The organism is Flexivirga alba (assembly GCF_042661025.1).
GTDB classification, from domain to species: Bacteria; Actinomycetota; Actinomycetes; order Actinomycetales; family Dermatophilaceae; genus Flexivirga; species Flexivirga alba.
This window is the reverse complement of sequence record NZ_JBHSWH010000001.1, coordinates 1530419-1643968: the sequence shown is the minus strand read 5'-3', so window position 1 is coordinate 1643968 and position 113550 is coordinate 1530419. Positions and strand designations below refer to the sequence as shown.

Genomic DNA, 113550 nt, shown 5'->3' with positions numbered 1-113550 from the left:
TCGATCGGGTGCTCCCGGGCAAGTGCCCGCCCCATCTCGACGCGTGCCTCATGGACGACCCGGCCGCGGATCACCGCGTCGGGACGAGCCAGGTAGACGTATTCGAAGACGCAACCCTTGGGCTTGGGTTCGGCGAACTTGTGACTGCGCAGGCCGTATTCGTCGATAGCGATCAGCTCGCCGGGCTCGACCTCGCGGACGATACTCGCGCCGATGGTCTGCAGCGCGGCCGTCTCGGAGGCCACCACCCAGCCGCGGTCGAGCCGGCCGAGGGCGAGAGGCCGCACGCCATACGGGTCACGAGCGGCATACAGCGTGTGCTCGTCCATGAAGACGAAGCAGTAGGCGCCCTCCAGCTTGGGCAGCACTTCGAGCGCGGTTTCCTCGAGCGGCTTGTCGGGGTTCTCCGACAGCAAGGCGGTGACGACGGCGGTGTCCGAGGTGTTGCCGCGTGCGAGTTCGCCTCGTGCGGCACGGCCGTCGAGCTTCTCGTCGACGAGGTCGCGCAGGTGGGCCGTGTTGATGAGGTTGCCGTTGTGCGCGAGTGCCACGGTGCCTCGGTCGCTACCGCCGAGGGTCGGTTGGGCGTTCTCCCAGGTGCTGCCACCTGTCGTGGAGTAGCGGGTGTGGCCGATCGCGAGGTGCCCGCGCAGGGAGGTCAGGCTCGACTCGTCGAAGACCTGCGAGACCAGGCCCATGTCCTTGTAGACCAGGATGCTGTGGCCGTCGCTCGTCGCGATGCCGGCCGACTCCTGGCCTCGGTGTTGCAGGGCATAGAGCCCGAAGTAGGTGAGTTTCGCGACTTCTTCGCCAGGAGCCCAGACACCGAATACACCGCATTCGTCCTGGGGTGCCTTCTCACCGGGAAGTAGATCGTGTGTCAGCCGTCCATCTCCGCGCGCCACGTCACCAGTGTGACATGACGAGCGGAAACCTTGTTACCGGCGGTTGAGGAGCCGTTCGAGGATCAGGGCGATAACGGCACCCGCGAGCGCTCCGAAGGCGGCCAACACTCCGCCGATGAGTGCGATGCCGGTGCGGTCCGAGTAACCCTGGATGTTCGGTCCGCCGTTGCCGATGATCACGCCGACAATCAGGCCAACGATGGCACCGGTGATGATGAACCGTCGGAAATCGGGTGCACGACGCACCCGCCGTCGCACCACGCGCGGCTCTCGCTGCTGGCCGTTCTGGCCGTCCGCACCGGTCGGCTTGTCCTGCTCCGTCACGCGGAGAACGGTAGCCCGCGCGGGGTGTTCGCCATACCGCCGCCCTGCGAGTCGGGGTCCCGGCGGCCACGTCAGGCTTGTTACCGGCGGGTAGACAGGTCGGCGGAGCCGTTGCGGACTCGTTAGGGTGATGCGCTAGTTGGTGTCTCCGTCGAAATCCGAGGTGTTCCGCATGGTGTGGCTGGTCCTGGCCCTGGTCGTCGTGGTGCTCGCAGTCGTCCTGTGGCTGTTGCTGCGCGACCCGAAGCATGGCCGCTCCGTCGGCATACACGGTGTCAGCGGTAGTCAGAAGGTCAGCACCGCGAACGAGCCGGCGGCTTTGGGGGAAGCACCCGAGGAAGCACCGGCCGCGAAATCGCCGGAGGAGAAGTCGCCGGCGGCCGCTGCCACGGTTGCGGCCGGTGCCGCAGCAGCAACAGGTGTGGCTGCCACCGCAGCAGTTGCGTCGCCGAGCGATTCGTCCACCGACGCGCCCAAGGCTGACGCACCCAAGGCTGACGCACCAGCAGCTCCGGCGGCCGACGATTGGGATGCCGCACCGCCGGCGCTCGACGATTCCGCGCCCGCCCCGGCACCGGCTGCTGCTTCCGATGACGACTGGGACGCACCGCCACCGCCGCTGGACGATGCTGCCCCGTCAGCCGCACCGGCCGCCCCGACACCCGCCGCTCCTTCCGGCGACGACTGGGACGCACCGCCACCGCCGCTGGACGATGCTGCCCCGTCAGCCGCACCGGCCGCCCCGACACCCGCCGCTCCTTCCGGCGACGACTGGGACGCACCGCCACCGCCGCTGGACGATGCTGCCCCGTCAGCCGCACCGGCCGCCCCGACACCCGCCGCTCCTTCCGGCGACGACTGGGACGCACCGCCACCGCCGCTGGACGATGCTGCCCCGTCAGCCGCACCGGCCGCCCCGACACCCGCCGCTCCTTCCGGCGACGACTGGGACACACCTCCACCCCCGATCGAAGGCACAACACCGGAAACGCACGCGGCTCCTGCGCCTCCGGCCGAGACGACGCCCACCCCGGCCGCCGAACCCGCGAAGAAGCCCGCTTCAGCCAAGTCCGCGGCCGACGACTGGGACACCCCACCGCTGCCGTTGGAAGAGTTCGGCGGGTGACCGGAGACTTCGGCGGCCCAAGCGAACTCGGCGTCAGCGCGAGGGCGAAGCGTTAGGAATTCTCTTCAAAATAGGCACCGCGTAAACCACCCAGCGTGCGAGTGGCGGTGACAGAGTCGGCATACCCCTGGACCAAGGAGCCGACATGTCCGTCGACCATTCGAATCACCCGGCCCGCCGCAGCGTGCTGCTCGGCATCGCTGCCGCGCCGTTCATGGCCGCAGCGACGACCTGTGCCGCTGACGCCAGCCCGAGCTATGGACGCAATTACGTTGTGCCGCAACCCCGCCCGGGCCAATACCCCACCGATCCCGCGGCGCCCAAGCACGAACTGCGTGCGATGTGGGTTTCGGTGGTCGCCAACATCGACTGGCCATCCAAGGAGGGCCTTTCGGTCACGGATCAACAGGCGGAGCTGATCGCCTGGCTGGACCTTGCGGTCGAGCAGCGCCACAACGTCGTCGTGCTCCAGGTGCGCCCAACCGCCGACGCGCTGTGGCCGTCGCCCTTCGAGCCGTGGTCGGTCTGGTTGACCGGCGAGCAGGGGAAGGACCCCGGCTACGATCCGCTCGGCTTCGCCGTCGACGAGGCGCACAAGCGCAACCTCGAACTGCACGCGTGGTTCAACCCGTTCCGTGTCGCGATGACCGAGGACCCGAGCACGCTGATCCCGTCGCATCCGGCTCGCCAGCATCCCGACTGGGTTCTGCCGTATGGCGGCAAGCTCTACTACAACCCCGGCGAACCCGTGGTCCGGCACTTCATCGAGGACGCGATCATGGACGCGGTCGAGCGCTACGACATCGACGCCGTGCATTTCGACGACTACTTCTACCCGTATCCGGTCGCGGGCAAGACATTCCACGATGAGGAGCAGTACGCCGAGTACGGCAACGGTATGTCGTTGGCCGACTGGCGCCGATCCAACATCGACGACCTCATCGTCCGCCTCGGTGACCGCATCAAGCGAGCAAAACCGTTGTGCCAGTTCGGAATATCTCCCTTCGCCGTATGGCGTAACAAGGCGACCGACCCGACCGGCTCCGACACGACCGCAGGTGCTCAGACCTACGACGACCTGTATGCCGACACGCGTGGCTGGGTCAAGAAGGGTTGGATCGACTACATCTGCCCGCAGGTCTACTGGTCGATCGGTTTCGCGCCGGCTGACTACGCCAAGCTGGTTCCCTGGTGGTCGGACGTCGTGAACGGCACCCCGGTGCACCTCTACATCGGGCAGGCCAGCTACAAGGTCAACACGAACGGAGCGGTCGACCCGCATTGGCTGAACCCCGGAGAGCTCTCCTCGCACCTGCAGCTCAATACGAATTATCCGCAGGTGCAGGGCAACATCTACTTCTCGGCGGTCCCGGTCCGCAAGGACGAGCTCGGCGCCACGACGCTGCTCGACGAGACTTGGTACTCGCGACCGGCCTTACCTCCGGTCAGTCCGTGGCTGAAGCATCGAGCGCCCGCACGCGTCTCCGGTCTGCGGCGTGACGGCAATTCGCTGCAGTGGCAGTCCGGTTCGCGCGACACGGCGCACTTCGCGATCTACCGGGTGCCCGTCCAGAGCACGCGCACACACGCCAAGAGTCGCGATCTCGCGGACGCTCGGCATCTCGCGGCCGTCATACCTGCGGGCCAGCGCAACAACAGCTGGACCGACACGGATCCCGCTTCGGGCACGCAGGTGTATGTCGTGAGCGCAATCGACCGAGCCGGCAACGAGAGTGCAGGCATCGCTGTCATCTGAGCTTCGGAAGTACCTGCGCGGCAACGGTTTCCAGCACATCGACGGTTGCCGCGTAGGGCTTGTCCGGGCGCGGCCAGTGAGTGATGAGGTCGGTGAATCCGGCCTCTTGAGCGCGACCCACTGCGTCCTCGAAACGATCGACACTCTCGTAGACCGACCCTCGCGCGCCGTCGGCGTTGAGGTGTCGCTCGAACAAAGCGTTGTCACGGCCGGCCGCTTCGAGCACTTCGGTCATTCGCTCGCCCGACTCGCGTAGCCCGGTCCACCAATCCTCTTCATTGCCAGTTGGTTTGCCGTAGGTCACCCAGCCCTGCCCAACCTCGGCCGCGAGCCGCATCCCCTTCGGCGCGTTCGCTGCGACGATGAACGGCACCCGCGGTTGCTGAACACATCCCGGGGCGTTGCGCGAGTCGTGCGCAGTGAAGTACTTGCCGTCATACGAGACGTGGTCCTCGGTGAGCACTTGGTCCAGCAGCCGGGTGAATTCGAAGAAACGCCCGGTGCGTTCGCCTACTGTCGGCGACTCGCCGAGCAAGCCGGAGTCGAGGTCGCCTCCCCGCCCGATGCCGCAGATGAATCGGCCACCGGAGATGTCATCCAGGGCGAGCACGTCGCGGGCGAACGCCACCGGGTGACGGAAGTTGGGCGAGGTGACGAATGTGCCCAACCGGATGGTCGACGTCACCATGGCCGCCGCGGTCAGCGTCGGTGTCGTGCCGAACCAGGGCGCATCGGGCAGACCTCCCCAGACCAGGTGGTCGTAGGTCCAGGCGTGATCGAAGCCGTACCGCTCCGCTGCCTGCCACTTCGGCGCCATATCGGTCCAGCGGGCTTCCGGGAGAATCGTGATGCCAACGCGCATGACAGCAGCCTAAGCGGGTTACTTCGACGGGCGCCGCAGGAGCGGAAGGTATGGCGAGAGGTCGGACCGCGACCCGGACGCCGACACGATGCCGGCTGTCTCGGCCTCTGCCCAGGTGGTGTCACCGACCACTAGCTTCATCCACGAATCCGGGTTCAGTTCCACGACATTCGGTGGTGTCCCCCTTCGGTGGGTCAAGCCCTCGATGACCTGCACCGCGCCGTATGGCGGCACCCGCACCTCGACACTGCGACCGGGCGCTTGCAACGCCAGCTCCTGCAGGCTGAAGCGCACCGCCATCGCGATGATGGCGCGCCCCACCGTCGGGTCTGCGCACCAGGCAAGCACCGCAGCGCGCCCTGCTCCGCGTCGATTTTGCGGGTCGGCATCCACGGGCTCCTTTCGACCCGTCATCCTCCCGCATTCAGCTGGCCCGCGATAACCCCGGCCGTCTCCAACTGCCCGTGCGCGATCTCCAAGTCATCGGCGGGGAAGAACGCGATGCTCTTTGCACCCGCGTCCGCCATCGCACCGACATACGCCATGGCATCGTCGAGATCGCCGATGGCGCCGATGCGGGTCCACCAGTCGTCGGGGGCGTGGTCCGCCCAATCGTCGCCATGGCGTTCGACGAGCACACGAAGGTCGTCGTGGAAAGAGAGCGCTTGGAAGCCTGCGTGCCCGAGGCGGACCATCTCCGCAAGGAACGGCGCAGCAGCTCGTCGCGCCTCCTGCTGGTCCGGCATCACGCAGAGTGTTGCGAAGCACCGGTATTCGAAGTCATCCGGCGCGCGACCACACAACGCCTTGGCGCGCTCGAAGTAGTCGAGCGAGCACGGTGCGTCCAGCAGCACACCGTCGGCCGACCGGCCTGCCACGGCCAGCGACTTCGGCCCACGCACTCCGGCGACGACGGGCGGCACCGGACTTGGCACGTGCTCAAGCTTGACGTCCTTGGCGGTGACGTATTCGCCTGCCACATCTACAGTTTCGCCATTCAGGAGCCTCCGCACGGTCGTAAGGACTTCGTCGAGGGCGGTCACAGGTGACGCCGGTCGCACGCCCATCTGCTGCATCCAGGGCTGCACGCCATGACCGATGCCGCCTATCACCCGACCGGGCGCAAGGCTTGTCAGCGTCGCGATCTCCATCGCCGTCATCGCGGCAGTGCGCGCCACCGCCGGCAGGATGCCGAGCCCAACCCGTAGGTGCTGCGTGCTTGCCAAGGCCACCGCGGCCAGCGGCGGCGCGGTCGTGAAGAAGCAGTCCTCGATGAGCCACAACTCCTGCAGCCCGGCCGCCTCCGCCCGCCGCGCGTAGTCGGCGACTTCGCACGCCGGGAAGGTGCGGTCGAAACAGATGCCGATGGCGGGTACGTCGCTCATGCGATCGACGGTATGCCGAGCCACTGACAGCCACCGATCCGATCGCCGTCCTGTGTAGCCGGGAAGTGCCGAGCCCATATCCCCCAAAATGCGGGTCGAGTAGGGCGAGCTGCTAGGCGAGGCCGTATCGAGACCGCCAAGCATGCGGGTCGAGTAGGACGAGCCGCTAGGCGAGGCCGTATCGAGACCGCCAAGCATGCGGGTCGAGTAGGACGAGCCGCTAGGCGAGGCCGTATCGAGACCGCCAAGCATGCGGGTCGAGTAGGACGAGCCGCTAGGCGAGGCCGTATCGAGACCTCCCGTAGTCCACACCCCCCGCACCGGACCTGTGCACGACGGCAGGGGATGTGGATAACACCCGGACACGAAAACCATTGCGCTGCAGTGATATTCGTGACATACTCGAACACATGGACGACACACTGCAGCACGACACGAGCACACCTGCGGGTGTCCTCGACGTGGCTGCGGTGCGCGCGTTCCACGACCGGCTCGACGACCTCAGCAGCACTGACAACCCGTTGGAAGCAGTCCGGGCGTTGGCCGAGCTACAAAACGCGATTTCGGCCCGGCAAGCCCACCTGGTCGTGGCCGCACACGAACACCAGCAAGCCCGCGACATCCCCCGGGGCATCACCGCCCGCGACACCACTCGGGAAGTGGGTTCACAAATCGGGTTCGCCCGCCGCTGCCCCGGGCGCCGCGGGACAGCATTCCTGAACCTCGCCCACACCCTGGTCGACGACATGCCCCACACCCTGGCCGCGCTGGCCGCCGGCGTGATCACCGAGTGGGACGCCACCCGGATCGTGCGCGAGGTCGCCGGCCTGTCCCGGGCTGACCGCGCGAGGGTGGATGCCGCGATCGCCGATCAACTCGGCGCCGTCGCCACCGGACGTCTGGTGACCGCCGCCCGGACCGAGGCGTGCCGGGTCGACCCCGACACGATCCGAGCCCGCCGAGTCAAAGCCGAAACCGAACGCCGAGTCAGCCTCCGGCCCGCACCCGACGCGATGGCCTACCTGACCGCGTTCCTCCCCGTCAAAGACGCCCTCGCGTGCAAGGCCGCCCTGGACCAAGCAGCCACCGACGCTGCCAAAAGCTCCGACAAGCCGCGGGGTCAGGTGATGGCCGACACCCTCGTCGAACGCGTCACCGGCCGCCGGCCCGCCACCGGCGGCACCGACCTGACCGTCAACCTGCTGATGCCCCTGGATTCGTTGACCGGGAACACCCCCGCGTACGTGCCCGGCTACGGCCCCGTCCCGGCGGACCTGGTGCGTGAATGGTTCACCACCGGTGATCCGACCGGGCCGCTGATCCGGCGCCTGTTCACCCACCCCGGGACCGGGGACATCATCGGCATGGAATCTCGGGCCCGCCGCTACCCCGGACTGTTGGCGATGCTAATCCTGTTACGTGATCAGGTGTGCCGCACACCCTGGTGCGGGGCACCGATCCGGCACACCGACCACATCACCCGACACACCGACGGCGGCCCCACATCCGAACGCAACGGGCAAGGATTGTGCGCCCGCTGCAACTACGTCGAAGAACACCCCGACCACCATGTGACCGGCGACGGCAGTCACACCCGAACCCAGGCAGGCGGATTCACCGCCCACAGTTACCCACCCACACCACCAGGCATGCCACCACCAACCCGGTCATACCTCGAACGCACCCTGATGGAAATCACCTGGCACCACTCCGTCAGGACGAATGACGAAGACGACAGCGAGGGCGACAGCGGCGACGAGTGAGATGCTCTCCGTCGTGAGGCACGGCTACACGAATCGGACCGACCGCCAGGGCAACTTCGTCCGAAAGGCGTATGCCGGGCCGGATGCCGAGCTACGGCAGACCACCGAACACCACGCGCTGGACGCACTCCGCGGTCAGTTTCCCGTGCCACTGGTCACCGCGACATGTGCGGGCTGGTTGGAGACGCGGTTCGTCGACGGTGTTCACGGGCAAGATCTGATCGATGCCGGCCACGCTCGATCGGTGCTGTCAGAGTGCGGTCGAGTACTGCGTCAGTTGCACGCGCTCGACCCGCGGCAACTCGATCTCGCAGTGACCGCTGGCGACGTTGTCCAGCACGGCGATTTCGGACCGAACAACCTACTGTTCGATGGCGATTCCGGCCACGTGGCTGCAGTCTTGGACTGGGAATTCAGCGGAGTCGGCGAGGCGATCATGGACATCGCATGGTGTGAGTGGATCGTCCGGATGCACCATCCCGCAGCAGTCGCCGAACTTTCGGCGTTCTTCGCTGCGTATGGCGCAAAACCGCCGTGGCGTCTCCGTCAGAACGCGATGGCTCGCAGATGTCGATGGCTGGAGGACTTCACGAACCGGTGGGACCCGAACGGCTCGGCTGTTGCTCTGTGGCAGCAGCGGACTCGGACGGTTGAGAGTTGGCACGAGTAGAACGACATACCCTGTCCCGGTGACCGACCAGCCGCACTTCGACTTCCAGGCCGACGACCGCGGCGGCGTGACGGTGCTGCGCGACGGGCACCCGCAGTCACACGTCGACCTGCACGACCCGGAGCTGCTGGTCTTCGAATACGTCGCTCAGCTCGCCATTGGCATCGATCTACTGCCGCCGGGTCCGGTCGGCATCAACCACATCGGCGGCGCCGGCCTCACCCTCGCGCGCTATGTGCAGCACACCCGCCCAGGTTCGCCGCAGATCGTCCTGGAGCCGGACACCGCCCTCACCGAAGCTGTTCGCCGCGAACTCCCGCTCCCCCGCAACCACCGCATCAGGATCCGCCCACAGGACGGGGCCACCGGGATCGCGGCGCTGCGGGACAGCTCGGCCGACGCCATCGTCCTCGATGCGTATGACGAGGGCCGTGTCCCGGCAAACCTGCTCTCCCCGAACGCGATCCAGCACTTCGCACGTGTGCTGCGCCCGGGGGCCTGGCGCTACTCAACCTCGCCGACGAATCGGATCGACGGCATCTTGCCCGCGAACTCGCAACGGTGACAGCGGTTTTCCCACACACGGTCGCCCTGGCACTGGCCGATGTCATGAAAGGCCGCCGCTTCGGCAACTACGTCGTGCTGGCGAGCGACCAACCGCTCGACATCGACGAGATCCGCCGCCGCGCCACGAGATTGGCGGCCACGACCACCGTCCGGCCGGCAAATGCCTTGAAGGGCACTGCTAAACCGTTCACCGACGAGGACGTCGTGGCGTCACCACTACCGCCCGACCTCGGCACCTGGCGCGCTCGCTAGAGCCACCACCCTTCGATACGCCCTCCGCAAGCTCCGGGCTACTCAGGACGCCATTCGTACTCGTGCTCCGGTCGCCCTGTGCCGCCATACCGCAACCGCATCACGGCGACGCCCTCCTCGACGAGCCCGGCGAGATACCGCTGTGCGGTGGCACGAGCGATGCCCAACTCGGTCCCCAGCGCGGCTGCCGACACCGGACCACCCGCCGCCTCGAGTGCGTCGCGCACCAACGATGCCGTCACCGGCGATTGGCCCTTGGGTGCCTGCGGCCGGTCGCCCTCACGCAATACCCGCATGGCGGTGTCGATCTGGTCCTGGTCCAACAGTCCGTCGCGCACCCGCCCGCGGTAGCGCTGCCACGCCCTCAGCCGCCGCACCAACTGGTCGGCATCGAACGGCTTCACGACGTAGTTGACCGCTCCGGCGGACAACGCGGCGCGCACCGACTCCGCAGAACCGTCTGCCGTGACCAGCATGACGTCGCACCCCGACCCGGCCAGCTGCGCGCAGACGTCGAGTCCGGACCCGTCGGGCAGATAGTTGTCGAGCAGCACCAGATCCGGGTGCAGTTCGGTGACCGCCCGCACGGCGTCGGCCGCGGTGTGCGCGACTCCCACGACTTCGAACCCCTCCACCGCCGAGGCGTATGACGCGTGGACCGACGCCACCCGGAAGTCGTCATCGACTACAAGGATCTTCGTCATCGATCTTCCTGAATTTTGTTGGGTCCCAACACATTCGGCAACACAGCGACGAAGACCGTCTCTGCGCCTTCGGCCCCTAGCGCGGTGAGCCGCAATTCACCACCCAGGCCCTCGGCCGTCGCACGTGCGATCGCCAGGCCCATCCCGCGCCCGTCACCACGTGAGCTGACACCGCCGACGAAGATCGACTCCGCGCGCTCGACAGCGACGCCGTCTCCGGTGTTTGCCACCGAGATCACCAGGTTCCGATCTTCTGACAACAGGTCCACCTCGACACGCGCCGGCCGGGTTGCGGAGCTGCGCGCCGCTTCGATCGCGTTGTCGACCAGGTTGCCCAGCACCGTGATCACTTCCACCGGCGCGACCAGTTTGCGTGGCACCCAACTCTGTTCGGACAGCATCAACGAGACACCGGACTCACCTGCGGCTGACTGCTTTCCGGCGAAGAACGCACGGATCGTGTTGGATCGCACGGCCGGGTTCTCGCTCACGTCCTTGTTGGTCGCGAATTTCACGCTGTCACTGAGGTATTCGATCGCGTCATCGACGTCCGAAGTGTGCAGCAAACCCATCACTGTGTGCATCCGGTTGGCGAATTCGTGGCGTTGCGCACGCAGCGCGCTCGTCATACTCCGCACTGCGGCTAGTTCGCTGGTCAGCTCCTCCAGCTCCGTGCGGTCCTGGACGGTGAGCACACCACCGAGGTCAGTGCCGTCCTCGAGAGCAACCGGGCGATGCTTGGCGACCAGCACTCGCCGGCCGGACACCGCGGTCACCGCACGTCCATCCTCGACCGGATGCTGCATCAAGCGCTGCAATTCGGGGGCCAACGCCAGGTCGTCCAGATCTGCACCGAGCTGAACTTCCTTACCCAGCAGGCGAATTGCCTCGGCATTGCACATGGTCACCCGCCGTTTGGTATCGACGGCGAGGACGCCTTCGCTGATCCCGTGCAACACCGCCTCGCGCTCCCGGACGAGGTCTGCGACGTCAGCGGGCTCCAGGCCGAGCGTCAGGCGCTTGAGCCGCCGCCCGAGCAAGGCGGTCAGCAACACGGCGATCAGCACCGCCGCGAGCGCCCAGGGCAGCACGATGAAGAGCACCCGCCACAGCGCGTCGCTGATGTCCGTCGCCGCGAATCCGACGCTCACCTCGCCGACGATCCGGCCCGCCGAGTCCCGCAGCGGCACCTTGCCCCGCGCCGAGAGCCCGAGGGTCCCGCGCTCGATCGACGTGTTCTCCTGGCCACCCAGCGCCTCACCGGGATCGGTGCTGACCATCTTGCCGATCTCGTCGGGGTTCGGGTGCGCGAGCCGCACGCCGCGATCGTTGGTGATGACGACGAAGAGTGCGTGGGTCGATCGCTCCTGCGCCGCCGCGGCGGACGCCACCTTCGGCTGATCGCTGCGCCCCACCAGGTCGCCCAGGCCGGGGTCGGCCGCGATGGTCCGGGCAACCGAGAGCGCCCGCTGTTCGTACTGATGCTGCAACGTCGCCCGTAGGAAGAAGCCGGCCACGAGGAGCGTCACGACGCCGAGGGCCGCCACGACGGCGACCTGCAGCATCATCATCTGGCGGGTGAAGGGCATCCGCCGGGATCGGGTCATGGCGGACAACGATAGAGCTTTCGGCTGCTTCCGCGTCCCGGATGCGAAACGTGCAAAACGCGCTCAGCGTGCGAAAACCGGGCAATGACCGCAAGGCAGACACCGCCGCTCTCCAGCCCCTAGCGTCCTGCGCCGTGCCCTCCTCGATGTGAGTGGGGTCACAACCTCCCGCAACAGAAAGGACGCGTATGTCGCACCTCGTCGAGCTGTCGCACGCGACCAAGCGCTTCGTGAAAGCCGGCGGCGGCATCCACGTCGCCGCCGCCGACATCACCATGACCGTGGACCCCGGCGAGTTCGTCGCCGTCGTCGGACCGACCGGTTGTGGCAAGTCCACCACCCTGTCGCTCGTCTCCGGCCTCGAGCCACCCTCGGGCGGCGCCGTGAGAGTGAATGGCGCTCCGGTGCAAGGGATTCCGGACGGCGTCGGCTACATGTTCCAGGCCGACGCGATGCTGCCCTGGCGCAACGTGCTCGCCAATGTGGCTGCCGGCCCGATATGGCGCGGTATGGCGAAGGCGGATGCCCACGCCAAGGCGATGGACTGGATCACCCGCGTCGGCCTGTCCGGCTTCGAGAAGTCCTACATGCACCAACTCTCCGGAGGCATGCGCAAGCGAGTCGCCCTGGCCCAGACCCTTGTCACTGAGCCGAAGATTCTGCTGATGGACGAGCCGTTCTCCGCGCTCGACGTGCAGACCCGCGCCCTCATGCAGAACGAGTTGCTGGACCTGTGGTCCGGCACCGGCACCGCCGTCATCTTCGTCACGCATGACCTTGAAGAGGCCATCGTCCTGGCCGACCGGGTGGTCGTCATGACCGCCAGCCCGGCACGCATCAAGGACGACTTCCGGATCAACCTGTCGCGGCCGCGCAATGTCGAGGAGCTGCGGCTCACCCCTGAATTCATCGAAACCTATTCCAAGATCTGGCAATCGCTGTCCTCCGAGGTCGCGACGGCTCGAGCCCAAGGAGCTTCCCGTGTCGCCTAAGACAATCGACGCACCGGGCACAGCGGACGCCGGTGCCGTGACCGGCGCAGCGCCCGCGCCCGTCGATCACGCAGTCGATCCGCGCATCCGCATCCGCAAGCACAAGGCGCTCGTCTACAGCCTGCGTGCCCTCGTCCTCGTCGCCGTGTTGGCCTTCTGGGAGATCGCGGTCAACCTGTGGTTCGACCCGTTCTTCTACTCCAAGCCGAGCCTGATCTGGAAGCAACTGGTCACCTGGTTCACCGACGGCACCGCACAGGGTCCGATCTGGGAGCAGATCTCGATCACCCTGCAGGAAGCAGTCATTGGGTTCCTGATCGGTGCGATCGCCGGTGTCCTGCTGGGCATCCTGCTCGGCCGGGCACGGCTGCTGGCCGAGGTGCTCGCGCCATACATCCAGGCGGCGAACGCCGTCCCCCGCATCGTGCTCGCGGCCCTCTTCATCATTTGGTTCGGCCTGGGTATGTCGTCCAAGATCGCGACCGCCACTGTGCTCGTGTTCTTTCCGGTCTTCTTCAACGCCTTCCAAGGCGCCCGTGAAGTCGACCGCAACCTGATCGACAGCTCCCGCATCCTCGGCGCCAGCCGATTGCAGGTGCTGCGGTCGATCGTGGTGCCGAGCGCAACGTCGTGGATCCTCGCGTCGCTGCACACGGCATTCGGCTTCGCACTGATCGGCGCGATCGTCGGTGAATACACCGGCGCGACCAAGGGCATCGGCCTGCTGATCAGCACAGCCCAGGCGTCGTTCAACTCCGCCGGCATCTACGCCGGCATGGTCATCAGCACCGTGCTCGCGCTTTTCGCCGAGCTCATCCTCGGCTATCTGGAACGCCGGCTGCTCAAGTGGCGACCGCCATCGCAGAGCGAAACCGTCGCCGTCTGATCCACCCTCACCATCCCCACTCAGAGTCAGGAAATCCATTGATACACAACAAACTTGCCGGTTTCGCCGCCATCGGTATGGCGGGGGCGCTCGCCCTCACCGGTTGCGCCACCAAGAAGGACACCCCGTCCGCAGGCGGCAGTGGCGGATCGGACGCCACCGTCAAGATCATGGTCGGCGGCATGAGCAAGGTCATCTACATGCCTGCGGCGCTCACCCAGCAGCTCGGCTACTTCAAGGACGAAGGTGTGAAGGTCCAGCTGATCGACACCCCGGCGGGCGTCACGGCGGAGACGTCGCTGATCGCCGGGAAAGCCGAGGGCGTCGTCGGCTTCTACGACCACACGATCGACATGCAGGCCAAGGGCAAGTGCCTGGAGAGCGTCGTGCAGTTCGCGAACGTGCCCGGCGAGGTCGAGATGGTGTCCAAGAAGCAGGCCGGCACGATCACGTCCGCGAAGGACCTGAAGGGCAAGAAGCTCGGTGTCACCAGCCAAGGCAGTTCGACCGACTTCCTCACCCAGTACTTCACCGGCAAGGCCGGCATCTCCACCAGCCAGTACACGACCGTGAAGGCCGGCGCTGACGCCACGTTCATCGCCTCGATGACATCCGGCGGCATCGATGCGGGTATGACGACAGACCCGACCGTGGCCCGGTTGACCAAGACCGGCGAGGGCAAGGTGCTGTTCGATATGCGCACCGAGGCCGGTACCAAGGCGGCACTCGGCGGGCTCTACCCGGCCAGCTCGCTCTACATGTCGTGCGACTATGTCAAGAAGAACCCGCAACAGGTGCAGAAGGTCGCCAACGCGTTCGTCAAGACGCTGAAATGGATCAATAACCATAGCGCTCAGCAGATTTCCGACAAGATGCCCAGCGACTACAAGGGCAGCGACCCCGCGCTCTACGTGCAGGCGCTCAAGGGCTCCAAGGGGATCTTCAACACGACCGGCCTGATGGACGCGGCGGGCGCCAAGAACGCCCTGAACGTGCTCGGTTCCTTCTCCCCGCGGTCAAGCCGAAGAAGGACCAGATCGACATCAGCAAGACCTACACCACCGAGTTCGCGAAAAAGGCAGGCGCCTCCTGATCGAGAGGAGCACCAACCGACCGAGAGGATGGCCAAATCGCCGTGATTTGGCCATCCTCTCGGTCGTTTTCTACTCCTCTCGGTGCAGAGGGTTGGTGCATCAGGACACGCCGGTACCCTCGTCCCCATGCTCCGGACGATGATGAAGTCCAAGATCCACCGCGCGACGGTGACCCAGGCCGACCTCGACTACGTCGGCTCGATCACGATCGACGCGGACTTGATGCGCGCTGCGGACTTGCTCGAGGGCGAAAAGGTCGACGTCGTCGACGTGACCAACGGCAACCGCCTTTCGACATACGCCATCACCGGCGAGGCCGGCAGCGGGATCATCGGCATCAACGGCGCAGCAGCACACCTGGTCAAGCCCGACGACCTGGTGATCATCATCGGCTACGGCCAGGTCGAGGACGCCGAGGCACGCGATTTCAAGGGTGCGGTCGTCTTCGTCGACGCCGCCAACCGCCAGGTGTCCATCGGTGACGACCCCGGCTTCGCACCGGCCGGCAGCGGCCTGAAGTCCGCGCGCGCCGCGTCCTGACGTATGCCGGAAGGACATGTCACTCACCGCATCAGCGGTGAGCTGAACCGCGAATTCGGGCAGCACGAGGTCCGATCCACCTCTCCTCAGGGCAAATTCGTCGGTGCCGAGTTGCTCGACGGGCGCGTGTTCGACACCGCACAGGCCTTCGGCAAGCACATGTATCTGGCGTTCGAGGATGTCCCCGAGCAGGTACACATCCACCTCGGCCTGATCGGCAAGTTCTTCTTCTTCCCAGAAGCCAACCCGGCGACCGAGAACGCCCGTTGGAGGCTCACCGCATTCGCACCGGACGTGACGATGGAGTTGCGCGGGCCCAACGTGTGCGAACTCAGCTCACCCGAACAGATCGCCGCGACCGTCGCCAAGCTCGGCCCCGACCCACTGCGCCAGGACGCCGACCCCGACGTCGCTCGCGCTCGAATCCGCAGGTCCAGCAGCCCGATCGGCGTGCTGATGATGGATCAAAAGATCTTCGCCGGCGTAGGCAACATCTACCGCGCCGAAACCCTCTACCGGCATCACGTCGACCCGTTCATGCCCGGGAAGTTCCTCCGCGGAGCCGAATTCGACGCCCTGTGGGACGACCTCGTCGAGCTCATGCCGCTCGGGGTCCGAGACGGGCGCATCGACACCGTCTACCCCGAGCACACTCCTGAGGCAATGGGCCGTGACCCGCGCGTCGACAAGCATGGCGGCGAGGTCTACGTCTACCGCCGCGCCGAGCAGGCATGCCTCGTGTGCGGCACACCGGTCAGCACCAAGGTCCTCGCCGGACGAAACCTGTTCTGGTGCAAGACCTGTCAGCCACGTTCCCGCCGGCGCACGGTCCGGGACTAGCCAACACAAGGTGGTCGAGTAGGCCGAGGTCGTCCTACAAGCTGGTTGAGTAGCCGTGAGGTACGAGCGGCGTATCGAAACCAAGCGCCCGCTCGAGCGCCTCGTCCGCCGCAACCGGCACGTCCGGCACGACACCGATCCCCTCCCAGTTGGTGCCCGTTACGGCGTTCACCGATCGGGCAACAGGCACCGTCACCTCCAGCACATCGGACAGCCGGAAGATCTCCACCGGATGCGCTCCGCCACCAGTGGTCTCGCCGAAAACCGTTGCCCGCTGTGTGGATTGAAGGTTGTAGGCCAACTCCTCACACCCGGAGAACGTCTTACTGCTGGTCAGCACGGCGACCTCTACTTCATCGGGCAACCGGTCGTGCTGCGGCATCGTCCAGAACTGCTGCGCGCTCCCGTCACGAGTGACGATGTCCTGCAGGTGCACCGACTCCTCGCCGAGTAGGAAGCCGCACAGGTAGGCGACCGTCTCGGGCGTCCCGCCGCGCCCGGCTCGCAGGTCGATCACCAGCCGCTCGACACCCGATAGCAGGGCGAATGCCGCATCGACATACGGCTGGGCCATCGGCATCGGCGACAGGTATGGCGCCACGACCAGCAGCCCGGTGGTCTTGTCGAGGCGTGAAACTGATTGCATGCCAGCGGCATTCGTCACCGCTTCGGCGGCGTAGAACTCCCGGCAAGCCTCACTGTCGAAGCCGTCCATCGCGCCGGCCGCCCGATGACGCACACGCAGGTGGCCGTCCCGGCTCAGGTTGTACAAAGCAGCGGTCGCAGCCGCCGCGAAGTCCGCGGGTCGCTCGGTCGGCGACGGCAGGTCGTCCGCCGCGAACTTGTCGGCGATGTCCATCCCATGGTCGGGAAAGACGTAGCCGTCGCGTACTTGGCGACGCAGGTCGTCGATCAGTTGCTGATCTCGTTCGGTGATGTGCATGTCTGCACCTTCTCCCTGCCATTGACAAAGCGACAAGACTTCTTAACGCTTGACGTATGCCGATCGCCGAGCAGCTGCTTGCCGACACCCCCGCCCAGCTGCGCGCTCTGTCCCACCCGCTGCGGCACCGCCTGCTGCGCGCGCTGCCGGTCGAGGGCGCGACGATCAGCCAGCTGTCCCGCTTGGCGAAGACCAACAAGGGCAACGTTTCTCATCATCTCCACGTCCTGCTGGAAGCCGGCCTGGTGATCCGCGGCCACACCCGGACCGTACGCGGCGGGACCGAGCAATACTGGCTTCCGGTGGCGCGGCGACTGCAGTTCCCGACCGGGGGCGGCGAGACCACCGACGCGATGCTGCAGGCCATCGCCGAGGAGATTCCGCGGGACGAGGACCACCTCTTCAACAATCGGCGGATCAGCATGACGGCGGACCAGGCCAGGCACCTCTCCGAACACCTGGACCAGCTCGTGAACGAACTGCCGGACGGACAGCCCGGTCTGCCCAGCTACAGCGTCATCGTCAGCGTCTACCGACGCGACCTCAGACCCGCACCCACCCGTACCAAGGAGCACTCATGACCGACGACGTACTGCGTGAACTCATCAGCGACAGCCACCTGGCAACCCTCGCCACCATCCGACGCGACGGCCGGCCGCAATTGTCCAACGTCAGCTACACCTACGACCGTGAACGCGACCTGATGCGAGTGTCCGTCACCGACGGGCGCGCGAAAACCGCCAATCTGCGCCGTGATTCGCGCGCCACCGTCCTCGTCAATGCCAAGGACGGCTGGTCGTATGCCGCCGCCGATGTGACCGCGACCGTCCTGCCGGTCGCCGCCGCACCGGACGACGACAGCGTCGAGGAACTCATCTCGATCTACCGTGCCATCGGCGGCGAGCACCCCGACTGGGACGACTACCGCCGGGCAATGGTCGAGGACCACCGACTCCCGCTACACCTGCACGTCGACCGAGTCTACGGCCTGGTCCGCTGAGCCGCGCCACACCTCTGAACCCGTTGACTCTCACCGCTCTCGCCATACTCTCAGCGACCGTGCTCGCCGCCGGGTTCGTCCAGGGACTGACCGGAATCGGCTTCGCGCTGATCGTCGCTCCGGTCGCCGGTCTGGTCGACGCCTCGATGCTCCCCTCGCCCTACTGGTGCTGATGCTCCCGCTCAACGCGTTCGTCGTATGGCGAGAACGGTCGGCCATCGACTGGCACGGCGTTCGCTGGGTAGCCGTCACACGGGTCGCAGCGACCCCACTCGGTCTGCTCGTGTTGACCGCTGTCCCGGCGAACCGTCTCGGGCTGCTGATCGGGGCGGCCACCGTGCTTGCTGCGATCGTCAGCCTCGTCGCTCCCGACTTCCATCCCTCTCGCGGTGCCTTCCTCGGAGCGGGTGCAGCGACGGCGGTCAGCGAGACCGCGACCGGCGTCGGCGGCCCGCCGTTGGCGCTGGTTTACCAGCACTCTCCTGCCCCGGAGCTTCGGTCGACCGTCGCCGCGTCCTTCCTGCTCGGTGAGGTCGTCTCGATCGCCGTGCTGCTGGTCCGCGGGATCGGCGACGCGGGCGCCGTGCGCGACGCCGCCTGGCTACTGCCCGCGCTGGTCGTCGGCCTGCTGCTCAGCTCGCGGCTACACGAACGCCTCGACAGCAAACGATTGCGCTTCCTGGTGCTGGTGTTCGCGCTGGTGTCGGGTGTCGTCCTCATGGTGTCCTGACCACGTCGTCGGAAGCCCACCGCCCGGTCGATACCCTTGACCCGTCACACTCAGCCTCGCCGAGGAGCCTTCACAACCCATGACGTCGACCCACGGCCAGGTGCTGACCACCTTCGACGGAGGCGCGGCACTCTCGCCGTTCCGCGCGGCCGCACTTCTCACCCGCCTGCAGGCAGTCGCGCCGTCGGTTTCCGCCGTCAGTGCCCGCTTCGTGCACTTCGTCGCCACCGACACCGCGCTCGACGAGCAGACCGAGCAACGCGTGCACGACCTGCTCACCTATGGCCCTGCGAACGAACCGCTCGCCGACGCCACCGAGACCTTCGTCGTCAGCCCGCGCCTGGGCACCCTCTCGCCCTGGGCCTCCAAGGCCACCGACATCGCGCACAGCTGCGAATTGGAGATCCACCGGGTCGAGCGCGTGACCGAATTCGCACTGCGCGCGGGCGACCTCAGCGACGACGAACGCTCCGCCCTGGTCGATGCACTGCACGACCGGATGACGCAAAGCGTCCTGCCATCCCGCCAGGCAGCCGCAGCGCTCTTCGACGAGCCCGACACCGAGCCGATGCAGCGGATCGACGTCCTGGGCGGCGGGCGGGCCGCGCTCGAGCAGGCGAACACCGAGCTCGGGCTCGCCCTCTCCGACGACGAGATCGACTACCTGGTCAAGTCCTTCAACGGCTTGGCGCGCAACCCCTCCGACGTAGAGCTGATGATGTTCGCGCAGGCCAACTCCGAGCACTGCCGGCACAAGATCTTCAACGCCGACTACATTCTCGACGGCGAGCCGCAGTCCACCTCGCTCTTCGGAATGATCCGCCATACCGAGAAGGTTTCCGGCGCCGGCACGATCGTCGCTTACAAGGACAACGCCTCTGTCATGCAGGGTGGCCGCATCACCCGCTGGCTGCCGGAGTCCCCTGATGCCCCCAGCGCGTATGTCGAACGCCCCGACGACGTGCACGTGCTGATGAAGGTCGAGACGCACAACCACCCGACAGCCATCTCGCCCTTCGCGGGCGCGGCGACCGGCGCCGGCGGCGAGATCCGCGACGAAGGCGCCACCGGTCGCGGCTCAGCGCCGAAGGCCGGCCTCACCGGTTTCGTCGTGTCCAACCTGCACCTGCCGGGCACCGACGAGCCCTGGGAGCGCGAGTCGTATGGCGCCCCCGACCATCTCGCAACCCCGCTGGACATCATGATCGACGGCCCGATCGGTGCGGCGGCCTTCAACAACGAGTTCGGCCGGCCCGGCCTCGGCGGCTTCTTCCGGGTCTACGAGCAGACCGTCGACGGGGTGCGCCGCGGCTACCACAAGCCGATCATGAGCGCCGGTGGCCTGGGCGCGATCAGCGCCGACCAGACCGAAAAGGTCCTGTTCCCAGCAGGATCCCTGCTCGTGCAGATCGGCGGCCCCGGCATGCGGATCGGCATGGGCGGCGGAGCAGCATCCTCGATGGCGTCCGGCGACAACGCGGCCGAGCTCGACTTCAACTCCGTCCAGCGAGGCAACCCCGAGATCGAGCGACGCGCCCAGGAAGTGATCAACCACTGCTGGTCACTCGGCGATGCCAACCCGATCCTCGCCATCCACGACGTCGGTGCGGGTGGCCTGTCCAACGCCTTCCCCGAACTGGTCGATGATGCCGGACTCGGCGCGCGCTTCGACCTCGGGTCCGTCCCGCTGGAGGAGAAGGGTCTCTCCCCCAAAGAGATCTGGTGCAACGAGTCGCAGGAGCGCTATGTCCTTGCGATTGCACCGGATTCGCTCGAGCTGGTCACCGAGCTCGCTGCCCGTGAACGCTGCCCGATCGCCGTCGTCGGCACTGCCTCGGATGACGGGCAGTTGGTCGTAGAAAGCGGGGGAGCGAAGCGGAGGACGCCGCGTATCGAGACCCGGCCCCCATCGACATACCGATGGAGGTGCTGCTCGGCAAGCCGCCGCGGATGGTGCGCGACGCGACCCGCATCGCACGCTCGACGCCCGAACTCGACCTGACTTCGACAGACCTGCGGGACCTCGCGTATGCCGTGCTGCGCCACCCCACGGTCGCCAGCAAGCGCTTCCTGATCACGATCGCCGACCGCACCGTCGGCGGGCTGACCCACCGCGACCAGATGGTCGGCCCGTGGCAGGTGCCAGTGGCCGATGTGGCCGTAACCCTTTCGGACCTGGTCGGATTCACCGGGCAGGCCATGTCCTCCGGCGAGCGCACTCCGATCGCATCGGTGGACGGACCCGCCTCCGGTCGAATGGCCGTCGGCGAAGCCATCACCAACCTCATCGCGGCACCGGTGACCGCGCTCGACGGCGTGAAGCTGTCCTGCAACTGGATGGCGGCCTGTGGTCGCGATGGTGAGGACGCCGCTCTCTTCGACACCGTTCACGCTGTGGCCATGGAGCTGTGCCCGGCCCTCGGCATCAGCGTCCCGGTCGGCAAGGACTCACTGTCGATGAGCACCCGCTGGACCGACGGCGCGGACGCACGGGAAGTGCGGTCGCCCGTCTCACTCGTCGTGACCGCCTTCGCCTCCCTTCCGGATGTCCGTGGCACGCAGACTCCCCAGCTCCACCCCGGTGCCGGCACCGAGTTGCTACTCGTCGACCTCGGCGCCGGCAACACCCGCCTCGGCGGCTCGATCGCCGCCCAAGTGCAGGACGAATACGGTGGTACCCCAGCGGATCTCGTCGATCCCGCACACCTGCTCGGCCTGGTCGACCTACTTGCTCGACTGCGCCAGAACGACCTTGTCAGCGCCTACCACGATCGCTCGGACGGCGGCCTCTGGGCAACGATCACCGAGATGGCGATCGCCGGCGGCTGCGGCGTCAGCGTCGACGTCCCCTCGGTCCCCGCGCTCTTCGCCGAGGAGCTCGGCGCTATCCTGGAGGTGCCCACCGGACGGCGTGCGGAGGTCGAGGCCGCATTACGCGACAGTGGCCTGGCCGAGCTCGCACACTTCATCGGTCACCCCACCGTCGCGCCGAACGTCGAGGTCACCATCGACGGAGCGCCGGCGCTGAGCGAGCCGACCGTCGCGCTCGCTCAAGCGTGGGACGAGGTCTCGTGGCGGATCAGTGCACTGCGCGACAACCCGGCATGCGCCGAGCAGGAGCACGCGGAGGTCGGCACCGAGCGTGGCGGTCTCGTCGTGAGGCCGTCCTTCGACCCCACGGACGACATCGCTGCGCCATACCTGAATGTCGGTGCGAAGCCACGCGTCGCGATCCTGCGCGAGCAGGGCGTCAACTCGCACGTCGAGACCGCATTCGCCTTCCACCGTGCGGGATTCGAAGCCATCGACGTCCACATGACCGACTTGCAGGCCGGCCGGCACGACCTGACCGACGTCGCCGGTCTGGTCGCATGCGGCGGCTTCTCGTATGGCGACACCCTCGGCGCCGGTGAAGGCTGGGCCAGGTCGGTGCTCTTCAACGATGGCCTGCGCGAGACCTTCGCGGCGTTCTTCGGCCGACCGGACACCTTCGGCCTCGGCATCTGCAACGGCTGCCAGATGTTCGCCGCGCTCGCCGATCTCATTCCCGGTGCACACGCCTGGCCGCGCTTCACCCGGAACCTGTCCGAGCAGTACGAAGCTCGACTCGGCCAGGTCGAAGTGCTCGACTCACCGTCCATCTTCTTCTCCGGTATGGCGGGCAGCCGCCTCCCGATCGCGGTCGCACACGGCGAGGGCCGCGCGGACTTCTCGGTGCGCGGCGATCTCGAAACCGTTGAGCGGGCAATGCGATTCGTCGATTCGACGGGTGCACCGGCGACGACATACCCAGTCAACCCGAACGGCTCACCCGACGGCTTGACCGCGGTCACGACGCCGGACGGCCGGTTCACCGCGATGATGCCGCACCCCGAGCGGGTGCAGCGCAACATCCAGCTGTCGTGGACCGACGCCCCGGCGGCCGACCCGAGCCCGTGGCTGCGGATGTTCCGCAACGCCCGCGTCCACGTGAGCTGACCGAGAGGAGCACCGAACGACCGAGCGGAGTACGGAATCACTCCAAATCCGTACTCCTGTCGGTCGGGTGCTACTCCTCTCGGTCAGGAGAAGGTGCGGCCAGTCAGCGTCTGGTAGGCCTCGACATACTTCGCGCGCGTCTGCTCAACGACCTCGTCGGGCAGCGCGGGCGGCTCCTCGCCAGAACTCTTCGACCAACCACTGGCCGACGAGGTCAGCCAGTCGCGCACGAACTGCTTGTCGTATGACGCCTGGCGATGACCCGGCTCCCAGTCCGCAGCCGGCCAGAAGCGCGACGAGTCGGGGGTGAGCACTTCGTCGGCCAGCACGACTGTGCCGTCGGTGCGGATGCCGAATTCCACCTTGGTGTCCGCGATCAGAATGCCGCGCGGGGCCGCAATCTCGTTGCCGCGCTCCAGGATTCGCACGGTGAGGTCACGCAACTCCGCGGCGCGATCGGCACCGACCTCGGCAACGACGTCCGCGAACGGCATCGGCTGGTCATGCTCTCCGGCCGGCGCCTTGGTGGACGGGGTGAAGACCGGCGGGTCGAGGCGCGAGGCGTCGACGAGACCGCCCGGTAGCTGAAGCCCGGAAACCGTTCCGTTTGCTTCGTATTCGGACAATCCCCCACCCGTCAGGTATGCCCGCGCCACGCACTCCACCGGCACCATCTCGAGCCGTTCGACGAGCACCGCCCGCCCGGCAACGGCGTCCGGCACGTCGGTCGACACGATCTGGTTCGGCACCAGCGACTCGAGCTGCTCGAACCACCACAGCGACAGCTGGGTGAGCACTTTCCCCTTGTCCGGGATGGGCGTCGACAGCACGTGGTCATAGGCGGAGATGCGGTCGGATGCGACGAGCAACACCTGGTCGGTCCGCGGAGCGCCCGAGTCGTCGAGCGGGGCGTAGAGGTCACGGACCTTGCCCGAGTAGACGTGGGCGAATCCGGGCAGCTCGAGGGCGCTGGTCATGCGCAGATTCTCCCAGCACTCACCGCGACCCGGTCATTCGGGGGACGATCCGCAACGTTGTACGTTGGAAGAACATGTAAGTCACTTCCCAGCCACGAAGGAGTTCGACATGGGTCTGAAGGACAACCTGAGCAACCTTGCCGAAGAAGCCAAGGGCAAGGCGCAGGAAGCCATGGGCAAGGCGACCGGCGACGAGGGCAAGCAGGCCGAGGGTGAGGCCACCCAGTCGTCGGCCAACTTCAAGCAGGCCGGCGAGAACCTCAAGGACGGCGACCTCAAGGGTGCCGCGAACGATGCAAAGGACGCGTTGGACTGAGCCACCCGGCTCGTTTCCTCGCGACAAGGCCCCGGACAGCAGCGCACCTGCTGTTATCCGGGGCCTTCTCCGTACGCGGTCTCACACAGTCGGCAGCGCCACCGTTCCCTCGGCCGCCGCCAGGGCGATGTCCGTGCGGTGGTGCGAGCCGGCCAGCTGCACCCCGTCAACCAGCTTGTATGCCGCGGCCCGAGCCGTGGCCAGATCCGCGCCCACCCCGACGGCGGACAGCACCCGACCCCCGGCAGACACCAACGCTCCGGCGTCATCTCGCGCGGTTCCGGCATGCAGCAGGTAGGCCTCGTCCGAGCCACCGTCGACACCCGAGATCGGATCACCGGTGCGCGGTGACGCGGGGTAGCCCGCACTGGCGACCACCACGGTCACCGCTGCGTCGTCCTGCCAGGTCAGCGGCGGCAGCTCGTCGAGCTTTCCGTCGGCAGCAGCGCGCAGCAGTGTCCCGAGCGGCGAGCGCAGCCGGGCCAGCACGACCTGTGTCTCAGGATCACCGAAGCGAGCATTGAATTCGATGACACGCGGCCCGGCGGGCGTCAGCGCCAGCCCGACATACAGGACACCGGCGAAGGGCGTGCCACGCCGGCGCATCTCGTCCACGGTCGGCTGCGCGACCCGCGCAACCACATCGTCGACGAGCCCGTCGGGCGCCCACGGCAGTGGCGAATATGCCCCCATCCCACCGGTGTTCGGCCCTTCGTCGCCGTCGCCGACTCGCTTGAAGTCCTGCGCCGGCTCCAGCGGGACGACCGTCGTGCCGTCGGTGATGCAGAAGAGCGACACCTCCGGCCCGGAGAGGAACTCCTCGACGACGACCGTGCCGCCGCCGGCGAAACAGCTGCGCGCGTGATCGAGAGCGTCGTCGAGTGAGTCGGTCACGACGACGCCTTTGCCCGCGGCCAGACCGTCGTCCTTGACGACATACGGAGCTCCGGTCGCCTCGAGCGCGGCGGTTGCTTCCTCCGGCGTCGCGCACACGTAGCTACGCGCGGTGGGCACGTCCGCAGCCGCCATGACCTCCTTGGCGAACGCCTTGCTGCCTTCGAGCTGCGCAGCCTGCGCGGACGGGCCGAACACAGCGATCCCGGCCGCGCGGAGGGCATCCGCGACACCCGCGACGAGCGGCACCTCGGGCCCGATCACCACGAGGTCACTACCGAGGGTGCGCGCGAGCTCGACAATCGCGTCGGTGTCGGTCACGCCACCGGTCAGCGGGTGGCATTGCGCGACTGCTGCGACGCCGGGGTTGCCCGGTGCCGCGTCAACCTGGGTGACGTCGGGGTCGCCCAACAGTCCGCGGACGATGGCGTGCTCTCGGGCACCTGAACCGATGACAAGGGCTCTCACGGGGTGAGAGCCTACGCGGTGGATATATGGCGGTGGACCCTTCCCGAAAGTCAGGGGGAGGTCTCCCGGGAAGGGCCCACCAACGAACACAGGGTCAGCCGGAGGGGGACTCGGCGACGCTTCCGCGCTCGTCACGACCCGAAGGTCGTTGAACCCACTATGACATGCACGCGCCTATCTTGTTAAACGACTGCTGTCGGACTGTCGTCATTGTCGGTAATCCGCCATACTGTGACCACGATGCGCCGCCTCCGCGGGCCGCCGTCCCGCCAGATCCGCACGAGGAGGGCCTGCCTGTGCCCAAGCGCCGCGCACGATCGATCGCCGCTCCGGTGACGCATCTCGACCCCGCCGACGACGAGGTCGCTCCCTCTATCTGGCGATCCTCGAAACCGGTGACCCAACGCGGGATTCCCTTCGCGCCCAAGGGTTTACGACCGATCAACTGGATCGTTTGCTGCCGGTCCTGGAGAACCGCCGAATGATCCAGCCGGTGGATGGCGAGTCGTGGTCCGTGGTGCCGCCGGACGTCGCGATGCCGGCCTTCGCCGCCGAACTGGAAGCGCGTGCCCGTATCGTGCGAAGCACGGCTCAGGCGTTGTCCCGGGTCTACCTGCGGACCCGCGCAGCCGACCGCACTGAGGCCACCTCGGGCGCCGTTCTGCTGGAGTCACTGGTCGATGTCGCGCAGGCATTGCACCAGGTCACCACCACCGCGCAGGAGTGGGTGCTGTCCAGCCGCGCCGACTCGCCCCTGTCGCGCTACCTGCTCGACGCACCGCGACCGATCTCGACCACACAGTTCCTGGACAGCCACGGCGAGCCGTTGAATGTCCGGCTCGACATCGACCCTGGCCTACTACCCGAACCCAACGTGCTCGAGATCATGCAGGCACGTGTCGAGGCGGGCGACGACGTGCGTCTGACCAGGGGCGTGCCGTTCACCGGCGCGGTCAACGACCAGGGCCTGGCCATGATCGACCTCGGTGATGACGGCGGGTCTCCGGTCGGCATCCTGCTCAATCGGCCGGCCGGTAGCGCGCGCGTTCAGGCGGTCCTGGAGTTCGCCTGGCGGCTGGGCACGCCGTGGCAGCCTTCGGGCGCACCGGCATCGGACTCCGATTTCCTGGAGCCCCGCGATCGCAGCATTCTGCGACTGATGGCCGGTGGCGTGTCGGACGCTGCGATCGCCCGCCAGCTGGGCATTTCTTCGCGCACAGTGGAACGCCGGATTCGGGTCTTGCTCGACCGGCTCAATGCGACCACCCGCTTCCAGGCGGGCGTACAGGCTGCCCGGCAGGGTCTCATCTGATGGGCAGATTAGACTCAGGGGTTCGCTGCATTCGCAGTGGTTCGTCACTCACCTCCTGGGGGCATTGTGAGCGCTGACCGATCCGGGATCTCGCCTGCTGTCGCGGCGGAGATCGCGACCGAGCAGGCGCACGTCGATCAGGTGTATGCCGAGCTGACCAAGGCCGGCGAGCGCGCAGCGCTCGTGGAGGCCGAAGGACTGGCTCGCGGTCGCACCGACCGGACCGGCGAGGCACGCGAGGAGGAGGTCACCGGCCTCTTCGAGCGCGATGCGCTGGTTTTCAACGCCGGGCGCCGGCGACAGAGCCTGCAGACGCAATACGAAGGTCTGGTCTTCGGCCGACTCGACCTCGAGCACGACAAGCCCGATCAGGACGGCGAGACGCGCGAGGTCCGCTACATCGGCCGCCTCGGCGTGCGTGACGACACCTACGATCCGCTGGTCATCGACTGGCGCGCACCTGCGGCGTCACCGTTCTATCGCGCCACCCCGGTCGAGCCGCAGGGCGTGATCCGTCGACGGGTGCTGCGCTGCCGCGACTCCCGCGTGCTCGGTGTCGAGGACGACCTGATGGTGCCGGAGGCGCCCGAGGGCATGGTCGTCGTCGGCGACGGCGCGCTGATGGCCGCACTCACCCGTTCGCGAGGTGCCCGGATGCGCGACATCGTCGCCACCATCCAGCGCCACCAGGACGAAGCGATCCGTGCCGACAGCTCCGGGGTCACCGAGATCACCGGCGGCCCGGGCACCGGCAAGACCGTGGTCGCGCTGCACCGGGCGGCATACCTGCTCTACTCGCAGCGGCGGAAGTTCGAGGCCGGCGGCATCCTGGTCGTCGGACCGTCCGCGGCATACACCGCCTACATCGAGCGCGTCCTGCCCTCACTCGGCGAGGAAAGCGTCACCCTGCGCTCACTCGGCGACCTCGTCGACGGTATGACGGCAACCCGCTTCGACTCCCCCGAAGCCGCGGAGGTGAAGGGCTCCACCAGCATCCGCCAGGTGCTCAGCCGGGCGGCACGCGACATGGCACCAGGATCGGCGACGCAGTTCCGCGCCATGGTCGACGGCCAGCCGATCCGCATCGATACCCCGGAGCTACTTCGCATCCGGCGCCGGGTGCTGCGCCACCACCAGCACAATGCGGCCGCCGACGCGGCGACCGCGGCACTGGCCGAGAGCGCTTGGCGACAGGTCACGGGCGGCGACGAGAAGTCCGAGTTCATCGATCACTTCATCGACCACCGCGACGTCGAGGCCTTCGTCAATGACTGGTGGCGCCCGGTCGACCCACGCGAGGTGCTGCTGTGGCTGGCCGACGACGAGCGCGTCGAGTCCTACACGCGTGGCATCCTGACCGCGGAGCAGACGACACTGCTGCGTGACTCGATGCGAGCAGCACTGGCCACGGGCAGCTGGTCGGTCGCCGACGTCGGCCTGGTCGACGACGTGCTCTCCCGGGTCGGCGTCGTTCCGGACGCCCCTCGTGAGGAACGCGGCTTCTATGAGATCGAGGAGCTCGACGACCGCGGAGTCGCCGAACTCGGTGGACAGCAACGCTTTCGGAGCGACCAGGTCGGCTATCAAGTCACCCCCACTGATCCCCGCGAGCGACTGCTCGTCGGCAAGGTCAGCCGCTCCGACGAATACGCACACGTCCTGGTCGACGAGGCGCAGGACCTCTCGCCGATGCAGTGGCGGATGCTCGGTCGCCGCGGCCGATACGCCTCGTGGACCGTCGTCGGCGACGCCGCGCAGAGTTCTTGGCCGCTGGCCGAGGAGTCCGTGCAAGCGCGCGACGAGGCGTTCGGCAACAAGGCGCGCCGTCGCTTCCACATGGACACCAACTACCGCAACGCCCGCGAGATCTTCGACTACGCAGCGGAGCAGATCCTGCCCGTGGTGCCCGATGCCGACATCCCGCAGGCCGTCCGCGAGACCGGTGTCGAGCCGTTGCAGCTGACGGCGTCGCGACACTCACTGGCCGACGAGGTTCGCGGTGCGGTCAAGAATCTGCTCGACGAGGTCGAAGGCAGCATCGCGATCATCTCCCCCGAGCGACACCGCGAGTTGCTGGTCCATGTGCCCCGAGAAGCACACGAGCGCGTCGTGCTTGTCGACCCGATGTCGACGAAGGGCCTCGAGCACGACGCCACCGTGGTGGTCGACCCAGCGGAGATCATCGCCGAATCCCCGGCGGCGCAAGGGTTTTGTATGTCGCCCTGACCCGTGCCGCACATCGCATGACAGTTCTGGAGGTGCACGACGCATGACGGATGACCGACTCGAGGCATACCGCCGCTCCATCGACAACATCGACGCCGCGCTGATCCACATCCTCGCCGAGCGTTTCCGGATCACCAAGGCCGTCGGCGAATACAAGGCAACGCACGACTTGCCGCCGGCCGACCCGGCGCGCGAGGAGAAGCAGATCGCTCGATTGCGTGCGCTGGCAACCGAATCCGGGCTCGACCCCGAGTTCAGCGAGAAGTTCCTGCGCTTCGTGATCGACGAGGTCATCCACCACCACGAGCGCATCCGCGAGTCGAGCTGAAGCAGACCGTGATGCGCCGACTGACGCAGTCAATGGCGACTGACGCACCTGCAAAGGCGTCAGTCGCCGTCAACTGCGTCACTCGTGGCGGAGCGTGCCCGTGACCGGTCACCACGACACCGGCCACCACGACACAGGCCATGACCATGCCGGCCAAGGCGGGCACTCGCACGGCGTGAGCGCGGACGCCGATCGGCGCTATCTGATCGGCGCAATCACCCTGCTCGGTCTCTTCATGATCGGCGAGGTCATCGTCGCGTTCGCCTCGGGCTCGCTGGCTCTGCTCTCCGATGCCGGCCACATGCTCAGCGACGTCGGCGCGATCGCAGCCGCCCTATGGGCGATGCACCTGGCAGCCCAACCCGCCCGTGGTCGGTGGACCTTCGGCTGGAAACGCGCCGAGATCCTGTCCGCTGCAGGCAATGGCGTGACACTGCTCGTCGTCTCGGGAATCGTTGCGTTCGAAGCGATTCGACGACTGATCAGCCCGCCAGAGGTCGAGGGCGGCGCGGTCGTGATCGTCGCCCTGGTCGGGGTGGCCGTCAACATCGCCGCCGCCTGGATGCTCGCCCGAGCCAACCGCACGAGCCTCAACGTCGAGGGCGCCTACCAGCACATCGTCACCGACCTCTACGGCTTCATCGGCACCGTGATCGCCGGCGTCGTCATACTCCTGACCGGGTGGACGCGTGCGGACCCGATCGCGTCGCTGATCGTCGTCGCGCTGATGCTGTATGCCGCCTGGGGGCTGCTCCGCGACAGCGGTCGCATCCTGCTCGAAGGCGCGCCGCTGGGCGTCGACCTGGACTCGCTGCGCTCACATCTGTTGGAAACAGAGCACGTTCGCGCCGTGCACGACTTACACGTGTGGACCGTGACGTCCGACCTGCCCGCGCTGTCGGTGCACGTCGTGGTCGAGGACGAGTGCTTCGCCGACGGCCACGCGCCTCAATTGCTGGATCAGTTGCAGGCGTGCCTGCACGGCCACTTCGACGTCGAGCACTCGACCTTCCAGCTGGAGCCGGCCAGTCACTCCGCACACGAACCCGGCACCCACTGAGTGACCTCGCCGAGAGGACACCCAATGTGTCGAGAGGACACCGGATTTCGGCTCAAATCGCCGCTTTTGGGTGTCCTCTCGGTGAACGGGTGTCCTCTCGCCAATGGGGAGCCACCGGCGGGTTGGTCAGCCGCCGAGCAGGGTCCGCGTGCGCTTCGCACCAACCGCGAGCAGCAACGTCGGCAGCCGAGGACCGGTGTCCTTGTCGACCAACAGGTTGTAGAGGAGCTTGAAGAACTCACGCTGAGCCGCTCCGAGCTCCTTGTCGCCCTTGACGATCTGGTCGGCAGCCAGCCCGCGCTGCACCTTCGGCACGCCATAGACCTGGTGGGTCAGCCCGTCGAGCGACCACGCAGCATCGAGCGCAGGCAGGTCAGCTCCGTTGCCGTCCAACAGGATTCGCAGGCCTTCACGCTCGGTCTCCGACAGCGCCGCCAGCCGCTCGGTGTCGGCCGACGCACGCACCACAGTGCGCTCCTCGTCGGTCATCTGGGTTTCGACCCAGTGCTCCACACAGGTCAACCGCGGGCGCAGCTGATCCAGCGAAGTCACCGGATCGTCCGCGTCGAGAGCGCTGACGATGCGCAGCGTCTGGTCTGCGTCACCCGTGGTGATGTCCACGATCGACGCGAGCGTCCGGTAGGACACCGGTCGCGACGTCGACGGCAACGAGCCGACCGTCGTCGACGAGGCCCGCGTGTATGCCGCAACGTCCCCCGGCTGCCCCTTGTCGGAGTCGACCTTCTTGGCGAGGGAGTCCCATTCGTCATACATCCGCTCGACCTCGGAGTCGAAGGCGACGCTGAAGGACTGCGCCGGCTTGCGCCGCGCGTAGAGCCAGCGCAACAACTGCGGCTCCATGATCTGCAGCGCGTCGGCGGGTGTCGGCACCCCGCCACGTGAGGACGACATCTTGGCCATGCCCTTGATGCCAACGAAGGCGTACATCGGGCCGAGCGGTCGCTCCCAGCCGAACATCGGCGCCAGCTCCTTGCCGACGACGTATGACGACCCCGGCGACTGGTGGTCGACGCCGGAGGGCTCGAAGGTGACCTTCTCGAAGGCCCAGCGCATCGGCCAGTCGACCTTCCACACCAGCTTCCCGCGGCGGAAGGTGCGCAGGATGACCGTCTCGGTGTGACCGCACCGGCAGGTGTAAGTCATCTCGGTGGTGGCGTCGTCATACGCGGTCACCGTGGTGAAGTCGGTGCCGCACTCGGTGCAGTAGGGCTTGTAGGGGTAATAGCCGGTCTCGCCGCGTCCGTCGCCCTCGGCGGCAGCGCCGGAGCCTTCCTCGGCCTCGGCGGCAGCGGCGGCCTCTTCCTCAGAGAGCTTCTGCTTCTTCGCCTTCTTCGGGCCGAGCGTGCGGTATTGGTCGAGCACCTTGTCGATCTCACTGCGTTGCGACATCGCGAAGAGGATCTGCTCGGTGTAGGTACCGGACAGGTATTTGCCGGTCTGGCTGATGCCGCGGTAGGTGATGCCGAGCTCGACGAGGCTGTCCTCGAGCTGGCCTCGGAAGTGCTCCGCCCAGCTGGTGGCGGTCGAACCCTTCGGCGGTGGCACGTCGGTCAGCGGCTTGCCGATGTGCTGCTCCCAGGAGCTGTCGACACCCGGCACGTTGGGCACCTTGCGGAAGCGGTCGAAGTCGTCCCAGCTGATGATGTGCTCGGCCTCGATGCCGCGCCGGCGGACCTCGTCGGCGACCAGGTGCGGCGTCATCACCTCGCGCAGGTTGCCCAGGTGGATGGGCCCGGACGGCGAGATGCCGGAGGCGCACACGACCTTGGTGCCCTTGGCCTTCGCGTCGGCGATGGTCTCGTCGGCGAGTCGGGACACCCAGTCGTCAAGTTGCTGATCAGTCACGACCGCAAAGTTTACGGGCCGTCCGGCAGTGGCCTGTGCACGGCCGTCGTCAGCTGACCTGGATCGCCCAGTCCAGCAGGAAGAGCCCGAACAGCACTGCCGGCACGGCGCCCGCCATCAGGCAGCCGACCTTGCCGCGCTTGGACTGCAGTTCCTCGCCCTCGGGCGATTGCTGCACCTCGCGACGCAAGCGCCACCAGGTGACCACCGCGAAGACAGCCATCCCGAGGAAGACGATCGCCAGCAACCACAGGGTGATCCGGAACGCCAGCGGCGGTGTCTTGCCGCTGACCGTGCGCGCGGCGAACTGAGCGAGCACCTCAGCCCTCGAGCAGGTCGTGCCGCACGATGATCTCCGAGCGGCCGGGGCCGACGCCGATCACCGAGATGCGTGCGCCGATCCGCTCCTCGACGAACTCGACATACGCGCGGCAGTTGGCCGGCAGGTCCTCGTAGGTGCGGCAGTGCGTGATGTCTTCGAACCAGCCCGGGAGTTCTTCGTAGATCGGCTTCGCGTGGTGGAACGCGCTCTGATCGGCCGGCATCTCGTCGTGACGGACACCGTCGACGTCATACGCGACACAGACCGGGACCTTCTCGAGGCCGGACAACACGTCGAGCTTGGTGAGCACGAAGTCGGTGATGCCGTTGATGCGGTAGGCGTAGCGGCCGATGACGGTGTCGATCCAACCGCAGCGGCGCGGCCGACCGGTGGTCACGCCGAATTCGGCGCCGGTCTTGCGCAGGAATTCGCCTGAGTCGTCGAGCAATTCGGTCGGGAAGGGGCCCTCTCCGACGCGCGTGGTGTAGGCCTTGAACACACCGATGACCGAGCTGATCCGGGTCGGCGGGATGCCCGCGCCGGTACACGCACCGCCGGCCGTCGCGTTGGAGGACGTGACGTAGGGGTAAGTGCCGTGGTCGACATCGAGCAGAGTCGCCTGACCGGCCTCGCAGAGCACGACCTTGCCGTCGTCGAGCGCGTGACTGATCTCCAGCGAGGTGTCGGTGACCATCGGGCGCATCCGGTCGGCATACGACAGCAGTTCTTCGACGACCTCGTCGACCGAGATCTCGCGGCGGTTGTAGAGCTTGACCAGGATCTGGTTCTTGACCTCGAGCGCGGCCTCGACCTTCTGCCGCAGGATCGACTCGTCGAAGAGGTCCTGCACGCGGATGCCCGCGCGGTTCATCTTGTCGGCGTATGTCGGCCCGATGCCTCGGCCGGTCGTGCCGATCTTCTTGGAGCCGAGGAACCGCTCGACGGTCTTGTCGAGCACCCGGTTGTACTCGGCGATGATGTGCGCGTTGCCGCTGATCCGCAGTGCGGAGGTGTCCAGACCACGTGACTGCAGGCCTTCGAGCTCCTCGAAAAGCACGGCCAGGTCGATGACGACGCCGTTGCCGATGACCGGCGTCACGCCGGGCGACAGGATCCCGCTGGGCAGCAGGTGCAGTGCGTACTTCTCGCGGCTACCGTCGGGCTGCTCGATGACGACCGTGTGGCCGGCATTGTTGCCGCCGTTGAACTTCACGACGTAGTCGATGCGGTCGCCGAGGAGGTCGGTCGCCTTGCCCTTGCCTTCGTCGCCCCATTGGGCTCCGACAAGCACGATCGCTGGCATGCTGCTGCCCCTCTTCCGGTCAGTGGTGAGCAGTGACCAAGGCTACCGGGGCGCGGCCAGCAACTCCCGGACGGCCCGCGCTGAAGACGCCGCGAGCGCGCGGTCCGCCAGCCGGCGTGCCGCCTCGGTGCTCGTATGACGAACGGCTTGCTTGACGCGCGGGATCGCCGGACCCACCACGCTCAGCTCCCGTATGCCGAGCCCGACCAGCAGCGGCACCGCCTCGACCTGACTGGCCAGGTCACCACAGACGGCAACTTCGACGCCGTCCGGAACGTCGGTGACGACTCGCCGAATCAGTTGCAGGACAGCAGGATCCAGCCCGTCGGCGAGTGCACTCACGCCGGCGTTCCCCCGGTCGGCAGCCAGCGTGTATTGCGTCAGGTCGTTGGTGCCGATGCTGACGAAGTCGAGCCCGGCGGCCAGCTGGGCGATGCGCAGCGCCGCGGCGGGCACCTCGACCATGATGCCGACCGCAAGGCTCACCTCGCCCACCTTCGCGCGCGCTGCGGCCAATCGATCGAGCGCCCAGTCGACCTCCTCGCGCGTCGTGACCATCGGGAACATCACGCGGACCGGTGTCTGTGCTGCGGCAGCGCAGACGGCCTCGAGCTGCTCGTCGAACGCCTCGGATGTATGACGGGACAACCTCAGCCCGCGCACGCCGAGCATCGGGTTGGCCTCCTGAGGACCGGGCAGGAACGGCAGCGGCTTGTCCCCGCCGACGTCCCAGGTGCGGATGGTGATCGGCTGCCGATGCAGTCCGTCCGCGATCGACAGGAAGCTGGCCTCTTGCTGTCCGGCAGCTGGCGCAGCCGCCTCCGCGCCGAAGAGGATCTCGGTGCGGACCAGTCCGGATCCTTCCGCGCCGGCCGCCCCAGCTGCGAGGGCATCGCCGATGCTGGTGATGTTGGCGCCGACCCGGACCCGGACGCCGTCACCCGTGACCGCCGGCTCGCTTGATCTGCGGTGGGCTTCCGCGGCATCGGCCACGCGGCGAGCGATGACGCCGCGCAGTCGCTCCGCGGACTCGGCATCCGGATCGACGACGAGAAGCCTTGTGGACGCGTCGAATCCGACCGCCATACCGTCTTCGACCTTCGATGCTTCGGCACCGCCATCGGTGTAGATCGGGATCCCGCGGGACCGGGCGACGATCACGCCGTGTCCCGTGTTGCCGCCACGAGTGGTCACGATGCCGGCGATCCGCCCCGCGTCGAGGCCGGATGCCGTGGCCGGGTCGAGCTCATCAACGACGACGATCGCGCCCTCGGGTGCCGAATCGCCCTGCGCGGCAAGTGCTTCGGGGCCCTCGACGAGGACACCGAGCAGCTGGCGCTCTATCGCTCGCACGTCCTGTGCACGCGCCTGCTGGTAGGGGTCGACGAGGGCTTCGAAGTCACCGGCAAGTCTGTGCAGCACCGTGCGCCAAGCAATCGGCGCCGGGTCGCCGTTCGCGATGTGATCTGTCACGGGCGTCACGACCGCCTCGTCGTCCAGCAGTGCGAGGTGTGCGTCCAGAATGTCCGCCGCGGCCGGGTCGGCATCCCGTTGCCTGCGTATGACGTCGGCGACCGCTGTCACAGCGGCATCCGATCTCTCGCGTTCGATGGAGGGCGAACCAGACTGGTATTCCTCGATATTCACACTCCTGCCCAGGAGGTATGCCGGGCCGAGCGCCGCGTCGAGTCCCGTGCCGGAGATTGGTGGTGCACCGGACGGTGCAGGCGGTTGCGTTGCCACTGCTGGGGTGTCCTCGAAGTTCCGTGCCGCCAGCTCGACCACGGCCTTCAGCGCTTCGTCGGCCTGTGGCCCGTCGGCGGCCACCCGAAGCCGGGCGCCGTGGCCGGCGTTCAGCGTGGCGACCTTGCTGAGGCTGGCGGCGGGCACCGGACCCGCACCGGTGTCGAGGTCGGTCAGCGTGACTTGAGCGTCATACGAACGAACGAGAGTCACCAGCCTCGCCGCGGGCCGAGCGTGCAGCCCGTGCGGGTCGGTCAAGGTGATTTCGCAGGAGATCCTTGAGGAGCTCGCGAGGGACGAGCGAGCGTCTCGAAAGGCCTCCTCCGAATCATCGTCGGAGCTATCAGGACCCGCATCCAGGTGCGCCCGCTTCGCGTCGAGCCCCTCCTCCGCATCACCCGCGACCTCGTCCAGGCTCGCACCGGACGCCGCGGAGACCACCGCTGGCACGATCCCCTCGACCAATGGCGCGGATGAGATCCGCACCCGCTCGGCAACCTCGGGATCGACCAGTTCACAAGCGAGTTCGGCGCTCAGCACAGAGCTGCCGATGTCGACCAGCACGAGCACACCGTCGCTCGACGCCGCGACCTGCTCGATCGCCGCCGCGACCGCGGTGGCGTCGGTGCCGAAGGTGGTCTCGTCGAGTCCAGCGGCGACAGCGAGCGCCGGAGCCTGATTGCCACCGACCATTTCCTTCGCCAGTGCCGCGACTGCGTCACCCAGCGCGCGACTGTGCGACACGACGACAATCCCGATCATGGTCGCCGTCTCAGCTCAGCCGAGCGTTGCTGCAGCGGTCTCGAGCAACAGCACCGTCGACGTGGCGCCTGGATCCTGATGGCCCGCACTGCGTTCGCCGAGGTAGCTGGCGCGTCCCTTGTGCGCGACGAGCGGTGTCGCCGCATCACGGCCTCGGGCACCGGCTTCCGCGGCCGCCCGCAGCGCGACGTCGAGGCCGTCGGCCTGCGCCGCGTCATACGCCTCCAACGCCGGCACCCACGCGTCGATCATCGTCTTGTCACCAACGGCCGCCTTGCCGCGCTGGACGATCCCGTCGACGCCGGCATGCAACGCGTCCCCGAGCGTCGCCGCATCGACCGGACCGTCACCGAGCTTGCCGCCGAACCGCAGGAAGAACGTGCCGTAGAGCGGGCCACTCGCACCGCCGACGGAGCTGACCAGCGTCATGCCGACCTTCTTGAAAAGCTCAGCGGCAGAAGCGAATTCGGCGCCGTCCAGGGCAGCGACGACGGCCGTCATACCGCGGTCCATGTTGCTGCCGTGGTCGGCATCGCCGATCGCTGAGTCGAGCTCGGTGAGTAGCCCCGCGTTCTCGTGTATGACGTCGGCATACCGCCGCATCCACGCGCTGAACTGCGCGGTCTCCACCACGTCGGCCATACCTACGCACCCCACCGCAGGCCGGGGGTGTTCACGGGCGCGTCCCACAAGCCGACGAGTTCGTCATCTGCCTTCACCAGCGTGACCGAGCAGCCGGCCATCTCCAGGGAAGTGATGTAGTTGCCGACCAGGCAGCGCGCGACCGTGATGCCGGCCTTTTCGAGCAGCGCGTGCACCTCGCCATACATGAGGTAGAGCTCGATCAACGGCGTGCCGCCCATGCCGTTGACCATCGCAATCACCGAATCCCCTGTGCTGTAAGGCAAATCCGTGAGAATCGGGTCGACCAACTGCTGCGCTGCCTCTGCTGCCGAAGCCATCGGCACGCGCTTGCGCCCTGGCTCCCCGTGGATCCCGATGCCCAGCTCCATCTCGTTGTCGGCGAGCTCGAAGGTCGGCTTACCGGCCGACGGCACCGTGCACGAGGTGAGCGCGAGGCCCATGCTTCGGCCGACCGAGTTGACCCGCGTCGCCAAGTCGGCCACCTCGTCCAGCGATCGGCCGCTCTCGGCTGCGGCTCCGACCAGCTTTTCCAGCAGGACGGTTGTGCCGACGCCGCGGCGACCCGCGGTGTAGAGGCTGTCCTGCACGGCCACGTCGTCGTCCACGACGACCGAGCGCACCTGGACATCACCGTCGGCCGCCAGCTCGGCGGCCATCTCGAAATTCATGACGTCGCCGGTGTAGTTCTTCACGATGTGCAGCACCCCGGCGCCGCCGTCGACACCGGTCGTCGCGGCCAGCATCTGGTCGGGCACCGGGGAGGTGAAGACCTCGCCACAGCAGGCCGCGTCGAGCATGCCCATCCCGACATACCCGCCATGCATCGGCTCGTGCCCGGAGCCACCGCCGGAGATCACGCCCACCTTGCCCGAGCGCGGTGCGTCCTTGCGGAAGATCACCTTGTGCTCGTGATCAACCCGCAACCGGTCGCCGTGAGCGACCTCCATCCCGAGCAGCGCTTGCGAGACAACATCCGCCGGGTCGTTGATCAGCTTTTTCATCTCTTCATCGGACCACTCTTCGCCGTGCGCGACAAGCAGTTCCGGAAGTATGGTCACGGAGCCAGCGCGTGCACCTCGCCGGGCTTGACGAGCTTCTTGACGGTTCGCCCGTCGTGGAAGTCGCCGATCGCACGCATCTGCCACGCCTGCGGGCCGGTGCGCCGCATCGCCGCCATCAGCACACCGGTTGCCGGCTGCGAGTCCGACAGGTCGAAACGGACCAGCTCCTGGCCGGTCGCGTCGTCGACCAGTCGGCAGAACGCGCGCCGTATGTCGGTGAACTTCTGGCCGCTGAACGAGTTGATGGTGAAGACAAGCGTCACCACCTGCGGCGGCATCGCGAGCAGATCGACCTTGATCTGCTCGTCGTCGCCCTCCCCTGCACCGGTCAGATTGTCTCCGGTGTGCAGAATCGCTCCGCCGAATTCCTTCTTGTGCATGAACCAGACGACTTCCAGCTTCTTCCCGGAGCCGTCATACGCGATCACCGACGCATCGAGATCGATGTTTCCTTTGCCGGGCGCCGGGTCCCAGCCCAGGCCCATCGTGACCCTCGCCAGCGGAGGTGCGCCGGTCTTGGTGAGGTCGACCCGGGCGCTCTTGGTCAGGTTGACGCGACCCTTGTCGAGGTTCACGACACCCACCGCACCCTGCTGCGGCATCGGCGGCTGGTTCGGCGGTGGCGGTTGGACCGGCGGAGCCGGCTGCGGCGGCTGGACCGGCGGCGGCGGCTGGTTCGGCGGGGGCGGTTGGTTCGGTGGCGCCGGCTGCGTCGGCGGAGCGGGAGGCGCAACAGCCGGCGGCTCCGGATCGCCTTCCACCGAGATCCCGAAATCGGTTGCCAGCCCTGCAAGCCCGGAGCTGTAACCCTGGCCGATGGCACGCAGCTTCCATTGCCCGTTCCGCTGGTAGAGCTCGCCGCTGACGAACGCCGTCTCGTTCTCTGCAGCCATCGCGAAGGTCGCCAGCTCGGCGCCGGTCGCTGCATCCGTCGCGACCAGGCGCAGGTCGGGCACCTGCCCGAACGCACCGCCGTCCGCGGAGGCGGCAAGCACGACCTTCGCCACGGCCGGCGACAGCTGCGTCAGGTCGATCTCCAGCGCATCGGCGCCGGGCTGCTTGCCCAGGTGCCGCACCGCGCCATTCGGGTGGTTCGGCTGGTTGTAGAAGATGAAGTCGTCGTCCGAGGAAACCTTGCCGCTCTCCTGCAGCAACAGTGCGGAGGCGTCCACATCGGGTACGCCTGGCCCGGTGCTCCAATGCAGGGTGAACCGGACCTGGCCGGCATTCAGCGGTGTGTTGGAGCCCTTGGTCAGCTGGGTCATTCCGCCATCCTCACATGCGACCAGGTCTGTTAACAGCGGTACGACACGGTCAGGACTTGTGTCGTCGCTCCGCGATCCGCAACGCCAACTGGAACCGGGTGCTGACGTCATGCTCGCTCATCATCGCCGCGATCCGCCGCCGGACGGTGCGCAACGAGACGCCCATCGCACGGGCGATCGCCTCGTCGGTCAGCCCCTGCTGCATCCAGTCGACCAACGCACCGCCCGACGAGTCATCGGTGTGCTCGGCGGGTGAGGCTGCGGCCCACAAGCGATCGAAGAGCGCGACGAACGCTGCCACAACCATCGGATCGCGCAGCAGCACGTAGTCGCCACCGCCACGGCCCCACTCGGTCGTCCCGATCGCGACCTCCTCGCCGAAGACCACGAACTCCGACGGCAACGAACCGGCGATGCGTTGCTGCTCTCCCAGCTCCGCCCAGGCAGCCAACCCATCGGCGTGCTCGTGAAGCGCGTCGGGCAGGTACAGAGTGCGCTGCTCCCGGCCTGCGCCGAGTTGCTGCCGCACCGTCGGGTGATCGTCCAGCGCGCGGGGAGCACCCGCGATCGCCTGTCGTATGACGCCAACGGTCGACGCCACCAGGTGCTCGTGCACCGAGGTGAGGACCGCCTGGTCGACGCGTTCGCGCAGCGGCTGGTCAGAGGTCGAAAGCTCTTGTCCGACACGGTGATCCGTAACGAAGCTGTCGATCGCGTCACGTACCCGCGCGAGGTCCTGGCGTCGAGTTGCGAGCCTGGCTTCCTCCGCGCTGACAACCCGCTCCAGAGAAGCCCGCGGGTGATCCGCGACGACCTCGCCGAGGTCGGTGAGCCGGACCAGCCGCCTGGCGCGCAACTGCTCGATGGCGTGCTCGGCCTCGTAATCGGTCCAGCCGAGCTGCGCGACGTGCGAAGCCAAAGTCAGGCCGGGCGTGCGCAGCACGTGCCGGTAGAGCTCCTCACCCTGGGAGCCAACACCGAGCACGCCCAATCGACCATCCATGGTGGCGCCTGCGTCAGAGACCGAGCTCGCGCGCCGCGGTCGCTGACGAGTCGCGCAGGAAGTCGGCGCAACGACGCTGCTCGTCGGACTCGCCGATCTCACCGGCGGCCTTGGACAGAGCACCGAGTGCGCGCAGGAATCCACGGTTCGGCTCGTGCTCCCACGGCACCGGCCCCTGGCCGCGCCAGCCCGACTTACGCAACGAGTCCAGCCCGCGGTGATAGCCGGTCCGGGCGAACGCATAGCTCTCGATCACGTCCCCGTCGGCCATCGCGTCTTCGGCGAGAGTCGCCCAGGCCAGCGAAGAACTCGGGTAGGAACGCGCGACATCCCGCGGGTCGACGCCCTGCTCGAGCGGCGAACTCGCAGCATCCACAGGCAGTTTCGTCTCGGGTATGCCGAGCAGGTTCTCCGTCATCAGTGCTTCCCCGCCGATCCCAGGTTCTGGCAGGCCTCGACGACCCGGGCCGACATACCCGTCTCGCCCGCCTTGCCCCAGGCACGCGGGTCGTACTGCTTCTTGTCGCCGACCTCGCCGTCGATCTTCAGCACGCCCTCGTAGTTGCCGATCATCCAGCCGGCGATCGGTCGGGTGAAGGCGTATTGGGTATCGGTGTCGACGTTCATCTTCACCACGCCGTAGGAGACCGCTTCGGCGATGTCCTTGGGGTCGGAACCGGAGCCGCCGTGGAAGACCAGGTGGAAGGGTTTGTCGTCGGCCGTCTTGAACTCCTTGTGGACGGCGGCCTGCGCTTTCTTCAGCACCTCGGGTCGCAGCTTGACGTTGCCGGGCTTGTAGACGCCGTGGACGTTGCCGAAGGTCAGCGCGGTCATGTAGTAGCCCTGCTCCCCCGTGCCGAGCGCGCGCGCAGTGGCGATGGCGTCCTCGGGAGTGGAGTAGAGCTTGTCGTCGATCTTGCCCTCGACGCCGTCCTCCTCCCCGCCGACGACACCGACCTCGACCTCCAGGATGATCTTGGCGGCCTTGCACTTGCCGAGCAATTCCTCTGCGATCTGGAGGTTTTCGTGCAACTCGACCGCCGAGCCATCCCACATGTGCGACTGGAAGTAAGGCAGCCCGCCCTGCTTCACCCGCTCGGTCGATGCCTCGAGCAGCGGGCGAACGAAGCCGTCCAACTTGTCCTTTGGGCAGTGGTCGGTGTGCAGCGCGATGTTGACGTCATACGCCTTGGCGACCTCGTGCGCGAAGGCGCTCATAGCGAGCGCACCGGTCACCATGTTCTTCACGCCCTGGCCGGAGAAATACTCCGCGCCACCGGTGGAGACCTGGATGATGCCGTCGCTGCCGGCGTCGGCGAACCCCTTGATCGCGGCGTTCAGGGTCTGGCTGCTGGAGACGTTGATGGCCGGGTAGGCGAAGCCACCCTTTTTGGCCCGATCGAGCATCTCGGCGTACTTCTCAGGGGTCGCGATCGGCATGGAGGCCCTCCTGCAGGCGTCGGCGAAGATTAGTCGGCACCCATCCAACCACCCGAGCCGCCCGCGGTGGAGAGCCTGTTCCTCAACTGGTGGGCAGCGCTTCGCGTCGGGACCGCAGTTGCTCGCGCTCTCGCTCGTTCGCACAGCGCTCGATCGCGACGTCGAATGCCGCCCCTGCCTCGGTATGCCGCCCGGCCCGCGCCAGGAGTTCGGCCCGCACCGCGGGTAGTCGGTGCGAATTCGGCAACGCCTCGTCCAGTCCGTCGAGCAACTGCAGAGCGGCGTCCAGATCACCTGCTTCGGCCACGGCGACCGCCCGATTCAGCCGGACCACCGGCGACCCGGTCAACTGCTCCAGCTGCCGGTAGTAGTCGGCGATCGCCAGCCAGTCGGTGTCCTGCGGCCGTGCCGCGCGCGCATGCTCGGCGGCGATGAGCGCCTGCAACACGTACTCCGCCGCGAGCGCACTCTCCATTGCAACACCCGAACCCAAAGCGGATTGAGTAGTGGAGGAGCGGAGCGGGGGAACGTATCGAAATCCAGCCGTGAGGTCGCTCAGCAGCGCCATACCCGCGTCGATCTCCTTGCGATGCCACGCTTTTCGATCCTGCTCCGGCAGAAGGACGAGCGATCCGTCCGCCGCAACCCGGGCATCTCGACGCGCGTGTTGCAGCAGCATGAGCGCGAGTAGCGCTTGCAACGCGGGGCTCTCCGCAGCAGCGTGTCCGGTTGCCCGCACCAGTTGCACGAGTCGGATGGCCTCCCCCGACAGTTCGGCACGCAGCACGTCTTCCCCGCTACCGGGCGCATAACCCGCCGTGAACGCCAGATACGCAACGCGGGCAACGGTTTCCAGTCGCTGCGGCAACACCTCGTCATCGGGTATGGCGAGGGGTACCCCCGCCGCCACGACCTTCTTGCGAGCGCGCGTGAGCCGGGCCGCCATCGTCGGCTCGGGCACCAGGAACAACCGTGCGATGTCCGCGGTGGAGACGCCCAGCACGAGCCGCAGCGTCAAGGCGGCCCCAGCTTCCTCACTCAGCGCCGGGTGCGCGGCCAGCAGAACCAACCGCAACAGATCGTCCGAGTCTTCGGGTCGAGTGCCGGAGCCTGCGGATTGAGTAGGCGGGAGGAGCGAAGCGGGGGACGCCGTATCGAAACCAGCATCCCCGAGCTCCTGCACCTGCCGCTTCTCTTCCTCCACCGCCAACAACGGCTGTTTCCGGGCCGCAACGGCCTCGGCCCGCAACCGGTCCAGCACCCGCCGCTTCGCCGCGGTCATCAACCAGGCCGGCGGGTTGTCCGGCATACCGGACTCGGGCCAGACACGGGCAGCCCGCTCGAACGCGTCGGCCAGTGCATCCTCGGCAAGGTCCAGCCGACGCGTCTGCGCGACGAGCAGGGCCAGCAACCGGCCCCACTCGTCGCGCCATACGTCGGCGAGTGGGTCCGTCACCCGTCCATGCCCTCGATCTGGACGCACGGCCGAATCTCCAAGGAGTAGATCTCCGGCAACAACGTGCACCACTTGACTACCTGATCGAGGTTGGCGGCCTCGATCAGGTAGAAGCCGCTGATCTGCTCCGCCGTCTCCGCAAACGGCCCGTCGGTCATTTCCACAGTGCCGGTGCGCCGGCGAACCGTCGTCGCCGTGCTGGCACCGTCCAGTGCCTCGCCGGCGAGGATCGCGGCGCCGACCTCACGACCGAACGTGACGTGATCCTGGTGCCAACGCTCACGATCCGACGGTTCGGCGTTGTTCCACTCATCGGCCGTGCCCGCGATGAGGACCAGATATTTCGTCATGACGCACGCTCCGCAGGATCCACACAGCGGCGCAGCTCGACGCCATCGCCGAGGGCGGTGATGATCTTGCAGCAGTCGAGCACGTCGTCGACATTCTCGGTCTCGACCGTGAAGAAGCCGCCGAGCTGTTCGGCCGACTCGGCGAACGGTCCGTCCGTCACCGTCTGGGACCCCGGGGAGATGTGCCTCGCCTCGGTCGTCGCGTGCAGCTCCGCACCGCCGGTGATCTTGTGTCCCCGTGCGACCAATTCCTGTGAGAACCGGCCGTATTCGGCATACCCGTGCTTGCGTTCCTCGTCGGACATCTTCGTCCACCAGCGGTCGGCATCGCCTACGAGGACAATCATGTATTCGGTCATGGTTGGTTCCCTTTCGAACTCGCGTCCTTCACATCCTCTGACACGACCATGACGGGTGTGGCGAACCCGAATCGACAACTCCGCCGAAACTTTCCGGCATTCGCCGATGAGTTCGGTGCTCGCGCGTGGTCATCATCTACACAACCGACACTTGAAGGGATCCCCCATGGGCAAGCTCGTTCTCTACTCCATCTGTTCGCTCGACGGTGCGGTCGACGACCCGAACCGCCTGTTCCCGCCGAACACCACCGAGCCGGCGCCACCGGAGTTCGACGACGAGATGGAGGAGCCGTTCCGGCGGCTCATCGGCAGCCAGACGGCTGTCCTCCTCGGCCGCGGCATGTATGACGAGTGGGCGCGCTTCTGGCCCACGTCGAAGGACCTCTTCGCGGACTTCATCAACAACGTGCGCAAATACATCGTGACCTCGAGGCCACTCGACCGCGACTGGACGAACGCTGAGCCGGTCTCCGGCCCACTCGCCGAGATCGTGGCGTCGGTGAAGTCGAGCACCACCGGCGACGTCGGGGTGCACGGCAGCATCACGCTGGCCCAGGCACTGCTCGCCGAAGGCCTGGTCGACGAGTTGCAGCTGACCGTCGCGCCCATCCTCGATCCGGTCGGGCGACGCCTGACCGAACGCGTCACCGACCTGACGCCGCTCACTTTGACGGATTCACTCGTCGCCCCGAGCGGCGCAATGTGGCTGACCTACCAAGTCACTTCACGCTGACATCTCTCGAGGTGGCTGAGGAGGTCGTGAGGAACGAGCCCGTCTCAAGGTGGCCGAGGAGGTCGTGAGGAACGAGCCCGCCTCAAGGTGGCCGAGGAGGTCGTGAGGTACGAGCGAGCCTCAAGGTGGCCGAGGAGGTCGTGAGGTACGAGCGACCGTCTCGAGGTCCCGCGCCTCGCACGCTTGCTGCTCTGCTGGATGAACAGCGGGAGCACGGCATACCGGAGACACCCGTCGAGATCAGCGGCTTCTGACGCCTGCCGGCCAACGCGATTCGACGCAAGCCTTCAGCCGAGCGAGGTCCTCGCCGACGGTTTGCAGGTCACGCTCGAACCCTTCGTCGGTCAGCTCGATCTGCCGCACGGTGAAAATCACTTCCGCACCGTCCGGGTGCGCGATGACGCGGACCGGGTTGTTGACCGTCGTCCCCGACGGCAGCGTCACGTCGTGGTCGAGCACACCGAAATCGTTGACCGCAACGAACCGGACGGTGACGCCGCCCATCGGCGAATCGACTACGAGGTGGTCGTCATGTATGGCGACCGAGCTGTTCGCCAGGCCGGCTGCCCACTGCGGCAAGTTGTGGACGTCAGAAGCGAACGCGTAGACGACGTCCGGGTCGACATGGATGACCTGACTGAGGTGGCGGCTGGCGACGTCGGCATCGGTGCTCATGCAGACCGACACTAACCACCAACGCCGAAGTCGTGTACGTGCCGCAACACCCACACATGCATCGCAATGGCAGCCGCCGCACCGGCATTGATCGAACGCGTCGAGCCGAACTGCTCAATGTGCAGCACGTCGACGCACGCCTCTTGCGCCTCCGGCGAGAGACCCGGCCCTTCCTGCCCGAAAACCAGCACGCAGCGCTTCGGCAGGTCGTAGGTCTCGATCGGCTTGCTGCCCGGGAGGTTGTCGATGCCGATCAGCGGCAGCCCTTCGGTCTCCGCCCACCGGACCAGGTCGGCCACGTCGGGGTGATGGAATTCGTGCTGATACCGATCGGTCACCATTGCGCCGCGACGGTTCCACCGACGTTTACCGACGATGTGAAAAGCCTTGGCACCCATGGCGTTTGCGGTCCGGATCACCGAACCGATGTTGAAGTCGTGACCCCAGTTCTCCACCGCGACGTGGAAGTCGTGCCGGCGTGTGTCCAGGTCGGCGACGATCGCCTCGTGCGTCCAGTAGCGATAGCGGTCCTCGACGTTGCGCCGGTCCCCGTCCGCGAGGAGCGACGGGTCGAACCGCGGATCCGATGAGCCATCGGGGAGCGTCGGCCACTCGCCCTCAAACGGCCCGACACCGACCTCTTGCTCGTCATCCACGGTCACTCAGCCAACCGCATGCCCTGCCAGCTGCGCCGTGCGGGTCGCCAGTCGCCCGTATGCCGTCACCAGTTCGTCGTTGTCCAGCACCTCGAAATCCGTTGGTAACCGGAGCAACCACCACGCCATCGCGTCCAGGCTGTGTGCGCCGACCCGCAGGTCGCAGTGCCCGTCGTCGACCGCGGTCAGCGTGCCCCAGCGGGCGACATACTCATCGACCTCCCCGACCGCACAATGCAACCGCACGGTCGCTTCCTGCTCCCACCCGGAGTGCACCGAGCGCCGGATGTACTCCTCGGCATCGGGTGCCTCGCGCGGCGTGAAACCGAACGTCGACGCACGCACCTCCGTCATCCGATCAAGCCGGAACGAGCGCCAGTCGTCACGGTCCAGGTCGAAAGCCATGAGATACCAACGCCTTCCGGTCGCGATCAACCGGTAGGGCTCCACCCGCCGGTATGACGCGGCGCCATCACGGGCCGTGTAGTCGAACCGTGCCTGGTGATGCTCGCGCACCGCCCGCGCCAGCGCCAGCAGGGAATCGGCGTCGACGGTCGTGCCCTGATAGTCGACCGAGATCGTTGCTTCTTGGACCGCAGCAACATGCGCTCGTATGGCGGCCGGCATCACCTGGTCCAGCTTCGCCATCGTGCGCAACGCCGCCTCCCCCACGCCGGCAACCGTCCCACCGGCAGCGAGTCGCAGGCAGACCGCAACGGCGACCGCCTCCTCCTGGTCCAGCAGCAGCGGTGGCAGCGCCCGGCCGGCGCCCAGTTGGTAGCCACCGCCGGTCCCCCGGCTGGACTGCACCGGGTAGCCGAGCTCGCGCAGGCGGTCGACGTCGCGGCGGACCGAGCGGGTGGTCACCGCGAGTCGCTCGGCGAGTTCCTCACCGGTCCACACTGCCTGCGCCTGGAGCAGGCCGAGCAGTTGCAGCAGTCGTGCAGTCGTCGTTGCCATGGATCCATCATCGACGCTCAGAGGACCGAATCTGTCCGCAAGCTCCGAGATCCTTGCTACACACCACCGCACCACAGCCACGAAGGGACCGATGAGATGCCTGCTCACGCACCGCAGACCGACCACGAGGGCGAGTTGTTCGCCGGATACATCAACCAGCAGCTGTTGGGCCTGAAGTCCGCGGCCCACGGGCTGACCGACGAGCAGCTTCGGCAGACTCCGACCGTGTCGGCGCTGAGCATCGGGGCCCTCGTCAAGCACGGCAACCGATGCGCGGCGTCCTGGCTGGACCGCGCCGCGGCAGCACCGGGAGTCTGGCCACCGGTCGACGACTCCACTCCGGACGAGGACCGGATCAAGGAGCACTACGGCGAATTCGAGCTCACCGCCGACGACACCGGCGACCGGCTGCGCACGAACCTGGATGCCCTGATCGAGCGGGTGACCCGTGAAGTGCCGTCATACAACTTGGGCGAGCGGGTGCCCGTGCCCACGGATGCACCGTGGTGGCCGAAGGACGTCGAGTCGTGGACGATCCGCTGGACCCTGCTGCACACGATCGAGGAGATCGCCCGGCACGCCGGCCACGCGGACATCATCCGCGAATCCATCGACGGCGCAACGATGTACGAGCTGATGGGCTCCGTCGAGGGCTGGCCGGCCAGCGACTGGTTCACACCGTGGAGCCCGAAGGACCCTGCCACCACCGTCGTATGACGCACTGAGGCCCCGCCATCTCATACATGGCAGGGCCGCGCCATCAGTGAACAAGGTCGACGCGGCGTGTCCGTGGCGACACGCCGTATGCGGAAAGAATTCTGCGCCAACACCTTGCGCCGGGAAGTCGCAGCACGGTAGAAATATCGAACCGAACCGCTTCGGCGGAACGGTTTCCGAATCGCTTCGGCGGCTCGGAACGAAGGCCCCGGAAACTCATACTTCCCGGGGCCTTCACCTATGTCGAGGGTGGACACCGCGGCCCTTCGCCCGCACCCACTCCGCTCTAAGCGTCCCCTCAGCAGAGCTCACGTACGCTTGCCCGCGTGATGCACTCCCTCGGCCCGAGCTTCATGGACCCCACCTACCTCCTCGACCAATTCGGGGGAGCCTTCTTCGTCATTGCACTGCTGATCGTCTTCATCGAGTGCGGCGTGCTCTTCCCGATCCTGCCGGGCGACTCGCTGCTGTTTGCGATCGGCCTCTTCAGCTCGAGCGCGAAGTATGCCTTCCATGTACCGCTCTACGTCTCGGTGCCACTGCTGATGATCGTTGCCTTCGCCGGCAACGTCACCGGTTATGAGATCGGCCGCGCGGTCGGCAAGCCGATCTACGAGCGCGACGGACGGATCCTCCGGAAGGAGTACTTCGAGAAGACGAACGCCTTCTTCGACAAGCACGGCAACAAGGCGCTGGTCATCGGGCGTTTCGTGCCGATCGTACGAACCTTCATCACCCTGGTCGCGGGCGCCGGCCGGATGGACCGCAAGCGCTTCTTCACCTGGAGCGCCGTCGGAGCCGTCCTGTGGGTCGCGATCGTCGTCGGCGCGGGAGTCGTGTTGGGCAAGACCTTCCCGGGCCTCGGCGACAAGATCGACGTCGCGATCATGTTCGTCGTGATCCTCTCGGTGATCCCGATGGCCTACGAATACCTCAAGCACCGTCGCCAGAAGTCGGCTGCAGCGACCGCCGGCGAGTAACTCTTTCGCCACTTGCGCGCGCGAGCACCCGCGGCGCGGCGACAAGCACGACTACGAAGGCAGCGGCACCGGCCACCACGAAGGTCGGGCGCGCCCCGACGGCCGCGCCGATCCCGCCGACCACCACGAGCGAGACGATGCTCGCAGCCTGCAGGACTCCGTTCACCGCAGAACTCACCCGCCCTCGGAACTCCTCGGGCGTGCGCAGGATGAACAATGCGCCGAAGCACGAGCTCATGACCGCGGCCGCCAGTCCGATGCCGAGCACCATCACCAGGAACAACCAGAACCACGGCGTCATACCGCAGATCACAACACAGACCGCAAGCATCAGGAAGCTCCCGAGAACTGCCCGCACGCGACCGTCGTCGGACGCGATCCGCCCCGCGAGCACCGCACCCGGTATGGCGCCCGCGACCATCACCAGGTCGGCGAAGCCGTACCACTGAGCCGACATCCCGAGGTCGTCGCGCACGAGAAAGACCTCGACAACGTTGGTACCCACCAGGATTCCGACGAACGGAATCGAGGCGACGAACAGCGGCCAGACGATGTGATCCGCGCGGAGCACCCGCAGCCCGTCTCGCCAGTCGGCGTGGGTGAGCGACTGGACCAGCGCACCACCCCGCCGAGTCCGCACCGTGTATGCCGCCACTGCCAGCGCCGCAAACGTCGCCGCATCGACGAGGACGGCGAGTCGCATTCCGGCGACGCCATACGCAAGGCCGCCGAGAGCTGCGCCGACCGGTACCAGCGTTTGAGCAAGCCCTTGGTTCAGCGCAACGAGGCGACCGACCTCGTCCTCGCCGACAAGACGCGGCGTCAGACCCGACCAGGTCGGCGAGATCACCGCCTGCGCGGTCTGCAACACCGCCACGAGTAGATAGATCGCGAACAACGAGGGATCGGTCGCCAGCACGACACACGCGATCGACTGGACCACCAACGCACTCACGAGGATCATCCGCGAATCGTGCGAGTCGGCGATCCGCCCGGCCACCCCGATCAACGCCACCAGCGGCATCGCCTCAATCACCATCAGCCCGGTGACCGCGAGCGCGCCATACCCGCCGTCGTGCAGGTGGAGCAACAGGACGACGGTCAGCATCCCGTCGCCGATCAGCGACAGCGCTCGACCCGGAACGACGATTCGTACATCGCGGTGCCGCCATACAGATTCGTGAAGCTGTCCTTTCATAGATATGAAGCTACTGCTTCATATCCACCAGCGCCACCACCGGCTGCGGTCTTTCGCCATCGTCGGCCTGCAGATGGTGCGGTCCGCTCTGCGCACGATTGGCAGGGCCGGGAGTACCGCCGGAACCGCGCCGGGCCACCGGCCTGCAAGAGGTGCGGCATGGCGCACCTCTTGCTGGCCCCAAACCACAGTGGCCCCGGCCAACCACTCCGGGCCTTCACACCGTGCGCGATCACACCCGCACCATCTGCAGGACCCGGGCACACGAACACCACTCCGCCGCGCGTCCACTGCTACCCCTCACCACCACTCCGCCGCGCCACTACTAACGCGCACCAAAGCGGCCCGACCCTTCATCCGGAAGGTCGGACCGCTTCAGCCCGCGAGTGCGGATACCGCAGCGTTATCAGTGCATCGCGACGGGAGCCGGCGGCTGCGGTTGGTTGTGGACGTCGCCCTTGCCCGGGCCGCCGCGCATCCGGGCGTACGCCTGGGCGTAGCGGGATCCGGCGAAGAGAAGCACCAGTCCGACGACGATGAACGCCGCCGCCCGCGTCGCCCCGCCGAGCGTCGACAGGTCGAAGAGGAACAACTTGGCGATGCCACAGCCGGTGAGCAACAGCCCGGCGCCCAACGCTGCGGCGCCATACCGCGGAAGGTGAATGCCGAGGCCCATCAGGAACATCGCGACCGACACCCACAGGACCGTCACGCCCAGGTGGGCGGTGTGGAAGCCGGCCGTCCCGGCGACCGAGGAACCGAACGAGACGGACGCGGCCGTTGCGCCATACAACCCGACGACACCGGCGCCCGTCGCGGCGATAGTAGGTCGCACCCGCAGTGCCGACCCCATCAGCGCCTGGGCCGCGAGCACCGCCCAGGCCCCGAGCAGGATGCCGCCGACCATCGTGGCGAAGGACAAGTCGGCGTCGGCGCGACCGGAGAAGGAGAGCGCCGCCGGGTTGGCGAAGCAGGTGTATGCCGCACCGCCGACGACACCGAAGGCCAGCCCGAAGACGGTGGTGACGATCGACTTCGAGGAGGTCGCGATGGCGGTGACCAGCAGGCCGGGCAGCAGCACCAGGACGGGCAACCAGGAGCCGTGTGTGAAGACGAACGCGGACTCGATGGCGAGGCAGCCCGCGACACCGCCGAGGGCGATCCGGCGAACAGTGCCCAGTTGCGGGACAGCGAACGCGACCGCGGCCAGCGCCGCAGCGGCAGCACCGCCGGTCAGGATCGCGACGGGACGGTCGAGATGGTTGAGCTGCGCGGCGATCGGCAGCATGGCCGTCACGAAAGTGGCGGTGTGCAGTTCGTCGTCCTTGCCGATCGAGACGACCAATGACAGGACACCGAGCGCGGCGATGGTGAGTGCCGCGGGCAGGGACGAGACCGTGTGGAAGTCGGTGATGTAGACCAGCGCCACACCGGCCGCAGGGAGGGTCCGGACGAAACCGAGGTAGCACCAGCCGCGCAGTCGTTCGGGCCAGATGCCGGCAGCCTGCAGGATCACCAGGAACCACACGAGTCCGATGGTCACGCCATCGGTGAGCACCGGCGCGAGCGCCGCAACAGCAACGGTGACCGCGACGGCGAGCAGTTCGGAACGCCAGCGGACGGCGAGTGCGCCGGCCGCACCGGCGATGGCACCGGCGAGCGCAAGGCCTCCGAGCGCCGGGATCCATTCGTAGAAGCTGGTCATGGCGACCGTGACGATGAACAGGCCCGCGATGCCGGTGCCGGCGAGCGCGGTGCCGCCGATGCTGCCGCCCGGTCGTCCGTGCACCCGCAGCGCCGCAGCGATGAGCGCGACCGACAGCGCAGCGCCGCCGCCGACCCGTACTTGCGGGTTGAGCAGGCCGGCGCGAGCCGCGATCACCAGCAGCATGACGACGCCGATGAGTGTGATGGCGCCACCAGCGAGGACGAGCAGCTTGCTGACGACTCCTCGCGCTGCCACCACGGTGCCTTGCGCGGCTTCATCACCGGCGGTCGCACGGGGTATGGCGGCAGACCGGGTCCCGCGCCACCCTGTTGGTAGGGGGACGCGGGACCGGCGAACGGGTTGGCGGGCGCGGGGCCCGGCCGACCGGGGAACTGGTTGGCCAGGGGCATGCCCGGCCCATTGGGACCTGGATTCTGCGGTGTCGTATTCATGCCCTCAAGGCTGGCTTCGCCAAGGCTGGCAGGCTTGAGTACGACTACTCAGCGGACCTGGGGATTGTCGGAAACGGACGGGCTGTGGCCATCACCCGGTTCGACCCAAGTGGACGAGCGCTCAGTCGAGTTCGTGCTCGATCGCGTATCGCGTGAGTTCGATCCGGTTGGACAACTGCAACTTGCGCAACGTGGCCTGCACGTGGTTCTCGACCGTGCGGTGGCTGACATCCAGGCGACGTCCAATCTGCTTGGCGCTCAAGCCTTTTGCGACCAGTCGAAGCACTTCGAGCTCGCGCGGCGTGAGGCCGGGCGTCGGCTCCGCGCCAGCAGGCGTGGGCTCGCTCGCCATACGCCGGTATTCGCCGAGTACGAGGCCCGCGAGTCCGGGCGTGAAGACTGCCTGCCCGTCGGCCGTGGCGTTGACCGCTTCGAGCAATTCGGCCGCGGATGCGCTTTTGACGAGATAGCCGCAGGCGCCGGCCTTGACCGCCTGCAGCACGTCATCGCGTTCGGAGGACGCCGACCAGCACGAGCACGTTGGCCTGCGGCGCCACTTCGAGCACGCGAGCGGTCGCCTCGGCGCCGTTGCCGTCGGGCAGTTGCATGTCCATCAGCACGACCTGCGGCTGGGTCGCCCGTGCCCGCGTCGCCGCGGAGGCCACGCTGTCAGCGGTCGCGACGACCGTGAAGCCGGAGCCCTCCAGGTCGCGGCTCACGCCGTCCCGCCACATCGGATGGTCATCGACGACCATCACCGTCGTTCGCTGCGTCTCAGTCACGGGTCTCATCCTGCCGTCTCAGTTGCGGGGAACATGCAGCTCCCACTCGGTGCCGATGTCCGGCCCGGTCTCCAGCAATGCTTCGCCGCCGAGCTCGTTCATCCGTCCGCGGATCGACTTGCTGACTCCCATGCGGCCCTCTTCCAACGCGGCTTCGAGCCGCCCCTCGGGTATGCCGGGCCCGTCGTCGCGGACCGTGAGGACGACCTCGTCGCCCAGGTCCTCCAACAGCAGGAAGGCCCGGGCGTCGGCACCCGCGTGCCGATCGACGTTGTCCAGGATGGTGCGGACCACGGCCACCAACTCGGTCACCGCGGCGCTCGACAGATAGACCGGCTCGGCCGGACCCGAGAACGCGGCCGACGCCGGCAGCACCGCCTGCAGGCGGCTGCGCAGTTCGGTCGATTCGTCGATGCCGGGTATCGCGGCCTGCTCACTGATCAGCATGCGCAGGGCCTCCTCCTGCTCGCCGGCGAGGCGGCCCAGCTCCTCGGCGTCACCGCCGAGATCCGCACCGCGGCGCCGCATCAGGGCCAGCACCTGCAGCGCGCCGTCGTGCACTTCCCGGGCCAGCCGCTCGCGTTCCTTCGTCGCGGCCTGCATCCGGACCGCCGCCGACAGTTCTTGCTGAGCGCGCGACACGATGCGTGCGCCGATCCCGAGAGTCACCCCGACGGTGAGCAGGATCGGAGTGGTGGCATCGGTGACGAAGTTGTGCATCTGCTGCTCGATGCCGAGGCTGAGCAACGAGAAGCCGACACCTGCCGCACCACCGGCTATCGGGCCCCACAGCAGGGCGACCGACACGACGGCATTGGTGATCCAGAACGTCGACGGCAGGCTCTGATGATGGTGGAAGTATTCCGGTCGCACGACCCACACCGTCGAGGCGATCAGCAGCACCGTGATGACAAGCTCCACGATCACCATGGGCGGTCGCGGCAGCAGTTCGAACGCATAAACCAGCCCGCTCACGCCGGACCAGATGACCAGCAGGGCGATCAGCAGCCAGCTGATCAGCGGATGGCTGTATGCCGCGACGCCTGAGCCGGGCGGCGCCTGCGCCCGCACCGACACGATCTGCGCCCCGATCGCGTAGGCGACCGACGCGAACCGGAAGACCTGCGCCCCGCGCCAGAAAGGCAGCGTGGCGTCGGCGTCGATCTGCACCACCACGCGTTCCACGTGCTCGACCGTAGAACACGCAGCTCTCCGGTGCGGCACGATGACGGTATGACGGAGCGACGCACCCTCACCCTGACCGACCCGCGGGCCATCCGCGTGCTGGCCCACGAGGTGCGCCAGCAGTTGTTGGACGAGCTCGGCGGCGGCGAGGTACTCACCGCGACCGAGGCCGCCCGACGTTGTGGGATCACGCCGTCCGCGATGAGCTACCACCTGCGCGCCATGCAGCGCTGGGGCATCGTTGAGCGAGTAGACAGCCAGGACGGCCGCGAGCGGCCGTGGCGGCTCGCCGCCGAGTCCATCAAGATCAGCGACGCCGCCAGCGCGGGAATCCCTGCGAATGTTGCGAATTCACTCCTCGGAACGTTCATCAAACGGGTCACCCGGACCGTGACCGAGATGATCGAGCGTGACAATCCGGAGGATCATGCGTCGATCACCCAGGTTGGTGGCCTCTACCTCACCGACCAGGAGACCGACGAACTCGACCGGGTGGTCAGTGACGCGCTGTCGGGTTTCGAGGATCGGCACGACCCGCACTCTGCGCCACCCGACGCGCACAAGCGGGACATCTACTGGCTCAACTTGCCCCGGGAGTAGCGCTCGCGCACCAGCTCGGCGAGCCGTGGGTCCGCTCCGATCGGTTCGGAGACGACCACGTCATGACGTCGCAGCCGGTCGTGAAAAGCCCCGTGCCCCAACAGGTATGACGCCACCGCCACTCGCCCGCCGGCGGCATCCAGGGCGTCCTGCACGCCCGGCTCGGCGGCAGACAGGAAGGCGGCCGTGACCGGCCCCGACCGCAACTCCGCCAGCAGTTCGGCCTGCCGCCATACAGCCGCGACCCCCGAGGGCCGAGACGACCCAGCGGCGGCCAGCACCACCGGCCCGTCCGGTATGACGCCCGCCGCCAGCAACCGATCCTGCAGGATCGCGGCAAGGATCGGGTGAGGGCCCAACGGCGGTGTCGCTGTTACCAATTCGGACTGCTCGACGGCGCGAGCGATGTCGACCTCGACGTGGTAACCGGTGGAGAGCAGCGCTGGCACAAGCACGGTCCGGCACTGCTGTCGCACCAGCGAATCGACGATCTCCTCCAGCCTGGGTCGCTGCACGTCGACATACGCATCGACGACGTGCACGTCGGGCAACAACTCCGCGACACGGTCCCGCAACCAGGTGACCGTCGCCTGGCCGGACGGGTTGTCCGTGCCGTGCGCCACGACCACGAGGGCGCGGTCAGGACGCTTCGAGGACGGTGAGTCGATAGCCACGTTTGACGACGGTAGTCACCAGTTGCTTGCCGTGTGCGGCATCCCGCAGTCGTGAGATGGCGACTTCGGCGGCGTGCGCGTCGGTGGAGCTGCCGGGCAGCGCTGCGAGGATGCCGGCGCGCGAAACGACCGCGCCATCTGCCTCGGCGAGCACTCGCAGCACGGCGAGCCCGGACGGCGAAAGTGCGATCACCTCGCCGTCGAGCAGCGCCGCCGCGCTGAGCACGCGTAACTCTCCCGCTGCGGTCCGGACCCGCAGTCCGTGGCGGCCGGCAAGGTGCGCGACCAGGGTGCGCACCAGTGCACCCATCCGGAACCGGTCGGGCACGAGCGGCTCGATGCCCGCAGCGCGCAGCGGCGCCGCAGTGGTGTCGCCCACCGCGGCAGCGAGCACGCCCGCAGGGTCGCTGAGTGCGGCGACCACCTCGGCCAGCAGACCCTCGTCGCGGGCCGCCTGGAGGAACGCCGCGGCGCCGGGTGCGGCGGTGAAGGTCACCGCGTCGCACTCGCGGCTCACGACTGCGTGCACTGCTGCGCGCACAGCATCGGGATCGGGCGCCGGACCCCAGCGATAGACCACCAGGGAGCAGACGTCGGCGCCTGTGTCCTGAAACGCTTCGTCCATCCCGTCGGCTCCGGCGCCGTGGTGCTGCACCGCAATTCGCCGGCCGGCCACTCCTTCGGCAAGCAGGAAGTCACGGATCTCGGCGCTCGTCTCGGACTCGGCGACCCAGTCGGCGCTCAACCCCGCAGCCTGTATGGCGCCCCTCGCCTTCGGCCCGCGCGCGACGAGCCGGGCAGCGCCCAGCAGGTCCAGCAACGGCTCGGCGAGACCGGCGGCATCGGCAGCCTCGACCCAGCCGGTGAAACCCACACCCGTGGTGATGATCACCGTATCGGGTGGCTCATCGATGAGCTCCTTTGTCCTGGATAGTAATTCAGCGTCATCGACGTGCGGCACGACGGAGAGTGTCGGCGCGTGGTCAACGGTCGCGCCACGACGTTCGAGCGCGGCGGCCAGCTCGGCGGAGCGGCGCTGCCCGGTCAGGATCACCCGACACCCGCGCAGTTGCTCACTCGACTGATTCATGTCCGTCCCGTCGGTCGCCGAGCACCCTCGTGACATCGCCGATCACGATCACCGCAGGGTTGCCCAGACCTTCGGTGTCCACCCGGTCCGCGATGCGCTCCAGCGAAGCCGAGACCTGGCGTTGCTCCGTCGTCCAGGCACTCTGCACGACGGTCACCGGGGTGTCCGCCGCCTTGCCGCCGCGGATCAACCCCGCACTGAGCTCACGCAACCGGCGCATCCCCATCAGCACCACGATCGTGTGCTGCCACTCGACGAGCGATGGGACGTCGAGCGCGTCGTGTCCGGAGATGACCAGCACGCCACGGGACACACCACGGTGGGTCACCGGCACGTCACCGGCCGCCGGACCTGCGAACGCCGAGGTGACGCCCGGAACGACCTCGACCGGCACGCCCGCCATACGGCAGGCCAGCACCTCTTCGCCGCCGCGGCCGAGCACGAAGGGGTCGCCACCCTTGAGGCGCACCACGAATTTGCCCTTCTTGGCACGCTGCACCAGCAGTGCGTTGATCTCGTCCTGCGGCACCGGGTGGTGATGCGGTGTCTTGCCGACGTCGACGATCTCGACCTCGGGGCCCAGGTCGCGCAGGAGGCCGAGCGGTGCCAGACGGTCGGCGACCACGACATCCGCCTGCTCGAGCGCGCGCAAGCCGCGCACCGTTATCAGGTCCTCGGCGCCCGGTCCCCCGCCGACCAGCACGACGCGGCCGATCGGCGAGTCGGTCTGCCCAGCCGGATCGTTGTTGCTCATCTCGCCACCTCGGAGTCGATCGGGACGTCTGCGTCTGCTGCCGAGGCGGTCACCACCCGGATGGAGCCGACCTCGACATCATCACCATGTAACCGCACCTCCCAGGTGGCGAGCACGACGAGCCGGTCGCTGAGACACCGGCCGTCGCGCAGGTCGTAGACCTGCTTGAACATCGGCGAGGCGATCGTCGGCACCTCGACACCGTCGACGGTGGTCGATCCAACGATGCCTCGCGCCATGACATTGGCGCCACTGACCGGGTCGCGATGACTCACCGCGAAGAGCGAGTCGTCGCCCAGCCGCACGACTGCGACCTGTGCGCCATCGACCAGCACCGCGACCGCACCGTCCTTCGGCACCGCCGCCAGCGCGCACACCGTCGTCCAGCTCATGTGCGCACCTCGATCCGCGCCCCGCTGACGAACACCGGCCGTCGCTGACCCCGCTCGGTCTCGTAGCGCAGGTCGGGATCGGGCACCTCGGCCGCGTTGACGAACGAGGTGAAGCGGGCCAGTTTGACCGGGTCGTCGAGGACTTCGCTCCACTCGTCGCGGTATGACGCCACATGTCCTTCCATCGCCTCGTCCAGATCGGCGGCGATGCCGAGCCCGTCACGCAGCACCACGTCCTGCAGGTGTTCGATACCGCCGGGCAACGCCTCGAGCCACGCAGCGGTCCGCTGCAGTCGGTCGGCGGTGCGAATGTAGTAGCTGAAGAATCGGTCTATCGCCCGGACCAGCCCCTCGTCGTCAAGGTCCTCGGCGAGCAACGTCGCATGCCGCGGGGTGAAGCCGCCGTTCCCGCCGACATACAGGTTCCAGCCCTTCTCGGTCGCGATCACGCCGGCATCCTTGCTGCGCGCTTCCGCGCACTCCCGCGCGCAGCCGGAGACGCCGAGCTTCAGCTTGTGCGGCGACCGCAGGCCGCGGTAGCGCAGCTCCAACCGGATCGCCATCGCGACGGAGTCCTGCACGCCATACCGACACCAGGAGTTGCCGACGCACGACTTCACGGTCCGCAGCGACTTGCCGTAGGCGTGCCCGCACTCGAAGCCGGCCTCGACGAGCTGCTTCCAGATCAGCGGCAGCTGCTCGATCCGCGCACCGAACATGTCGATCCGCTGTCCACCGGTGATCTTCGTGTAGAGGTCGAATTCCTTTGCGATCCGCCCGATTTCGATCAGACCATCGGGTGTCACTTCGCCGCCTGGGATGCGCGGGACGATCGAGTAGGTCCCGTCCTTCTGCAGGTTGGCCAGCATGTGGTCGTTGGTGTCCTGCAACGTGCCGCGGTCGTCGTCGAGGATGTGTCCGGTGCCGAGACTGGCCAGCACAGACGCTATGACGGGCTTGCAGATGTCACAGCCCCGGCCTCGGCCGTGCCGGGCGATGATGTCGCTGAAGGTGCGCAAACCGGTGACCTGGATCGCGTTGAAGAGTTCGGCACGGGTCAGCTCGAAGTGCTCGCACATGCCCTTCGCGATCGCGACACCGGCTTCTTCGAGCGCACTGTCGGTGATCCGCTTGACCAACGGCAGGCACGACCCGCAGGTGGTCCCGGCGCGGGTGCACTCCTTGACCTCACCCACCGAGCAGCAGCCCTGATCGCTCACCGCGCCACGGATCGTGCCCGCGGTCACGTTGTTGCAGGAGCAGACGATCGCGTCGTGCGGGAGGTCGTCGCTCACCGGCGGGCCATCCGTGGCCGGGACCAGGTAGGCGCTCGGGTCGGTGGTGAGGGCCTGCCCGATCATCGGTCGAAGCGCCGCGTATGACGAGGCGTCTCCGACCAGGATCCCGCCGAGCAGGGTGCGGGCGTCGTCGGAGAGCACCAGCTTCTTGTAAACACCCGCGACCGCGTCCGCGTAGGAGACCTCGAGACAACCGGGCTCGGAGCCGAAGGCATCACCGAACGACGCGACGTCCACACCGAGCAGTTTCAGCTTCGTCGAGGAGTCCGCACCCGGGAAGGTCGCGGCACCACCCAGCAGGCGATCGGCGGCAACCTCGGCCATCGTGTAGCCGGGGGCGACCAGGCCCCAGACACGTCCGTCGATGCACGCGACTTCTCCCACCGCGCTGATCCCCGGGTCGCCGGTCAGGCAGGACCCGTCGACCACGACACCGCCGCGTTCACCGACGGAAAGCCCTGCGCCCCGGGCAAGTTCGTCTCGCGGCCGGACCCCGGTCGCGAAGACGACCACGTCTGCCGGCATCGAGGTGCCGTCCGCGAAGCGCATCCCCTCGACCCGTCCGCGACGAGCGCCGAGGACCTTGGCGGTCGCGGTGCTGGTGCGAACGGTCACCCCGAGGCGCTCGATCAGCCGCCGCAGCACTGCTCCTCCCCCGTCGTCGACCTGCAGCGGCATCAGCCGGGACGCGAACTCCACGACGGTGCTCCCGACCCCCAGCGCCTGCAGTGCTCCGGCCGCCTCGAGACCGAGCAACCCGCCGCCGACCACAACTCCACGTAACGGCCGCTCGTGGTCGCCGCGCAGCGTCTCGACATACCCGCGCAGGTCCGCGACGTCGTCGATCGTGCGATAGACGAAGCAGCCACGCAGGTCACGCCCGTCGACAGGCGGCTTTGCGGCATACGATCCGGTCGCGAGAACGAGGTGGTCGAAGTCGACGTTCTCGCCCCGATCGGTCTGCACGTGCCGAGCAGCACGATCGATCGCGGTGACGGTCGTGCCCTTGCGCAGGGTCACCAGCGGGTCCTGCCAGACCTCGCCGCCGAGTTGCAGGCCTTCGGGGTCGCGGCCGGTGAAGTAGGTCGTCAACGCCACCCGGTCGTATGGCGGACGGGGCTCCTCACCGATGACGGTCACGCGGTACCGGTCCGCACTGTCGCGGGCCCGCAGGGCCTCGACGAAGCGGTAGGCGACCATGCCCGCGCCGGCCACCACCACGTGCTGCCCATCGCTCCTGGAAGTCATCAGGTGATCTCCTTGTCTGTCCCGGAAGACGCTACGAGCGCGATGTTTCCGGGGTCGTTTCGTGAATGTTTCGGCTGTGCAACGTCTTTCGCCGGGCTCACGTCGTCCATCCAGGCGAGGAGGCCGCAGACCACCTCGGTGCAGCCGCCGCAACCGGTGGTTGCCCGGGTCCTCGCGGCCACGTCCGACAGCTCGCGCGAGCCGGCCAGGTGGGCGTCGACGATGTCCTTCTTGGTGACGCCGTTGCAGCGACAGACGGTGGCCCTCGAGGGCATCGTCGTCGGGTCGTCGGTGGCGGGAACAGTGGCGCTCGGCAGTGCGTCGAGCAGCAGCAACGCCGGATCGTCGGGCACCGGGGTCTGCCTCTCGTAGGCCGCCGTGAGGTCGGCCGCGACCCGCTTCGCGCCGACACAGCACGCCGCCACCACTCGCTGCTCGAACACCGAAACCTGTACGTGCCTACGGCCTTCCGGATCGCTGAGCGTGACCGTGCGAGCGTGTGCTGGCGGTTCGGGGCCGTCGCCGATCGTGACGACGTCCACCCCGACGGCCTTGAGCTTCACGACCGCGCTCGTATGGCGGGGCGAGGCGGTGTCTTCGGCCCCGCGTCGACCGACGAGTTCCCGGGCGAGCTGATCCGCCTGTGCCCAACCCGGTGCGAGCAGCCCGGTGCAACCCGACGGCGGCTCGGCGCAGTCGCCGATCGCGGCGACGCGTGGATCAGCAGGGCTGCGCAACGCATCGGTCACGATGATGCCGGTGCGCACCGGAAGCCCTGCCTGGACAGCGATTTCGGTGCGCGCCGCGACGCCGACGCTCGCGACGACGAGGTCACTGGGGATCGCACGGCCGTCGCGAAGCCGGACACCGACGAGTTGGTCACCGTCATACCGCAGCGATTCGAGGTCGGCGTCGGTCAGCACTTCGATGCCGGTATCGGCGAGCGTCGCCCGGGCGACCTTGGCTGCCTCGACGGGCAGTTGCCGGTCCATCACCTGACCGCCACGATGCAGAACGTGGACGCCGGCACCGCGAGCGGATAGCCCACAGGCGATCTCGAGGCCCAGTAGGCCGGCACCGACGACGGTCACCCGTCGCGGGTAGGAGCACGCCGCGAGGAGCTCACGGCAGTCGTCGATGGTGCGGAGCACGCGAACACCCTGCCCGGCCGCATCTGGGAGCGGCAGTCGGGCAGCTGCTCCGGTCGCGAGAACCACTGTGTCGTATGCGAATTCCGATCCGTCATCGCAGGTGACCACGCGCCGCTTCCGGTCCAGGTCGGTCGCGTACGTTCCGCGGAGCACGCGCAGCGTCATACCACTGCTCACGGCGGGGGCGGGCAGGGTGAGCCGGCCGAGATCGGCGCGCCCGGCGATGACTTCGCTGAGCAGCAAGCGGTTGTAGGGCCGATGTGGCTCGGCACCGATCACGGTGACGTCGAGCAGCGGCGCTGAGCGGTCGGCGGTGAGCCGGCCCAGCTCGTCCAGCAGCCGGGCAGCAACCATGCCGTGTCCGACGACGACGATGCGGGTCCTCACGACACCACCTCGCGACTCACGCTGACTGCGCAGACCTTGAATTCCGGCATGCCCGAGACAGGATCGGTCGCCGGGTTGGTCACCGCGTTGGCAGCGCCCGCACCCGGGAAGTGGAACGGCATGAAAACCGTGTCGCGCCGGATGTCCCCGGACAGCCGCGCTGCTCCGCACGCACTGCCCCGGGTCGAGGTGACCCGCACGGAGTCGCCCTCCTCGATGCCGAGACGGGCCGCGAGCACCGGGTGCAGTTGAACGAACGGACGCGGCTCGCCACGCATGAGCTCGGTCACGCGTCGGGTTTGCGCGCCGGATTGGTAGTGCTGCAGGACCCGGCCGGTTATCAGGTAGATCGGCGCGTCCGGTCGCACGTCGTCGTCAACCGGTGCGACATCGACGACGATCATCCGAGCCCGACCGTCCGCCGTGGCGAAACGGTCCAGGAAGAGCCGCGGCGTGCCCGGGTGAGCAGGCTCCGGGCACGGCCAGTACAACTCCTCGCCGGTATCGAGCCGGGCCTGGTCCACGCCGGCATAGTCGGCGACGCCACCGCTGCTGGCCAGCGCCAGCTCCTGCAGCACGTCACTCGGGTCGGACGCGAAAGTCACTGGTGCATCGAGTAATTGCGCCAGCTCACGCCAGATGCGCAGCTCGTCGCGCACTCCGCCCGGCGGCTGTATGACGCGTCGGCGACGCAGCACCCGGCCGTCCAGCGAGGTCATGGTGCCGTCTTCCTCTGCCCACTGCGGCACGGGCAGCACGACGTCGGCAAGGCGCACGGTCTCCGACGGGACGAAGTCGGCGACGACCAGCAGGTCCAGCTGCGCCAGCTTCTCGCGCACCCGGTCCGAATCCGGAGCGCTGACTACGGGATTCGCGCCGTGGACGAAGAGCACCCGTGGCCCGCCCGGGCGGCCGATGGCGTCCAACAGCTGCACGGCCGGCAGGCCTGGGCCGGGGATGCTGTCCTCGGGAACTCCCCAGACACCGGCGACATGCCGGCGTGCTGCGGGGTCGGTGATCGATCGGTAGCCGGGCAACTGATCGGCCTTCTGACCGTGCTCCCGACCACCCTGACCGTTGCCCTGACCGGTGATGCAGCCGTAACCGGAGCCGGCCCGGCCGGGTAGACCGAGTGCCAGCGCCAGGTTGATCGCTGCTGTCACTGTGTCGGTGCCATGTGCGTGTTGCTCCGCCCCGCGACCGGTCAACACGTAGGCACCGCTGCCGCCACCGCTGGGGCTCGCGGCGGCGAGAAGGTTTGCGGCACCTCGCAATTCGTCGACCGGCACACCACTGACGCGCTCGACCCGCTCCGGCCACCAGACGGTTGCCGCGTCCCTCACCGCTTCCCAGCCGGTGGCCCGGGCTGCCAGGTAGTCGTCGTCGGTCTGCCCGCCGACGACCACCAGGTGCAACAGGCCGAGCAGTACCGCGATGTCGGTCCCCGGCACCGGCTGCAGATGTATGCCGCCGCCCGACTCGGTGAGGGCAGCGGTCGCCGTGCGGCGCGGATCGACCACGATCAGGCCACCACGACTGCGCACCCCGGAGAGGTGCTGCACGGAAGGAGGCATGGTCTCACTGAGGTTGCTGCCGACCAGCAGAACGGCGCCGGCGCCGGCCAGGTCGGTCAGCGGGAACGGCAACCCGCGGTCCAGGCCGAAGGCGCGGTTACCGGCGGCGGCAGCGGACGACATACAGAAACGGCCGTTGTAGTCGATGCGCGAGGTGCCCAGCGCGACTCGAGCGAATTTGCCCACTGTGTAGGCCTTTTCGTTCGTCAGACCGCCTCCGCCGAACACCGCGACCGCGTCTGGACCGGCAGCTGCTTGTGCGCTGCGAACCGCCGCGACGATCCGTGAATACGCCTCTTCCCAGGTCGCTGCGACGAGATCGCCGCGGTCGTCACGGACCAAGGGTGTCGTGATGCGGTCCGGTGTCCGGAGCAGCTCCGCTGCCGTCCAGCCCTTCTGGCAGAGGCCGCCACGATTGGTCGGGAAGTCGCGCGGCTCGAGCGTGACGTCGCCGGATTCCGTTGTCCCCATGCGGATTCCGCACTGCAGAGCGCAATAGGGACAGCGGGTGTCGACTTTCGTCATACAGTCACCCCGCCGGGACGCCGGCGACCGTAGACGGCCCACGTCACGGCGGCCATCAGCACGTAGCAGGCCAGGATGCACCACAGGGCGGGGACAATCGTGCCGGTCGGATGCGCCGCGCCCTTGGTCATCGATTTCGACAGGGCAAACACCTGCGGGATCACGAAGCCGCCATACGCCCCGATCGCGCCAACGATGCCGATGGCACCAGCGGCGACTTTCCGAGCGGTCGCCCGTGAGGCCGGAGACTCACCGCCGACAGTCGCCGCGAAGACGGCGGGGATCATCCGATAGATCGAGCCGTTGCCAATGCCGGTGAAGAGAAACATCCACAGGAACGCCGCCATGAACCAGCCGAAGTTCTTGTCCTGCAAGGCAATCGCGACACCTGCGGCGCCGAGCGCCATGGCGCCGAAGCTCAACACGGTCACCCGCCAGCCACCGACACGGTCGGCGATGATGCCGCCCAACGGTCGCGCCATCGACCCTACGAAAGCGCCGAGGAAGGCGAGCGTCATACCGGCGCCCAGCAGCACGTACGTCCCGCGGCCCGGGAACGAGTCGTTCAGCAGCTTGGGGAAGACACCGGCGAAACCGATGAACGACCCGAACGTGCCGAAGTAGACGAACGACAGGATCCAGGTGTGGGCCGATCGGGTTGCGACTGCGTAGGTTCCGGGCTCCGATCGCGCTTCGGTGAGATTGTCCATACGCAGCCACGCGCCGACCGCCGCCAGCAGAACCAACGGCACGAAGACCCAGCCGACCACCGGCAGATTGGGCCGTGCAGTCCCGAAACCGGCACCCACCGTGACAATGATCGGCGCGGCGAACTGCACCGCGGCAGTGCCGAGATTCCCTCCGGCCGCGTTGATCCCGAGTGCCTTGCCCTTCTCCGAATCGCGGTAGAAGAACGAGATGTTGGTCATCGAGGACGCGAAGTTGCCGCCGCCTAAGCCGGCGAGCGCCGCCATCGCGAGTAGGACCGGGAAGCCTGCGTGCTGCCCGATGGCGACGGCGAGGCCGACTGTGGGCAGCAGGAGCAGCAGTGCGGAGACCACCGTCCAGTTGCGACCGCCCAGCCGAGGGACCATGAAGGAGTATGGAATTCGCAGGGTGGCACCGACCAGAGTCGGAATCGAGATGAGCCAGAACTGCTGGGAGTCTGAGATCGCCGCAGCGCCGGTGTAGCCGTACTTGGGTAGCAACGGCACCACGATGCTCCAGATGGCGAAGACACCGAACCCGAGGAACTCGGCATACACCGAGAAGCCGAGGTTGCGTCGCGCGGTCGCCCGGCCGAACTCCGCCCACTGCGAAGGGTTTTCGGGATCCCACCCGGAGATCCACCGCCCCTTGCCGACCACCGGCCGACCTGTGGCCGCAGCCTCTTGTCCTTCGACCGCACGATCTGTCGCGAGCGCCATCTCCACCTCCGTGTGCCAAGTCCCCGGGTGGGGCTATGGCACACGAACGTAGGTACGGGATGTTTCGCCGAGCGGTGCTGCCGTGTTACCTGCTCGTCACGGCTAGCTCACCGGACTGTGGACAACGATGAGAGGTTCGAGGCAACTCCGCGCCATCGCGCAGGAAGCGACGGAGTCAGGCGAGTCCGAGGTCTTCCAGGCCGTATGCCGTGAGATAGGCCACACCGTCGCCCTCGATCCGCTCACGCGCACCGGTCGACCGGTCGGCGATGACCGCGACCGCGACGACTTCGGCGCCGGCCTCACGCACGGCCGCGACCGCTTCGAGCGCGGAAGCACCTGTCGTGGAGGTGTCTTCGACCACGACGACGCGGCGGCCCTTGATGGACGGTCCCTCGATGCGCTGCTGCAGGCCGTGAGCCTTGCCCGCCTTACGTACGACGAACGCGTCGAGCGCGCGGCCTTGCGCGGCCGCGGCGTGCAACATCGCGGTGGCCACCGGGTCGGCTCCCATGGTGAGGCCACCGACCGCGTCATACGTGAGGTCAGCGGTGAGCTCGAGCATCACCTGACCGACCAGCGGGGCGGCGGCACCGCTGAGCGTGATGCGGCGCAGGTCGACGTAGTAGTCGGCCTCCTTGCCCGACGACAGGGTGACCTTGCCGCGAACGATCGCCTCGGCCTTGATGTGCTCCAACAATTCCTGCTTGGACACGGAGAACTCCTCGCTCAGGGAAATCGGATCGGGTTTCGGTGTCACTGCGGCCGGTGCCTGCGGCTGAGCTTGCCCATCCGGACGATCGGACGCGGCAGCACCCGCAACGCGGTCGCCGCCACTTTGTACTGCGGGCTCGGGATGGAGATGACCTTCCCGCGGTCGACATCGTCCAGACATTCCTTGACCAGCGAATCTGCCTGCAACCACATAAAGCCGGGGAGACCACCGTTTCCCTTGATGCCCGCCCGCTCGTGGAACTCGGTATGGGTGAAGCCCGGGCACAAGGCGGTTGCCGTCACACCACTGCCGCGCAGCTCGCTCGCCAGACCCTCGGTGAAGACCGTCACGTAGGACTTGGCGGCCGAGTAGGTGCCCGAGGCCATGAACCCGGCGACGGACGAGACATTGATGATCGCGCCGTATCCCCGATCGCGCATCGCCAGCGCAGCGGCGTGGGAGAGGACGTTCACGGCCCGCACGAGGACGGTGAGCATGTCCTCTTCATCACGAATCTCGTTACGCAGGAACGGCTTCTTCAACCCGTAACCGGCGTTGTTGACCAGCAGGTCGACCGGTCGCGACGCATCTGAGAGGCGGTCCGCGACCAGTTGGATGTCGAGGCGGTCGCTGAGGTCGGCGGGCAACACCTCGACCGACACCGAGTAGCGGTCCTCCAGCTGAGCCTTCAGTTGCTGCAGGCGCTCCTTGTTGCGCGCCACAACGATGAGGTCGTGGCCACGTTGGGCCAGCTGGGTCGCGAAGGTCTTACCGATGCCGGCGCTCGCGCCGGTGACAAGTGCGGTGGCCATGGACGAGGAGTCTAGGTGGACACCTGGTCGTCGAATTTCTCGCGGTGCGCGATGACCGCCGCGATGTGCCGCTCGGACCAGTCGCGGATGACGTCCAGCGGCTCCTGCAGCGACCGGCCGAGCTCGGTGAGCTCGTAGTCCACCCGCGGCGGGATCGTCGGGTATGCCGTGCGAGTGACCAGCCCGTCCCGGGCCAGCGCGCGCAAGGTCGCGGTGAGCACCTTGCCGGAGACGCCACCCACGCGATCCCGGAGAACCGTGAATCGCATCGGGCCGTCAGCCAGCGCGCCGATGACCAGGACGGTCCACTTGTCGCCGACCCGGTCCAACAGGACCCGGGTCGGGCATTCCGGGTCGTAGCCGTCGCCGATCCAGTCGGCTGGTGCAGACGTCATACGCACTCATCCCTCACGGTGGCCGAGGAGCGAGGGACGAGCGTCTCGAGGTCCCGCGGCTCCAGCTGTCTCCAGTTACCTTGAGGTATCAGGTTACCAAAGGTTACTGTCGGTGACGAACACCGAACGAGACACCAGGAGCAGACATGAAAATCGCAGTCATCGGCGCCAGCGGCATGGTCGGATCGCGCGTGGTATCGGAGTTGGCCGGCCGCGGTCACGACGTCACCGCCGTCACCCGTTCCGGCGCTGAGGTCGCCGGCGCGAAGACGAGCATGGCGGGAAACCTCGGCGATGCCGACTTCATCAGCAAGCTCGCCGCCGACCACGAAGTGCTCTTCTCCGCCACCGGCCCGAGCCGCACCGGCGAGGACCACCAGCTCTGGCTGGACGCGCTGCAGACCGCCGAAGCGAACGCCGGCGACTCCCGCCTCTTCGTCGTCGGCGGCGCCGGGTCGCTGCTGGTCGACGGCACCCGACTGGTCGACCAGCCCGACTTCCCGGAGGCCTACAAGGCCGAGTCGCTCAGCGCCGCTCAGGCGTTGGAGACGATCCGTCAGGCGCCCGAGTCGCTCGACTGGGTCTTCCTGTCCCCGGCACCGGAGATCGCCCCCGGCGAGCGGACCGGCACCTACCGCACCGCGGACGACACACCCGTCGGCGACAACATCTCCGCGGAAGACTTCGCGGTGGCCGTCGCCGACGAGATCGAGCAACCCAAGCATCGCCGGGCGCGGTTCACCGTCGCCAATTGAGCCGATCCCTCGTACTCGCCCCTTCGCCGACAGGCTCAGAAACATCTCGAGGGGCTCACTAAAATCACACCGGAACGGCCGTTTTTCTGAGCCTGTCGACGCTTTGGTGAGCCTCTCGACGATGGGGGCCTGGGCGGCGCGACAGCGGCGCGCAACGGAACCGTAGATTGGTCGGGTGCGTATTGCGACCTGGAACGTCAACTCCATACGCTCCCGTATCGACCGCGTCGTCGACGTGCTCGAACGCCACGACCTGGACGTGCTGCTGCTCCAGGAGACCAAGTGCCGCGACGACCAGTTCCCGACGATGCCGCTGGCGGCTGCCGGCTACGAGGTCGCGATGCACGGTCTCAACCAGTGGAACGGCGTCGCGATCGTCTCCCGGGTCGGGCTGGAGGACGTGAGCGTCGGATTCCCCGGTATGCCGGCGTTCGGCGAACCGCCGGTCGAGGAGGCCCGCGCGCTCGGTGCGACCTGCGGTGGAGTCCGGGTCTGGTCGCTGTATGTGCCGAACGGCCGCGAGGTGGGGCACCCGCACTACACCTACAAACTCGACTGGCTGGCCCGGCTGCGTGACAACGCGGCCGGCTGGCTGGCCGAGGACCCCCACGCCCAGATCCTGCTGGCCGGGGACTGGAACATCGCGCCGGTGGACGAAGACGTCTGGGACATCGCCTTCTTCGAGGGCAAGACCCACGTGACCGACCCCGAGCGGGCGGCCTTCCGTGCGGTCGTCGACGCCGGGTATGCCGACGTGGTCCGGCCGTTCACTCCCGGACCGGGCGCATACACCTACTGGGACTACACGCAATTGCGCTTCCCCAAGAAGCAGGGCATGCGCATCGACTTCGCACTGGCCTCCCCGCCCTGGCCGATCGGGTCACCGACGCATCGATCGACCGCGAAGAACGCAAGGGGAAGGGCGCCTCCGACCACGCCCCGGTGATCGTCACGCTCAGCGACTGACGGCATGGGTTCCCTCTGTCGGGACCGGGGCCTAGAGTGACCGGTAGGCAGCCGAAACTGGGGGAAACGCATGAGTCAGCACGACGGTCCGTCCGACGACGCGACGCAGCCGGTCCGGTTGCGGAAGGACGCCCAACCCGAGCACACCGAGCGCATTCCGACCACACCGGAGACCGAGCGTTTCCAGCGGCCACCGGAGCAGAGCTTCTACAACACGCCGCCTGGGCACTACGGGTCGCCGCCACCGGCACCAGCTCCGGTCCAGCAGCAGCAACCGCTGCCGCCGCAGGGTCCGCCAGGACCCCAGTACCCGATGCAGCCCTACGCACCTGTGCCGATGGGTGGGCCTCCGGCATACAACTCGGTGGTGATGACCGGGCGGCCGGGGCCGTCCGGCGTCGTCGTCGCGATCGCCTGGATTCTGGCGGTCTGCACCTTCTTCTACCTGCTGCCGTGGGCGATCGCCGCGACCCGCAACAAGTCCAACCAGGGCGGCATCTTCCTCGTCAACTTCTTCCTGGGCTGGTCGTTCGTCGGCTGGGTCATCGCGCTCGTGATGGCCTGCGGCACCGACCAACAGACCAATGTCGTGGTCGTCAACCAGTCGTCGCAGCAGCATTACTACCGCTGATCAGGACACACGCGGCGTTGCCCCAAGGCTGTGCCGACACGCCGAAGTAGCCTCGTCCGCATGAGTGTTCGCGTCGATCACGACCTGGTCATCGTCGGCTCCGGATTCTCCGGCATCGGTATGGCGATCGCGGCGAAGAACCGTGGCCGCGATTTCATCGTGCTGGAGAAGTCCGACGAGATCGGCGGCACCTGGCGCGACAACCGCTACCCCGGCTGCGAATGCGACGTGCCCAGCCACCTCTACTCGTTCTCGTTCGAGTTGAACCCCTACTGGTCCAAGGCCTACGCGACCGCCGACGAGATCCAGGACTACCTGCTCTACTGCGTCGAGAAATACAGCCTGCGCGAGCACATCCGCTTCGGCACCAGCGTCGAGCGGATGACGTATGACGAAGGCCTCGCCGCCTGGCACCTGACCGTCTCGACCGGCACCGGAGAGGTCCGCCAGTTGGTCGCCGGAGCAGTCGCGCTCGGGGTTGGCGCACTGCATGAGCCGGTGATCCCGCAGCTCCCCGGCCTCGAGTCCTTCCGCGGCGAATTGCTGCACACAGCGGCGTGGGACCCGGGCACGACCGTCGTCGGTAAGCGCGTCGGTGTCGTCGGCACCGGCTGCAGCGGGGTTCAGATCATCCCGCCGCTTGCCGAGGACGCCCGCCACCTCACGGTGTTCCAGCGCACGCCGGCCTGGGTGTTGCCGAAGGTCGACCCGGCATACCCGGACTGGCTGATCGACCAGTACGAAAAGCGCCCTTGGCTGATGAAGGCGCACCGGACGAAACTACGCGCAGCGGGCGACGTGCGGGTCGGTGCTTTCACCAAGCAGCCCGCCGCGCTGAAGGCAGCCTCGAAAGCCGCTGTGGCACATATGCGTTCGGCGATCAAAGACCCGCAACTGCGCGCGAAGCTGACGCCCGACTACACGATGGGCTGCAAGCGGGCGACGATGTCCAACAGCTACTACCCTGCGCTCGCCGCGGACAACGTGACTGTTGAGACGTCACCGATCAAGCAGGTCGACGCCGGCGGAGTGACGGCCGCTGACGGCACCGTCCATGAGCTCGACCTGCTGGTCTTCGCCACCGGCTTTGACGTCACCGGCTCCTACCGGCACCTGAACATCACCGGTCTGGGCGGGCACACGCTGGACACCGACTGGGCTGATGACATCCGGACCTATTACGGCGTCACCGCGCCCGGTTACCCGAACCTCTTCTTCCTGCTCGGACCCAATACCGTGCTCGGGCACACCTCGGTCGTGCTGATGATCGAGGCGCAGATCGGCCTGATCAGCAAGCTGCTCGACGAGCGCGACGAACGCGGCGCGACAGCGGTGCAGGTGCGCCCGCAGATCGTGCCGGCTCACATGAAGCGGCTGGACGAGCGCAGCGCAAAGTCGGTCTGGGAGTCCGGCGGCTGCACCAGCTGGTACCTCGACGACGAAGGCCGCAACCGCATGCTGTGGCCGGGCAGTGTCGGCGAATACGAGCGCAAACTGTCCCGACCGGAGTTGGTCGACTACGAATTCACCGGGTCAGTGTCGTGATCGGCGGCTGCATCGGGCACGCCGGCTACCCGCGTGCCGAGCAATAACGCCACCGCAGCGGCGAGCAGTGCGACCACCGCAGCACCGAGGAAGACGGTCTGCACCTGCAGGATGCCGGCATCGGTCACCTGGGCCTTGGTGGGGTTGGGCAACGACTGCACCCGCCCGTAGAAGCGATGCAGCCCGATCGCGGTCAGCAGCGCGAGCCCGACGACCATGCCGATCATCCGGGCCACCACGAGCAGTGACGAGGCCACGCCGTGCGCGGTCTGCGGGGCGTCGTGCAGCGCCGCGTCGTTGACCGGCGCGATCGCCAGCCCGACACCAAGACCGGCCAACGCCAGCATGACGGTGGGCAGCGGCCACGAGTCGAGGGCGTTGCCCTCCCAGGTGGACATCTGCAGCAGGGCCAGCCCGGTCACCAGCAGCCCCGGGGCAGCCACCACCGCGGGGCCGAACCGGCGCAGCAACCACCCGCCAGCCAGCGCACCGACCGGCACCGCGACGAGGAAGCGCAGCAACACCAGCGCCGCAGTGGTCTGTGAGTCGGTGATCGTGAGCCTGGCCAGCACGGGTATGTCGACGACGATCGCGACGATGGCCGTGCCGACACATCCCGAGACGACCAGGGCCGGCCGGACCCGCCCCACCACAACGCCCTTGGCAATCAACGGGTTTCGGGCAGCGCGGTGGCGCCATACATAAAGAGCGGCCGCGGCCACAGCGAGCGGCAACAGCCACCAGCCGAGCGGGCCGACGACCTGTTTTTCGGGGTTGGACGCCGCGAAGGTCAGCACCAGTGCGCCGAGCGCCACGGCGATCAACAGCGCGCCGATGACGTCGACGTTGCGCGCGATCGGCCCCCAGTAACGCACCGAGAGCGCAAGAAGAACAGCGAGCGCGATGAGCCCCCACACGCCGATCGGTGTCATCAGGTGGGCGGTGTGATTGCCATACGGGACGAACGGGCCGCCCCATTTGATCGAGGTGGTGAGCGAGTCGGGTGCCCACAGGGCCAGCCCGAGCATCACGACCGCGGCAAGCGCCGCGACGCCGGTGAGCACGTGCCACCACGACGGCAGCGGTGCTCCGACACGTTCACGTGTGCCGCGCTCACCACACGCCACGATGCACAGCGCGAGCACGACACCGGCCAAACCGTTGGCCCAGAAGATCATTCGCCAGTCGGAGACGGCCAGGATCAGTGCTCCGACCAACGGCCCGACGACGCTGCCGATCTCCTGGACCGCGCCGACCACGCCGAGCGGGGTGCCACGCTTGCCGACCGGCCAGAGGTCAGCGACCAGCGCGAGGGTTGCCGGCACGAGGCCGCCACCACCGACACCCTGCAGGAAACGGCCGGTGACCATGACCGGGAGCTCCGCGGAGATCGCCGTGACGGCCGAGCCGATGACGAAGAGCGCCAGGCACCACAACAAGATGCGCTGGCGGTCGATCAGATCGGCCAGGCGTCCGATCAGCGGCAAGACGGCGATGTAGCCCAGCAGGAAGCCGGAGATGATCGGTGTCGCCTTCTGCAGCGCGTCGACGCCGAGGCCGACGCCGTTCATCATGTCCTGCAGCGCCAACACCACGACATACGTGTCGGCCGCGGCGAGCGCGACCGCTATCGACGCGGTCGCGAGGAGGGCCTTGGCCCGCGACGAGGCGGGGTGCTCCACGTCAGGGCTTGGAGATTGCAACCTTCTGCCCGTACTGGGTGAACTCGACCGTGTATGACGTGTCATTGGCACCCTTGTAGAACTCCCCGGTCAGCTTGGCTGACCGCAATTCGCCCTTGTCGGTGATCAGGTAGACCGCGGCATAGGTCGTCCCGGCGTTGCCGAAGCTGAGGGTCTGCTTGATCGCGGCGCCGGGCAGCGTGCCGGTCACGGTCTGCACGATGTCCTTGCCGTCACGCTTCTTGTCGCCGAACTTCGGGGACTTCGTCGCGACCAGCAGCGTGGAGAACCCGCCGTTCCGAGCGAAGATCTGCGCGGGGTCCGGTGCGCCGAACTGCTTGGGGTCGAGAACGGCCATCTTCGGGTTGAGCGGGGTCTTCGCCCAGACCTTGCCGTCGACCGCGACGACCGGGACGCTTATCGTGCCGGCAGCCGGGATGCGCACCGCGATCGTGCCCTTGAAGGCCGGCGCGTGCGAGCCGTCGCCCTCACCGCTGACCAGGCCGTTCTCCGAGGCCGGAATCTTGTCCGACGTCAGCTTCAGGTGCACACCAGAAGTGTCATCGAGAGTCTTCTTGGCCAGCGCCAGCGTCGCCGCCGGGGTCGCCCCTGACGTGGTGCTTCCAGAGGTGTCCGAGCCGGACGCCTTCTTGCTGCCGCTGCTGCAGCCGGTCAACGCGAGGGTCGCGGCGATCGCGAGCGAGCTGGTGACGGTCAGGGTACGTCGCATGTGGAGCAACCTATCTTTCCCGAGAGGCTTCTGCGGAACTGACTTCCGAGAGTCGGTAGGGGTGGACTGCCATGTTGACGCATAAGTGCGCCCTTCGGTTCCCTGCTCACCGTCACAGTCGGGTCTCGGGGGAGAATGGTGCAATGTCCGGACTTCATGTGCACCGTGTGACGACCGATGATGGCGCGCGACTGGCGGCATACGTTCGCGAGCCCAGTGGTCCGGCGAGTCGCACTGCGGTGCTCGGGCACGGCTGGATCCTGGACCACCGGTCCTGGCTGCCGGTGCTGCGGACGCTTGATCCGTCGCTGCGCGTGGTGCTGTGGGACCAGCGCGGACACGGCGCCTCGACGCTCGCCGACGGCTCGCGGAAGGTCGGCCAGGAGTCGATCCGGCGCCTTGGTGCCGATCTGCGCGAGGTGCTCGCGCAGCTGACGCCGCAGGACGAGCAGGTCGTGCTCGGCGGGCACTCGATGGGCGGAATGACGATCCTCGCGTATGCCGGGCTGGCGCCGACCGAGTTCGCCGAGCGGGTGCGCGGTGTCGCGCTGGTGTCGACTGCCGCCGGCGGGCTGCGGGGTCCGGCCGGCCCGGCGAGCGCCAGGTGATGTCCGCAATGCGCCGCGTGCCGGTGCGCATCGGGCGCGGTATGACGGAGAAGGGCCATCGAGCCGCGGCATTCGGCCGTCACGCCGACCCGGCCGATGTCCACGACGCCACCGTGATCGCGCGCGGCACGCGAGTCAACGTCGTCGCCGGTTTCTACCAGGCGCTGATGGAGCACGACGAGGTGTCGTCATTGTCCGGTATGCAGAACGTGCCCGCCCAGGTGCTGGTCGGCAGCCGGGACCGGCTGACGCCGCCGAAGCTCGCGCAGCGCATCGCGGCCGGGCTGCCGCAAGCGGAGCTGCAGACCTTCGACGATCTCGGCCACATGCTTCCGTGGGAAGCCCCCGACCGCGTCGCAAAGGCGATCGAGGACCTCGCGCGATGACCGAACGCACCACGAGCCTCGGCCGGTCCGAGGTAGCCGGGGCGATGCGTGCCGAGGCCGACCGGCTGCTCGACTTCGCCCTCGCGTCGCGTGTCGAGCACGGTTTCGGCTGGTTGGACGAGTCCGGCCGAGTCACCGACCGGCCACTCGAGCTGTGGCTCACCTGCCGGATGACGCACGTCGCGGCGCTCGGGCTGCTCGGCGGACGTGCGGAATTCGCCGAGCTTGTCGACCACGGAGTGCACGCGTTGTCGGGCGCGTTCCACGACCTGACGCACGGTGGATGGTTCGCCTCGATCGATTCCGGCCAACCCGTCGACGACCGCAAACAGGCCTACCCGCATGCGTTCGTGCTGCTGGCCGCCAGCAGCGCCGTCGTTGCAGGGCGGCCGGGTGCGGCCGAGTTGCTCTCCCTTGCGCGGCAGGTCCACGAAGAACACTTCTGGGTGGGCTCGAAAAACCTTGTGCAGGAGAGCTTTTCCGCGGACTGGAGCAGCTCGGAGCCTTACCTCGGGGTCAACGCGACGATGCACACCGTCGAGGCGTTCCTCGCGGTGCACGACGTCACCGGCGAGCCGCACTACCTGGACCGTGCCGAGGCGATGACGCTTCAGGTTGCGCGTTGGGCGCGTGCTCGGGACTGGCGGATCCCGGAGCACTTCGACGAGGACGGTCGAGTGATGCCCGACTACAACCGGGAGCGGCCGGCGGATCCGTTCCGGCCGTTCGGTGCGACGGTCGGGCACGGCCTGGAGTGGTCACGCTTGGCGCTTTCGGTGCGAGCGAGCAGGATGCAGGCCTCTGCGTCATACAACGGGGATGAGCTGGTCACTGCCGCAACGGAACTCGCCGATCGTGCAGTTGCCGACGGCTGGGCGGTCGACGGTGCTGACGGGTTCGTCTACACGACCGATTGGGACGGACACCCGGTCGTCCGCGCCCGCATGCACTGGGTGGTGTGCGAGGCCATCGGGGCGGCATACGCACTGGGGTTGGTGACCGGCGAAAAGCGTTGGGGCGACTCGCTGCTCACCTGGTGGCGTTACGCCGAGCGCTACTTGATCGACACCGACCACGGCTCATGGCATCACGAGCTCGACGAGCACAACCTGGTCTCGCACGGCACGTGGGTGGGCAAGCCCGACGTCTACCACGCCCTGCAGATCTGCCTGTTCGTCGGCGATGCGCTCCCGCTCGCGCCGTCGTTCGCCACGGCCCTCGCTGAGCGCATGGCCACCGAGCGCGCGACCAGGTAGCCCCCTCTTTTCTAGACCCCTTTTGACCGACAGGACACCCGATAACCGAGAGGACAGCCGATTTGGCCCTTTTGAGGGTCAAATCGCCTGTCCTCTCGATGTTTCGGTGTCCTCTCGGTAATCAGGGGGCGGGTGTCGGCGATCAGGGGGCGGGTGTCGGCGATCAGGGGGCGGGTGTCGGCGATCAGGCGGCGGGGGTCGGCGCCTGGGCCGGCTGGACGTCGAGGCCGTCGCCGTCGGCGGACTTGTCGATGGTGACGGTCTGGCCGTCACGCACCTCGCCACCGAGCAGCGCCTTGGCCAGCCGGTCGCCGATCTGCTTCTGCACCAACCGGCGCAGTGGACGCGCGCCGTATGCCGGGTCGAACCCCTCGTCGGCCAGCCACTGCTTGGCGGCCGGGGTGACCGACAGTGTGATCCGCCGATCCGCGAGCCGCATCGCGATCGCGTCGACCTGCAGGTCGACGATCCGGGTCAGCTCCTCCTTGGTCAGCGCCTCGAAGATGATGACCTCGTCGAGCCGGTTGATGAACTCCGGCTTGAACGACTTGCGCACGGTGCTCATCACCGAGTCCTGCTTCTGCTTCAGGTCCAGCGTCGGGTCGACGAGGAACTGCGAGCCCAGGTTGGAAGTCATGATCAGGATGACGTTGCGGAAGTCGACCGTGCGGCCCTGCCCGTCGGTCAGCCGCCCGTCGTCGAGCACCTGCAGGAGTATGTCGAAAGTCTCCGGGTGCGCCTTCTCGACCTCGTCGAGCAGCACGACCGAATACGGGCGCCGACGCACGGCTTCGGTGAGCTGGCCGCCCTCTTCGTAGCCGACGTAGCCGGGAGGCGAGCCGATCAGCCGGGCGACCGCGTGCCGCTCGGAGTACTCCGACATGTCGATGCGTATGACGGCGCGCGGGTCGTCGAAGAGGAAGTCCGCAACAGCCTTGGCCAGCTCGGTCTTGCCGACACCAGTCGGACCGAGGAAGAGGAACGAGCCCGAAGGACGGTCGGGGTCGGAGACTCCGGCACGGCTACGCCGCACGGCGTCCGAGACCGCTTGCACGGCGCTCTTCTGGCCGATCACATGCTCGCCGATCCAGTCCTCCATGCGCAGCAGCTTCTCGGTCTCACCCTCGAGCAACCGCCCAGCGGGTATGCCGGTCCAGGCCGAAATGACGTCCGCGATGTCGTCGGGTCCGACTTCTTCCTTGACCATCGGAGCCTCCCCACCCGCGGTCGAGCTGGTCGACTCGGCAGCCTGAGCCTCCTCGAGTTGCTTCTCCAGCGCAGGGAGTTCGCCATACAGGATCTTGGAGGCGCCGGCGTAATCGCCGTCTCGCTGCAGGCGATCCGCGTGCGTGCGCAGCTCGTCGATCTCGCTCTTGAGGTCACCGACCTTGTTGAGCCCGGCCTTTTCCTGCTCCCAACGCGCGGTGAGCGCGCTCAGCTCCTCCTGCTTGTCCGCCATGTCGGAACGCAGCTTGGCGAGCCGGTCCTTGGACGCGGCGTCGGTCTCGGACTCGAGGTGCAACTCCTCCATCTTCAGCCGGTCGACCGAGCGGCGCAGCTCATCGATCTCGACCGGCGAGGAGTCGATCTCCATCCGCAGCCGGGACGCGGACTCGTCGATCAGGTCGATCGCCTTGTCCGGCAGCTGGCGGGCGGTGATATAGCGGTCCGACAGCGACGCCGCAGCCACGACCGCGGCATCCGAGATCGCGACCTTGTGGTGCGCCTCGTAGCGTTCCTTGAGCCCACGGAGTATGGCGATGGTGTCCTCGACGGAAGGCTCACCGACATACACCTGCTGGAACCTGCGCTCCAGCGCCGGATCCTTCTCGATGTGCTCGCGGTACTCATCCAGCGTCGTCGCGCCGACCAGCCGCAGCTCGCCGCGGGCCAGCATCGGCTTGAGCATGTTGCCGGCATCCATCGAGGAGTCGCCGCCGGCGCCCGCACCGACGACGGTGTGCAACTCGTCGATGAAGGTGACGACCTCGCCGTCGGAGCCCTTGATCTCCTCGAGCACGGCCTTGAGCCGCTCCTCGAACTCACCGCGGAACTTCGCACCGGCGACCATCGTGGCCAGGTCGAGCGAGATCAATCGCTTGTCGCGCAACGATTCCGGGACATCGCCGGCGACGATCCGCTGGGCGAGCCCTTCGACGACGGCGGTCTTGCCGACGCCGGGTTCGCCGATCAGCACCGGGTTGTTCTTGGTGCGCCGCGACAGGACCTGCACGACGCGCCGGATCTCGGCGTCGCGACCGATGACGGGGTCGAGCTTGCCCTCGCGCGCCGCGTTGGTCAGGTCGGTGCCGTACTTCTCGAGTGCGTCGAAGCTGCCCTCGGGCTCGGGGCTGGTCACCTTGCGGCCACCGCGCGTCTGTGGGATGGCCGCGGCCAAAGCCTCTGCGTTCAAACCGAATTCACCGGTCTGGGCGAGTGCGAGCAAGAGGTGGTCGGTAGACACGAAGGTGTCGCCCATCGACTCCATGGCCTGGCGACCCTGCTCGAGCACGTTGGCGAAGGTGCGCGACATCGTCGGCTGAGCAACGGACGCCCCTTGTGTCGCGGGAAGCGAGCGCAGCGCCTGCTCGGCGGTCGCGCGGGCCGCCTGGGCAGTGGTGCCGACCGCTTCGAGCAGCGGGCCGGTGGTCGTGTCGGTCTGGTCGGTCAGCGCGAGCAGCAGGTGCGCCGGCTCCACCTGCGGGTTGCCCGCGGTAGTCGCAAGCTGCACCGCATTGGAAACAGCCTCTTGCGCCTTGGTGGTCAGCTGTAGAGCCACGTTGGTTGGTCCTCCCTGGTCGGGTACGTCGTCAGTTCTAGCGGTATGCCGCACTGCTCCGGTTCCAGCTTTCCGCGACAGGTGGAACCGGGCAAGCGCGGCATACGTCTCCCTTCGTCCAACGAGAGCAAAGTTGAGTCTATTCCGCTCAACTTTGCCGCGTACCGATTTCGCCAATTCGTCAGCCCGGAGTCACCCATCGACCACCCGCCGACGCAATGATGGACGAACGTCCAAGTGACCTGAGGAGCGAGATGACTTCCATTCGACGCCGGACCCTCCTGGGCGGCGGCATCGGCGCGGCCGCCGCAATCACACTCGGCACCCGCCCGGCCCGAGCGGCCGATGCCGACCTCATCTCGTGGAGTCGGCGCGCCATGCTCGGCGAGGGCACGACGCTCGAAGCTGCCGCCGCACCCGCGAGGTCGAGTGGATACACCCGGCTGACGTCGGGTCCGGGTTACCCGTTGACCGTGCGCACCGATCTGTGTCCGGCGCAGGCGAAGCGGGACGACACTCGGACCGCCCAGGCATCGATCGTGCAGTTCACCGACGTTCACGTCGTCGACGCACAGTCACCGGTCCGATTCGAGTGGCTGCACGAGATCACCGGTTCGGCATTCCGCCCGCACGAGGCGCTCGGCACGCAGGGCGGCGCGCAGCTCGTGCGACGGGTCAACGAGGTCGGCAAGGGGCCGTTCAGCGGCCGAGCATTCGACTGCGTGGTGACGACGGGCGACAGCTCCGACAATCACGAGAACGTCGAGCTCGACTGGTTCTTGGCGATGATGAGCGGCGGCGCCATCACCGCGAACACCGGCTCGCCCACGAAGTGGGAGGGGTCCAGAACGCCGGCGACAGCCTCTACTACCTGCCGGAATCCACTGCGTCCGACATGTACAAGAAGGTCGGATTTCCCACGCTCCCAGACTTTTTCGAGCGTGCGATCACGCCGCACACCAGCGAGGGACTGAAGACGAAGTGGTTCAGCGTCTTCGGCAACCACGATGACTCCATCGAGGGCACGCTGCCCTCCAGCACTCCGGTCCTGGCCGAGATGTACACCGGCAGTTTCAAATTCACCGGTTTCGACAACACCAGCGCCAATCTCGCACTGCGCCGATCGTCGATCGGCGGGCAGTCCGCCATACCGAAGGCGTCGTCGCTCACCCAGTCGCGCTGGGAGGTCACACGTGACGAGCGGCGGGCGACGTTCACGCCCCGAGAGTTCATGGCCGCGCACCTGGACCCGAAGGTCGACGGGCCCGGACCGCACGGGCACGGGTTCACCGCCGATGCGATCGCCGACGGCATCGGCTACTACAGCTTCCAGATCGCGCCGGGTGTCGTTGGCATCTCGATGGATTCGACCAACCGGGCCGGCTTCACCGACGGTTCGATCGGGGACGAGCAGTTCCGCTGGATCAAGCGCACCATCGAGGCATCGTCCAACCGCTACTACGACGGCTGGGGCATCGAGCATCGCACGGAACACCCGGATCAGCTCTTCGTGCTCTTCAGCCACCACACCAGTGACAGCATGAACAATCTGCTGCTCGCACCCGACACGCTCGAAATCCGGCACAGCGGCTCGGAATTGGTCAGCACGCTGCAGCGCTATCCGAACGTCGTGGCCTGGGTGAACGCCACACGCACGACAACAAGATCACGCCGCACCACCACAACGATCCGACGCGCTCCTTCTGGGAGATCAACACCGCGTCACACGTCGACTTCCCGCAGCATGCTCGCATCATCGACGTGTGCGACAACGCCGACGGCACTCTGTCGCTCTTCACGACGCTGATCGAGTCGGCCGCGCCATACCAGGCGTCATACGACGACAGCTCGCCTGCGGCACTTGCCTCGCTCTATCGAGAGCTGTCCTACAACGACATTCACCGCGATCCGAACCGGATGGGCAGCGACGCCGACCGCAACACCGAGCTGCTGCTGAAGAACCCAATGGCCTAGTGCAGTGAGTCAGAAATAGAGCAGGTACGGATGTGGGCAAAGTTGCTGGTCAGGCGCGAAGCGACTGTCCAACAACTTTGCACGCACCGCACTAGTGCCACATGAAGAACGTCCCCTGACCGATGGTCAGGGGACGTTCGCCGGACAGTGGGTCGGCATGGCGCTCAGTAGTGGCGGCTGAGCCACGGGGTCTGCTTCTCGATCAGCGTCTCCTGGGCGTTCTGCTGGTCACGCCAGAAGGCCCGAAGCTTGCCGGCGAAGCCGAGCGATGTCCGGCCGTGTCCGTGCCGTTGGTGGGTCGTCTTGTTCAGTGCTTGTGTTGTGTTCATGGGTTCCATTCTGGATGACTTAACTGTTCAGCACAAGCTGGGATTTCTTCATAATGCTTAAGTCTTGCTGTAGTATCGGAACATGCTCGACATACACCGTTTGAGGGTCTTTCGATCCGTCGTCGCCAGTGGCTCCGTGCAGGGCGCCGCGACCCATCTCGGCTACACGCCGTCCGCCGTCAGCCAGCACATCAATCAGTTGCAGCGCGAGACCGGGCTGACGCTTTTCGAGAAGGCGGGCCGCGGGATCTCTCCCACACCTACCGGGCGTCTACTGGCACAACAGAGCGACGACGCCATGGGCGCGCTCGCCCGACTGGACAACGTCGTGACTGACCTGCGCCAGGGTCGCACCGGCAGCTTGTCGATCGCCTGCTTCTCGTCGGCCGGCGAGGAATGGGTGCCGAGACTGGTCGCGAAACTGCAGCGGGAGTTCAAGAACGTGTTGATCACTGTCGACCTCAACGAGCACACTGAGGCTGCGCGAGCCGAGTGCGATCTCGACATCCGCACCGAGGATCTGAGCGAAAAGCCTTCTCACATCAAGGGATACACACGGCACGAGCTGACCACCGAGCCGTATGTCGTCGTCCTTCCCGCCAAGCATCCCCTCGCGGACCGCGACGAGATCGCGATGACCGACCTGGCCGACGACCCTTGGGTGGACGACAGCAACCAGGATCAGACGTGCGGCCGCATCCTCCGACGCGCCATCGACAAGTCCGGTATGTCACCGCGCACGGTCGCGGAGTGCCAGGACCACCACACGAGCTTCGCGCTGGTCGCAGCGGGCATCGGCGTGACGCTCGCGCCGCTGCTCACCCTCGGTTCGCTGCCCCGGAAGGCGCGTGCGGTGCCGTTGTCCTCCCCGGAGATCCGCCGTGGTATCTCCGTGCACGTGCGTGATGCTGCAGCCGGTAGTCCCGTCACCCGTCGGGCGCTGGAGTTGCTGCACGAGATCGCGCCCGACGACGAGCGATGACTAGCCGGTCGACGAGGCGAAGATCCACTCGGTCGAGGTCTCGACGATCTCGAAGCCGAGCTCGACGTTGATGGAGACCATGTGCTCGTTGGTGTCCGCATTCATCGTCCGGATGAAGGGGCGACCGGGGTAATCACGCTGCAACCGCTGGAGATTCGCGACCTTGACGGCAGTGCCGAGACGGTGGCCGCGATGTTCGCGATGGACATAGGTGCCTTCTTGCACGACCGGATCCATCGTGTCATCGAAGACCAGATCCGTCTGTGCAGCTACCGCACCGGACGTTTCGTCAATCGCGAGTGACGACAACCGAATTCGTCCTTGCTCGGCCTCACGCGCGTAGATGCGGCGCAACCGATCGGGCGTCACCTCCTCCGGCTCGAAATCGACGTCTCCGGAAGGCGCATCCACCGCCAGCATGCGCATCAGCTCGGCCAGCCCGGCCAGCAACTCGTCAGGGACCCGACCGACATACGTCTCGATGCGGTACCCGTCACGCCGTGCATTACTGGCAGCGGCAAGGTCGGCCAGTTTCTCCGCGGGCACAGGCAGTTCGAGATGCCGGGTCGGCTCACGCCACGCCGGAAGGAACCCCTGAGACCTGGCGAACCGCGCGTACTCGTGGTCATCGGCGCCCTCACCCGGAGCAAAGGTTTCGACGAAGAGCGCCGACCTGCCGAGCTCCCCGACGCGAGCCTTCGCGTGCCGCACCAGGGCAGCCCCGACGCCCCGCCGTCGATGCTCGGGTGCGACGTCAATGTCGGCATACACCTTCTCGAGGTTGTCCTGCGTGGGGACGAACAACAGACTCGTGCCGACGCAAGCGCCGTCGCGGAAGAACCCGTAGAGCTCCTGGCGCTCCTCCGGATCGGGCTGCCGCATACCGATCAGCCAGGACTTGTATGACGGTGGTGTGAACCAGGGCCGCGCAACACTCTTCGCGGCGACCCCGACATCGAAGACCTGGCGCATGGCGTCGTCGTCGGCAGGATCGATGAGTCGGATCACCCGACTCAGGCTACGGAACCCGGTGAGGCGTACACCACCGAATATTGAGTCGCCGCAAACGCCCACGACGGCAACGGTCGTGGGCGTTTCGTGTCCATCGAGGTCAGCGCTTGCGCCATACGACGAGGGCGCGCTCGGCCCGCACCGGCGTGACGCGCTCGCCCGGGCGCAGCGGCGTGATCTGACCGTCCGGGGCTGCCGCGAAGACGCGGCCCATGCCCTTGCTGCGCTCGCGGGCCAGCTCCTCGGACAGCTCGCGAACGCGCGACCGGAGTGCGCCGACCTGGTCCTCGAGCTCCAGGATCCGGCGGATGCCGGCGAGCGAGACGCCCTCCTCCTGGGAGAGTCGCTGCACTTCCCGCAGGACGTCCAGGTCGTCCATCGAGTAGCGACGCCCGCCGCCCCTGGTGCGGGACGGCGTCACGAGGCCCAATCTGTCGTATTGGCGCAGGGTTTGAGCATGTATGCCGGCAAGCTGCGCCGCCGCGGAGATCGCGTAGATCGGCGCGTCGCCCGGCGGCGGCGCCGCGCCTCGCCACGACGAGCGGACCATCACTGGGCAGCTTTCGCGCTCAGTTCGGCTCGCGGGTCGACGCCGTCGGCGCGCTCCTGCTCCGCGATCGCCTCGACCGCTTTCTTCGTCTCCCCGGACAGCTTCTCCGGCACGATGATCTGCACGATCGCGATCAGGTCACCGGCGCCGCTCTTGGCCTGGATGCCCTGGCCCTTGACGCGCAGCTTGCGACCGGACGGCGTGCCCGCCTTGATCTTGACCTTGACGCTCTTGCCACTCAGTGTCGGCACTGCGACGGTGGCTCCCAACGCGGCCTCGGCGAAGGTCACCGGCAGGTCGACCGTGAGGTTGTTGCCCTCGCGGCGGAACACCGGGTGTGACTGCACCGTGATGTGCAGCAGCAGGTCGCCGGGCTGCCCGCCATTGGGGCTGGGCTGCCCCTTGCCGCGCAACCGGATCGTCTGACCGTCCCTGACACCAGCGGGAATTCGCGTTTTGATCGTCTGCCCGTCGGCGGCCTGCAGGGCGATGGTCTCGCCGGCCGCAGCGTCCCGGAAGCTCAGCGTGGTGCGCGCCTCGAGGTCGGCGCCCTTGCGGGGACCGGCCTGGTAGCCGCCATACGGCGACCCGTAGCCGCCGCCACCGCCGAACTGGCCGAGGATGTCGTCGAGGTTGATCTGCTCGCCCCGGCCGCCGGTGGGGAACCGGACGTTCTGCCCACCGCCGCCTCCGCCGAACATCGAACCGAAGAGGTCCTCGAACCCGGCGCCGCCGCCGGCACCGCCCGGTCCGCCGGCGGTGAAACGAGCACCGCCACCGACCATCTGGCGCAGCTGGTCGTACTCCTGGCGCTTGGCCGGGTCGGCGAGGACGGAGTTGGCCTCGCCGATGTCCTTGAACTTCTGCTCCGCTGCCGTGTCACCAGGGTTCTGGTCCGGGTGCCACTTACGGGCGAGCTTGCGGTAGGCCTTCTTGATCTCGTCGTCGGTCGCCTCCTGGGAGACGCCGAGGATCTTGTAGAAGTCCTTTTCGAGCCAATCCTGACTAGCCATCAATCACTCCAGTACGTCGAAAGTTGCCTCACCGAGCGGGGATTCGCGATGAACCCCCGCTCGGTGGGCAACTTGGGCTTCATCAGGACGGGTCGGCGACCGCGACGCGGGCGGGGCGAACCATGCGCTCACCCAGCCGGTAGCCCGGCTGCATGACCTGCACGATCGTGGTGCCTTCCGAACCCTCCGGCACCTCGGCCTCGATGTGCATCAAGGCTTCGTGATGGGTGGGGTCGAACGGCTCACCGACCGCGCCGAACGCGGTCAGGCCCAGCTTGGTGAGCGTCGAGTCGAGCTTGTCGGCGATCTTCTCGAAGGGCGAGCCCTCCAGATCTCCGTGCTGCCTCGCCAGGTAGATGTCGTCGAGCACGGGCAGAAATGACTCCAGAACGCGCGCCGTAGTGGCGTCCCTCTGGGCCTCTCGGTCGCGCTCGACGCGCTTCTTGTAGTTGAAGTACTCCGCCTGGGTGCGCTGCAAGGCGTCGAGCCGCTCCGCCGCGAGCACGGTGTCAGGGTGGTCACCCTCCGTGTCCGCAACGTTCTCGGCCGGTGCCGGCTCGTCGGCGACATCCGGTGCGGTCTTGTCCGCCACGTTGCCCTCCGATGTCACTCGCACGTCACCGTTTTCGTCGATCCGGCGCTTGTCGCGGATGACCGGTCCGGTCTGGTCCTCTTCCTCCGGCCGCCGGCCGGGCTCCGCCGAAGCGGAGCCCGGCTGCGGGCCCTTGGGGTCGGTCACTTGGAGTCACCCTTGGTGTCGTCTTCGTCGTCGACGACCTCGGCATCCACCACGTCGTCGTTCTCGGCGTCGGCCTGCGGCGCGTCGCCCGCCCCGGCTGCACCCGCTGCGTCACCCGTCGGGGCTTCGCCCCCGGACTGCTGCTCGGCGGCATACAGGGCGGCGCCCATCTTCTGCGAGGTTTCGTTGACCTTGGTGGTCTTGGCGGAAATGTCCTCAGCAGAGGTGTTTTCGTCCTTGAGCGCGTCCTTGAGCTCGGTCAGCGCCGACTCGACCTCGGTCTTGGAGTCGGCCGGGACCTTGTCGCCGTTGTCGGCCAGGAACTTCTCCGTTGAGTAGACCAGCTGCTCCGCGGTGTTGCGGGCCTCGGTCTCCTCACGGCGCTTCTTGTCCTCGGCTGCGTGCTCCTCGGCATCCTTGACCATCCGCTCGATGTCTTCCTTCGGCAGCGCCGAGCCGCCGGAGATCGTCATCGACTGCTCCTTGTTGGTGCCACGGTCCTTGGCGGACACGTGGACGATGCCGTTGGCGTCGATGTCGAAGGTGACCTCGACCTGTGGCACGCCACGAGGCGCCGGCGCGATGCCGGACAGCTCGAAGTTGCCCAGCGGCTTGTTGTCCTTGGCCAGCTCGCGCTCACCCTGGAAGACCTGGATCTCGACCGACGGCTGGTTGTCCTCGGCGGTGGAGAACACCTCCGAGCGCTTGGTCGGGATCGCGGTGTTGCGCTCGATCAGCTTGGTGAACAGGCCACCCTTGGTCTCGATACCGAGCGACAGCGGCGTGACGTCGATGAGCAGCACGTCCTTGCGCTCACCCTTGAGCACACCGGCCTGCAGCGCGGCACCGACGGCGACGACCTCGTCCGGGTTGACGCCCTTGTTGGGCTCCTTGCCGGTGAGGTCCTTCACGACCTGCGCGACGGCCGGCATACGGGTCGAACCGCCAACCAGCACAACGTGATCGATGTCGCTGACGGTGACGCCGGCGTCCTTCATCACGTGCTCGAACGGGCCCTTGGTGCGCGCGAGGAGATCCTTCGTGAGGTCCTCGAACATCGCGCGGGTGATCGACTCGTCCAGGTGGATCGGGCCGTTCTCACCCATCGACAGGTATTGCAGGCTGACGTTGGTCGACGTCGCGCCGGACAGCTCCTTCTTGGCCTGCTCGGCGGCGTCCTGCAGACGCTGCATGGCGATCTTGTCCTTGGACAGGTCGACGCCGGTCTGGTTCTTGACCTGCTGGACCAGGTGGTTGACCACGCGCTGGTCCCAGTCGTCACCACCGAGCTTGTTGTCACCGCTGGTGGCGCGGACCTGGATGGTCGAGAAGCCGTCCTCCGGGTCCTTGCCGACCTCGAGGAGGGACACGTCGAAGGTGCCGCCACCGAGGTCGAAGACCAGGATGAGCTCGTCCTCCTTGCCCTTGTCGAGGCCGTAGGCGAGCGCCGCCGCGGTCGGCTCGTTGATGATACGCAGCACGTTGAGGCCCGCGATCTCACCGGCCTCCTTGGTTGCCTGGCGCTCGGCGTCGTCGAAGTATGCCGGGACGGTGATGACCGCATCGGTCACGTCCTCGCCCAGGTAGGACTCGGCGTCGCGCTTCAGCTTCTGCAGGATGCGGGCCGAGATCTCCTGCGGGGTGTACTTCTTGTCGTCGATCTGGGTGCTCCAGTCGGTGCCCATGTGGCGCTTGACGGAGCGAACCGTGCGGTCGACGTTGGTGACGGCCTGGCGCTTGGCGATGTCGCCGGCCAGCACGTCACCGTTCTTGGCGAACGCCACAACGGACGGCGTGGTGCGCCCGCCTTCTGCGTTCGCGATGATTTCGGGGTCGTTGCCCTCCAGGACCGCGACCGCGGAGTTGGTGGTGCCGAGGTCGATACCTACCGCACGTCCCATGTCTGTGTTCTCCCTTGGTTGAGATGTTTGGCTGTCATGTGTCGTCGCCGGACGCAGAGAAGCCCCGCGTCATACGAGCGAAGTTGACTGTGTCCGACTCAACTCCGGCGACCGCAGTCGTGTCAAACCGACGGCACCAAAGTTGCGCTTACCTGACTCAACTTTCAGGTAGGTCGAATGATTCCCGGTCCGGGGAGATTTTCTTCCGAGCCACCCCTAGACGCGTTCGAAGACCTCGACGGCCAGCACGGTGGGCAGGTGCCGGGCGATTTCATCCCATGTCTCGCCCTCGTCACGGCTGGCGAAGACGGACCCGGTGTTCGTCCCGAAGTAGACACCGGCGGGGTCCTGCCGGTCGCCGCTCATGCCCTGGCGCAGCACGGTGAAGAAGCACGCTTCTTGCGGGAGCCCGGTGCGTAGCGCCTCCCACGAAGCACCGGCGTTCCGGGAGCGCCATACAGCGGCGGCCGCATCCGGTGGGTAGCGGCCCTCGCTGTCGCCGTTGAGCGGCACGGTCCAGATCGTCCGGCCGTCACGCGGATGCGCCCAGAGTGGGAAGCCGAACGTCGAGGGCAGGCCCGCGGTGATGTTGTGCCAGGTGTGGCCGCCATCCTGCGAGCGCCATACACCGTGGTGATTCTGTTGGTAGAGAACGGATTCCTCCCCGCGGCGCGTTCGAGGTGGTGCACGCAGAAGCCGGTGTGCCCGTCGGAGGCCGCGGCCGGGTGGGTGTTGCCTTCGCCCGCCGTGGGGTCGGCGAGGTCGTTGCGGCGCTCCCAGGTCACGCCGCCGTCCTCGGTGGCGAAGACCCCGGCTGCGGAGATGCCGATCCACATCTTCTCGGGGTCTTCCGGGTCGACGACGATGGTGTGCAGGACGAGCCCCGCGGCGCCTGGTCCCCAGTCGGGCGCCGACGGGTGATCAGTCAGGCCCTTGACCGTCTGCCAGGTCTCGCCATCGTCGTCGCTGACCAGCAGGGTCGCGGGTTTGGTTCCGGCATAAAGCTTTCCGCCGGATCGGCCAAGTGACCAGACCTGAGAGAAGCTGTCACCGAACGGGACCGGTGCCTCGGTCCAGCCGATCGACTCCGCGAACTCGGGATCGTTCGCCGCCCATGAGTCCATCTCGCCGGTGGTCAGCTTGGTCACGTCCCACGTCGCGCCGCCGTCGTTGGAGCGCCATACGCCGGCACCGGACCAGTCGCCGCCACCGCCGGCCCACATCGTCCCGGTAGCCGGGTCGCCGATGACGTGGTTGATCGGCCACCCGTCGCAATACGGTCCGCGAACCGCCCAGCGCGAGCGATCGGCGTCGCCGTCGAGGATGAACGTGCCCTTGGTCGTCCCGACCAACACCTGGATGGCTACATCGGACATCAGACGCTTCCTTCGTCGAGGCCCGGGCCGTTGTATGCCGGGGACCGCAACCTCCTATTCTCGCCACGGGCGGGCCAGCGGGCAAGACCTGAGAGCACCCCAAACGGGCACACAACAATCGTCGGTTGCGACTCTGTCGTATTCGTCGTGTGCTGTTCGTAGAGATGGTGAGCGGGCACCGAGTCCGCCACTGCGACAAAGGAGCCGACATGGCGCAATACATCATCTACTTCAACCAGCAGTGGGTGGGCGACCACAGCGAGGAGTGGTTCAGCAAGCGCGGGCCACTCGCGAACGCGGTCGTGGAAGAAGCGAAGGACGCAGGCGTCTACGTCTTCGCCGGTGGGCTGGAAGAAGACATCAACAAGGCATTCAGCGCCGACGCGACCAGCGGCGAACTCGTCGTCACCGACGGGCCGTTCGCCGAGACGAAGGAGTTCCTGGGTGGCCTGACCGTCGTCGACGTTGCCGACGACGACGCCGCGAAGGTGTGGGCCGGCAAGATCGCCGAGGCGTGCGGCTGGCCCCAGGAGGTCCGACGGATCGGCTGACGGAGCAAAGAGCTGACAGGGATCAGTGCTCGCCCTTGATGACGAAGTAGGACCCGCGGATCGTGCCGGCGAGCTTCGACTTCTGCCGGGCGAACTTGAACGCGCCGAGCTCGGCCGGGACTTCCATGCCGTCCGACAGCTTGAAGCCGACGGCACGCTTCCCGCCGTCGTCAACGGTGTACATCACATTGATCGACAAGCCGCTCTCGTAGAAGACGTAGGCCATCTTGATGTTCTCGACCTGGAACTGGCTGGCTTCCAGTGCCGGGGATGCGATGACGATGTCGCGCTCGTCCTTGAGGATCCCGCTCACCCAGTCGATCGCCGACTTGGCTTCAGCCGCAGGTTCCACCGTGAACGTGTGGTCGTACTTGTTCTTGAAGTAGCGCGCCTCGTTGGCACGCAGGCCGGCGAGCGCGTCCGCGACCGGCGACGACTCCAAGCCGACGGTCGAAACTGTTGTGAAGTCAACGACGTAGGACATGCATTCTCCAGAGGTGTGGCTCGGTCGGGCGCCATACTGCTGCCCCACGGTAGCGCTCGGGATAGCTGCCGTATGACGGTGGCGTGTCACGTCCGGTCAATGCGCTTGAGGTTCGTCCAGCCGGTCCAGCCGCGCTCTCGCAACCGCTGCAGGATCCGCGGCGCCGCCGGCACCAGCTGCACGAACAGCTCATCGAGGAGTCGGGCCAGGTCGTCGGGAATCCGCGCTGCGGCATCGACGCTCGACTCGGCGCCGTCGGGATGAGCGGCCTCCAGCAGCGCGACGAGTTGGTCACCGATCGCCGACAGACGCGGGTCGTCGGCCTCCCAGTGGATGACCTCGGCCAGCTCACGGTAGAGCGCCAGGCTCTCCGGGTCCTCGAGCTGCTGCTGTTTCAACGTCATGTAGAACGACATCCGCTCCGGGAGCTGGCCGGCGACCAGGATCCAGGCATCGCGTTCTCCGCCGATGAAATGCTCGCTGAAGCCGAGCTCGCGCAACCGGCCCAGGTAGGCGACCGCATCAGTCGGGAGGGCCAGGCTGTCGCCGGCCGCGAGCTTGGCGATGCGTTCGCGGTGATGTTGCCGCTCGCGGATCTCGGCGCGCAGCCTCCGGTCGATCTGCTCCACCGCCGCTGCGAAGTCGGCCTCGTCCGCGACGAGCAGCTCGCGGACCCGGGACAGCGGGACTCCGGCGTCGGCCAGGGTGCGGATCTTGATCAGCTCGGCCACCGCCGTTGCGTCATACCGCCGATAGCCGGAGTGGTCCCGCTGCGGCTCGGGTAGCAAGCCTTTGGCGTGATAGTGCCGGACTGCGCGCACCGTGACGCCTGCGTATGCCGCGAGCTGACTGATCGTGAGCATGGTCCATTGTCCCGAATCTCGTTGAAGTTAGGCGATTTTGCTGCGGTAGGTGCGCATCGCCAGCAGGTACGCGACCAGGAGTATGCCGGCACACCACACGACGGCGATCCAGCCGTCGTTGCCGACCGGTTTCTCGGCATACAAGTCACGGATGGTGTTGACGATGGCAGTGACCGGCTGGTGCTCCGCGAACCAGCGCACGGGGCCGGGCATGCCAGCAGTGGGCACGAAGGCAGAACTGACGAACGGCAGGAAGATCAGCGGATAGGCGAACGCGCTCGCGCCGTCGATCGACTTCGCCGTGAGGCCCGGGATCACCGCCAGCCAGGTGAGCGCCAGCGTGAATAGCACCAGGATCCCGAGCACCTCCAGCCACGCCACGACGCTTGCACCGGAGCGGAATCCCATTGCGAGAGCTACGAGTACGACCAAGGTCAAAGAGATCAGATTCGCCACAAGGGAGGTCAGCACGTGCCCCCACAACAACGCCGATCGAGCGATGGGCATCGACTGGAAGCGCTCGAAGATCCCGGTCGACACGTCGGTGAAGAGCCGCAACGCGGTGTACGCGATACCGGAAGCGATGGTGATGAGCAGGATGCCGGGCAGGAGGTAGTCGACATACTTCCCGCTGCCGGTGTGTATGGCGCCCCCGAGCACGTAGACGAACAACAACAGCATCGCGATCGGGGTGATCGCAGTGGTGATGATCGTGTCCGGGCTGCGCAGGATGTGGCGCATGGAGCGGCCGAGCATCGCTGCGGTGTTGCTGGCGAATTCCGTTGTCATCGTTCACTCCTAGCGGGTGTCCGGTCGTCGCGGCCGACGATCGAGAGGAAGACTTCTTCGAGGGTGGGCTGCTTCTCGACATACTCGACCTTCGCCGGCGGGAGCAGCTGTTTCAGCTCGGCGAGTGTGCCGTTCGCGATGATCACGCCCTCGTGCAGGATCGCGATCCGGTCGGCCAGGTGCTCGGCCTCGTCGAGGTACTGCGTGGTCAGCAGCACCGTGGTGCCGGTGGTCGCGAGCTCCCGGATCGTCGCCCAGACCTCAAGCCGCCCTTGCGGGTCGAGACCGGTCGTCGGCTCGTCCAGGAAAAGCACCGGCGGCTCGCCGATCAGGCTCATCGCGATATCGAGCCGGCGCCGCATTCCGCCGGAATACGTCGACACTCGGCGGCCGGCCGCTTCGGTCAGGTCGAACCGCCCCAGCAGGCCGTCGGCGATCCCCCGGGATCCGCGAGTCGTCGCAGCCTGGCGATGAGGACGAGGTTCTCGCGACCGGTCAGGATTTCGTCCACGGCCGCGAATTGCCCTGTGAGACTTATCGATCGGCGGACGTCTGCGGCCGAATCGACGACGTCATACCCGTTGACGCTGGCCGTTCCGCCGTCGGCCGCGAGCAGGGTGGACAGGATCCGGATGGTGGTCGTCTTGCCCGCCCCGTTGGAGCCGAGCAGTGCGAAGACGGTGCCGGCGGGAACACACAGGTCGACGCCGCGGAGCACCGCCTGGTCGCCATAGGACTTGGTGAGTCCGATGATGTCGATCGCTGTTTTCGTGGTCATGCAACGAGCGTGCGACCCTGACGCTGCGTCAAGGTCAAGCGCCCGGCGTCACCGCAACGGTTTACACGGTCATGCGGCGCAAAATCGTGCGAGCCTGGAGCTGACTGCGACAGGGATCCTGAATTCTTCTGCGGAAGGTGTCGTATTCGGGTTCACACGTTCGTGGAGTTGGTATGACGGCCACCCGGGCCGTCCGGTTCGAGGCTCCCCGGCCCCGGCCGACCTGAGAGGAGACGTCAGTGCCCCAGTATCTGATCGCGTTCAACGATGAGTGGGTGCAAGAGCACACCTTGGAGGAGCTGCGGGCGAAAGCAGACGCCTCCCAGGTCGTGATCACCGACATGCAGAAGGCCGGAGTCTTCGTCTTCACCGACGGTGGCATCGGCGCTGAGTCCGTGCTATTCAGTGCGACGGCGAAGGACGGGAAACCGGTCTTCACCGACGGCCCGTATGTCGAGACCAAGGAACATCTGGGCGGCTTCTGCGTCGTCGAGGTCGACGACGATGAGGCTGCGCGCTACTGGGCGGGGCGACTCGCGGTCGCACTGGAGTGGCCGCAAGAGGTGCACCGTTTCCCCGGGAGAGAGCACATTCTGCAACTGGAAGAGAGCGAATGACATGCCCAGATACATGATGTCGGTCTTCGGAGCCGCGGAACGCAGCGAATTCGGCGACTACCCGAGCAAGGAAGCGATGCTCCAGTCGTTCGCCGACACCGGCGCGTTCAACGAAAAGCTCGAGAGAGAAGGGCATTTCGTCTTCGCCGACGGGCTCGAAGCGGCGACGACGGCGACCACCGTCGACGGCCGGGGCGACAAGACGATCATCACGGACGGCCCCTACCTGGAGGCCAAGGAGCAACTCGGCGGCTTCTGGGTCATCGAGGCAGCGGATCTCGACGAGGCCCTCGCCCTCGCTGCGGAGGGGTCCAAAGCGTGCCGCGGGAAGATCGAAGTGCGCCCTTTCCAGACCGAAGAGTCCTTCAAGGCACTGCTCGAGTCGTGACCGACGGCTCCGTCGACCAGGCCATCACCCGTGCCCACCACGAAGAGTGGGCACGGGTGGTCGCCGGCCTGACACGACGCTTCGGTGATCTCGACATCGCCGAGGAGTCCGCGGCGGAAGCGTTCGTCGCAGCCGTCGAACGGTGGCCACGTGACGGCATACCTCCCAACCCCGGTGGATGGCTCACCACCACTGCCACGCGCAAGGCGATCGACCGGCTGAGACGGGAGTCGCGACGCGGCGCCAAGCACGAAGAGGCTCAGCTGATGATCGACGAAACGCCTTCTGCACCAACAGGCCCGGTCGAGGACGACCGGCTCCGGCTCGTCTTCACCTGCTGCCACCCGGCACTCGCGATGGAGGCCCGCGTGGCGCTGACCTTGCGGATGCTCGGCGGGTTGACGGTCGCCGAGATCGCGGCCGCGTTCCTCGTGCAGGAGACGACCATGGCGCAGCGGATCACGCGTGCCAAGGCGAAGATCAAGGCGGCACACATCCCCTATCGGGTGCCGTCTGCGGCCGACATACAGGAGCGACTGGCCGGTGTGCTCGCCGTCGTCTACCTCGTCTTCAACGAGGGCTACCTGGCCACTGGCGGTGACGACCCGGTGCGCGCCGACCTGACCGACGAGGCAATCCGGCTGGGTCGGCTGCTGCGCGTGCTGCAACCCGAAAACGGCGAGGTGGCAGGCCTTCTCGCGTTGATGCTGCTCACCGACGCCAGGCGCGCCGCACGAGTCTCCCGGACCGGTGAACTCGTCACGCTGGACGAGCAGGACCGTGGCGCGTGGGATCGCGAGCTGATCGCCGAGGGCCACGCATTGGTCCGCGAGCGACTGGCCGTTGTCGCGGCGGGCGGGGAGCCCCGGGCCGTTACCAATTGCTGGCCGCGATCAACGCGGTGCACACCTACGCGCCAGCCGCACGCGACACGGACTGGTCGCAGATCGTCACCCTCTACGACCGTATGGCGAAGCTCGATCCCTCACCCGTCGTACGCCTCAACCGGGCCGTGGCGCTCGCCGAAATGGACGGGCCTGACCTTGCACTGGGCGAGATCGATCGGCTCGCCGAATCCCTCGACGGTTACCACGCATTCCACGCCGCACGCGCGGATCTGTTGCGGCGGCTCGGCCGGAGTAGCGACTCGCGAGCGGCATACGACCGGGCGATCGAACTTGCCGGCAACCCCGCGGAGCGCGCGTACCTCACTCGCCGCCGAGACCAGCTGGTCGACCGGATCGACTGAGCCCGTTGCCTTTCCGGCGCTTCAGCTGCGAACCTCGCGGCGGAGTGCCAGCGCGGCGGCGACTGCGCCGACGCCGACGAGGTCGCGCCAACCGGGCACCTGATGCAGCACGACGAGCCCGATGACGGTGGCCGATGCCGGCAGCAGGCACAACAAGAACGCGAACGTGGCGCGCGGCAGTCGAGCCATCGCGAGCTGGTCGGTGACATACGGGATGACCGACGAGCAGACCCCCACGCCGGCTCCCAGATCAGCCAGGTCGGGTGCGCGAAAGCCGTTGCCGCATCGGCGATTCCGACAGGTGTGACGACAACCGCTGCAACGACCATCGCGACCGCGAGCTGGTCGATGCCCGAGAGCCCGGGCGTGCCGTCACTCGCTGAGCCACTCGTCGCGACGCGGTGCCCGAGCATCACGTAGACCATGAAGCCGGAACAATTGGCGAACGCGAAGGCGAAGCCCCACGGCTCGCTCTCCCACCGGACATCGGTGAGTATGGCGACGCCGGCCACTGCCAGGCCAAGCGCGGTCAGATTGCGCAGGCTGCGTGTGCCCAGTGCTGCCAGTGCGATCACTCCGAGGAATTCGATCGCACCAACAGTCGACAGCGGGAGCCGGTCGGTCGCGAGGTAGAACACGCAGTTCATCGCCGCCAGGATCACACCGAGCGCCAGCATCACCCGGCGCTGCTCGGATGTCGCGCGCCGGATGGTCCGGAGCGGTCGTCGCCATACGAGGAACACCACTGCGGCAGTCGCGATCCGCAGCCACGCGACACCAAGCACGCTGATGTGCGCGAAGAGCAGGACCGCCATGGACGGTCCGAGGTAGTGGAACACGGCGCTCGAGGCGATGAACGCCGCGGGTGGCGTGGAGCCGACAACGCGGGAGAGTAGGCGGTGATTGGGACCGGTGGTCGTCGCGGAGGTCAAATGTGGGCTCCTTCCTGATGGCTGCGGTATTAGCATTCCAAGGAGACTCACGTGATGGAATGTCCAAACGATCGGTGTGATGAGTAGATGCCTTCGAAATCCACGAAATCGCCTGCTTCTGCCTTCGGCCCCCGACATCCCGAGCTCGACCAGGTGAACTTGCGGCTGCTGGCGGTTCTGCAGGCTGATCCCCGGCTCTCCATGTCGGCACTCGCTCGCACGGTCGGGATGTCGGCTCCCGCGGTCACAGCGCGGGTCCGGCGCATGGAGGAGGTCGGGATCATCACCGGGTTCCACCTGACGGTCGACCCGGCAGCCATCGGCCTACGGGTCACCGGCCTGGTGCGCGTGCGGCCGGGCCCGGGCCAGTTGCCGGGTCTGATGAAAGCCGCACGAAATCACCCGCAGGTCACCGCTTGTGACCGGATCACCGGCGAGGACTGCGTCGTCATACGACTGCATGCGGCGACGGTGCCCGCACTGGAGTCGGTGCTCGACGAGTTCCTGCTCTATGGCCAGACGACGACGTCGATCGTGGTTTCACAACCGGTGCCACCGCGACCCCTGCCGTTGCCGGAGTGACGTCTAGTGCAGTGAGTCAGAAATAGAGCAGGTGCGGATGTGGGCAAAGTTGCTGGTCAGGCGCGAAGCGACTGTCCAACAACTTTGCACGCACCGCACTAGGAGCCCAGGACCTTGTCGAGGAACGGGTTGGTGAACATCCGGTCCGGGTCCAGCTGTGCGCGAGCATCGGTGAAGTCGTCGAATCGCGGGTAAAGAGTGCGCAATTCGTCCGCTACGTGGTCCAGCTCCTTGCCCCAGTGCGGGCGGGCACCCAGCTCGCGCATCCGACGCCAGAACTCCTCGAAGTAGCGGTCGCGATGGCCCAAAACCGCTGTGTATGCACCGAGTTGGACGACATCGCCGCCATACGCCGGGCTCAACCAGCCGGAGTCACCCTTGACGAAACGCAGCTCGGTGATGAAGTTGACGTGCACGGCCGCGTCGTCGACGACCTGCCGTGCTGCGTCGAACGCAGCACCGCCGCTGGACAGCGGGACGGACGCTTCGGTCTCGGTATGCCGAGCCGGCATCGGCGTCGAGAAGATCAGGGGACTCGGCCCGATCCGACTGGCCTTCTTGAGGGTTCGGCCGGCGGTGCGGTTGAACATCGGCACCCACCCGGACCGCCAGCGCTGCGTCGCAAAAATCGCCGGCAGCAGGGTCCGATGCAGGATCTTCTCGTCAACGAAGCGATCGGCGTGCACAGCCAGCAGGTTGCGTGGGGCGGGCACACGCTCGCATCGAAAGACCAGGGCCTTGGGCGTGTGCGGCATCCACCAGACCTTGGTGTATTCCGCGCTCGAGCTGATCTCGGGGAGTGCCGCCGCGACCTCACCGACCGGCAGCCACTCGATGTGCTCGCGCAAGCTGAACGCAGGGACCACCTGGATGCGGACGCGCGTGATGATGCCGAGCGCGCCGAGGTGGACCCGTGCTGCGTCGAGCAGGGCGTCTCCTTCGTCGAGATCGAGCACCGCGCCGGTGCCGTCGACCAGCCGTACGCCGCGCACCAGGCCCGAGAGATTCGGATGCGTCAGGCTTGAGCCGTGGGTGCCGGTTGCGATTGCGCCGGCTACGGATTGGTCCGCGATCGACCCGAGGATCGGCAAGGCCAGCCCCGCGCTGCGAGTGCCACACTCAGGTCACGCAGCCGGGTGCCCGCAAGGACGGTCACCGTGGTGTCGTCATACGCGACGATCCCCCGGAGGTTGTCGAGCGAGACGGCGATGTCGGTCGGCGCCGCGATGGCGTTGAAGGAGTGACCCGCGCCGACACAGCGCACCCGCCGGCCGCCGGCGCGCGCCCGTTGCACGAGCGATGCGACGTCGTCCTCGGTGGTCGGCATCAGCCAGCTATCCGGAACAGAGCGCTCAGTGCGTGCCCAGTTGGCGAATCCGCCATCGCGGAGCCTGGGCGGTCTGCGCCATCGGGGTGCGGTCGGGTGAGCCATAGACGGACCCTACCGAAGAGTAACCGTGCCGCGCGTGACGTACTGTCGTGAAAACCGACCGACGAGGAGATCCGATGCGCAACTTCCAGGACGCAGTCGAAGCGGGCGACCACCAGGCGATCGAAGCCTTGTTGGCGGACGACGTGCGGTTCACCAGCCCGGTCGCCTTCAAGCCGTATGACGGGAAGGCAATCACCGCGGCAATCCTGCGGGCAGTCATGCGAGTCTTCGAGGACTTCCACTACGTGCGCGAGATTCGTTCGCCCGATGGTCGGGATCACGCACTCGTCTTCGAAGCCTCGATAGCTGGCACGCTCATCAACGGCTGCGACTTCTTGCACGTCAACGACGATGGCCTGACTGACGACTTCGCCGTCATGGTGCGCCCGTTGTCGGGCGCGAACGCGCTGGCCGAGGCGATGGGTGCGCAGTTCGATCGGATCGTGGCCGAGGCGACCGCAGGCTGAGCGATGGCACGCGTTCTGATCACCGGGATGTCCGGCGCGGGGAAGACAACCCTCCTGCAGGAGTTGGCACGGCGCGGATACCCCACTGTCGACACGGATTACGACGGTTGGGAGTTGCCCGGTGCGCTGTGGGACGCACCTCGCATGGCGGACCTGCTCGCGACTCATGACACGGTCGCGGTCTCCGGGACGGTTCGAAACCAAGGGGACTTTGCTTTCGACCATGTTGTCCTGCTGAGCGCTCCCCTCGACGTGCTGCTCGAGCGAGTCGCCATACGCACCAACAATCCGTACGGACGGTCCGAAGCGGAACGAGCCGAGATCGCTGAGTATGTCGAGACGGTCGAGCCGTTGCTCCGCGCAAGCGCGACGGTTGAGCTCGACGGACGGCGGGCTGTGAGCGACCTCGCTGACGAGGTGGAGGAACTCTTGCGCCGCTCCGCCCTGCAGCCGTGAGAAGCGGGGTTAAACCACCGAATTCCGCTGACAGCGAACAAGATTGGTGACTTAAGCCCTTCCAACCCGCATCGAACACAATTACATTGTGGGTATGACGAATCAGCTCCTTCCCGCCGCGGATGAGCTGACGCGCGCGAGCAGCTCCGACCTACTGTCTGCCGCCTTGAAGCTGGCGTCACTGGCCTTCGAGAGTGCCCGCACAGACGCCGATCCGTTGACGAAGGACCAGCTACTGGAGCAAGTGGCAGCCACCCAGCGCGTCGCCAACTCCGCGCTTGCAACCCAGGCTGTGCGCATCGCGCAGGCCGCCAGTCACGAAGAAGTCTTCGACCCGACAATCGCTGACACCAGGATGATTCGGCATCACCTCGGATTCGCCGAGCAGTGGATCGACACAGAGATTGCGCCCCTGCTGGGGCTCGGCCCACGGCAGGTCAGCACACGCATCGAGCACGCCCTCGATGCAGTGACGCAAGCACCGCGACTCCTCACTGAGGCAGGCGCCGGCACGGTGGACCCGACCAAGATCGGCGTCGTCACCGACATGCTTGCTGGCACGACGAGGAAGACGAAGCGTGCGGTCGAGCGCGCCTTGCTCGACCATGACATTGCCGGGCTCACCACCACGCAGCTTCGTCGGCGGGTGCCGAAACTGCTTGCGGATATCGAGCCCACCTCTGTCGAGCCAGCGGCAAAACGCAGACGTCGCAACCACATCGGCGTCTTCGCCCGGCCGCACCACGAGCCCGGCCTTGCCGAGATGGTCGCGATCTTGCCCACCGGGGACATCGCAGCGGCACAGCGGGCCATTGATGAACACGCCCGCCAACTGCATGCCGACGACACGACCGGCAAGACCCTCGCCGAATGCCGGGCCGATGCCTTCATCGACCTACTACTGCGCAATGTCCATGTGGACACCACGATCGTGTTTCATCTGCCAGTGCGGCCTGTCGGTTGCGAAACACCCGCTCCCACAGGCACGTTCGGTGAAGACAAGGCCACCTCTGAAAATATGAGCAGCACGAGCGATCCGATCGACGATGAGCTTCGGGCGCTGCTGGACGACATATTGGGCGAGAACCCGACCGAGGCGGGAGTCACGCCGTTCGATACCTCGTCGCTGCGTGAAGCCGAGCGCCCTGGCGACCTGGACGATCACGACGAGCTGTATGCCGAGATCGACTGGAACCAAATGCTTTCCGAGGCAAGGAGACAGCATTCGGCGACCCGAGCGGGCGCGGCGACGGCAGTCAAGACCCCGCCGGCTCAGTCATCCCCATCCGTCCCCCGGCCTTGCACCGCTACACCTGACGGCCCATTCGAAGACGTCATCGTGCCGGGCGTCGGCGTCATACCCGCCGCCGAGGTTGCGCAGCTCGCCAGAGCCGTCGGCACCAGCGTGACCCGCGCGCTGACCGACGCTTGCACAGGCACGGTGATCGAGACCATGACGCGCAACTACCGACCTACGGCCGCGATCCGTCGGATGGTGACGACTCGCGACCAGCACTGCCGGTTTCCTGGGTGCACCATGCCCGCCGTCAACTGCGAGTTGGACCATGTGCTTCCGTGGCCGCTCGGTGAGACCAAACCGGCCAACCTGCACTGCCTCTGCAAGCATCACCACCGCGCCAAGCACGAGGCCGGATGGCGGGTGTCGATGACACCCGATGGTGTGTGCAACTGGACGAGCCCGTCCGGACGCACGTACCTCACCAGGCCTGCCGACTGACCGCGCTTGCTAGCGTCAGGTCGATGGAGAGGCCACCGGGGTTCGAAGCACTCTTCGACACGTCGTATGTCGAATACGCGAACGCCGACATCGTCGGAACCTTCGACGACCCGCCACCCGAGCTGGTGCACCGCATTCATCTGGTCGCGACTCCCGCGCCCGGTGTCGTGACGGCCTGCGAGTCGGTCGAGGGCTGGCGATTCCTGCCCGGCGGCCGTCTCGAGCCGGGCGAGAGCCTCGAATCCGCTGCCGGCAGAGAGCTTCACGAAGAAGCAGGGTCGAAGCCAGCCGGTCCGATGAACGTCTTCTTCAGCCACGTCGCGCACAGCCGCAACGCCACGCCATACCTGGCGCACGTGCCGCACCCGACGATGTGGTGGGTCTTCGCGGTCGTTCCAACCGAGGTCATCGGTCCTCCACCGACCGACGTCGATGGAGCAGAGCAGATCACTGCAGTCCACCATCTCCCGGTCATCGAAGCGATCGACTGGATGGCGCACTCCACAGATCCCACCGGCGCCGAAGTGCTGCGGCTCGCGGCGCATCTGGATCTCGTCTGACCAGCGCACGACAAGAAATTCTTCCCGGGATGTCGAGATGGTGACTTCAGCTCCGTCCCCTGGATATCTGCGACCACAATGGTTCGCACCAACGAAGGGAACCACCATGCCGAAGTACCTGATGTTGAAGCACTACCGCGGCGCACCCAAGGGCACACACGACGTGCCGATGGACAAGTGGACCCGCGACGAGTTCGACGCGCACGTCAAGTACATGAGCGATTTCGCGGACCGGCTCGAGGCTGCCGGACAGCTGGTCGACGAGCACGCATTGGCCCAGACCGGGATGTGGGTCCGGTATGACGGAGAGGGCAAGCCGCCGGTGACCGATGGTCCGTTCGCCGAGACGAAGGACCTCATCGCCGGCTGGATGATCATCGACGTCGAGTCCGAGGAGCGCGCGATCGAGCTCGCCGGCGAGCTTTCTGCCGCACCCGGCAAGGATGGCAAGCCGATCGGAGAGTGGCTGGAGCTGCGTCCCCTCATGACGGCCGAGACTGCGCCCACCTTCGAGTAGCTCGTGGACGACGAGCTACTTCGCGGGCTGGTGCCTGCGACGATCAGCGCCCTCTGCCGACGTGGAGCAGACTTCGCGTCGGTAGAGGACGCTGTGCAGGATGCGCTGATCAAAGCCCTTGAAAGCTGGCCGGATTCGCCGCCGAACGACCCGCTCGCCTGGTTGATCACCGCGTCCTGGCGGCGTTTCCTCGACCAGGTCAGAGCGACCGACGCACGGCGGTCGCGTGAGCTGCGGGTGACCGAGCAACCCGAGTTCAGCACCCCCACCGGCACCGATGAGAGCCTGCAGCTCTACTTCCTGTGTGCCAACCCGAAACTCACCAACTCGTCGGCCGTCGCACTGACATTGCGCGCAGTCGGCGGCCTCACGACGAAGCAGATCGCGGACGCCTACCTCGTGCCTGAAGCGACCATGGCGCAACGGATCAGCCGTGCCAAGCGGCAACTACGCGACACCCGACTCGACTCCCCCGGCGACCTGGCCACGGTGCTCCGCGTGCTCTACCTGGTCTTCAACGAGGGGTATGGCGGCTCCATCGACCTCTCCGCCGAGGCGATCCGCCTGACCCGCCAACTCGCTTCACTCACAACAGAACCCGAGGTTCGCGGGCTGCTCGCACTCATGCTGCTGCATCACGCCCGGCGCGCATCGCGGACGGACTCCAGCGGACGGCTCGTGCCGCTGCGGGCGCAGGATCGCTCACGCTGGGACACCGAGCTGATCGTCGAGGGCATCGCGATCCTGCAGCACGCACTCGCCGCCGATCGGCTCGGCGAATATCAGGCCCAAGCCGCGATCGCCGCCTTGCATGCGGATGCACAACGAGTCGAGGAGACGGACTGGGTGCAGATCGTGAGCTGGTATGACGAACTGCTCGCCATCACGAACTCTCCTGTCGTGCAACTGAATCGAGCGATCGCACTCGGTGAGGCCGACGGCGCGCGGGTCGGCCTCGCGGCGCTCGCAGCAGTGGATCCAACCGTGCCGCGCCATACGGCTGCGGCGGCATACCTGCACGAAAAGGCCGGCGATCTCGCCGAATCCGCCGCCCTCTACACCGAGGCAGCACACAAGGCGACCAACACCAAGGAGCGGGATCACCTGCTGCGTGAAGGAGCGCGGTTGCATGAAGTCCTTTGATAATCCTTTACCTTCGTGGGCGTCTCGGATCCCACAATTGACACTGCGATGGGACAAGACTGTGACGGTCGTCGCTCGTACGACGCCCATCCATGCCTCTCGGAGGAGCCACCGTTGCGCCTGGGATCTTGCTTCACCATTGCCACGACCACGTTCGCCATGACCGCGACCTGCCTGCTGACGCCACCTTCCGCGCAAGCAGCCACGAAGCACGTCAGCCCGTGGACAACCTCTTTCGAGGCGTCACAGCCGGCGCCGTCCACGTCCAAACAGTTCGGCCCGCTGGTCAACGTCTCCGGAACCGGTGACGCGAACGTGCCACTGGTCGCCAAGGTTGGCGGCGGACCGACCAGCGGCTACAACCTGCACAAGGGCACTGGTTTCACCGGCACGCACGGCATGCAGTTCTCCGGCATCAACCAAGCAGCAGGTCCTGCCCGCGGTGCCGACTCCCTGTACGACAACGTCGGCCATCGGATCAGCAGCGGAGACGAGCTGAGCTACAAGGTCTTTCCCGAGCGCGGCAGCAGTTCGTCATACGCCTCGACCTATGTCGCGATCGACCTGATCTTCACCGACGGCACCCGGATGAGCGCGACGCCGGACGCCACTGACACTGATGGTTCGCCGATTTCGGCTAGCGGCCACGGCACCAAGAAGGTCCTCTACACCGACCAGTGGAACTCGATCCACATCGACCTGAGCCGGTATGCCGGCAAGACCGTCGACAAGGTCATCGCGGTCTACGACAACCCGGACGACGGCGGTGCCGGCCAGAAATTCAGCGCCTGGTTCGACGATCTCAGCGTGCAGCCGGCGCCGAAGGTCGACCTCCACAACCGCGCGTCCATCGTCGACACCCGCCGCGGCACGCTCTCCTCCGGTGACTTCTCCCGAGGCAACAACCTTCCGGCAACCGCGATGCCGAACGGCTTCAACTTCTTCACCCCGATGACCGACGCCAAGAGTCGCAGCTGGGAGTACAACTACGCCTCAGCAAACAACGACGCGAATCTCCCCTCGTTGCAAGGCATCGGGGTCTCCCACGAGCCGAGCCCCTGGATGGGCGACCGCAACCAGTTGGCGATCATGCCGTCACCGGACGCACAACCGACGTCGACCCTCACCGACCGCGCACTGACCTTCGACCACAATGACGAGACCGCTCGACCTGACCTCTACAGCGTGAAGTTCACCGACGGCATCAAGACGTCCCTCACGCCCAGCGACCACGCCGGGGTCTACAAATTCACCTTCCCCGGCTCGACCGGTTCGGTGCTGCTCGACAAGGTCGCCGGGGACTCGATGCTGCACGTCGCCGCGGACGGTACGGTGAGCGGCTGGGTCGACAACGGCAACTCGGACGGCGCCACCCGCATGTTCGTGTATGGCGAATTCGACCGCACGCCAGCGAAAGTCGGTGATGCAACGGGCGACCGGTCGGCCAGTGCACGCTATGCCTCCTTCGACACATCCTCGGACAAGACCGTCGAGTTGCGCCTCGCTACCTCGTTCATCTCGTCGGCCCAGGCGAAGCACAACCTCGACCTGGAAGTGACCAACCAGTCGTTCGACAAGGTGCAGAAGGCCGCAAACACCGCGTGGAACAAGCGGCTTGGAGTCATTGACGTCACTGGCGCCGGGCGCACTCAACTCCAGTCGCTCTACTCCAACCTCTACCGGATGAACCTCTATCCGAACTCGCAGTTCGAGAATGTCGGCACCGCCGCGAAGCCGACGTACGAGCACGCCAGTCCGGTGCTTCCGACCAACGGCGACGCGACCGACACCGCAACGAACGCACAGGTCAAGCCGGGCAAGATCTACGTGAACAACGGCTTCTGGGACACCTATCGCACTGAGTGGCCGGCCTATTCGATGCTCTACCCGAAGCTGGCCGACGAACTGGTCGACGGCTTTGCGCAGCAGTACCGAGAAGGTGGCTGGATCGCCCGCTGGTCCTCTCCCGGCTACGCCGACCTGATGACCGGGACCAGCAGCGACACCGCATTCGCGGAGGCGTACCTCGAGGGCAGCGTCGACACCAAGACGGCGCTGACGGCATACGACGCAGCACTGAAGAACGCAACGGTGCGCTCGACCAACAGTGCCGTCGGCCGGAAGGGCTTGAACACGAGCCCCTACGCGGGCTACACGTCAACAAACACAGGCGAATCCGTCTCCTGGTCGCTTGAGGACTACATCAACGACGCCGGCATCGCCAAGATGGCGAGCAAGCTGGCGAACGACCCGAAGACACCACGCAGCCGGGTCGCGCAGCTGAAGAACGACGCCGCCTACCTCACGTCGCGTTCCAAGGACTACGTCAACCTCTTCAACCCCGCCACCGACTTCTTCCAGGGCCGCAACGCCGACGGCTCGTGGCACACCTTCGGCGGCAAACCGTTCGACCCGACGAGCTGGGGTGACGTCTTCACCGAGACCGACGGCTGGAACTTCGCGTTCCACCCGACATACGACATCCCCGGACTTGAGGCGCTGTATGGCGGCAGCAAAGGCCTCATCGGCAAACTCGACAAGTTCTTCGCAACACCCGAAACCGCCTCCAATCCGGGCGGATACGGCGGCACCATCCACGAGATGCGTGAGGCCGCGGCGGTCCGGATGGGCCAACTCGGGATGAGCAACCAGCCGTCGCACCACATCCCCTACGTGTATGCCGCCGCAGGCAAGCCCAGCGAAACGCAGGCCAAGGTCCGGGAGATCACCCGGCGACTCTTCGTCGGCAGCGACATCGGTGAGGGCTACGCCGGCGACGAGGACAACGGCGAGACCAGCTCCTGGTACATCTTCTCGGCGCTCGGCTTCTATCCGATGTCGGTCGGCTCCGGTCAGTACGTCATCGGCTCGCCGCTGTTCCGCACCGCGACGGTGCACCTGGACGGCGGCAGGAAGCTCACCATCGATGCTCGCGACAACAGTCCGCAGAACATCTACATCCAGGCTGCGACGCTCAACGGAAAGCCATTGCAGAGCGCGACGATTGACGCATCTCTGTTGCAGAAGGGCGGCAAGCTCTCGTTCCAGATGGGACCGAAACCGTCGACCTGGGGTGCGAGCTCGAGCAACGGCACACCCGCCAAGCCGCTGTATGACGCAACAACGCCCGGCTACGGCGCGACCACCTCGTCGGACGGCACGTCGACGACTGCACTGGTCGACGACAACTCCTCGACCGATACGACCTTCACGTCGAAGACGCCGACGATCACCTGGCAGAGCGGGTCCGGCCCGATGACCGTCGATCGCTACACGCTCACCAGCGGAGCCGACGGCGGCACACCCACGTCATGGACTCTTGAGGGCTCACCCGACGGAGGAAAGTCGTGGGTCCGACTCGACCAGCAGAAGAACCAGACGTTCCGCTGGCACGACCAACTCGTGCCGTATTCGATCGCGAAACCCGGCTCGTATGACGCCTACCGACTGCAAGTCACCGCGAGCACGGGTGGTGCGCCGACCCTGTCGGAGTTCGAATTGTCGGCGGATCCCACTGGGAAACAAGGCGATCTGACGGTCTCACCGGTCCAGGGCGTCGAGACAACCGTCGGCACCCCACTAACCTCGCCTTTGGCTGTCGTGAGCGGTGTGCCCGGCGGCGCTGCGGCGGTCAGCGCCACCGCGGACTTCCATGACGGGAAAGGCCCGCAGCCGGCAACGGTCAGCACGACCCCGCTTGGGCGGTACGCCGTCAGCGCTCCGCACACCTTCGACACGGCAGGCCTCGCCTCGGTCGACATCGTGGCCAGCGTCGCAGGAACGAAGGTGTCGGCCTCCGTCGAGGTCGGGGTCAGCAGGGACCAGCTCTTCGCGGACACGATGAACGGCACTTGCATCGGCCTGCCTGGTTCCGGTGCCGACTGCGACGCCGGCGGCGTTGGCTTCTCGCGAACCTCGTTGGCGGACAATGGTTTCGTCCAGGGCCAGACCGAGAAGGTGCCGGGCACTGGCCTGTCGTTCGACATACCGAAGCCGGTAGACGGCAATGACAACGTCGTGGCCGACGGACAGACAGTCATGTTCGACCCCGGAACGGACGCGACGAAGATCTCGGTGATCGGAACGGCGACCCAGAGAGACCTGAGCGCGACCGCGACCCTGCACTTCTCGGACGGCTCGACGGCACCTCTGTCCATCGGATTCGGGGACTGGGTCGGCGCCGCGGGCTCGCCGAAATTCGGCAATATCGTCGTCGGGAAGTCGGCCGGTCGCGTTTCCAGTGGCGGCACGGACTCCCTCACTGCGGCGATCTTCTCGACCGCACCGATCGACCTGCCCAGCGGCAAGCAGCTCGTCTCGATCACGCTCCCGGCAGCGGTCGGCTCCGCGTCCTCAGGCGGCCGGATCCACGTCTTCGCGTTCGCGTCCGACGGGGATCGTTCAGCCGTCTACACGCCGATCACGCTGACACCGAAGGCCGTTGCGGGTCAGCAGAGCGGCACGGCGTTCACGGCCGAGCTGGCCACTGCCACCGGTGGTTCCGGCACGCCAGGGGCCACGGTCAACTGGGGTGACGGATCCGCGATGGACAAGGCCGACGTGGTCACGTCAGGATCCGACTGGTCGATCGCCGGTGGTCACACCTACGCGAAGGCGGGCACCTACACCGTGACCGTCACCGCAGACGACGGCATCAAGAGCGAGACCACGACCACCAAGGTCACCGTCAGCTAATGCTGGCGGTCGGTCACGACCTGACCGTGATCGGTCGTGATCCGGTGCCAGTAGGGCCGGCCATTGTCATCCGTGCCGGCATAGCTCGTCGTCGAGTGTCCGTCGGACTCGCTCGTCGTGCCGTCCTTGCGCGCCAGCACGCCGTATGACGTGACGTTCCAGTCCCATCCACGCCGCACGAGCTGACTGCCAGTGCGCACCGAACTCGACACCTGTTGCGTCATGTCGACCGTGCCATTGAGAGAGAAGTTCTGGTCGTTGACGTAGTCAGCCGCGGAGAAGTCGACACTGATCGGGTAGGACTCATTCAATGACGCGCTGCGGACGACCCGATGGCCGATGCGGGAGACCGACTGCGTCGTCATCGCATCCTGCTGCGTGATGCTCTGGACCATCCCGGAGTCACCGACACTGCCCGAATTCGACCAGTTGCGAGAGGTGTTCACTGTCGTCACGACACGACCGGCCAAGGTGTCGACATACCCGCTGAGCATGTCGGAGCGTCGTGCCGTCTCGGCATACTTCACGGTGCCGTCGACCGGGTCTCCGGCCGTGGTGGAGGTTGCCGGCGACGCAGCCACTGAGTCCTCGGTGAGCGCACCGGACGTCTGTGCCCGGTGGTGATCGGTCCACAAGAACAGCGCAGCGCGCACATTCCAGGTGTCGCCGATCGGGTTGATACCGAACGAGATCGAGTGTGTCTTGCCGTCGACCAGCCGGCCGGCGAACGGGGTCAGGTCGAGCGACTCGGTGCGCATGTCGAGGGTGTCGATCGCAACCACCGGCCGCCACAGGGTGGGCACGATGCCACCGGAGTAGATGTGCGGGAACGTCCCGACGTCACCGGCGGGTGTGCCGTCGACGGAGACGGCGGCCTCCCGATAGGCACCTGCCGCGCACAGGCCGGCACCGGGGAACTTCGCGGCGACCGCATCGGGCACCGCGGTGAACCATTGCTCGTCGCAACCGTTTCCCTTCAGCGTCGTCTCGAGCTGGGCGCGAATGATGTTGCGGGGTAGGTCGGACAGCGTTGTTGATGCAGTGGCGCTGCCCGGCGTCAGGTCGGCGACCGGCACTCCGACCACCTTGTCGGGGACATCCGGAGCCGGGTGCTTCCGATCGGCCAGGTAGAAGGTGATCTTCACCGTCTGGTCGTAGTTGCCGGTGTAGACGTCGGACATGTAGTTGGTGTAGCCGCCGGAGAATTTCTGCGGCGTCTTGAAGAGCGAGCTGAATTCGGTGATGTCCTTGCTGAAGGAGAACGTCGTCGGCTTCGCGCCATTCGGCTCCTGCGTGGTGCCGAACCACACTGGCACGCCGCCGATCTCGAGCTCACCGGAGCGGTCGTACTGCCGCCCGGACACTGAGGTCGTCGAGTCCAGCACGACCTTCGACCACTTGCCCTTGCATTCGTCCGGCACCTGCACGCTCCCCGAATAGAGCTGCGGCGACAGGTCGGCAGCGTTCGACTTGAAGTGGTCGGCGAGCGTCACCGTGCAGTGTCGTGTGTCGGGTCGCGACACCGGTGGCTGCGCGGAAACCGTGTCACCGCCGGAGGATTCGATCACCCCGCTCGCAGTCGGCCCGGACGCCGCACTTGCTCCGGTGGCGCCGCCGAGCGCCATACCGACAGACACGACGGACACTCCGAGAACGCTCACCAGACGACGCACCGCAACTCCTCACACCGGGACTGAAACAACGAATGACGCTAGTCCCGTCCAGAACCCCGCGGGGCGTTCACGAACGTCAGGTAGCGAACCGGCCCTCCTCCGGCGCCAGGCGAGGTGTGGGACGACATACATTGGCAGGTATGACGAGCGAGTCCACGTCCGACAGCCTGGACACAACGGCATACAGCGACAGCCAGGTCGCGGCGGCATACAACGCAGTGGCTGTGGAGTATGCCGAGGCGATGCACGACGAGCTGGCGGGCAAGCCGCTGGATCGCGCGCTCCTGGCGGCAGTCGTGGAGATGTGCGACGGCGGCCGCGTCGCGGACATCGGGTGCGGGCCCGGCCACGTCACCCAGCACTTGGCATCCCTTGGCGCCAAGCCCCTCGGGATCGACATCTCGCCGGCGATGATCGACATCGCCCGCGCCGAGAACCCGGGCGTCGAGTTCCGCGTGGAGTCGATGACCGACCTGACCGAGCCCGACCAGAGCCTGGCCGGCGCGGTGCTGCTCTACGCGATCATCAACCTCAGCCCCACCGAACGCGCTCGCACCTTCGCGCAGGTCTTCCGCGCGCTGCAGCCGGGTGGCATCGCGTTGGTGTCCTTCCACATCCGCAGTGAGGAGTTCGCCGCCGGCCAGGCGCAGCACCTCCACACCTGGTTCGGGCACAGCGTCGACATCACCGGCCACTTCCTGGAGCCGGCCGAGATCATCGACGAGATCGCCGACGCCGGTCTCGACATCGTGTCGGTCACCACCCGGATGCCGCACCCGGGCGTCGAGATCCCGACCGAGCGCGCCTACGTGCTCGCCCAGCGGCCGCCGCAGCCGACCTGAGCGCGTCATACCCGGCTGACACGATGCCCGCGTGGATATCGCCGAATGGACCAGCCGCCTCGAGAACGTCTCTGCCGGATACGCCGAGGTCTATGGCGTCGACCGCACCCCTGACTGGATGCTGCTGAAGCTGATGGAGGAGTTGGGCGAGCTCAGCCAGGCGTGGCTGGTGGCCAGCGGCCAGGGCCGTGATCGCAATCTGACCGAGCAAGCGCAACAGGATGCCGTCGCGGCGGAGTGCGCAGACGTGGTGGCGATGGCGCTGCTCGTCGCACACCGAATGGGCGTCGACGTCGAGACCGCCATGCGCGACAAGTGGCTGCCCTGGGAGGAGTTCCACACCAAACGTCGCACGGACGCCGCGCCCAATCCGCCGATCGCTTTGGACAGCAACGCTTTTCAGGATTGACCAGGATCGACCGGCATCTCGTGTGCGAGACTTGTGGTGCACCCTGATCAAGGAGCTCCCATGAGTAACTGGCCCACCTCGGCGAAGGTCGTCGTCGTGCTGCTCATCCTGCTGATCGTGGTGCCCGCGATCTTCCACCTGCTGTGGCTCGCGATCACCGCTGCCATCGTGCTCGGCATCGGCTACGTCGCAGTGCAGGCGATCAGTCGGAAGCGCTGAGTTTCTTCCGTCGGGCCCGAAAGAAATCGGTCAACAACTGCGCGCACTCCTGCTCGCGTATGCCGCCGACGGCGTCCAACTTGTGCGGACTCGTGTTGTCCGCGATGACGTCCCATGCGCTTCCGCAGGCGCCGGCCTTCCGGTCCCATGCGCCGAAGACGATATGCGAGATGCGCGACTGCATGATCGCGCCAGCACACATCAGGCACGGTTCCAGCGTCACGACCATCGTGCAGTCGTCCAGCCGGTAGTGCCCGAAGGTCTCCGCGGCCGACCGGATCGCGACTATCTCGGCGTGCGCGAGCGGGTCACTGTCCGCGACCCGGCGGTTGGGTGCGGCTCCGACGACGGTTCCAGCGGCATCGAGCACGACGGCACCGACCGGCACGTCGTCGGTGGCGAGCGCCATACCGGCCTGGCTCAACGCCAGTGCCATCCATTCGTCATAACCATCGGGCGCGGGCACGACTAGAGTTTGCGCCATGCGTGTCGAGCTCGCCAACCACCCCCTCATCGCCCACAAGCTGACCTACCTGCGCGACAAGCGCACGGACAGTCCGACCTTCCGGCGTCTCGCCGAGGAGCTCGTGACGCTGCTGGCCTACGAGGCCACCCGCGAAGTTCGGGTCGAGCCCTTCCACATCGAGACGCCTGTCGCACCGACCACCGGCATCAAGCTGTCCTCCCCCAAGCCACTCGTCGTGCCGATCCTGCGCGCGGGCCTCGGCATGCTCGAGGGCATGGTTCGGCTGCTGCCGAGCGCCGAGGTCGGCTTCCTCGGCATGCAGCGCAATGAGGAAACGCTCGAGGCGATCACCTACGCCAACCGGCTGCCGGACGACCTGTCCGGCCGGCAGTGCTACGTGCTCGACCCGATGCTCGCCACCGGCGGCACACTCGCCATGGCCATCCGCTACCTCGCCGAGCGCGGCGCCGATGACATCACCGCCGTCACCCTGCTGTCGGCACCCGAGGGCATCGCGGCGGTCGAGCAGGCGCTGGCCGACCTGTCCATCCCGATCACGCTCGTGACCGGCGCGATCGATGAGCGACTCAACGAGAACGGCTACATCGTGCCCGGCCTGGGCGACGCCGGCGACCGGCTCTACGGCGTGGTGTGACTCACGCTGCCTTCACGACCTCCGACTCTTCGTCAGCGACCCGCCCGAGCCGGCGGATCGACGGCACCAGCAAGGTGACCGCCACGATCGCGACATACACGCAGCCGGACACGACCAACAGCGTGCTGACATCGATGGTGCTGGCGAGCCAGCCGAACGTCAGGCTGCCGATCGGTATGGCGACGAACGACCCCAACATGTCGTAGCTCGAGACTCTCGAGAGCACCTCCGTCGGGATGCGCTCCATCATCGCCACGGTCCAACCCGTGCTGAAGACCTGCGTGCCCATGCCGCTCACGAACGCAACGGCCATCATCGGCAGCGTTGCCGGGCGAATCCCCAACATCAGCAACGGTATGGCGAAGCACGACATACCGGCCATACCGGCGCGCAGTGGGTGGCGCAGCTTCCAGTGCAACAGGATCATCGACATGACGAGCATGCCGACGGCCTCTGCTCCTACGACCAGACCCCAGCCACGGATCCCGAGCGCTCCATCGTTCTTGGCGACAACCGGCCCCACGACAACCCACGCACCGATGTGTATGGCGTTCAAGACCCCGAATGCCGCGACGATGACCCACAGCCAGGTGCGTGAGGTGAATTCGCCCCAGCCTTCACGCAATTCGACGATGATCGAGGTCCGCAGGGTCTGTTTGCGGGGTGGCAGCGCGACCTTCGTCAGCATTACCGCCGCCACCAGGAACGTGGCGCCGTCGATCGCGAGTGCCAGCGCGGAGCCTGTCGTCACGACGAGAGTGGTGCCGAGGATCGGTCCGATGAACGTCGCACCGTTGCGCACGAAGGACATCAGCGAATCCGCTTGCTGCAGCTGGTTTTTCGGCACCAACTGAGGGATCAGTCCCTGCTGTGCAGGCATCGAGAACGCGCTGACTCCGCCGGACAGTGCGGCGAGGACGATCATCGAGCCGACCGTCGCCCACCCCTGTTCGAGCGACACCGCCATCGTCAGTTGGATCACGGCCATCGCCAGGTAGCAGGCCTGCATGACGGCACGGCGCGGCAGCCGGTCGGCGATGACCCCACCGAAGAGGAGGCAGAGCACGCTGGCGGTCATCTGCGCGGCGAGCACGATGCCGAGCGACTCCGAGGAGTTGTCGATGTGCAGCACCGCGAAGGCGATCGTCACCGGCGTCATCATGCTGCCGACGATGTTCACCGACCGAGACAGGAAGAACCAGCGGAAGTCCTTGCCACGCAACACTTCCAGCGTGGGTGGCCGCTCGCTCATTCCCCACCCACCAATTCATCGCGCTCGTCATGCATCCGGAAGAGTTCGGCCTGGAAGCTCACATGGACCGACCCGGCGGTATGCGGCCGCATGGCCTCTTCGTGCACCAGCCGGGACGCCTCTTTCACCAGTTCCATTGTCTTGAGCCAGGTTTCCGGCGTGAGCCAGACTTCGGCATCCGCACTGAGCGCTTGGCCATCGACCCGTTGTGCCGACCTGCGGACCAGTTCCTGGTGGAGCACGTCGATGTAGAGCCGCCATTCGTCGGGACTTGCTGTCCTCCTCGGCCGCGAGGCCTCAGTGCTCCTGCCGGTTCGCTCCGTATAGCGATATCGGTACTTCTTCGCCTGTCCGCCGCGTACCGATTCCGTCGCTGCCACCTCGACCTGCCCGGCGTTCGCCAGAGTGCGCAGGTGATAGCTCGCGTTCGCCTGGGTGATGTCGAGTTCGCGAGCCAACTCGGCAGCGCTCATCGGCGCACCGGTGAGCAACGACATCATCCGGAGGCGAACGGGGTGCGCGGACGCTCGCAGCTCGCTGATCGCCTCATCCTCCAAAGACATGTTTGGAAGTATGCCGCGATCCGTCGGCGACTGTCAAAGAGTTATTTGGCGGTCTCGCGGTCTCTGACCGACAGGACGACCAAATGACCGAGAGGCGTACCCCAGATGGCGTTTTCCGTACTCCTCCCGATCGTTTGGTGCTCCTCTCGATCAAAGAGGCCAGGTGTCACCCCAGCGCACATCCCGCGCTTCCTTGTATGCCGCCCCTTGCCGCTTGGTCACCACTGCGCGGCTCGCGGTCCCATCAGGCCGGCACAACTGCAGCTCGACCAGCCCCTTGCGCTTGACGGGATGCCGCAGGATCCGCGAAGAATCGCCATCACGCTCCGGCACGTCGGCACCGTCGGGCACTGCCACGACATACGAGAACTTCTCGTCCTCATGCCCGAGCTCGCCGCCCTTGAGCTGCCGGTGCACCGAGGACCGCTCGACGCGCGCGCTGAAATGGCACCAATCCGGCTGTCGAACAGGGCAATCGGCCTGATGCGGGCACGGTGCGATGACCTGCCAACCAGCCTCCAACAGCGCTTGCCGTGCCGTCAGGATCCGCTGGTGCCCGCTCGGCGTGCCCGGCTCGATGATCGCGATCGCCCGGCCCGCGGCACCGATCGCCGCGGCCACGAGCTGCTGCTGCGCGGACTGCTTCAGCTCCGAGAGCACATACGACACGGTTACCAGATCGGCCCGAGGGACCGGCGAACCCGCCTGCCAGCGCTCGAAATCCACCACTCCGGGCTCAGCTGCGCGTAGCTGCCGACCGAGCTGCAACGCCTCGCCCACCTGGTCGAGCACGGTGATTCGCGCGTCCGGCCATTTGTCGTGAGCGGCCCAGGCTGCTGCGCCGGTGCC

The 113550-nt window shown here is 67.0% G+C and carries 115 protein-coding genes and 2 pseudogenes (2 of these 117 only partly in view); 53 read left to right on the top strand and 64 right to left on the bottom strand.

The annotated features are described in order from the left end of the window. Positions 1-905: the 5' portion of an amidophosphoribosyltransferase gene (gene purF / locus ACFQDH_RS07985; protein WP_382400146.1), read on the bottom strand. It extends 685 nt beyond the left edge of the window; only the first 905 of its 1590 coding nucleotides appear in the window; the start codon lies at positions 903-905; the stop codon falls past the left edge of the window. A 33-nt stretch (positions 906-938) separates the two neighbouring features. Next, on the bottom strand, positions 939-1229 hold the full coding sequence (locus tag ACFQDH_RS07980) for a hypothetical protein (RefSeq protein WP_382400145.1): 291 nt from the start codon (positions 1227-1229) through the stop codon (positions 939-941). A 172-nt stretch (positions 1230-1401) separates the two neighbouring features. Between ACFQDH_RS07980 and ACFQDH_RS07975 the strand changes: the two genes are divergently transcribed. Beyond that, on the top strand, positions 1402-2355 hold the full coding sequence (locus ACFQDH_RS07975; RefSeq protein ID WP_382400143.1) for a hypothetical protein: 954 nt from the start codon (positions 1402-1404) through the stop codon (positions 2353-2355). Between the two features lie 145 nt (positions 2356-2500). Next, positions 2501-4111: a glycoside hydrolase family 10-like protein gene (locus ACFQDH_RS07970; RefSeq protein WP_382400141.1), complete on the top strand. Its 1611-nt coding sequence runs from the start codon at positions 2501-2503 to the stop codon at positions 4109-4111. Here the strand turns inward: ACFQDH_RS07970 and ACFQDH_RS07965 are convergent. The 3 genes from ACFQDH_RS07965 to ACFQDH_RS07955 are packed head-to-tail and all read right to left on the bottom strand — an operon-like array spanning position 4104 to position 6358. Then, positions 4104-4973 carry an LLM class flavin-dependent oxidoreductase gene (locus ACFQDH_RS07965; RefSeq protein WP_382400139.1) on the bottom strand — a complete coding sequence of 290 codons (870 nt, stop codon included), beginning with the start codon at positions 4971-4973 and terminating at the stop codon, positions 4104-4106. The two genes, ACFQDH_RS07970 and ACFQDH_RS07965, sit on opposite strands and share 8 nt — an antisense overlap. A gap of 18 nt (positions 4974-4991) precedes the next feature. After that, a complete protein-coding gene (locus ACFQDH_RS07960; protein ID WP_382400137.1) occupies positions 4992-5387 on the bottom strand; it encodes a sterol carrier family protein in 396 nt (131 codons plus the stop codon). Beyond that, positions 5384-6358 (bottom strand): LLM class flavin-dependent oxidoreductase, encoded by a 975-nt coding sequence (locus ACFQDH_RS07955; RefSeq protein WP_382400135.1) that lies wholly within the window; start codon positions 6356-6358, stop codon positions 5384-5386. The genes ACFQDH_RS07960 and ACFQDH_RS07955 overlap by 4 nt, the downstream gene beginning before the upstream one ends. A gap of 410 nt (positions 6359-6768) precedes the next feature. Between ACFQDH_RS07955 and ACFQDH_RS07950 the strand changes: the two genes are divergently transcribed. The 4 genes from ACFQDH_RS07950 to ACFQDH_RS07935 are packed head-to-tail and all read left to right on the top strand — an operon-like array spanning position 6769 to position 9610. After that, a complete protein-coding gene (locus ACFQDH_RS07950; protein ID WP_382400133.1) occupies positions 6769-8121 on the top strand; it encodes an HNH endonuclease signature motif containing protein in 1353 nt (450 codons plus the stop codon). Between the two features lie 13 nt (positions 8122-8134). Continuing rightward, complete coding sequence (locus tag ACFQDH_RS07945) at positions 8135-8791, top strand: phosphotransferase family protein (RefSeq protein WP_382400131.1); 657 nt, start codon at positions 8135-8137, stop codon at positions 8789-8791. A 19-nt stretch (positions 8792-8810) separates the two neighbouring features. Further along, positions 8811-9356 carry a spermidine synthase gene (locus ACFQDH_RS07940; protein ID WP_382400129.1) on the top strand — a complete coding sequence of 182 codons (546 nt, stop codon included), beginning with the start codon at positions 8811-8813 and terminating at the stop codon, positions 9354-9356. After that, positions 9353-9610: a hypothetical protein gene (locus ACFQDH_RS07935; protein WP_382400127.1), complete on the top strand. Its 258-nt coding sequence runs from the start codon at positions 9353-9355 to the stop codon at positions 9608-9610. The genes ACFQDH_RS07940 and ACFQDH_RS07935 overlap by 4 nt, the downstream gene beginning before the upstream one ends. 38 nt (positions 9611-9648) lie before the next feature. Here the strand turns inward: ACFQDH_RS07935 and ACFQDH_RS07930 are convergent, their stop codons facing one another. Further along, a complete protein-coding gene (locus ACFQDH_RS07930) occupies positions 9649-10314 on the bottom strand; it encodes a response regulator (protein ID WP_382400125.1) in 666 nt (221 codons plus the stop codon). Continuing rightward, on the bottom strand, positions 10311-11921 hold the full coding sequence (locus ACFQDH_RS07925; protein WP_382400123.1) for an ATP-binding protein: 1611 nt from the start codon (positions 11919-11921) through the stop codon (positions 10311-10313). The genes ACFQDH_RS07930 and ACFQDH_RS07925 overlap by 4 nt, the downstream gene beginning before the upstream one ends. A 188-nt stretch (positions 11922-12109) precedes the next feature. Between ACFQDH_RS07925 and ACFQDH_RS07920 the strand changes: the two genes are divergently transcribed. The 5 genes from ACFQDH_RS07920 (at position 12110) to ACFQDH_RS07900 (ending at position 16273) form a co-directional block, all read left to right on the top strand. Further along, positions 12110-12913: an ABC transporter ATP-binding protein gene (locus ACFQDH_RS07920; protein ID WP_382400121.1), complete on the top strand. Its 804-nt coding sequence runs from the start codon at positions 12110-12112 to the stop codon at positions 12911-12913. After that, positions 12903-13799, top strand: coding sequence for an ABC transporter permease (locus ACFQDH_RS07915; protein WP_382400119.1), 897 nt, complete (start codon positions 12903-12905; stop codon positions 13797-13799). The genes ACFQDH_RS07920 and ACFQDH_RS07915 overlap by 11 nt, the downstream gene beginning before the upstream one ends. Positions 13800-13837: 38 nt before the next feature. Continuing rightward, positions 13838-14938 (top strand): ABC transporter substrate-binding protein, encoded by a 1101-nt coding sequence (locus tag ACFQDH_RS07910; RefSeq protein ID WP_382400117.1) that lies wholly within the window; start codon positions 13838-13840, stop codon positions 14936-14938. Between the two features lie 81 nt (positions 14939-15019). Continuing rightward, complete coding sequence (gene panD / locus ACFQDH_RS07905) at positions 15020-15433, top strand: aspartate 1-decarboxylase (protein ID WP_382400115.1); 414 nt, start codon at positions 15020-15022, stop codon at positions 15431-15433. A gap of 3 nt (positions 15434-15436) precedes the next feature. Further along, positions 15437-16273: an Fpg/Nei family DNA glycosylase gene (locus ACFQDH_RS07900; protein WP_382400113.1), complete on the top strand. Its 837-nt coding sequence runs from the start codon at positions 15437-15439 to the stop codon at positions 16271-16273. A gap of 34 nt (positions 16274-16307) precedes the next feature. On the opposite strand, the gene ACFQDH_RS07895 is transcribed toward ACFQDH_RS07900, so the two are convergent. After that, complete coding sequence (locus ACFQDH_RS07895) at positions 16308-17216, bottom strand: S41 family peptidase (protein ID WP_382400111.1); 909 nt, start codon at positions 17214-17216, stop codon at positions 16308-16310. 56 nt (positions 17217-17272) lie between these two features. Here ACFQDH_RS07895 and ACFQDH_RS07890 point away from each other — a divergent pair, with 56 nt between their 5' ends. From ACFQDH_RS07890 to purL (ACFQDH_RS07865), 6 genes are all read left to right on the top strand, one after another. Beyond that, a complete protein-coding gene (locus tag ACFQDH_RS07890; protein ID WP_382400109.1) occupies positions 17273-17797 on the top strand; it encodes a helix-turn-helix domain-containing protein in 525 nt (174 codons plus the stop codon). Continuing rightward, entirely contained in the window at positions 17794-18216 is a 423-nt protein-coding gene (locus ACFQDH_RS07885) for a PPOX class F420-dependent oxidoreductase (protein WP_382400107.1), read from the top strand. Before ACFQDH_RS07890 ends, ACFQDH_RS07885 begins: the two co-directional genes overlap by 4 nt. A gap of 23 nt (positions 18217-18239) precedes the next feature. Further along, positions 18240-18389: a hypothetical protein gene (locus ACFQDH_RS07880; RefSeq protein ID WP_382400105.1), complete on the top strand. Its 150-nt coding sequence runs from the start codon at positions 18240-18242 to the stop codon at positions 18387-18389. Continuing rightward, a complete protein-coding gene (locus ACFQDH_RS07875) occupies positions 18389-18946 on the top strand; it encodes a TSUP family transporter (protein ID WP_382400103.1) in 558 nt (185 codons plus the stop codon). Before ACFQDH_RS07880 ends, ACFQDH_RS07875 begins: the two co-directional genes overlap by 1 nt. Positions 18947-19025: 79 nt before the next feature. Further along, positions 19026-20948: a phosphoribosylformylglycinamidine synthase gene (gene purL, locus ACFQDH_RS07870; RefSeq protein ID WP_382400101.1), complete on the top strand. Its 1923-nt coding sequence runs from the start codon at positions 19026-19028 to the stop codon at positions 20946-20948. Further along, positions 20867-22924, top strand: coding sequence for a phosphoribosylformylglycinamidine synthase (purL, locus tag ACFQDH_RS07865; RefSeq protein WP_382400099.1), 2058 nt, complete (start codon positions 20867-20869; stop codon positions 22922-22924). The genes purL (ACFQDH_RS07870) and purL (ACFQDH_RS07865) overlap by 82 nt, the downstream gene beginning before the upstream one ends. A gap of 83 nt (positions 22925-23007) precedes the next feature. On the opposite strand, the gene ACFQDH_RS07860 is transcribed toward purL (ACFQDH_RS07865), so the two are convergent. Then, complete coding sequence (locus tag ACFQDH_RS07860) at positions 23008-23901, bottom strand: phosphoribosylaminoimidazolesuccinocarboxamide synthase (protein WP_382400097.1); 894 nt, start codon at positions 23899-23901, stop codon at positions 23008-23010. 109 nt (positions 23902-24010) lie between these two features. Here ACFQDH_RS07860 and ACFQDH_RS07855 point away from each other — a divergent pair, with 109 nt between their 5' ends. After that, complete coding sequence (locus ACFQDH_RS07855) at positions 24011-24217, top strand: CsbD family protein (protein WP_382400095.1); 207 nt, start codon at positions 24011-24013, stop codon at positions 24215-24217. An 81-nt stretch (positions 24218-24298) separates the two neighbouring features. Here ACFQDH_RS07855 and purD read toward each other — a convergent pair whose 3' ends face one another. Then, the gene (gene purD / locus ACFQDH_RS07850) at positions 24299-25579 is read right to left on the bottom strand and encodes a phosphoribosylamine--glycine ligase (RefSeq protein WP_382400093.1); all 1281 of its coding nucleotides are present in this window, start codon (positions 25577-25579) and stop codon (positions 24299-24301) included. 481 nt (positions 25580-26060) lie between these two features. On the opposite strand from purD, the gene ACFQDH_RS07845 reads away from it, so the two are divergent. From ACFQDH_RS07845 to ACFQDH_RS07830, 4 genes are all read left to right on the top strand, one after another. Continuing rightward, positions 26061-26891 (top strand): helix-turn-helix transcriptional regulator, encoded by an 831-nt coding sequence (locus ACFQDH_RS07845; RefSeq protein ID WP_382400091.1) that lies wholly within the window; start codon positions 26061-26063, stop codon positions 26889-26891. Positions 26892-26957: 66 nt separating this feature from the next. Next, positions 26958-29117 carry a HelD family protein gene (locus ACFQDH_RS07840; RefSeq protein WP_382400089.1) on the top strand — a complete coding sequence of 720 codons (2160 nt, stop codon included), beginning with the start codon at positions 26958-26960 and terminating at the stop codon, positions 29115-29117. Between the two features lie 43 nt (positions 29118-29160). Then, positions 29161-29445: a chorismate mutase gene (locus tag ACFQDH_RS07835; RefSeq protein WP_382400087.1), complete on the top strand. Its 285-nt coding sequence runs from the start codon at positions 29161-29163 to the stop codon at positions 29443-29445. 100 nt (positions 29446-29545) lie between these two features. Beyond that, positions 29546-30505 carry a cation diffusion facilitator family transporter gene (locus tag ACFQDH_RS07830; RefSeq protein WP_382400085.1) on the top strand — a complete coding sequence of 320 codons (960 nt, stop codon included), beginning with the start codon at positions 29546-29548 and terminating at the stop codon, positions 30503-30505. A gap of 126 nt (positions 30506-30631) precedes the next feature. Here the strand turns inward: ACFQDH_RS07830 and lysS are convergent, their stop codons facing one another. The 13 genes from lysS to ACFQDH_RS07765 all read right to left on the bottom strand — a co-directional run bounded on the left by lysS (position 30632) and on the right by ACFQDH_RS07765 (position 44080). Continuing rightward, positions 30632-32371, bottom strand: a complete 1740-nt coding sequence (lysS, locus tag ACFQDH_RS07825; RefSeq protein WP_382400083.1) for a lysine--tRNA ligase — start codon at positions 32369-32371, stop codon at positions 30632-30634. Positions 32372-32420: 49 nt separating this feature from the next. Beyond that, positions 32421-32690, bottom strand: a complete 270-nt coding sequence (locus tag ACFQDH_RS07820) for a hypothetical protein (protein WP_382400081.1) — start codon at positions 32688-32690, stop codon at positions 32421-32423. 1 nt (position 32691) lies between these two features. Further along, the gene (locus ACFQDH_RS07815; protein WP_382400079.1) at positions 32692-33996 is read right to left on the bottom strand and encodes an adenylosuccinate synthase; all 1305 of its coding nucleotides are present in this window, start codon (positions 33994-33996) and stop codon (positions 32692-32694) included. A 42-nt stretch (positions 33997-34038) separates the two neighbouring features. Beyond that, positions 34039-36501 carry a phosphoenolpyruvate--protein phosphotransferase gene (ptsP, locus tag ACFQDH_RS07810; RefSeq protein ID WP_382400077.1) on the bottom strand — a complete coding sequence of 821 codons (2463 nt, stop codon included), beginning with the start codon at positions 36499-36501 and terminating at the stop codon, positions 34039-34041. 15 nt (positions 36502-36516) lie between these two features. Continuing rightward, a complete protein-coding gene (gene dhaL, locus ACFQDH_RS07805; protein WP_382400075.1) occupies positions 36517-37143 on the bottom strand; it encodes a dihydroxyacetone kinase subunit DhaL in 627 nt (208 codons plus the stop codon). A gap of 2 nt (positions 37144-37145) precedes the next feature. Further along, positions 37146-38147, bottom strand: a complete 1002-nt coding sequence (gene dhaK / locus ACFQDH_RS07800) for a dihydroxyacetone kinase subunit DhaK (protein ID WP_382400073.1) — start codon at positions 38145-38147, stop codon at positions 37146-37148. Between the two features lie 53 nt (positions 38148-38200). Then, positions 38201-39472 carry a TerD family protein gene (locus ACFQDH_RS07795; protein WP_382400071.1) on the bottom strand — a complete coding sequence of 424 codons (1272 nt, stop codon included), beginning with the start codon at positions 39470-39472 and terminating at the stop codon, positions 38201-38203. A gap of 49 nt (positions 39473-39521) precedes the next feature. Beyond that, positions 39522-40475 carry a hypothetical protein gene (locus ACFQDH_RS07790; RefSeq protein WP_382400069.1) on the bottom strand — a complete coding sequence of 318 codons (954 nt, stop codon included), beginning with the start codon at positions 40473-40475 and terminating at the stop codon, positions 39522-39524. Positions 40476-40488: 13 nt separating this feature from the next. Continuing rightward, complete coding sequence (locus ACFQDH_RS07785) at positions 40489-40893, bottom strand: DUF3151 domain-containing protein (RefSeq protein ID WP_382400067.1); 405 nt, start codon at positions 40891-40893, stop codon at positions 40489-40491. Then, positions 40893-41915 (bottom strand): class II fructose-bisphosphate aldolase, encoded by a 1023-nt coding sequence (fbaA, locus tag ACFQDH_RS07780; RefSeq protein ID WP_382400065.1) that lies wholly within the window; start codon positions 41913-41915, stop codon positions 40893-40895. The genes ACFQDH_RS07785 and fbaA overlap by 1 nt, the downstream gene beginning before the upstream one ends. An 82-nt stretch (positions 41916-41997) precedes the next feature. Next, on the bottom strand, positions 41998-43371 hold the full coding sequence (locus tag ACFQDH_RS07775; RefSeq protein ID WP_382400063.1) for an RNA polymerase sigma factor: 1374 nt from the start codon (positions 43369-43371) through the stop codon (positions 41998-42000). Further along, positions 43368-43721, bottom strand: coding sequence for a YciI family protein (locus ACFQDH_RS07770; protein ID WP_382400061.1), 354 nt, complete (start codon positions 43719-43721; stop codon positions 43368-43370). Before ACFQDH_RS07770 ends, ACFQDH_RS07775 begins: the two co-directional genes overlap by 4 nt. Then, complete coding sequence (locus tag ACFQDH_RS07765) at positions 43718-44080, bottom strand: YciI family protein (RefSeq protein WP_382400059.1); 363 nt, start codon at positions 44078-44080, stop codon at positions 43718-43720. The genes ACFQDH_RS07770 and ACFQDH_RS07765 overlap by 4 nt, the downstream gene beginning before the upstream one ends. A 166-nt stretch (positions 44081-44246) precedes the next feature. On the opposite strand from ACFQDH_RS07765, the gene ACFQDH_RS07760 reads away from it, so the two are divergent. After that, on the top strand, positions 44247-44813 hold the full coding sequence (locus ACFQDH_RS07760; protein WP_382400057.1) for a dihydrofolate reductase family protein: 567 nt from the start codon (positions 44247-44249) through the stop codon (positions 44811-44813). A 240-nt stretch (positions 44814-45053) separates the two neighbouring features. Here ACFQDH_RS07760 and ACFQDH_RS07755 read toward each other — a convergent pair whose 3' ends face one another. The 3 genes from ACFQDH_RS07755 to ACFQDH_RS07745 are packed head-to-tail and all read right to left on the bottom strand — an operon-like array spanning position 45054 to position 47104. Beyond that, positions 45054-45488 (bottom strand): SRPBCC family protein, encoded by a 435-nt coding sequence (locus ACFQDH_RS07755; protein ID WP_382400055.1) that lies wholly within the window; start codon positions 45486-45488, stop codon positions 45054-45056. An 11-nt stretch (positions 45489-45499) separates the two neighbouring features. Next, positions 45500-46150 (bottom strand): TrmH family RNA methyltransferase, encoded by a 651-nt coding sequence (locus ACFQDH_RS07750; RefSeq protein ID WP_382400053.1) that lies wholly within the window; start codon positions 46148-46150, stop codon positions 45500-45502. Beyond that, positions 46151-47104: a helix-turn-helix transcriptional regulator gene (locus ACFQDH_RS07745; protein ID WP_382400051.1), complete on the bottom strand. Its 954-nt coding sequence runs from the start codon at positions 47102-47104 to the stop codon at positions 46151-46153. It lies immediately after the preceding gene. Positions 47105-47200: 96 nt separating this feature from the next. On the opposite strand from ACFQDH_RS07745, the gene ACFQDH_RS07740 reads away from it, so the two are divergent. Next, the gene (locus ACFQDH_RS07740; protein ID WP_382400049.1) at positions 47201-47821 is read left to right on the top strand and encodes a mycothiol transferase; all 621 of its coding nucleotides are present in this window, start codon (positions 47201-47203) and stop codon (positions 47819-47821) included. A gap of 329 nt (positions 47822-48150) precedes the next feature. Then, entirely contained in the window at positions 48151-48801 is a 651-nt protein-coding gene (locus tag ACFQDH_RS07735; protein ID WP_382404830.1) for a DedA family protein, read from the top strand. On the opposite strand, the gene ACFQDH_RS07730 is transcribed toward ACFQDH_RS07735, so the two are convergent. The 5 genes from ACFQDH_RS07730 to macS all read right to left on the bottom strand — a co-directional run bounded on the left by ACFQDH_RS07730 (position 48755) and on the right by macS (position 54126). Then, positions 48755-49999, bottom strand: a complete 1245-nt coding sequence (locus ACFQDH_RS07730) for an MFS transporter (protein WP_382400047.1) — start codon at positions 49997-49999, stop codon at positions 48755-48757. The genes ACFQDH_RS07735 and ACFQDH_RS07730 overlap by 47 nt on opposite strands. Positions 50000-50405: 406 nt before the next feature. Further along, positions 50406-51962: a DUF2339 domain-containing protein gene (locus tag ACFQDH_RS07725; protein WP_382400045.1), complete on the bottom strand. Its 1557-nt coding sequence runs from the start codon at positions 51960-51962 to the stop codon at positions 50406-50408. A gap of 318 nt (positions 51963-52280) precedes the next feature. After that, complete coding sequence (locus ACFQDH_RS07720; protein ID WP_382400043.1) at positions 52281-52661, bottom strand: LuxR C-terminal-related transcriptional regulator; 381 nt, start codon at positions 52659-52661, stop codon at positions 52281-52283. Between the two features lies 1 nt (position 52662). Further along, on the bottom strand, positions 52663-52941 hold the full coding sequence (locus tag ACFQDH_RS07715; protein ID WP_382400041.1) for a response regulator: 279 nt from the start codon (positions 52939-52941) through the stop codon (positions 52663-52665). Between the two features lie 18 nt (positions 52942-52959). Then, complete coding sequence (gene macS, locus ACFQDH_RS07710) at positions 52960-54126, bottom strand: MacS family sensor histidine kinase (protein WP_382400039.1); 1167 nt, start codon at positions 54124-54126, stop codon at positions 52960-52962. Positions 54127-54174: 48 nt separating this feature from the next. Between macS and ACFQDH_RS07705 the strand changes: the two genes are divergently transcribed. Next, the gene (locus ACFQDH_RS07705; protein ID WP_382400037.1) at positions 54175-54726 is read left to right on the top strand and encodes an ArsR/SmtB family transcription factor; all 552 of its coding nucleotides are present in this window, start codon (positions 54175-54177) and stop codon (positions 54724-54726) included. Here ACFQDH_RS07705 and ACFQDH_RS07700 read toward each other — a convergent pair. The 11 genes from ACFQDH_RS07700 to ACFQDH_RS07650 all read right to left on the bottom strand — a co-directional run bounded on the left by ACFQDH_RS07700 (position 54699) and on the right by ACFQDH_RS07650 (position 67168). Next, positions 54699-55400 (bottom strand): sirohydrochlorin chelatase, encoded by a 702-nt coding sequence (locus ACFQDH_RS07700; protein WP_382400035.1) that lies wholly within the window; start codon positions 55398-55400, stop codon positions 54699-54701. The genes ACFQDH_RS07705 and ACFQDH_RS07700 overlap by 28 nt on opposite strands. Then, on the bottom strand, positions 55366-56490 hold the full coding sequence (locus ACFQDH_RS07695) for a uroporphyrinogen-III synthase (RefSeq protein ID WP_382400033.1): 1125 nt from the start codon (positions 56488-56490) through the stop codon (positions 55366-55368). The genes ACFQDH_RS07700 and ACFQDH_RS07695 overlap by 35 nt, the downstream gene beginning before the upstream one ends. After that, positions 56474-57244, bottom strand: coding sequence for a uroporphyrinogen-III C-methyltransferase (cobA, locus tag ACFQDH_RS07690; RefSeq protein ID WP_382400032.1), 771 nt, complete (start codon positions 57242-57244; stop codon positions 56474-56476). Before cobA ends, ACFQDH_RS07695 begins: the two co-directional genes overlap by 17 nt. After that, positions 57241-57636: a nitrite reductase small subunit NirD gene (gene nirD, locus ACFQDH_RS07685; protein WP_382400030.1), complete on the bottom strand. Its 396-nt coding sequence runs from the start codon at positions 57634-57636 to the stop codon at positions 57241-57243. Before nirD ends, cobA begins: the two co-directional genes overlap by 4 nt. After that, positions 57633-60182: a nitrite reductase large subunit NirB gene (nirB, locus tag ACFQDH_RS07680; protein ID WP_382400028.1), complete on the bottom strand. Its 2550-nt coding sequence runs from the start codon at positions 60180-60182 to the stop codon at positions 57633-57635. Before nirB ends, nirD begins: the two co-directional genes overlap by 4 nt. Continuing rightward, positions 60182-61720: an FAD-dependent oxidoreductase gene (locus ACFQDH_RS07675; protein WP_382400026.1), complete on the bottom strand. Its 1539-nt coding sequence runs from the start codon at positions 61718-61720 to the stop codon at positions 60182-60184. Before ACFQDH_RS07675 ends, nirB begins: the two co-directional genes overlap by 1 nt. After that, entirely contained in the window at positions 61717-63819 is a 2103-nt protein-coding gene (locus ACFQDH_RS07670) for a molybdopterin oxidoreductase family protein (protein WP_382400024.1), read from the bottom strand. Before ACFQDH_RS07670 ends, ACFQDH_RS07675 begins: the two co-directional genes overlap by 4 nt. Further along, positions 63816-65246 carry an MFS transporter gene (locus ACFQDH_RS07665; protein ID WP_382400022.1) on the bottom strand — a complete coding sequence of 477 codons (1431 nt, stop codon included), beginning with the start codon at positions 65244-65246 and terminating at the stop codon, positions 63816-63818. Before ACFQDH_RS07665 ends, ACFQDH_RS07670 begins: the two co-directional genes overlap by 4 nt. A gap of 175 nt (positions 65247-65421) precedes the next feature. Continuing rightward, positions 65422-65961, bottom strand: coding sequence for an orotate phosphoribosyltransferase (gene pyrE, locus ACFQDH_RS07660; protein ID WP_382400020.1), 540 nt, complete (start codon positions 65959-65961; stop codon positions 65422-65424). Between the two features lie 41 nt (positions 65962-66002). Then, on the bottom strand, positions 66003-66773 hold the full coding sequence (locus tag ACFQDH_RS07655) for an SDR family NAD(P)-dependent oxidoreductase (RefSeq protein ID WP_382400018.1): 771 nt from the start codon (positions 66771-66773) through the stop codon (positions 66003-66005). 11 nt (positions 66774-66784) lie between these two features. After that, complete coding sequence (locus ACFQDH_RS07650; RefSeq protein WP_382400016.1) at positions 66785-67168, bottom strand: winged helix-turn-helix transcriptional regulator; 384 nt, start codon at positions 67166-67168, stop codon at positions 66785-66787. A 146-nt stretch (positions 67169-67314) separates the two neighbouring features. Here ACFQDH_RS07650 and ACFQDH_RS07645 point away from each other — a divergent pair, with 146 nt between their 5' ends. The 4 genes and pseudogenes from ACFQDH_RS07645 (at position 67315) to ACFQDH_RS07630 (ending at position 71065) form a co-directional block, all read left to right on the top strand. Continuing rightward, the gene (locus ACFQDH_RS07645; RefSeq protein ID WP_382400014.1) at positions 67315-67923 is read left to right on the top strand and encodes an NAD(P)-dependent oxidoreductase; all 609 of its coding nucleotides are present in this window, start codon (positions 67315-67317) and stop codon (positions 67921-67923) included. Between the two features lie 175 nt (positions 67924-68098). Further along, a pseudogene (locus ACFQDH_RS07640) lies at positions 68099-68889 on the top strand (exodeoxyribonuclease III). Positions 68890-68959: 70 nt separating this feature from the next. After that, a complete protein-coding gene (locus ACFQDH_RS07635) occupies positions 68960-69520 on the top strand; it encodes a superinfection immunity protein (RefSeq protein WP_382400012.1) in 561 nt (186 codons plus the stop codon). A gap of 60 nt (positions 69521-69580) precedes the next feature. Then, positions 69581-71065, top strand: coding sequence for a flavin-containing monooxygenase (locus tag ACFQDH_RS07630; RefSeq protein WP_382400010.1), 1485 nt, complete (start codon positions 69581-69583; stop codon positions 71063-71065). Here the strand turns inward: ACFQDH_RS07630 and ACFQDH_RS07625 are convergent. Next, entirely contained in the window at positions 71038-72747 is a 1710-nt protein-coding gene (locus ACFQDH_RS07625; RefSeq protein WP_382400008.1) for an MFS transporter, read from the bottom strand. The genes ACFQDH_RS07630 and ACFQDH_RS07625 overlap by 28 nt on opposite strands. 1 nt (position 72748) lies before the next feature. Then, positions 72749-73477: an LppX_LprAFG lipoprotein gene (locus tag ACFQDH_RS07620; RefSeq protein WP_382400006.1), complete on the bottom strand. Its 729-nt coding sequence runs from the start codon at positions 73475-73477 to the stop codon at positions 72749-72751. Between the two features lie 167 nt (positions 73478-73644). On the opposite strand from ACFQDH_RS07620, the gene ACFQDH_RS07615 reads away from it, so the two are divergent. Genes ACFQDH_RS07615 through ACFQDH_RS07605 form a run of 3 tightly spaced genes read left to right on the top strand, consistent with a single transcriptional unit; the run spans position 73645 to position 75727 of the window. Further along, a complete protein-coding gene (locus tag ACFQDH_RS07615; protein WP_382400004.1) occupies positions 73645-74085 on the top strand; it encodes an alpha/beta fold hydrolase in 441 nt (146 codons plus the stop codon). Between the two features lie 8 nt (positions 74086-74093). After that, the gene (locus ACFQDH_RS07610) at positions 74094-74471 is read left to right on the top strand and encodes an alpha/beta fold hydrolase (protein WP_382400002.1); all 378 of its coding nucleotides are present in this window, start codon (positions 74094-74096) and stop codon (positions 74469-74471) included. Then, positions 74468-75727, top strand: a complete 1260-nt coding sequence (locus tag ACFQDH_RS07605) for an AGE family epimerase/isomerase (protein ID WP_382400000.1) — start codon at positions 74468-74470, stop codon at positions 75725-75727. The genes ACFQDH_RS07610 and ACFQDH_RS07605 overlap by 4 nt, the downstream gene beginning before the upstream one ends. Before the next feature lie 184 nt (positions 75728-75911). On the opposite strand, the gene clpB is transcribed toward ACFQDH_RS07605, so the two are convergent. Continuing rightward, positions 75912-78506 carry an ATP-dependent chaperone ClpB gene (gene clpB, locus ACFQDH_RS07600; RefSeq protein WP_382399998.1) on the bottom strand — a complete coding sequence of 865 codons (2595 nt, stop codon included), beginning with the start codon at positions 78504-78506 and terminating at the stop codon, positions 75912-75914. Positions 78507-79338: 832 nt separating this feature from the next. Between clpB and ACFQDH_RS07595 the strand changes: the two genes are divergently transcribed. Beyond that, positions 79339-80313, top strand: coding sequence for a metallophosphoesterase family protein (locus ACFQDH_RS07595; protein ID WP_382399996.1), 975 nt, complete (start codon positions 79339-79341; stop codon positions 80311-80313). After that, complete coding sequence (locus ACFQDH_RS07590; RefSeq protein WP_382399994.1) at positions 80268-80480, top strand: hypothetical protein; 213 nt, start codon at positions 80268-80270, stop codon at positions 80478-80480. Before ACFQDH_RS07595 ends, ACFQDH_RS07590 begins: the two co-directional genes overlap by 46 nt. Positions 80481-80644: 164 nt before the next feature. Here the strand turns inward: ACFQDH_RS07590 and ACFQDH_RS07585 are convergent, their stop codons facing one another. Next, on the bottom strand, positions 80645-80809 hold the full coding sequence (locus ACFQDH_RS07585; protein ID WP_382399992.1) for a hypothetical protein: 165 nt from the start codon (positions 80807-80809) through the stop codon (positions 80645-80647). Positions 80810-80891: 82 nt separating this feature from the next. Between ACFQDH_RS07585 and ACFQDH_RS07580 the strand changes: the two genes are divergently transcribed. Further along, positions 80892-81791: a LysR family transcriptional regulator gene (locus ACFQDH_RS07580; RefSeq protein WP_382399990.1), complete on the top strand. Its 900-nt coding sequence runs from the start codon at positions 80892-80894 to the stop codon at positions 81789-81791. On the opposite strand, the gene ACFQDH_RS07575 is transcribed toward ACFQDH_RS07580, so the two are convergent. The 7 genes from ACFQDH_RS07575 to ACFQDH_RS07545 all read right to left on the bottom strand — a co-directional run bounded on the left by ACFQDH_RS07575 (position 81792) and on the right by ACFQDH_RS07545 (position 88381). Continuing rightward, positions 81792-82799 (bottom strand): GNAT family N-acetyltransferase, encoded by a 1008-nt coding sequence (locus ACFQDH_RS07575; protein ID WP_382399988.1) that lies wholly within the window; start codon positions 82797-82799, stop codon positions 81792-81794. Between the two features lie 103 nt (positions 82800-82902). Further along, positions 82903-83352: a heat shock protein transcriptional repressor HspR gene (locus ACFQDH_RS07570; RefSeq protein ID WP_382399986.1), complete on the bottom strand. Its 450-nt coding sequence runs from the start codon at positions 83350-83352 to the stop codon at positions 82903-82905. Further along, positions 83352-84365, bottom strand: a complete 1014-nt coding sequence (locus tag ACFQDH_RS07565) for a DnaJ C-terminal domain-containing protein (protein WP_382399984.1) — start codon at positions 84363-84365, stop codon at positions 83352-83354. The genes ACFQDH_RS07570 and ACFQDH_RS07565 overlap by 1 nt, the downstream gene beginning before the upstream one ends. An 82-nt stretch (positions 84366-84447) precedes the next feature. Continuing rightward, positions 84448-85104 (bottom strand): nucleotide exchange factor GrpE, encoded by a 657-nt coding sequence (locus ACFQDH_RS07560; protein WP_382399982.1) that lies wholly within the window; start codon positions 85102-85104, stop codon positions 84448-84450. Continuing rightward, on the bottom strand, positions 85101-87005 hold the full coding sequence (gene dnaK, locus ACFQDH_RS07555; RefSeq protein ID WP_382399980.1) for a molecular chaperone DnaK: 1905 nt from the start codon (positions 87003-87005) through the stop codon (positions 85101-85103). Before dnaK ends, ACFQDH_RS07560 begins: the two co-directional genes overlap by 4 nt. Before the next feature lie 216 nt (positions 87006-87221). Next, positions 87222-87371 carry a hypothetical protein gene (locus ACFQDH_RS07550; RefSeq protein WP_382399978.1) on the bottom strand — a complete coding sequence of 50 codons (150 nt, stop codon included), beginning with the start codon at positions 87369-87371 and terminating at the stop codon, positions 87222-87224. After that, positions 87368-88381 carry a WD40/YVTN/BNR-like repeat-containing protein gene (locus ACFQDH_RS07545; protein ID WP_382399976.1) on the bottom strand — a complete coding sequence of 338 codons (1014 nt, stop codon included), beginning with the start codon at positions 88379-88381 and terminating at the stop codon, positions 87368-87370. Before ACFQDH_RS07545 ends, ACFQDH_RS07550 begins: the two co-directional genes overlap by 4 nt. Positions 88382-88590: 209 nt before the next feature. On the opposite strand from ACFQDH_RS07545, the gene ACFQDH_RS07540 reads away from it, so the two are divergent. Next, the gene (locus tag ACFQDH_RS07540) at positions 88591-88932 is read left to right on the top strand and encodes a YciI family protein (RefSeq protein ID WP_382399974.1); all 342 of its coding nucleotides are present in this window, start codon (positions 88591-88593) and stop codon (positions 88930-88932) included. 22 nt (positions 88933-88954) lie between these two features. Here the strand turns inward: ACFQDH_RS07540 and ACFQDH_RS07535 are convergent, their stop codons facing one another. The 4 genes and pseudogenes from ACFQDH_RS07535 to ACFQDH_RS07520 form a co-directional block, all read right to left on the bottom strand. Then, entirely contained in the window at positions 88955-89416 is a 462-nt protein-coding gene (locus ACFQDH_RS07535; RefSeq protein WP_382399972.1) for a phage tail protein, read from the bottom strand. 86 nt (positions 89417-89502) lie between these two features. Next, complete coding sequence (locus tag ACFQDH_RS07530) at positions 89503-90279, bottom strand: MerR family transcriptional regulator (protein ID WP_382399970.1); 777 nt, start codon at positions 90277-90279, stop codon at positions 89503-89505. A 27-nt stretch (positions 90280-90306) separates the two neighbouring features. Next, the gene (locus ACFQDH_RS07525) at positions 90307-91068 is read right to left on the bottom strand and encodes an ABC transporter permease (RefSeq protein WP_382399968.1); all 762 of its coding nucleotides are present in this window, start codon (positions 91066-91068) and stop codon (positions 90307-90309) included. Beyond that, positions 91065-91846, bottom strand: a pseudogene (locus tag ACFQDH_RS07520) (ABC transporter ATP-binding protein). The gene ACFQDH_RS07525 and the pseudogene ACFQDH_RS07520 overlap by 4 nt, the downstream one beginning before the upstream one ends. A 239-nt stretch (positions 91847-92085) precedes the next feature. Between ACFQDH_RS07520 and ACFQDH_RS07515 the strand changes: the two are divergent. From ACFQDH_RS07515 to ACFQDH_RS07495, 5 genes are all read left to right on the top strand, one after another. Further along, positions 92086-92463 (top strand): YciI family protein, encoded by a 378-nt coding sequence (locus ACFQDH_RS07515; RefSeq protein WP_382399966.1) that lies wholly within the window; start codon positions 92086-92088, stop codon positions 92461-92463. 1 nt (position 92464) lies between these two features. Beyond that, positions 92465-92851 (top strand): YciI family protein, encoded by a 387-nt coding sequence (locus ACFQDH_RS07510; RefSeq protein ID WP_382399964.1) that lies wholly within the window; start codon positions 92465-92467, stop codon positions 92849-92851. Beyond that, positions 92848-94203 (top strand): RNA polymerase sigma factor, encoded by a 1356-nt coding sequence (locus tag ACFQDH_RS07505; RefSeq protein WP_382399962.1) that lies wholly within the window; start codon positions 92848-92850, stop codon positions 94201-94203. Before ACFQDH_RS07510 ends, ACFQDH_RS07505 begins: the two co-directional genes overlap by 4 nt. After that, positions 94203-94520, top strand: coding sequence for a hypothetical protein (locus ACFQDH_RS07500; RefSeq protein ID WP_382399960.1), 318 nt, complete (start codon positions 94203-94205; stop codon positions 94518-94520). Before ACFQDH_RS07505 ends, ACFQDH_RS07500 begins: the two co-directional genes overlap by 1 nt. Positions 94521-95119: 599 nt before the next feature. Continuing rightward, positions 95120-95614 carry an Lrp/AsnC family transcriptional regulator gene (locus ACFQDH_RS07495; RefSeq protein WP_382399958.1) on the top strand — a complete coding sequence of 165 codons (495 nt, stop codon included), beginning with the start codon at positions 95120-95122 and terminating at the stop codon, positions 95612-95614. Between the two features lie 98 nt (positions 95615-95712). Here the strand turns inward: ACFQDH_RS07495 and ACFQDH_RS07490 are convergent, their stop codons facing one another. Together ACFQDH_RS07490 and ACFQDH_RS07485 are read right to left on the bottom strand one after the other, a co-directional pair. Beyond that, positions 95713-96705: a D-arabinono-1,4-lactone oxidase gene (locus ACFQDH_RS07490; RefSeq protein ID WP_382399956.1), complete on the bottom strand. Its 993-nt coding sequence runs from the start codon at positions 96703-96705 to the stop codon at positions 95713-95715. Beyond that, entirely contained in the window at positions 96669-96941 is a 273-nt protein-coding gene (locus tag ACFQDH_RS07485) for an FAD-binding protein (RefSeq protein ID WP_382399954.1), read from the bottom strand. Before ACFQDH_RS07485 ends, ACFQDH_RS07490 begins: the two co-directional genes overlap by 37 nt. Before the next feature lie 179 nt (positions 96942-97120). Between ACFQDH_RS07485 and ACFQDH_RS07480 the strand changes: the two genes are divergently transcribed. The 7 genes from ACFQDH_RS07480 (at position 97121) to ACFQDH_RS07450 (ending at position 106622) form a co-directional block, all read left to right on the top strand. Then, the gene (locus ACFQDH_RS07480; protein ID WP_382399952.1) at positions 97121-97513 is read left to right on the top strand and encodes a nuclear transport factor 2 family protein; all 393 of its coding nucleotides are present in this window, start codon (positions 97121-97123) and stop codon (positions 97511-97513) included. Positions 97514-97516: 3 nt separating this feature from the next. Next, positions 97517-97969, top strand: a complete 453-nt coding sequence (locus ACFQDH_RS07475) for an AAA family ATPase (RefSeq protein WP_382399950.1) — start codon at positions 97517-97519, stop codon at positions 97967-97969. Positions 97970-98063: 94 nt separating this feature from the next. After that, positions 98064-99707 (top strand): HNH endonuclease signature motif containing protein, encoded by a 1644-nt coding sequence (locus ACFQDH_RS07470; protein WP_382399948.1) that lies wholly within the window; start codon positions 98064-98066, stop codon positions 99705-99707. 23 nt (positions 99708-99730) lie between these two features. After that, positions 99731-100267, top strand: coding sequence for an NUDIX domain-containing protein (locus ACFQDH_RS07465; RefSeq protein ID WP_382399946.1), 537 nt, complete (start codon positions 99731-99733; stop codon positions 100265-100267). A gap of 106 nt (positions 100268-100373) precedes the next feature. Next, on the top strand, positions 100374-100784 hold the full coding sequence (locus ACFQDH_RS07460) for a YciI family protein (protein ID WP_382399944.1): 411 nt from the start codon (positions 100374-100376) through the stop codon (positions 100782-100784). 3 nt (positions 100785-100787) lie between these two features. After that, positions 100788-101927, top strand: coding sequence for an RNA polymerase sigma factor (locus ACFQDH_RS07455; RefSeq protein ID WP_382399942.1), 1140 nt, complete (start codon positions 100788-100790; stop codon positions 101925-101927). A 114-nt stretch (positions 101928-102041) separates the two neighbouring features. After that, positions 102042-106622 carry a GH92 family glycosyl hydrolase gene (locus ACFQDH_RS07450; RefSeq protein ID WP_382399940.1) on the top strand — a complete coding sequence of 1527 codons (4581 nt, stop codon included), beginning with the start codon at positions 102042-102044 and terminating at the stop codon, positions 106620-106622. Here the strand turns inward: ACFQDH_RS07450 and ACFQDH_RS07445 are convergent. Next, complete coding sequence (locus tag ACFQDH_RS07445) at positions 106619-108295, bottom strand: peptide-N4-asparagine amidase (protein WP_382399938.1); 1677 nt, start codon at positions 108293-108295, stop codon at positions 106619-106621. The genes ACFQDH_RS07450 and ACFQDH_RS07445 overlap by 4 nt on opposite strands. Before the next feature lie 140 nt (positions 108296-108435). On the opposite strand from ACFQDH_RS07445, the gene ACFQDH_RS07440 reads away from it, so the two are divergent. The 3 genes from ACFQDH_RS07440 to ACFQDH_RS07430 are packed head-to-tail and all read left to right on the top strand — an operon-like array spanning position 108436 to position 109765. After that, positions 108436-109137 (top strand): class I SAM-dependent methyltransferase, encoded by a 702-nt coding sequence (locus tag ACFQDH_RS07440; protein WP_382399936.1) that lies wholly within the window; start codon positions 108436-108438, stop codon positions 109135-109137. Between the two features lie 31 nt (positions 109138-109168). Then, entirely contained in the window at positions 109169-109546 is a 378-nt protein-coding gene (locus ACFQDH_RS07435) for a nucleoside triphosphate pyrophosphohydrolase family protein (RefSeq protein WP_382399934.1), read from the top strand. 60 nt (positions 109547-109606) lie between these two features. After that, the gene (locus ACFQDH_RS07430) at positions 109607-109765 is read left to right on the top strand and encodes a hypothetical protein (protein WP_382399932.1); all 159 of its coding nucleotides are present in this window, start codon (positions 109607-109609) and stop codon (positions 109763-109765) included. Here the strand turns inward: ACFQDH_RS07430 and tadA are convergent. Next, entirely contained in the window at positions 109749-110231 is a 483-nt protein-coding gene (tadA, locus tag ACFQDH_RS07425) for a tRNA adenosine(34) deaminase TadA (protein ID WP_382399930.1), read from the bottom strand. The two genes, ACFQDH_RS07430 and tadA, sit on opposite strands and share 17 nt — an antisense overlap. A 16-nt stretch (positions 110232-110247) precedes the next feature. On the opposite strand from tadA, the gene upp reads away from it, so the two are divergent. After that, positions 110248-110886 (top strand): uracil phosphoribosyltransferase, encoded by a 639-nt coding sequence (upp, locus tag ACFQDH_RS07420; RefSeq protein WP_382399928.1) that lies wholly within the window; start codon positions 110248-110250, stop codon positions 110884-110886. Position 110887: 1 nt separating this feature from the next. Here the strand turns inward: upp and ACFQDH_RS07415 are convergent, their stop codons facing one another. From ACFQDH_RS07415 to ACFQDH_RS07405, 3 genes are all read right to left on the bottom strand, one after another. Beyond that, a complete protein-coding gene (locus tag ACFQDH_RS07415; RefSeq protein ID WP_382399926.1) occupies positions 110888-112138 on the bottom strand; it encodes an MFS transporter in 1251 nt (416 codons plus the stop codon). Continuing rightward, positions 112135-112701, bottom strand: coding sequence for an ArsR/SmtB family transcription factor (locus tag ACFQDH_RS07410; RefSeq protein ID WP_382399924.1), 567 nt, complete (start codon positions 112699-112701; stop codon positions 112135-112137). The genes ACFQDH_RS07415 and ACFQDH_RS07410 overlap by 4 nt, the downstream gene beginning before the upstream one ends. Positions 112702-112851: 150 nt before the next feature. Beyond that, positions 112852-113550 carry the 3' portion of a small ribosomal subunit Rsm22 family protein gene (locus ACFQDH_RS07405; protein ID WP_382399922.1) on the bottom strand. It continues 282 nt past the right edge of the window, so only the last 699 of its 981 coding nucleotides appear in the window; its start codon lies off the right edge, out of view; the stop codon is at positions 112852-112854.

Coding starts and splice junctions, on each gene's coding strand:
- ACFQDH_RS07975 (WP_382400143.1), top strand. CDS start 1,402: ATGGTGTGGCTGGTCCTGGCCCTGGTCGTCGTGGTGCTCGCAGTCGTC.
- ACFQDH_RS07970 (WP_382400141.1), top strand. CDS start 2,501: ATGTCCGTCGACCATTCGAATCACCCGGCCCGCCGCAGCGTGCTGCTC.
- ACFQDH_RS07965 (WP_382400139.1), bottom strand. CDS start 4,973: ATGCGCGTTGGCATCACGATTCTCCCGGAAGCCCGCTGGACCGATATG.
- ACFQDH_RS07960 (WP_382400137.1), bottom strand. CDS start 5,387: ATGACGGGTCGAAAGGAGCCCGTGGATGCCGACCCGCAAAATCGACGC.
- ACFQDH_RS07955 (WP_382400135.1), bottom strand. CDS start 6,358: ATGAGCGACGTACCCGCCATCGGCATCTGTTTCGACCGCACCTTCCCG.
- ACFQDH_RS07950 (WP_382400133.1), top strand. CDS start 6,769: ATGGACGACACACTGCAGCACGACACGAGCACACCTGCGGGTGTCCTC.
- ACFQDH_RS07930 (WP_382400125.1), bottom strand. CDS start 10,314: ATGACGAAGATCCTTGTAGTCGATGACGACTTCCGGGTGGCGTCGGTC.
- ACFQDH_RS07925 (WP_382400123.1), bottom strand. CDS start 11,921: ATGACCCGATCCCGGCGGATGCCCTTCACCCGCCAGATGATGATGCTG.
- ACFQDH_RS07920 (WP_382400121.1), top strand. CDS start 12,110: ATGTCGCACCTCGTCGAGCTGTCGCACGCGACCAAGCGCTTCGTGAAA.
- panD (WP_382400115.1), top strand. CDS start 15,020: ATGCTCCGGACGATGATGAAGTCCAAGATCCACCGCGCGACGGTGACC.
- ACFQDH_RS07900 (WP_382400113.1), top strand. CDS start 15,437: ATGCCGGAAGGACATGTCACTCACCGCATCAGCGGTGAGCTGAACCGC.
- ACFQDH_RS07895 (WP_382400111.1), bottom strand. CDS start 17,216: ATGCACATCACCGAACGAGATCAGCAACTGATCGACGACCTGCGTCGC.
- ACFQDH_RS07890 (WP_382400109.1), top strand. CDS start 17,273: ATGCCGATCGCCGAGCAGCTGCTTGCCGACACCCCCGCCCAGCTGCGC.
- ACFQDH_RS07885 (WP_382400107.1), top strand. CDS start 17,794: ATGACCGACGACGTACTGCGTGAACTCATCAGCGACAGCCACCTGGCA.
- ACFQDH_RS07875 (WP_382400103.1), top strand. CDS start 18,389: ATGCTCCCGCTCAACGCGTTCGTCGTATGGCGAGAACGGTCGGCCATC.
- purL (WP_382400101.1), top strand. CDS start 19,026: ATGACGTCGACCCACGGCCAGGTGCTGACCACCTTCGACGGAGGCGCG.
- purL (WP_382400099.1), top strand. CDS start 20,867: ATGGAGGTGCTGCTCGGCAAGCCGCCGCGGATGGTGCGCGACGCGACC.
- ACFQDH_RS07860 (WP_382400097.1), bottom strand. CDS start 23,901: ATGACCAGCGCCCTCGAGCTGCCCGGATTCGCCCACGTCTACTCGGGC.
- ACFQDH_RS07855 (WP_382400095.1), top strand. CDS start 24,011: ATGGGTCTGAAGGACAACCTGAGCAACCTTGCCGAAGAAGCCAAGGGC.
- ACFQDH_RS07845 (WP_382400091.1), top strand. CDS start 26,061: ATGATCCAGCCGGTGGATGGCGAGTCGTGGTCCGTGGTGCCGCCGGAC.
- ACFQDH_RS07835 (WP_382400087.1), top strand. CDS start 29,161: ATGACGGATGACCGACTCGAGGCATACCGCCGCTCCATCGACAACATC.
- ACFQDH_RS07815 (WP_382400079.1), bottom strand. CDS start 33,996: ATGCCAGCGATCGTGCTTGTCGGAGCCCAATGGGGCGACGAAGGCAAG.
- ptsP (WP_382400077.1), bottom strand. CDS start 36,501: ATGATCGGGATTGTCGTCGTGTCGCACAGTCGCGCGCTGGGTGACGCA.
- dhaL (WP_382400075.1), bottom strand. CDS start 37,143: ATGGCCGACGTGGTGGAGACCGCGCAGTTCAGCGCGTGGATGCGGCGG.
- dhaK (WP_382400073.1), bottom strand. CDS start 38,147: ATGAAAAAGCTGATCAACGACCCGGCGGATGTTGTCTCGCAAGCGCTG.
- ACFQDH_RS07795 (WP_382400071.1), bottom strand. CDS start 39,472: ATGACCCAGCTGACCAAGGGCTCCAACACACCGCTGAATGCCGGCCAG.
- ACFQDH_RS07790 (WP_382400069.1), bottom strand. CDS start 40,475: ATGGATGGTCGATTGGGCGTGCTCGGTGTTGGCTCCCAGGGTGAGGAG.
- ACFQDH_RS07785 (WP_382400067.1), bottom strand. CDS start 40,893: ATGACGGAGAACCTGCTCGGCATACCCGAGACGAAACTGCCTGTGGAT.
- fbaA (WP_382400065.1), bottom strand. CDS start 41,915: ATGCCGATCGCGACCCCTGAGAAGTACGCCGAGATGCTCGATCGGGCC.
- ACFQDH_RS07770 (WP_382400061.1), bottom strand. CDS start 43,721: ATGACGAAATATCTGGTCCTCATCGCGGGCACGGCCGATGAGTGGAAC.
- ACFQDH_RS07765 (WP_382400059.1), bottom strand. CDS start 44,080: ATGACCGAATACATGATTGTCCTCGTAGGCGATGCCGACCGCTGGTGG.
- ACFQDH_RS07760 (WP_382400057.1), top strand. CDS start 44,247: ATGGGCAAGCTCGTTCTCTACTCCATCTGTTCGCTCGACGGTGCGGTC.
- ACFQDH_RS07755 (WP_382400055.1), bottom strand. CDS start 45,488: ATGAGCACCGATGCCGACGTCGCCAGCCGCCACCTCAGTCAGGTCATC.
- ACFQDH_RS07745 (WP_382400051.1), bottom strand. CDS start 47,104: ATGGCAACGACGACTGCACGACTGCTGCAACTGCTCGGCCTGCTCCAG.
- ACFQDH_RS07740 (WP_382400049.1), top strand. CDS start 47,201: ATGCCTGCTCACGCACCGCAGACCGACCACGAGGGCGAGTTGTTCGCC.
- ACFQDH_RS07735 (WP_382404830.1), top strand. CDS start 48,151: ATGCACTCCCTCGGCCCGAGCTTCATGGACCCCACCTACCTCCTCGAC.
- ACFQDH_RS07730 (WP_382400047.1), bottom strand. CDS start 49,999: ATGAAAGGACAGCTTCACGAATCTGTATGGCGGCACCGCGATGTACGA.
- ACFQDH_RS07705 (WP_382400037.1), top strand. CDS start 54,175: ATGACGGAGCGACGCACCCTCACCCTGACCGACCCGCGGGCCATCCGC.
- ACFQDH_RS07695 (WP_382400033.1), bottom strand. CDS start 56,490: ATGAATCAGTCGAGTGAGCAACTGCGCGGGTGTCGGGTGATCCTGACC.
- cobA (WP_382400032.1), bottom strand. CDS start 57,244: ATGAGCAACAACGATCCGGCTGGGCAGACCGACTCGCCGATCGGCCGC.
- nirD (WP_382400030.1), bottom strand. CDS start 57,636: ATGAGCTGGACGACGGTGTGCGCGCTGGCGGCGGTGCCGAAGGACGGT.
- nirB (WP_382400028.1), bottom strand. CDS start 60,182: ATGACTTCCAGGAGCGATGGGCAGCACGTGGTGGTGGCCGGCGCGGGC.
- ACFQDH_RS07670 (WP_382400024.1), bottom strand. CDS start 63,819: ATGACGAAAGTCGACACCCGCTGTCCCTATTGCGCTCTGCAGTGCGGA.
- ACFQDH_RS07665 (WP_382400022.1), bottom strand. CDS start 65,246: ATGGCGCTCGCGACAGATCGTGCGGTCGAAGGACAAGAGGCTGCGGCC.
- ACFQDH_RS07655 (WP_382400018.1), bottom strand. CDS start 66,773: ATGGCCACCGCACTTGTCACCGGCGCGAGCGCCGGCATCGGTAAGACC.
- ACFQDH_RS07650 (WP_382400016.1), bottom strand. CDS start 67,168: ATGACGTCTGCACCAGCCGACTGGATCGGCGACGGCTACGACCCGGAA.
- ACFQDH_RS07645 (WP_382400014.1), top strand. CDS start 67,315: ATGAAAATCGCAGTCATCGGCGCCAGCGGCATGGTCGGATCGCGCGTG.
- ACFQDH_RS07635 (WP_382400012.1), top strand. CDS start 68,960: ATGAGTCAGCACGACGGTCCGTCCGACGACGCGACGCAGCCGGTCCGG.
- ACFQDH_RS07630 (WP_382400010.1), top strand. CDS start 69,581: ATGAGTGTTCGCGTCGATCACGACCTGGTCATCGTCGGCTCCGGATTC.
- ACFQDH_RS07620 (WP_382400006.1), bottom strand. CDS start 73,477: ATGCGACGTACCCTGACCGTCACCAGCTCGCTCGCGATCGCCGCGACC.
- ACFQDH_RS07610 (WP_382400002.1), top strand. CDS start 74,094: ATGCGCCGCGTGCCGGTGCGCATCGGGCGCGGTATGACGGAGAAGGGC.
- ACFQDH_RS07605 (WP_382400000.1), top strand. CDS start 74,468: ATGACCGAACGCACCACGAGCCTCGGCCGGTCCGAGGTAGCCGGGGCG.
- ACFQDH_RS07585 (WP_382399992.1), bottom strand. CDS start 80,809: ATGAACACAACACAAGCACTGAACAAGACGACCCACCAACGGCACGGA.
- ACFQDH_RS07580 (WP_382399990.1), top strand. CDS start 80,892: ATGCTCGACATACACCGTTTGAGGGTCTTTCGATCCGTCGTCGCCAGT.
- ACFQDH_RS07570 (WP_382399986.1), bottom strand. CDS start 83,352: ATGGTCCGCTCGTCGTGGCGAGGCGCGGCGCCGCCGCCGGGCGACGCG.
- ACFQDH_RS07565 (WP_382399984.1), bottom strand. CDS start 84,365: ATGGCTAGTCAGGATTGGCTCGAAAAGGACTTCTACAAGATCCTCGGC.
- dnaK (WP_382399980.1), bottom strand. CDS start 87,005: ATGGGACGTGCGGTAGGTATCGACCTCGGCACCACCAACTCCGCGGTC.
- ACFQDH_RS07550 (WP_382399978.1), bottom strand. CDS start 87,371: ATGAGCGGCGACCGGCAGGACCCCGCCGGTGTCTACTTCGGGACGAAC.
- ACFQDH_RS07545 (WP_382399976.1), bottom strand. CDS start 88,381: ATGTCCGATGTAGCCATCCAGGTGTTGGTCGGGACGACCAAGGGCACG.
- ACFQDH_RS07540 (WP_382399974.1), top strand. CDS start 88,591: ATGGCGCAATACATCATCTACTTCAACCAGCAGTGGGTGGGCGACCAC.
- ACFQDH_RS07535 (WP_382399972.1), bottom strand. CDS start 89,416: ATGTCCTACGTCGTTGACTTCACAACAGTTTCGACCGTCGGCTTGGAG.
- ACFQDH_RS07530 (WP_382399970.1), bottom strand. CDS start 90,279: ATGCTCACGATCAGTCAGCTCGCGGCATACGCAGGCGTCACGGTGCGC.
- ACFQDH_RS07525 (WP_382399968.1), bottom strand. CDS start 91,068: ATGACAACGGAATTCGCCAGCAACACCGCAGCGATGCTCGGCCGCTCC.
- ACFQDH_RS07510 (WP_382399964.1), top strand. CDS start 92,465: ATGCCCAGATACATGATGTCGGTCTTCGGAGCCGCGGAACGCAGCGAA.
- ACFQDH_RS07500 (WP_382399960.1), top strand. CDS start 94,203: ATGCAGCACGACGAGCCCGATGACGGTGGCCGATGCCGGCAGCAGGCA.
- ACFQDH_RS07495 (WP_382399958.1), top strand. CDS start 95,120: ATGCCTTCGAAATCCACGAAATCGCCTGCTTCTGCCTTCGGCCCCCGA.
- ACFQDH_RS07485 (WP_382399954.1), bottom strand. CDS start 96,941: ATGCCGACCACCGAGGACGACGTCGCATCGCTCGTGCAACGGGCGCGC.
- ACFQDH_RS07480 (WP_382399952.1), top strand. CDS start 97,121: ATGCGCAACTTCCAGGACGCAGTCGAAGCGGGCGACCACCAGGCGATC.
- ACFQDH_RS07475 (WP_382399950.1), top strand. CDS start 97,517: ATGGCACGCGTTCTGATCACCGGGATGTCCGGCGCGGGGAAGACAACC.
- ACFQDH_RS07470 (WP_382399948.1), top strand. CDS start 98,064: ATGACGAATCAGCTCCTTCCCGCCGCGGATGAGCTGACGCGCGCGAGC.
- ACFQDH_RS07465 (WP_382399946.1), top strand. CDS start 99,731: ATGGAGAGGCCACCGGGGTTCGAAGCACTCTTCGACACGTCGTATGTC.
- ACFQDH_RS07460 (WP_382399944.1), top strand. CDS start 100,374: ATGCCGAAGTACCTGATGTTGAAGCACTACCGCGGCGCACCCAAGGGC.
- ACFQDH_RS07440 (WP_382399936.1), top strand. CDS start 108,436: ATGACGAGCGAGTCCACGTCCGACAGCCTGGACACAACGGCATACAGC.
- ACFQDH_RS07430 (WP_382399932.1), top strand. CDS start 109,607: ATGAGTAACTGGCCCACCTCGGCGAAGGTCGTCGTCGTGCTGCTCATC.
- upp (WP_382399928.1), top strand. CDS start 110,248: ATGCGTGTCGAGCTCGCCAACCACCCCCTCATCGCCCACAAGCTGACC.
- ACFQDH_RS07415 (WP_382399926.1), bottom strand. CDS start 112,138: ATGAGCGAGCGGCCACCCACGCTGGAAGTGTTGCGTGGCAAGGACTTC.
- ACFQDH_RS07410 (WP_382399924.1), bottom strand. CDS start 112,701: ATGTCTTTGGAGGATGAGGCGATCAGCGAGCTGCGAGCGTCCGCGCAC.